Source organism: Paenibacillus pectinilyticus, assembly GCF_001700435.1.
In the GTDB taxonomy this organism is placed as follows: Bacteria; Bacillota; Bacilli; order Paenibacillales; family NBRC-103111; genus Paenibacillus_E; species Paenibacillus_E pectinilyticus.
Map to the genome: position 1 here is coordinate 57,672 of NZ_LYPC01000012.1, position 115,343 is coordinate 173,014.

At 48.8% G+C, this 115,343-nt stretch carries 100 protein-coding genes, 1 pseudogene and 1 riboswitch (2 of these 102 cut by a window edge); of the genes and pseudogenes, 63 read left to right on the top strand and 38 right to left on the bottom strand.

What is annotated here, in order from left to right; translation table 11 throughout:
* The 5 genes from A8709_RS06210 to A8709_RS06230 all read left to right on the top strand — a co-directional run.
* Positions 1-108: the end of a hypothetical protein gene (locus A8709_RS06210; RefSeq protein ID WP_065851325.1), read on the top strand. Its footprint begins 438 nt before the window's first position; only the last 108 of its 546 coding nucleotides appear in the window; its start codon lies beyond the left edge, outside the window; the stop codon is at positions 106-108.
* 33 nt (positions 109-141) lie between these two features.
* The gene (locus A8709_RS06215; protein WP_065851326.1) at positions 142-885 is read left to right on the top strand and encodes a DUF3800 domain-containing protein; all 744 of its coding nucleotides are present in this window, start codon (positions 142-144) and stop codon (positions 883-885) included.
* A 383-nt stretch (positions 886-1,268) separates the two neighbouring features.
* Positions 1,269-1,622 carry a PadR family transcriptional regulator gene (locus A8709_RS06220; RefSeq protein ID WP_065851327.1) on the top strand — a complete coding sequence of 118 codons (354 nt, stop codon included), beginning with the start codon at positions 1,269-1,271 and terminating at the stop codon, positions 1,620-1,622.
* Positions 1,594-2,508: a permease prefix domain 1-containing protein gene (locus A8709_RS06225; protein ID WP_065851328.1), complete on the top strand. Its 915-nt coding sequence runs from the start codon at positions 1,594-1,596 to the stop codon at positions 2,506-2,508. The genes A8709_RS06220 and A8709_RS06225 overlap by 29 nt, the downstream gene beginning before the upstream one ends.
* Before the next feature lie 79 nt (positions 2,509-2,587).
* Complete coding sequence (locus tag A8709_RS06230; RefSeq protein ID WP_065851329.1) at positions 2,588-3,163, top strand: TerD family protein; 576 nt, start codon at positions 2,588-2,590, stop codon at positions 3,161-3,163.
* A 479-nt stretch (positions 3,164-3,642) separates the two neighbouring features.
* Here A8709_RS06230 and A8709_RS06235 read toward each other — a convergent pair whose 3' ends face one another.
* Positions 3,643-4,887, bottom strand: a complete 1,245-nt coding sequence (locus A8709_RS06235; protein ID WP_084224709.1) for a GGDEF domain-containing protein — start codon at positions 4,885-4,887, stop codon at positions 3,643-3,645.
* Positions 4,888-5,038: 151 nt separating this feature from the next.
* On the opposite strand from A8709_RS06235, the gene A8709_RS06240 reads away from it, so the two are divergent.
* Positions 5,039-5,662 carry a GGDEF domain-containing protein gene (locus A8709_RS06240; RefSeq protein ID WP_167357014.1) on the top strand — a complete coding sequence of 208 codons (624 nt, stop codon included), beginning with the start codon at positions 5,039-5,041 and terminating at the stop codon, positions 5,660-5,662.
* A gap of 134 nt (positions 5,663-5,796) precedes the next feature.
* Here the strand turns inward: A8709_RS06240 and A8709_RS06245 are convergent, their stop codons facing one another.
* Together A8709_RS06245 and A8709_RS06250 are read right to left on the bottom strand one after the other, a co-directional pair.
* Positions 5,797-6,507, bottom strand: a complete 711-nt coding sequence (locus tag A8709_RS06245) for a DsbA family oxidoreductase (protein WP_065851646.1) — start codon at positions 6,505-6,507, stop codon at positions 5,797-5,799.
* Between the two features lie 38 nt (positions 6,508-6,545).
* Complete coding sequence (locus tag A8709_RS06250) at positions 6,546-7,418, bottom strand: SDR family oxidoreductase (RefSeq protein ID WP_065851332.1); 873 nt, start codon at positions 7,416-7,418, stop codon at positions 6,546-6,548.
* 150 nt (positions 7,419-7,568) lie between these two features.
* Here A8709_RS06250 and A8709_RS06255 point away from each other — a divergent pair, with 150 nt between their 5' ends.
* Both A8709_RS06255 and A8709_RS06260 read left to right on the top strand, forming a co-directional pair.
* The gene (locus A8709_RS06255; RefSeq protein WP_065851333.1) at positions 7,569-7,934 is read left to right on the top strand and encodes a winged helix-turn-helix transcriptional regulator; all 366 of its coding nucleotides are present in this window, start codon (positions 7,569-7,571) and stop codon (positions 7,932-7,934) included.
* 146 nt (positions 7,935-8,080) lie between these two features.
* Positions 8,081-12,988 carry an S-layer homology domain-containing protein gene (locus A8709_RS06260; protein WP_065851334.1) on the top strand — a complete coding sequence of 1,636 codons (4,908 nt, stop codon included), beginning with the start codon at positions 8,081-8,083 and terminating at the stop codon, positions 12,986-12,988.
* Positions 12,989-13,075: 87 nt separating this feature from the next.
* Here A8709_RS06260 and A8709_RS06265 read toward each other — a convergent pair whose 3' ends face one another.
* Positions 13,076-13,285, bottom strand: coding sequence for a hypothetical protein (locus tag A8709_RS06265; RefSeq protein WP_065851335.1), 210 nt, complete (start codon positions 13,283-13,285; stop codon positions 13,076-13,078).
* A gap of 343 nt (positions 13,286-13,628) precedes the next feature.
* On the opposite strand from A8709_RS06265, the gene A8709_RS06270 reads away from it, so the two are divergent.
* Both A8709_RS06270 and A8709_RS06275 read left to right on the top strand, forming a co-directional pair.
* Positions 13,629-15,545, top strand: coding sequence for a DUF2334 domain-containing protein (locus tag A8709_RS06270; protein WP_065851336.1), 1,917 nt, complete (start codon positions 13,629-13,631; stop codon positions 15,543-15,545).
* 646 nt (positions 15,546-16,191) lie between these two features.
* Positions 16,192-17,133 (top strand): thermonuclease family protein, encoded by a 942-nt coding sequence (locus A8709_RS06275; RefSeq protein ID WP_065851337.1) that lies wholly within the window; start codon positions 16,192-16,194, stop codon positions 17,131-17,133.
* Positions 17,134-17,688: 555 nt separating this feature from the next.
* Here A8709_RS06275 and A8709_RS06280 read toward each other — a convergent pair.
* The 4 genes from A8709_RS06280 to A8709_RS06295 form a co-directional block, all read right to left on the bottom strand.
* On the bottom strand, positions 17,689-18,957 hold the full coding sequence (locus A8709_RS06280; RefSeq protein WP_065851338.1) for an MDR family MFS transporter: 1,269 nt from the start codon (positions 18,955-18,957) through the stop codon (positions 17,689-17,691).
* A 225-nt stretch (positions 18,958-19,182) separates the two neighbouring features.
* Positions 19,183-19,428 carry a hypothetical protein gene (locus A8709_RS06285; RefSeq protein WP_065851339.1) on the bottom strand — a complete coding sequence of 82 codons (246 nt, stop codon included), beginning with the start codon at positions 19,426-19,428 and terminating at the stop codon, positions 19,183-19,185.
* Positions 19,429-19,513: 85 nt separating this feature from the next.
* Positions 19,514-20,521 carry a FecCD family ABC transporter permease gene (locus A8709_RS06290; protein ID WP_425262310.1) on the bottom strand — a complete coding sequence of 336 codons (1,008 nt, stop codon included), beginning with the start codon at positions 20,519-20,521 and terminating at the stop codon, positions 19,514-19,516.
* Entirely contained in the window at positions 20,521-21,531 is a 1,011-nt protein-coding gene (locus A8709_RS06295) for a FecCD family ABC transporter permease (protein WP_065851341.1), read from the bottom strand. Before A8709_RS06295 ends, A8709_RS06290 begins: the two co-directional genes overlap by 1 nt.
* Positions 21,532-21,874: 343 nt before the next feature.
* Between A8709_RS06295 and A8709_RS06300 the strand changes: the two genes are divergently transcribed.
* On the top strand, positions 21,875-22,927 hold the full coding sequence (locus A8709_RS06300) for an NAD(P)/FAD-dependent oxidoreductase (RefSeq protein ID WP_065851342.1): 1,053 nt from the start codon (positions 21,875-21,877) through the stop codon (positions 22,925-22,927).
* Positions 22,928-23,177: 250 nt separating this feature from the next.
* A complete protein-coding gene (locus tag A8709_RS06305) occupies positions 23,178-23,696 on the top strand; it encodes a CcdC protein domain-containing protein (RefSeq protein WP_065851343.1) in 519 nt (172 codons plus the stop codon).
* Positions 23,697-24,108: 412 nt separating this feature from the next.
* On the opposite strand, the gene A8709_RS06310 is transcribed toward A8709_RS06305, so the two are convergent.
* Positions 24,109-26,019, bottom strand: a complete 1,911-nt coding sequence (locus A8709_RS06310) for a family 20 glycosylhydrolase (protein WP_065851344.1) — start codon at positions 26,017-26,019, stop codon at positions 24,109-24,111.
* Between the two features lie 222 nt (positions 26,020-26,241).
* Between A8709_RS06310 and A8709_RS06315 the strand changes: the two genes are divergently transcribed.
* Genes A8709_RS06315 through A8709_RS06325 form a run of 3 tightly spaced genes read left to right on the top strand, consistent with a single transcriptional unit; the run spans position 26,242 to position 30,528 of the window.
* On the top strand, positions 26,242-27,219 hold the full coding sequence (locus A8709_RS06315; protein ID WP_065851345.1) for an ornithine cyclodeaminase family protein: 978 nt from the start codon (positions 26,242-26,244) through the stop codon (positions 27,217-27,219).
* A gap of 12 nt (positions 27,220-27,231) precedes the next feature.
* Entirely contained in the window at positions 27,232-28,392 is a 1,161-nt protein-coding gene (locus A8709_RS06320) for a dipeptidase (RefSeq protein WP_065851346.1), read from the top strand.
* A gap of 12 nt (positions 28,393-28,404) precedes the next feature.
* Complete coding sequence (locus A8709_RS06325; RefSeq protein WP_167357015.1) at positions 28,405-30,528, top strand: CocE/NonD family hydrolase; 2,124 nt, start codon at positions 28,405-28,407, stop codon at positions 30,526-30,528.
* Positions 30,529-30,572: 44 nt separating this feature from the next.
* On the opposite strand, the gene A8709_RS06330 is transcribed toward A8709_RS06325, so the two are convergent.
* A complete protein-coding gene (locus A8709_RS06330; protein WP_141692445.1) occupies positions 30,573-31,223 on the bottom strand; it encodes a transmembrane-type terpene cyclase in 651 nt (216 codons plus the stop codon).
* 240 nt (positions 31,224-31,463) lie between these two features.
* On the opposite strand from A8709_RS06330, the gene A8709_RS06335 reads away from it, so the two are divergent.
* The 5 genes from A8709_RS06335 to A8709_RS06355 all read left to right on the top strand — a co-directional run bounded on the left by A8709_RS06335 (position 31,464) and on the right by A8709_RS06355 (position 38,787).
* Positions 31,464-33,203 carry a methyl-accepting chemotaxis protein gene (locus A8709_RS06335; protein WP_065851348.1) on the top strand — a complete coding sequence of 580 codons (1,740 nt, stop codon included), beginning with the start codon at positions 31,464-31,466 and terminating at the stop codon, positions 33,201-33,203.
* Positions 33,204-33,340: 137 nt separating this feature from the next.
* Complete coding sequence (locus A8709_RS06340; protein ID WP_065851648.1) at positions 33,341-34,099, top strand: GTP pyrophosphokinase; 759 nt, start codon at positions 33,341-33,343, stop codon at positions 34,097-34,099.
* A gap of 78 nt (positions 34,100-34,177) precedes the next feature.
* Positions 34,178-34,402, top strand: coding sequence for a hypothetical protein (locus tag A8709_RS06345; protein WP_028555525.1), 225 nt, complete (start codon positions 34,178-34,180; stop codon positions 34,400-34,402).
* A gap of 3 nt (positions 34,403-34,405) precedes the next feature.
* Entirely contained in the window at positions 34,406-34,840 is a 435-nt protein-coding gene (locus A8709_RS06350) for a DUF6526 family protein (RefSeq protein WP_065851349.1), read from the top strand.
* 161 nt (positions 34,841-35,001) lie between these two features.
* On the top strand, positions 35,002-38,787 hold the full coding sequence (locus A8709_RS06355; RefSeq protein ID WP_065851350.1) for an Npt1/Npt2 family nucleotide transporter: 3,786 nt from the start codon (positions 35,002-35,004) through the stop codon (positions 38,785-38,787).
* A 561-nt stretch (positions 38,788-39,348) separates the two neighbouring features.
* Here the strand turns inward: A8709_RS06355 and A8709_RS06360 are convergent.
* On the bottom strand, positions 39,349-39,687 hold the full coding sequence (locus A8709_RS06360; RefSeq protein WP_065851351.1) for a hypothetical protein: 339 nt from the start codon (positions 39,685-39,687) through the stop codon (positions 39,349-39,351).
* A gap of 162 nt (positions 39,688-39,849) precedes the next feature.
* Entirely contained in the window at positions 39,850-40,143 is a 294-nt protein-coding gene (locus tag A8709_RS06365) for a hypothetical protein (RefSeq protein WP_065851352.1), read from the bottom strand.
* Positions 40,144-40,364: 221 nt separating this feature from the next.
* Here A8709_RS06365 and pdaA point away from each other — a divergent pair, with 221 nt between their 5' ends.
* A complete protein-coding gene (pdaA, locus tag A8709_RS06370) occupies positions 40,365-41,114 on the top strand; it encodes a delta-lactam-biosynthetic de-N-acetylase (RefSeq protein WP_065851649.1) in 750 nt (249 codons plus the stop codon).
* 81 nt (positions 41,115-41,195) lie between these two features.
* On the opposite strand, the gene A8709_RS06375 is transcribed toward pdaA, so the two are convergent.
* A complete protein-coding gene (locus A8709_RS06375; RefSeq protein WP_065851353.1) occupies positions 41,196-42,182 on the bottom strand; it encodes a peptidyl-prolyl cis-trans isomerase in 987 nt (328 codons plus the stop codon).
* A 417-nt stretch (positions 42,183-42,599) separates the two neighbouring features.
* Between A8709_RS06375 and trxB the strand changes: the two genes are divergently transcribed.
* From trxB to tpx, 3 genes are all read left to right on the top strand, one after another.
* The gene (gene trxB / locus A8709_RS06380; RefSeq protein WP_065851354.1) at positions 42,600-43,565 is read left to right on the top strand and encodes a thioredoxin-disulfide reductase; all 966 of its coding nucleotides are present in this window, start codon (positions 42,600-42,602) and stop codon (positions 43,563-43,565) included.
* A gap of 223 nt (positions 43,566-43,788) precedes the next feature.
* Positions 43,789-44,100, top strand: a complete 312-nt coding sequence (trxA, locus tag A8709_RS06385) for a thioredoxin (protein WP_065851355.1) — start codon at positions 43,789-43,791, stop codon at positions 44,098-44,100.
* Positions 44,101-44,203: 103 nt separating this feature from the next.
* A complete protein-coding gene (gene tpx, locus A8709_RS06390) occupies positions 44,204-44,734 on the top strand; it encodes a thiol peroxidase (RefSeq protein ID WP_065851356.1) in 531 nt (176 codons plus the stop codon).
* Between the two features lie 571 nt (positions 44,735-45,305).
* On the opposite strand, the gene A8709_RS06395 is transcribed toward tpx, so the two are convergent.
* A complete protein-coding gene (locus A8709_RS06395; RefSeq protein WP_244163113.1) occupies positions 45,306-47,702 on the bottom strand; it encodes a UvrD-helicase domain-containing protein in 2,397 nt (798 codons plus the stop codon).
* A gap of 73 nt (positions 47,703-47,775) precedes the next feature.
* Between A8709_RS06395 and A8709_RS06400 the strand changes: the two genes are divergently transcribed.
* Positions 47,776-48,630, top strand: a complete 855-nt coding sequence (locus A8709_RS06400; protein ID WP_065851358.1) for a YihY/virulence factor BrkB family protein — start codon at positions 47,776-47,778, stop codon at positions 48,628-48,630.
* A 428-nt stretch (positions 48,631-49,058) separates the two neighbouring features.
* Here A8709_RS06400 and uvsE read toward each other — a convergent pair whose 3' ends face one another.
* Positions 49,059-50,006, bottom strand: a complete 948-nt coding sequence (gene uvsE, locus A8709_RS06405) for a UV DNA damage repair endonuclease UvsE (protein ID WP_065851359.1) — start codon at positions 50,004-50,006, stop codon at positions 49,059-49,061.
* A 391-nt stretch (positions 50,007-50,397) separates the two neighbouring features.
* A complete protein-coding gene (gene pyk, locus A8709_RS06410; protein WP_065851360.1) occupies positions 50,398-51,810 on the bottom strand; it encodes a pyruvate kinase in 1,413 nt (470 codons plus the stop codon).
* A 126-nt stretch (positions 51,811-51,936) separates the two neighbouring features.
* Between pyk and A8709_RS06415 the strand changes: the two genes are divergently transcribed.
* Positions 51,937-52,719, top strand: a complete 783-nt coding sequence (locus A8709_RS06415; RefSeq protein ID WP_065851361.1) for a helix-turn-helix transcriptional regulator — start codon at positions 51,937-51,939, stop codon at positions 52,717-52,719.
* Here A8709_RS06415 and A8709_RS06420 read toward each other — a convergent pair whose 3' ends face one another.
* Entirely contained in the window at positions 52,720-53,451 is a 732-nt protein-coding gene (locus tag A8709_RS06420) for a DUF3105 domain-containing protein (protein WP_065851362.1), read from the bottom strand.
* Between the two features lie 193 nt (positions 53,452-53,644).
* Between A8709_RS06420 and A8709_RS06425 the strand changes: the two genes are divergently transcribed.
* From A8709_RS06425 to A8709_RS06440, 4 genes are all read left to right on the top strand, one after another.
* A complete protein-coding gene (locus A8709_RS06425; RefSeq protein ID WP_084224713.1) occupies positions 53,645-55,129 on the top strand; it encodes a methyl-accepting chemotaxis protein in 1,485 nt (494 codons plus the stop codon).
* A gap of 59 nt (positions 55,130-55,188) precedes the next feature.
* Positions 55,189-55,299, top strand: a riboswitch (TPP riboswitch).
* A gap of 137 nt (positions 55,300-55,436) precedes the next feature.
* Entirely contained in the window at positions 55,437-56,033 is a 597-nt protein-coding gene (locus A8709_RS06430; protein WP_065851363.1) for an ECF transporter S component, read from the top strand.
* A gap of 4 nt (positions 56,034-56,037) precedes the next feature.
* Positions 56,038-57,621 carry an ABC transporter ATP-binding protein gene (locus A8709_RS06435; protein ID WP_065851364.1) on the top strand — a complete coding sequence of 528 codons (1,584 nt, stop codon included), beginning with the start codon at positions 56,038-56,040 and terminating at the stop codon, positions 57,619-57,621.
* Positions 57,612-58,412, top strand: a complete 801-nt coding sequence (locus A8709_RS06440; protein ID WP_065851365.1) for an energy-coupling factor transporter transmembrane component T family protein — start codon at positions 57,612-57,614, stop codon at positions 58,410-58,412. The genes A8709_RS06435 and A8709_RS06440 overlap by 10 nt, the downstream gene beginning before the upstream one ends.
* Before the next feature lie 72 nt (positions 58,413-58,484).
* Here the strand turns inward: A8709_RS06440 and A8709_RS06445 are convergent, their stop codons facing one another.
* Positions 58,485-58,880 carry a YuzC family spore coat inner layer protein gene (locus tag A8709_RS06445; protein WP_065851366.1) on the bottom strand — a complete coding sequence of 132 codons (396 nt, stop codon included), beginning with the start codon at positions 58,878-58,880 and terminating at the stop codon, positions 58,485-58,487.
* A gap of 262 nt (positions 58,881-59,142) precedes the next feature.
* Between A8709_RS06445 and A8709_RS06450 the strand changes: the two genes are divergently transcribed.
* The 10 genes from A8709_RS06450 (at position 59,143) to A8709_RS34440 (ending at position 69,951) form a co-directional block, all read left to right on the top strand.
* A complete protein-coding gene (locus A8709_RS06450) occupies positions 59,143-59,856 on the top strand; it encodes a FadR/GntR family transcriptional regulator (protein WP_065851367.1) in 714 nt (237 codons plus the stop codon).
* A gap of 258 nt (positions 59,857-60,114) precedes the next feature.
* Positions 60,115-61,347 (top strand): MFS transporter, encoded by a 1,233-nt coding sequence (locus A8709_RS06455; RefSeq protein ID WP_065851368.1) that lies wholly within the window; start codon positions 60,115-60,117, stop codon positions 61,345-61,347.
* A gap of 688 nt (positions 61,348-62,035) precedes the next feature.
* Positions 62,036-62,611 (top strand): nitroreductase family protein, encoded by a 576-nt coding sequence (locus A8709_RS06460; RefSeq protein WP_065851369.1) that lies wholly within the window; start codon positions 62,036-62,038, stop codon positions 62,609-62,611.
* A 282-nt stretch (positions 62,612-62,893) separates the two neighbouring features.
* Entirely contained in the window at positions 62,894-63,928 is a 1,035-nt protein-coding gene (locus A8709_RS06465; protein WP_065851370.1) for a LacI family DNA-binding transcriptional regulator, read from the top strand.
* 27 nt (positions 63,929-63,955) lie between these two features.
* Positions 63,956-65,374 carry an extracellular solute-binding protein gene (locus A8709_RS06470; protein WP_244163115.1) on the top strand — a complete coding sequence of 473 codons (1,419 nt, stop codon included), beginning with the start codon at positions 63,956-63,958 and terminating at the stop codon, positions 65,372-65,374.
* A 77-nt stretch (positions 65,375-65,451) separates the two neighbouring features.
* The gene (locus A8709_RS06475) at positions 65,452-66,327 is read left to right on the top strand and encodes an ABC transporter permease subunit (RefSeq protein WP_065851371.1); all 876 of its coding nucleotides are present in this window, start codon (positions 65,452-65,454) and stop codon (positions 66,325-66,327) included.
* A gap of 6 nt (positions 66,328-66,333) precedes the next feature.
* Positions 66,334-67,197, top strand: a complete 864-nt coding sequence (locus tag A8709_RS06480) for a carbohydrate ABC transporter permease (RefSeq protein WP_065851372.1) — start codon at positions 66,334-66,336, stop codon at positions 67,195-67,197.
* 14 nt (positions 67,198-67,211) lie between these two features.
* Positions 67,212-68,468 (top strand): CehA/McbA family metallohydrolase, encoded by a 1,257-nt coding sequence (locus A8709_RS06485; RefSeq protein ID WP_065851373.1) that lies wholly within the window; start codon positions 67,212-67,214, stop codon positions 68,466-68,468.
* Between the two features lie 4 nt (positions 68,469-68,472).
* Positions 68,473-69,699 carry an MFS transporter gene (locus A8709_RS06490; RefSeq protein WP_141692446.1) on the top strand — a complete coding sequence of 409 codons (1,227 nt, stop codon included), beginning with the start codon at positions 68,473-68,475 and terminating at the stop codon, positions 69,697-69,699.
* Between the two features lie 84 nt (positions 69,700-69,783).
* Positions 69,784-69,951, top strand: coding sequence for a hypothetical protein (locus A8709_RS34440; protein ID WP_167357016.1), 168 nt, complete (start codon positions 69,784-69,786; stop codon positions 69,949-69,951).
* 61 nt (positions 69,952-70,012) lie between these two features.
* On the opposite strand, the gene A8709_RS06500 is transcribed toward A8709_RS34440, so the two are convergent.
* The 6 genes from A8709_RS06500 to A8709_RS06530 all read right to left on the bottom strand — a co-directional run bounded on the left by A8709_RS06500 (position 70,013) and on the right by A8709_RS06530 (position 77,818).
* The gene (locus A8709_RS06500) at positions 70,013-70,927 is read right to left on the bottom strand and encodes a pseudouridine-5'-phosphate glycosidase (RefSeq protein ID WP_065851376.1); all 915 of its coding nucleotides are present in this window, start codon (positions 70,925-70,927) and stop codon (positions 70,013-70,015) included.
* Positions 70,928-70,930: 3 nt separating this feature from the next.
* Positions 70,931-72,061: a carbohydrate kinase gene (locus tag A8709_RS06505; protein ID WP_065851377.1), complete on the bottom strand. Its 1,131-nt coding sequence runs from the start codon at positions 72,059-72,061 to the stop codon at positions 70,931-70,933.
* A gap of 155 nt (positions 72,062-72,216) precedes the next feature.
* Complete coding sequence (locus A8709_RS06510; protein WP_065851378.1) at positions 72,217-72,603, bottom strand: hypothetical protein; 387 nt, start codon at positions 72,601-72,603, stop codon at positions 72,217-72,219.
* A 170-nt stretch (positions 72,604-72,773) separates the two neighbouring features.
* Positions 72,774-75,368, bottom strand: a complete 2,595-nt coding sequence (locus tag A8709_RS06515) for an Ig-like domain-containing protein (protein WP_065851379.1) — start codon at positions 75,366-75,368, stop codon at positions 72,774-72,776.
* Positions 75,369-75,585: 217 nt separating this feature from the next.
* Complete coding sequence (locus A8709_RS06520) at positions 75,586-76,875, bottom strand: glycoside hydrolase family 18 protein (RefSeq protein WP_065851380.1); 1,290 nt, start codon at positions 76,873-76,875, stop codon at positions 75,586-75,588.
* Positions 76,876-77,236: 361 nt separating this feature from the next.
* Positions 77,237-77,818 carry a TetR/AcrR family transcriptional regulator gene (locus tag A8709_RS06530; protein ID WP_065851382.1) on the bottom strand — a complete coding sequence of 194 codons (582 nt, stop codon included), beginning with the start codon at positions 77,816-77,818 and terminating at the stop codon, positions 77,237-77,239.
* Between the two features lie 193 nt (positions 77,819-78,011).
* Here A8709_RS06530 and A8709_RS35400 point away from each other — a divergent pair.
* Both A8709_RS35400 and A8709_RS06535 read left to right on the top strand, forming a co-directional pair.
* Positions 78,012-78,212: pseudogene (locus A8709_RS35400) on the top strand (YiaA/YiaB family inner membrane protein); the annotation flags it as partial.
* Positions 78,204-78,488, top strand: a complete 285-nt coding sequence (locus A8709_RS06535) for a YiaA/YiaB family inner membrane protein (protein WP_279615848.1) — start codon at positions 78,204-78,206, stop codon at positions 78,486-78,488. The pseudogene A8709_RS35400 and the gene A8709_RS06535, both read left to right, overlap by 9 nt.
* A 784-nt stretch (positions 78,489-79,272) precedes the next feature.
* Here A8709_RS06535 and xylA read toward each other — a convergent pair.
* A complete protein-coding gene (gene xylA, locus A8709_RS06540) occupies positions 79,273-80,592 on the bottom strand; it encodes a xylose isomerase (protein ID WP_065851383.1) in 1,320 nt (439 codons plus the stop codon).
* A gap of 173 nt (positions 80,593-80,765) precedes the next feature.
* On the opposite strand from xylA, the gene A8709_RS06545 reads away from it, so the two are divergent.
* The 3 genes from A8709_RS06545 (at position 80,766) to A8709_RS06555 (ending at position 83,173) form a co-directional block, all read left to right on the top strand.
* On the top strand, positions 80,766-81,941 hold the full coding sequence (locus tag A8709_RS06545) for an ROK family transcriptional regulator (RefSeq protein WP_065851384.1): 1,176 nt from the start codon (positions 80,766-80,768) through the stop codon (positions 81,939-81,941).
* Between the two features lie 96 nt (positions 81,942-82,037).
* Positions 82,038-82,592, top strand: a complete 555-nt coding sequence (locus tag A8709_RS06550; protein ID WP_065851385.1) for an HPP family protein — start codon at positions 82,038-82,040, stop codon at positions 82,590-82,592.
* A gap of 80 nt (positions 82,593-82,672) precedes the next feature.
* Positions 82,673-83,173 carry a Crp/Fnr family transcriptional regulator gene (locus A8709_RS06555; RefSeq protein ID WP_065851386.1) on the top strand — a complete coding sequence of 167 codons (501 nt, stop codon included), beginning with the start codon at positions 82,673-82,675 and terminating at the stop codon, positions 83,171-83,173.
* A gap of 49 nt (positions 83,174-83,222) precedes the next feature.
* Here A8709_RS06555 and hmpA read toward each other — a convergent pair whose 3' ends face one another.
* Positions 83,223-84,440: an NO-inducible flavohemoprotein gene (gene hmpA / locus A8709_RS06560; RefSeq protein ID WP_065851387.1), complete on the bottom strand. Its 1,218-nt coding sequence runs from the start codon at positions 84,438-84,440 to the stop codon at positions 83,223-83,225.
* A gap of 109 nt (positions 84,441-84,549) precedes the next feature.
* Here hmpA and A8709_RS06565 point away from each other — a divergent pair, with 109 nt between their 5' ends.
* A complete protein-coding gene (locus A8709_RS06565) occupies positions 84,550-86,706 on the top strand; it encodes a dihydroorotate dehydrogenase (protein ID WP_084224714.1) in 2,157 nt (718 codons plus the stop codon).
* A gap of 1,040 nt (positions 86,707-87,746) precedes the next feature.
* Here the strand turns inward: A8709_RS06565 and A8709_RS06570 are convergent.
* Entirely contained in the window at positions 87,747-88,382 is a 636-nt protein-coding gene (locus A8709_RS06570) for an FMN-dependent NADH-azoreductase (protein WP_065851389.1), read from the bottom strand.
* 315 nt (positions 88,383-88,697) lie between these two features.
* Between A8709_RS06570 and A8709_RS06575 the strand changes: the two genes are divergently transcribed.
* From A8709_RS06575 to A8709_RS06595, 5 genes are all read left to right on the top strand, one after another.
* Positions 88,698-89,732: an agmatine deiminase family protein gene (locus A8709_RS06575; RefSeq protein WP_065851655.1), complete on the top strand. Its 1,035-nt coding sequence runs from the start codon at positions 88,698-88,700 to the stop codon at positions 89,730-89,732.
* Positions 89,733-89,738: 6 nt separating this feature from the next.
* Complete coding sequence (gene aguB / locus A8709_RS06580) at positions 89,739-90,614, top strand: N-carbamoylputrescine amidase (protein ID WP_065851390.1); 876 nt, start codon at positions 89,739-89,741, stop codon at positions 90,612-90,614.
* Complete coding sequence (locus tag A8709_RS06585; RefSeq protein WP_065851391.1) at positions 90,615-91,238, top strand: LysE/ArgO family amino acid transporter; 624 nt, start codon at positions 90,615-90,617, stop codon at positions 91,236-91,238.
* A 164-nt stretch (positions 91,239-91,402) separates the two neighbouring features.
* The gene (locus tag A8709_RS06590) at positions 91,403-93,112 is read left to right on the top strand and encodes a methyl-accepting chemotaxis protein (protein WP_065851392.1); all 1,710 of its coding nucleotides are present in this window, start codon (positions 91,403-91,405) and stop codon (positions 93,110-93,112) included.
* Between the two features lie 123 nt (positions 93,113-93,235).
* Positions 93,236-93,742 (top strand): ankyrin repeat domain-containing protein, encoded by a 507-nt coding sequence (locus tag A8709_RS06595; protein WP_065851393.1) that lies wholly within the window; start codon positions 93,236-93,238, stop codon positions 93,740-93,742.
* Positions 93,743-93,786: 44 nt separating this feature from the next.
* Here the strand turns inward: A8709_RS06595 and A8709_RS06600 are convergent, their stop codons facing one another.
* Positions 93,787-94,311, bottom strand: a complete 525-nt coding sequence (locus tag A8709_RS06600) for a DUF2812 domain-containing protein (protein WP_065851394.1) — start codon at positions 94,309-94,311, stop codon at positions 93,787-93,789.
* Positions 94,304-94,636, bottom strand: a complete 333-nt coding sequence (locus A8709_RS06605) for a PadR family transcriptional regulator (protein ID WP_065851395.1) — start codon at positions 94,634-94,636, stop codon at positions 94,304-94,306. The genes A8709_RS06600 and A8709_RS06605 overlap by 8 nt, the downstream gene beginning before the upstream one ends.
* Before the next feature lie 216 nt (positions 94,637-94,852).
* On the opposite strand from A8709_RS06605, the gene A8709_RS06610 reads away from it, so the two are divergent.
* A complete protein-coding gene (locus A8709_RS06610) occupies positions 94,853-95,185 on the top strand; it encodes an EthD family reductase (protein WP_065851396.1) in 333 nt (110 codons plus the stop codon).
* Between the two features lie 1,414 nt (positions 95,186-96,599).
* Positions 96,600-97,304 carry a hypothetical protein gene (locus A8709_RS06625; protein WP_065851399.1) on the top strand — a complete coding sequence of 235 codons (705 nt, stop codon included), beginning with the start codon at positions 96,600-96,602 and terminating at the stop codon, positions 97,302-97,304.
* Here the strand turns inward: A8709_RS06625 and A8709_RS06630 are convergent.
* Positions 97,293-98,255: a hypothetical protein gene (locus A8709_RS06630; RefSeq protein WP_208607650.1), complete on the bottom strand. Its 963-nt coding sequence runs from the start codon at positions 98,253-98,255 to the stop codon at positions 97,293-97,295. The genes A8709_RS06625 and A8709_RS06630 overlap by 12 nt on opposite strands.
* A 198-nt stretch (positions 98,256-98,453) precedes the next feature.
* Here A8709_RS06630 and A8709_RS06635 point away from each other — a divergent pair, with 198 nt between their 5' ends.
* The gene (locus A8709_RS06635; protein WP_065851401.1) at positions 98,454-99,008 is read left to right on the top strand and encodes a dihydrofolate reductase family protein; all 555 of its coding nucleotides are present in this window, start codon (positions 98,454-98,456) and stop codon (positions 99,006-99,008) included.
* Between the two features lie 185 nt (positions 99,009-99,193).
* Positions 99,194-100,438 carry a serine hydroxymethyltransferase gene (locus A8709_RS06640; RefSeq protein WP_065851402.1) on the top strand — a complete coding sequence of 415 codons (1,245 nt, stop codon included), beginning with the start codon at positions 99,194-99,196 and terminating at the stop codon, positions 100,436-100,438.
* On the opposite strand, the gene A8709_RS06645 is transcribed toward A8709_RS06640, so the two are convergent.
* A complete protein-coding gene (locus tag A8709_RS06645) occupies positions 100,415-101,299 on the bottom strand; it encodes a LysR family transcriptional regulator (RefSeq protein ID WP_065851403.1) in 885 nt (294 codons plus the stop codon). The two genes, A8709_RS06640 and A8709_RS06645, sit on opposite strands and share 24 nt — an antisense overlap.
* A 110-nt stretch (positions 101,300-101,409) precedes the next feature.
* Between A8709_RS06645 and A8709_RS06650 the strand changes: the two genes are divergently transcribed.
* Positions 101,410-102,141, top strand: a complete 732-nt coding sequence (locus A8709_RS06650; protein WP_425262312.1) for an MOSC domain-containing protein — start codon at positions 101,410-101,412, stop codon at positions 102,139-102,141.
* Here A8709_RS06650 and A8709_RS06655 read toward each other — a convergent pair.
* On the bottom strand, positions 102,121-103,335 hold the full coding sequence (locus tag A8709_RS06655; RefSeq protein ID WP_065851405.1) for an MFS transporter: 1,215 nt from the start codon (positions 103,333-103,335) through the stop codon (positions 102,121-102,123). The genes A8709_RS06650 and A8709_RS06655 overlap by 21 nt on opposite strands.
* A gap of 205 nt (positions 103,336-103,540) precedes the next feature.
* Positions 103,541-103,732: a CDGSH iron-sulfur domain-containing protein gene (locus tag A8709_RS06660; protein WP_065851406.1), complete on the bottom strand. Its 192-nt coding sequence runs from the start codon at positions 103,730-103,732 to the stop codon at positions 103,541-103,543.
* A gap of 269 nt (positions 103,733-104,001) precedes the next feature.
* Between A8709_RS06660 and A8709_RS06665 the strand changes: the two genes are divergently transcribed.
* Positions 104,002-104,436, top strand: a complete 435-nt coding sequence (locus A8709_RS06665) for a YkvA family protein (RefSeq protein WP_065851407.1) — start codon at positions 104,002-104,004, stop codon at positions 104,434-104,436.
* Positions 104,437-104,702: 266 nt separating this feature from the next.
* Here the strand turns inward: A8709_RS06665 and A8709_RS06670 are convergent, their stop codons facing one another.
* Positions 104,703-105,773 (bottom strand): branched-chain amino acid aminotransferase, encoded by a 1,071-nt coding sequence (locus A8709_RS06670; RefSeq protein WP_065851408.1) that lies wholly within the window; start codon positions 105,771-105,773, stop codon positions 104,703-104,705.
* A 133-nt stretch (positions 105,774-105,906) separates the two neighbouring features.
* Here A8709_RS06670 and A8709_RS06675 point away from each other — a divergent pair, with 133 nt between their 5' ends.
* Both A8709_RS06675 and A8709_RS06680 read left to right on the top strand, forming a co-directional pair.
* On the top strand, positions 105,907-106,803 hold the full coding sequence (locus A8709_RS06675; protein ID WP_065851409.1) for a LysR family transcriptional regulator: 897 nt from the start codon (positions 105,907-105,909) through the stop codon (positions 106,801-106,803).
* 102 nt (positions 106,804-106,905) lie between these two features.
* Entirely contained in the window at positions 106,906-107,967 is a 1,062-nt protein-coding gene (locus A8709_RS06680; protein WP_167357017.1) for a TRM11 family SAM-dependent methyltransferase, read from the top strand.
* Between the two features lie 6 nt (positions 107,968-107,973).
* Here A8709_RS06680 and A8709_RS06685 read toward each other — a convergent pair whose 3' ends face one another.
* Both A8709_RS06685 and A8709_RS34445 read right to left on the bottom strand, forming a co-directional pair.
* Positions 107,974-108,597 carry a DUF3298 and DUF4163 domain-containing protein gene (locus A8709_RS06685; protein WP_065851411.1) on the bottom strand — a complete coding sequence of 208 codons (624 nt, stop codon included), beginning with the start codon at positions 108,595-108,597 and terminating at the stop codon, positions 107,974-107,976.
* Between the two features lie 195 nt (positions 108,598-108,792).
* A complete protein-coding gene (locus A8709_RS34445; RefSeq protein WP_167357018.1) occupies positions 108,793-108,960 on the bottom strand; it encodes a hypothetical protein in 168 nt (55 codons plus the stop codon).
* Between the two features lie 193 nt (positions 108,961-109,153).
* Here A8709_RS34445 and A8709_RS06690 point away from each other — a divergent pair, with 193 nt between their 5' ends.
* Complete coding sequence (locus A8709_RS06690; protein ID WP_065851412.1) at positions 109,154-109,729, top strand: pyridoxamine 5'-phosphate oxidase family protein; 576 nt, start codon at positions 109,154-109,156, stop codon at positions 109,727-109,729.
* Here the strand turns inward: A8709_RS06690 and A8709_RS06695 are convergent.
* A complete protein-coding gene (locus A8709_RS06695) occupies positions 109,717-110,292 on the bottom strand; it encodes a TetR/AcrR family transcriptional regulator (protein WP_065851413.1) in 576 nt (191 codons plus the stop codon). The two genes, A8709_RS06690 and A8709_RS06695, sit on opposite strands and share 13 nt — an antisense overlap.
* A gap of 169 nt (positions 110,293-110,461) precedes the next feature.
* Between A8709_RS06695 and A8709_RS06700 the strand changes: the two genes are divergently transcribed.
* The gene (locus A8709_RS06700) at positions 110,462-111,409 is read left to right on the top strand and encodes a ketopantoate reductase family protein (protein WP_065851414.1); all 948 of its coding nucleotides are present in this window, start codon (positions 110,462-110,464) and stop codon (positions 111,407-111,409) included.
* A gap of 95 nt (positions 111,410-111,504) precedes the next feature.
* On the opposite strand, the gene A8709_RS06705 is transcribed toward A8709_RS06700, so the two are convergent.
* Positions 111,505-111,897 carry an acyl-CoA thioesterase gene (locus tag A8709_RS06705; protein ID WP_065851415.1) on the bottom strand — a complete coding sequence of 131 codons (393 nt, stop codon included), beginning with the start codon at positions 111,895-111,897 and terminating at the stop codon, positions 111,505-111,507.
* 523 nt (positions 111,898-112,420) lie between these two features.
* Between A8709_RS06705 and fumC the strand changes: the two genes are divergently transcribed.
* On the top strand, positions 112,421-113,809 hold the full coding sequence (gene fumC, locus A8709_RS06710) for a class II fumarate hydratase (RefSeq protein WP_065851416.1): 1,389 nt from the start codon (positions 112,421-112,423) through the stop codon (positions 113,807-113,809).
* 733 nt (positions 113,810-114,542) lie between these two features.
* Positions 114,543-115,343, top strand: partial view of a galactonate dehydratase gene (dgoD, locus tag A8709_RS06715; RefSeq protein ID WP_065851417.1) — the 5' portion only. The gene runs 348 nt beyond the window's last position; only the first 801 of its 1,149 coding nucleotides appear in the window; its start codon is at positions 114,543-114,545; its stop codon lies beyond the right edge, outside the window.

Sequence of the window (115,343 nt, forward strand, 5' to 3'; positions counted from 1 at the left end):
AAAGCAGAACAGAGAAATGCTATAAAAGCAATGATTTATCTGGAAGGGCTTATGGATTTAAAATATAGTATGCAATATGTTCAGCGAGAAGAAGAATTTAGATATTAATTTGAAACTTATATAAAGTTCGGGGGTGTAGTTGTGCTTGCCTACATAGATGAAAGTGGTTTTCCTCATCCGAATGATGAAACCAAAAACCCAGTTCTAGCTGCAGTATGTGTTCCGAAAGAAGAGATAAGAACGATAAGCCAGAAGATGTATAACATTAAAATGGATATTTTTGATCGGTATGATGTTGAATTAAAAGCTGTAAATGTACTGAAGCCAAAGTCATTAACTAGGAATACAAACAATAAGTTGTTTACAGATAGAATAGTAAATGAAGTGCTAAGTCAGAGTGCAAGTATAAAAGTCTTTGCTATTGTTATGGACCAGGTAAACCAAGTGATAGAGACTGAGAGGGCGACTTTCCCTAATCATTATAGATTCCTATTGCAACGAATCAATGGTCTTTCCGCAGCAAATAACAAAAAATGTGTGGTAAGTTTTGATTCCCAAGACGAAGGGAACGATATGCTAATCTCACATAAAATGAAAAATTATTTATTCCGATCTACGGAAGGGAGTCACTGTCGGTCAATAGTTGAGTCCGCGTTCTTTGTCAGTTCTAGAGTTGAAGAAGGAATACAACTAGCGGATCTTTGTGCCGGAATAATCCGGAAGTATCATGAGATCATAACGTCTGAGGCCAGTAATGATCCTTTTCATAACTGGGTTAAAGAGTTATATTCAAAAGTACAGTCACTAACTTGCACGGTTCAGTCACCTAATAAGGAGCAAATGCTGCATGGCATTTATAAGCTTCCAAGCAGATTACTATTCTAATTATTTTTAACACTAGTACTCAAGTTCAAGACAGTTCCCTATCCCTTGACATTGCTTTATCTACGTATATAATTATAAGCAAGACTGGTGTTGTGGTTCTGTCTAGGAGCTGCCTCGTACTGGTCTTATTTTATTTCCTAGATAATGTTAAAAACTTCCATAAGTGAGTAGGTTCCGTAATTAAATACAATATCAATATAATTCTCAGCTTCATATAAGAAGAAAAGCACCCGTTAAGGGTGCTTTTTTGCATTAAGGAACTGGGCAGGATGCTACCATATTTTCTTAGTTCTCCCTCGCATTTTATGGAATATATTGTTAATTATTAATTACTATGTTATTCTACATACATAGCAATACGATGTAGTGTGGAGGGGAAGCAGTTGAGCAACGAGATGATTAAAGGCTACATTGATGCCATCGTGCTGTCAGTTCTTGAACGTGAGGACAGTTACGGCTATGAAATCACCAAGTCAGTTCATTTGAAAACGGAGGGGCAGATGGAGTTGAAGGAGGGGACACTTTACCCAGCCCTGAAGCGTTTGGAGGTTAATGGCCATATTGAGGGCTACTGGGTAGAGAAGGATTCGGGACCGCGCCGGAGGTATTATCGGATGACAACAAAGGGATCTGGAAAGCTGAAGGAGTATCGACGCTCATGGTCGGACCAGGAAAGAATCATCAATCATTTTCTTAAAGGAGGCCCCTATGCAGCGGATTTCAGCGTTGTTGAATGACATCCTGCGCCAAAGCTTTCTCAGCAAGCGTGAGAAGGCGGAATGGGCTGAGGAGATGAACGCACATCTACTAGATACGGTAGAAGATCTGCGGAACAAGGGATTCTCAGAGGAACAGGCGATTACCATTGCGATGAAACGTTTCGGAGCTGCGGATGAAATTAGGGAGCGGTTAACGACGAATATGTATGGCTTCAAGAGTAAGAGCATACTTGCATTTGGTTTAGCGGGTGCTATTCTCATGTTAATTTCACTGATAGGTGGGCTTGTCCTTCATAGGTATGGGATTTATAGTCGGCTAAGTGAATTGCTGCCTATTGTTTTTGGAACCATCATGGTCATGAGTTTCGGTCTTTTTTTTACACGTAAGGGATTGGATAGGTTATGCCTTTTGGTAACACCATTGCTGTTTGTCATGGGATATATGCAGGTTTATCTTGAATTTTTAGTCCATTCTTTCGGCAAATATTTTGATTTTCTAATGTTTGAGAGGTTATTTTTTAGCGGGGTATATGACCAGCAATACGATTCTACGTTTATTTGGCATTCCTTTAATTTTTCTTTGATATGGATTGGAAATGGGTTCATAGCTGGATATGCAATCATCATATATGTCATATGCCGGAATCGACGTGTAGCCATTATGCCTTTTGTTTGGTCCATGGTGTATACACTTCTTCATATGGGGGGCATTGGTGCGTTTTATTTCTATGTAAGAGAGCAGTTTAACTCCTCTGTAACATCGAGTTATGTATTTTTTACACAAGGAAATCAATACCGTTTACTGGATATAGGCTTTAACCTTGTGGTTTTACTTTGTCTGAATGCCATATTCAACTATTTGGAGAGGAAACGAAGTCGGTTACCCAAGCTAGGAGTCCAATAATTGCAGTTAACACCGACAAACCTATATACTAACTATAGAAACCCAATGTTTGCTATTTTATCTGAAAGGTGAGATCACGATGTCGATCGATTTATCCAAAGGTCAACGCATTGACCTAACCAAAACAAACCCAGGTTTGACGAAAATCATTGTAGGGCTTGGATGGGATACGAATAGATACAGTGGCGGCGGCGAGTTCGATCTGGATGCCTCTGCGTTTCTTCTACATGAAAATGGTAAAGCGAAGTCGGAAGCGGATTTCGTGTTCTATAATAACCTTACGACGTACGATGGCGCTGTTGTTCATACAGGTGACAATCGGACGGGGGAAGGTGACGGGGATGACGAGCAGATTTTGATTGATTTTTCGAAAATCCCAACAGCCATCTCACGCATTGGGATTACGGTTACGATCCACGATGCGCATCAGCGTTCGCAGAATTTTGGACAAGTTAGCAATGCATTCGTACGGGTCGTGAACGAAGCGAATAATAATGAGATTCTTCGATTTGATTTGGGAGAAGAGTTTTCTGTCGAAACGGCTGTCGTCTTCTGTGAGTTTTATCGACATGGCGGCGATTGGAAATTCCAAGCGGTGGGCAGTGGTTTCGCAGGTGGTTTGGCAGCGTTAGTTGCTAATTATGGCTTGAGCTAAATAGTGGAAGGCAATAAAGAAACCCGCTCATGGAGCGGGTTTTCGCATTTTTTACGTCACCAACAAAAACTCAACACCACCGTAATATCATTCTCCGATAGATGGATGTGGCCTTGCTCGTCCCGGTTCAATCGATAGCCGTTCTCCTCGATCCCCTTACATATACGAAACAGCCGATGTTCATCGATATGGATTAATTTTGCGAAATGCGATAGATACATGGGTTTATCATTCAGAGAAATCATGCATTCAACCTACTCTCTGTCAGGGTAATTTGTGCTTAGGATCAAATTACCAAGATTGCTTTGAAAAGTATCAGGAAAATTGTCGCCTATGTGGTCAAAATGGGAAGTGTTTGATAGTTTGTCACAAACAGCTGCCAAGCAGTCACGGATGAAGAGTAGCTACCCGCGATCTGCCTGTGTCTCCTTAACTAACCTAAAAAGGCTGCCGCCAGTGAGCGACAACCTAAGTTGTTCCTAATCATGTCTAGCTTGCCTGTCCACAAAGCCTCGAAATACGCCGTTTCGACCATTTCTTTTGGCTTGATAGAGCGCTTTATCACAAGTGGAGTAGAGCTCTTCGAGATGTGTCCTGTCATCGGGGATGAAGGAGAGTACACCCAAACTAATCGTATACGAAAGCTTGGATCCGGCAACATGGGATACTTCCGCAGTCTGTCTAAGTCGTTCGGAAAAATGAGAGGATTCTGTTTCATCCATGCCGGGCAGGATAATGGCGAATTCGTCCCCGCCATACCTAGCGAATAGATCATCTGCGCCTAACTGTTCCTTCAATCGTGTCGTGAGATTAACCAGCACGCGATCTCCTACATCGTGACCGAACGAATCATTAATGGATTTGAAATTATCAATATCAAAAAGCAGCAAGGTGATCGGCTTCTTTTTCTTCGCATACGCGGTAATGTATTGATTGGTTTGGGAGATGAACGTTCTGCGGTTCAAGGTGCCTGTCAAATCATCGTAATTGGCTAACCGGAGCAGGGCTTGGTCCGTTTGTTCCTTCATCAAGAGAATGAATCCCGTGTTTCCTGCAATCATAACGAAATAGGGGGCTAGCAACACGAGACTCAGATTGCCGTTGGTATGGTAAAAGCTCAGCAATGTGTCAAAAAATAAGGAATAGATGGATCTAATCATGAGAACGGCCAGGATCATTAGATAAAAATAGCCAATGAAACGGGTTAACGTGGATAGGGCACGGTTTTGGATCATTTTATAGACAGGAATTAGGAGCACAAAAGCCATACCTATGGAAGCAAACGTAATTCTGAGCTTCTCTTCGTTGTAAAAAAGCAGAATCCCGTGAAAGCCGATAACACTGAATAATGTAAAAGCGATAAAGAGGTTGCGTGTCAGTTTGTCCAGCGTGTTCTGAATTCTCAGTACAGAGAAGGTTTCAAACGCATACCCAATGATCAGTGATGAGTTCACAAGGGATAGTGTAAGCGTATCCGATTCACCGCCGCGAAGCATAAAAATCAGCCATGACGCGGCTTGCACACATTTTGCATAGAAAAAATATCGAATCGTACTTTCGCGCTTATGTTGACGCCAATAGGCAATAATGAATACGGCGGTAAATAACTGACCGATGATAAGAGTGAGCAGCAAGGTTTGCATATCTAAGTGAAGATTCATCTGGAACCCCATCTGACTGTTAGAAATTTTGGATGTGTTGCAAATAATGTCGATTGTACTCATTTTACCATAAAATAGGAAGGGGTTGCTCAAATATTCCTTGATATGTGTAGAACAAGTATGTCACTATAGACCTATATAGACACAAAATGGATAATGGTGATGTAGGATGAGATATTCGGGAAGAATCCTTATTATATCGGTCGTTATATTCGTGATCATTGCCATAAGAACGTACGGTTTCATTTATTATGACGTTCCCGTATTTCAGTTTCCCTTAATTGGCATGTGTTTGATATTCGCGGGCTGGGTGCTAGGAACACAGTATGATAAGTTGAAGTTTTTCTCGGAAAAAGATAGCCTAACGATGCTGTATAATCGGAGGTTCATCTTGAACATCTTTCCTAAGATCATAGCATCAGTTGATCGCAAGCAGGAGAAGTTGATTTTATATTTTATTGATGTGGATGATTTTAAAATAATAAACGATTCCCGCGGACATAAGATCGGGGATCAAGTGTTGCAGCGGATTGCTAATGTTTTGATGCTGCATGTGCATAAAAGAGACTTTGTTGCCCGTTGGGCGGGAGATGAATTTCTAATTCTCTCGACGTTGTCGGATGCTGATCATCATGCAACGATGATTCGTTGTATCCAGAACGAACTACAGGATGCATCCCAGGCATTTCAATTAGAAATCTCGGTGTCCATTGGTACAGCGATGTATCCGAATGAGGCGCAGACCTTAGATGATTTGCTGCATGTGGCGGATCAGGCGATGTATTCGTTGAAAACCGATCGCAAGAATCATTACAAGGTCACGATGGCGAAGTCATAGCTCGGAATGAAACATTGGTTTATGTAAAAAGAAGAAGCGCCCTCGCGGGCGCTTCTTCTTGCGTCTATGGGCCGCGAAACCGCGAGTCGCGTGCAGTTTGTGGCAGATTGACCAGTAGCTGCGTTGGCCTGGTGTTATGGCTTGCTAGGAACGGCACAAGTGCCGTCTAAGCAAGCTTCATCGCTTGCCGAATCAGCAACCGGTGCAGGTTGCTGGGCCTCCCAGATCTGCTGCAAAGCGTTCAGGTAGACACCGCTTGCTTGGGCACCGGATATCGCATGTTTCCGGTTGATGACATAGTATGGAACGCCGCGGATACCTAAGCGGGTACCCTCATCTTCTTCAGCTCGCACATGCTCGGCGAATTGATCACTTGCAAGCACGGAGAGAACTTCCTCCCGATCCAGTCCCGTTTCCACAGCAATGTCCGCGAGCGTGTCGTGGTCACTGATATTCTTGGATTCGGTGAAATAGGCGCGGAATAATAGTTCAGAGACCGCGGCACCTTTGCCGGCTGTCTCAGCAAATAGCCGTAAACGATGAGCATCAAAGGTATTCGTCAGCACGAGACCGCCGAATTGAAAATCAAGACCATCCGCAGCAGCTTGATGGCGCATGTTCTCATTCATCTGGATGGCTTCCTGACGGCTCATGCCATAACGGGAAGAAAGCATATCGTACACGTCATGCGGGACGCTTAGAGGCGCATGGCGGTCTAATTCAAAGCTGCGGTACACCACTTCAACTTGGTCACGGTGGGCAAAGTTCGCCAGAGCTTTCTCAAAACGGCGCTTGCCAATGTAACAGAAAGGACAGGCGAAGTCTGACCAAATTTCGACTTGCATTTGCATAAGGCTCACCTCGATTGGGATAGGATAAACGATTATTTATTGAATAATTGCGTAATACTTTCAAGGATGGAAGTAGGTTTTCTACCGATTAACGTTTCGAGATCCTTGGATGTATGTCCTTCCGTGCCTGCGGCCATTTTGCTGTCTATGGCCACTAAGAACTGCACGAGTCCTTCAGGAAGCCCGGCCCCAAGCATCCCTTTCAAAGAGTCAGCGTCGGAGACAGATTGGTAGGCTACCTTTTTACCCGATACCTGGGATAGTATGTCTGCTAATTCATCATAACTCCAAGCTTCGGAAGAAGCTAGCTCATAAACACGATCTTCATGCCCATCTTCTACAAGAACAGTTGCTGTCGCTAGCGCTAAGTCATCGCGTGTGGCTGTATTAATTTTGCCAGCTCCTGCTGAATTTATGATAAGGCCACTATCGATATAACCTTGCAGATTAGGATTAATGTATAGTTCTTGATACCACGTATTGCGTAGTACCGTCGCCGGGATGCCTGAAGTTTTGAGGGCAAATTCCGTCGCCAGATGCACGTTAGCCAGAGGTGCAAAGGCATCAACATCGGCAAAAGCAAAGCTTGTGTAGACGATGTGCGGAACGCCAGCTTTTTTCGCGGATTCAATGGCACTCACATGCTTCCGAACGCGGCTGATGGACTCATCTTCGGGCGAAGAGATTAGCAAGAGTTTGGATGCCCCTGCAAAAGCCTGTTCCATCGAAGCGGGATTCTCGAAATCCCCGTAGCGCACTTCAATACCAAGATCAGCGAAGGCAGAAGCTTTCTCCACGTTACGAACACTAACCGCGATTTCGCTTGCGGGAACCCTTTGTAATAAGTGCTGAACGACCAATTTACCTAATTCTCCTGTTGCGCCAGTTACCACGATTTTCGACATTGTAGATGTCCTCCTATTTTATAAATAAATTTTGTAGTTGGAAAATTAACTATAGTCATATATTATTATAGTATCTTGTAAAACGTAAGTAGTCACTATTATATAACCTAGTCATAAAAATAGGACCATGAGGAAAGAGAGGGATTGCGCATGTCCCGAACATCATTTCAGGGTGAAATCCCAGAGGAACAAATCGATGTCTGCCCCGTTACAGCCACTCAAAATGTCATTGCTGGTAAATGGAAGATCATTATTCTTTGGCATTTGCGGGAAACCAGAAGATTTGGCGAGCTCCAGCGTCTGGTACCTGGCGTGTCCAAAGGCATCCTTACCGCTCAATTGAGAGAGCTAGAGAAGGATCAAATGGTGCATCGGAAAGTGTATCAGGAGGTACCGCCCAAGGTGGAGTACTCGCTGACGGATGCCGGAAGAACGTTTATGCCTATTTTGGAAAGTATGGGGGAGTGGGGGAAGAAGTATGATTTGGTTAAAAAGAGTAGGGATGAGATAGAATGATAGGTAGAAGAGCTTTGCCACTGGAGGAGTGGCAGGGCTCTTTTTACGTAGACTTCATAAAATACCAATTTAGAGATAGAGGGAATTTAAGGAAAATATAGAAACTAGTAAGTATAACATATGAATTCAAGGAGGTTAAACAGAAGGTGAATAGATTTATTCGGAAGAGCTTTACAAGCCTGGTCTTGGTTGGTGCGTTGCTTTCCAGTCTGATTCCAATGGCTAGCGCAGCGACTGTAACAGACACCGACAACCATTGGGCAGCGCCAGTCATTACAAAATGGTTGAAAGAAGGCCTCATTAAAGGATATGATGACGGGTCATTTAGACCGAATAACGTGATCACGCGCGCAGAGGCAGCTTCGCTGATTAATCGTAAGTTTAATATTACTGATGCCAAAGAGGGGAAACCGTTCAAAGATCTGGCAAGTGATGCCTGGCAGTATGGACCTCTTACAGCGGCAGCAGAAGCAGGCTATATCCAAGGCTATGAGGACGAGACCATTCGACCGGATGGGGTATTAACTCGTCAGGAATTAGCTGTTGTCATTACCGACTTACTGGGGTTGGAGACGGACAAGGAGGATGTATCTGCTTTCGTCGACGCCGCGGAGATCCCAAAATGGAGTAAAAAAGATATTGCAGCGGTAGCCGCTCAGCAGATCATGGACGGTTATGAGGATGGTACGTTTGCGCCGACGCGTACAGTTACACGTGCAGAAGCAGTAGTTACGCTGGATCGTGCGGCTAATTTTATGAGACAGAAGGGTCCAATCGTTTATGCAACAGCAGGCGTGTATGGTCCCGAACAGGGTAAGAAAACGGTATATCAGGATGTGAGCATTAACCAAAAGGGCGTAACACTTCGGAATATGACCATATATGGGGATCTAGTGCTTGGAGAGGGCATTGGCGAAGGTGATGTTACGTTACAGAACGTAACGGTGCAAGGGCAGACAACGGTAAAGGGCGGCGGAGCGAATAGCATTCATTTTGAAAATAGTGCGTTGATCTCGGTTATCGTTGATAAGAAAAATGGCGCGGTGAGAATTGTCGCAACAGGCACAACCTCGGTGCAAACAGTGGATGTACGATCGTCTGTTACGATTCAGGAAGATCGGGCTAGTGGTCCGGGATTTACGGGTATCATCCTGGGTTCTCAATTAGGGCATGGAGCCGAGGTTAAGCTCGACGGGGATTTTGACAATGTACAAGTTGCCTCTAAGGGGACGAAGTTCCAATTGTTAAAGGGTTCCATTGTAGAACTCGGCGTTGCGAAAGAGGCTACAGGTAACGAATTTTCCCTTGGGGAAAAAGGTACCGTGAAGCAGCTTATCGTGTACACCGTGATTCATGTGATTGGACAAGGAACAATTGAGAAGGCAAGTGTTAACGAGGGAGCAGAAGCAACGACTTTTGAGAAAATGCCAACTATGGTGAATGATAAGCCGTCTACGGCGCCGGTTGCTGGTGGTGGAGGTGGAGGGGGATTTGTAACGTCTGTGCCAACGCCAGAGAATATCACAATGACTGTATCAGCGAGTGGCTATAAGACGCTAGGGGTCAGCTTCTCGGGTGCAGTGGACCCTGCAACTACAACGATTACGATTCGTATGCCGCAAGCGGGAAATACAATCGCGGGTGTGCAATATTCCTCCGATCATAAACGTGCAACGGTTAGTATGAGTGCAGCGTTTACAGCGGGGACGTATACGCTTGTGGTTGCATCGAGCAAAACAGGCGGGTTCGGAACGCTTTCGCAAAATGTTGAGATTAAAGATGAACAAGTGATTAGTTTAGCCTATGTACTTGATTCTGCCATTTGGGACGAGCGGACACCTAATTCCATTAAAGTTAAGTACAAGCTGATGAATCAATACGGGGAGGATGCGACACCGCGGTATGGGAATGAGGTAAAGGTTTCGTTCAGTCCTTTAGAGCCTAATGGCGCGAACACGCATCCAGATCAAGGATCTGCGATTGTTAATTATTATAGTTCATTAGCCGAAAATGATACCCTGGATCTGTACGCTTTTTACGGAGACAATCTGTCTGTTACCAAAAATTTGAAGGTATCGAAAAGCGAGATTCCAGCAACTTCGCCAGGCACCCCATTTGTTTTTTCTTTTAAGGTAGGTGGAATCTACAATCCAGAGAATAAGGCGCTAACGGTGGATTCTAATTTCGAAGACTTCTCCATTTTGTTTCATTGGAAGGGAGAATCTGAAATAACTTCTAGTAATTTCGCGGTATTTAGCTCGAATAGTGCTGTCGACGTAAAACGAAATGGACAAAGTCCTGTTTTGGGCACCGCAACGGTAGACAATAAGGAATGGAGCACATTGACGCTAGTAAGAAATCCTCAGTACACGCTAAATCCGGGGGTATATGTTTTCTCCATTGTTGATATAAGTTCGGGAAGCATTGTGTCAGTTATGATTACAATAAATTCGGGTACTGCAACTTCACTTGCAGCGAATGCTGTAATTGTTGTGGGGGATACACTACTTGCAAAGTACTACAATACCGGTGATTTTTCTACGTCGGAGTGGTCATTACAAGGCAATGTTACCAGTTCTGTTTACGAGGCGAAATATGTGAATTCTTCCGAGCGTATTGGCAAATACACGATTCAGGGAAGCCCTATTCCGTTTGAGATGTATACAGCTATAGATTCGAACCACCCACTTAATCGTATTCAAACACTGATGATAGGTACGGAGACGGTGAACGGGTCCGTGTACGGGAAGGTTTACTATAGTGGTTCGGAGAAGGTTCTGGCCGTAATTAACAATACGTATGTAGATTCGTCTGTCCCAGCAACTAGTTTGAAACCACTTGTGGCCAATGATGTAATGCGGCTATTTTATCCAGATAAGGTGATGTTGACCGCGAAGTGGGATGGGTTGAAGTGGGTCTATACGGGCATGGTTAACAGGCCACTTGCAACACCTAGTGGTATTCGTATAACAACAACTTCAGATACAAGCATTAGCTTAAATTGGTCTCCTGTAGCTCGGGCAGATTATTATAAAGTATACGTTTGCGGTGCCTATTCGGATGAATTCGTTCCTGTAAAGGATGCGCTAGGTAATGACTTGAAACTAACCTCAACTAGCTACGAAGAGGGCAACTTGTTACCAGGTACAACAAGATCTTATTATGTGGTAGCTGCCATGGGCGGAGATGCTTGGGAAGTAGCATCAGACATAAGTGATGTTGTAACGGCAAGAACCAACTTCAATGATCATATTGCATTAGATTTCCAAGTTGCTGGCTCGGTGCAGCATCCCAGCTTACCGATTGTTTATTTGACAGATAAGCAAAATGCTAAGCTATATGCAGTGAACTATGAGACAGGAGTTAAAACATCCTTATCGTTGCCGTTACCACCTGAAAGCTTAACATTTGCAAATGGTAAGATTTATGTATCCTTGTTAAAGGGCGGGCACACCTCTGATACATCAGATGATGTGCAAAAGGGTGCGATTGCTATTGTGGATGCATCGACATTCACTCTCGATCGTACGTTTGATGTGAACATAGATCCATTTGATATTGCGGTTGATCGTTCCGGCTATATCTATGTATCCTCAGGATCAGGGCAATGGACACAAATTAAATCATATAGTCCTATTACATTCCAAGAGGTTAGTAGTACTGGCATACGACAAGCGAGCTATATTGATATGCACCCTGCATTAGATCGCATTTATGCCATTACAACAGATTTATACCCTAGAGACATGGAAGTATTTAACGTTTCGAACGGGATGTTTACACCTGCTGGCTATGATTCGCCTTATCATGGGGATTATAGTATGAGTACGAATCTGAGAATTTCTCCAGATGGTCAGTATCTCTTTAATGGAGCAGGAACCGTGTTTAGCGCCAATGAGAACCGTTCAGATGATATGAAGTATGTCTACAGTCTAGATGGGGGATTCTCGGATATTGCGTTTGAATTGAATAACCGAAGGTTTTACACGGCTTCTTACGGCTCCGTAAATGCCTATCAATACGATGATTTCGAAAAGTACGGTACTTACAGGCTCGATGGTTCATCCCAGTTTCTATATAACAGCCCAGATCAGCTTATATCCGTATCTCTGATTAGAAATAATTATGCCATTGAACTTATTAAAAAAGATGCAATCCAAATAATTCCCCCAGTCCAACACCCAGATATTTATTTGCATGGTATCGTGTCCGATATCGTCTATGATACGGCTAGGCAGAAGGCTTATGCATTGGATGAAGCGTTCCATAAGTTATATGTTGTGAATCTGGGGACGAATGCAGTTGAGCAGACAATATCGCTTTCGCATAAGCCATCGGAGCTAACCCTGTCGGAAGATGGATCTAAACTATATATTCGTAATAACGATGCGAATGTCTTGGTGACGGAAATCAGTTTAAGCAACTTACAAGAGCTAAGGCAGCTGAATTATCAAACTCCGCCCGATACTAGCGATGCTGCTCACGGTCAAATCTATCAAAAGGGTAATTATCTCTATGTCGTGACGGGGGAGTGGGCACCGAGGTTGTTAGTCTTTAATGCCTCTACGTTTGCTAAAGTAGATTATGGAACAGAAATAAACTCGATAGGGGATATTGCGTTCTCGAGTGATAATACCCAGTTATATTATTGGTTTCAATATGGGTGGAGTGCAGGTTTAGGCAATTCAGATGTATATAAAGTGTCGATCGGATCCATGCCTTTCACGCAAGTGGACCGTTCTCAGGTTCGTTATCCCGATGAGCTTGATAGAGACCCACTAGATACACCGATGTTACTATTAGAGAATCGGGACTTAGTTATTGCAAAGGATCATATTTTGAATAAGAATAATTTGTCTGAGACCGTCAAGGTAATGCCAGAACCGATTTATGCGGTAAGCCCTGATGGCAACACACTAGTAGGTAAAAATGGGCTGTATGATGCTCATACTTATCAGAAGCTGCAATCCCTATCCCTTACTGGGGCCAAATATTTCTTTTATGCCAATGGTAAGTTGTATTATTTGATAGGTAATACGTTAAGTCATTTGTAAGTTATCTGAATAAGAATAGAGCTAGAAGCGTAATAAAAAAGCACCCCTCGGGGTGCTTTTTTTCATATGTATACGAGAGCGATCCACTTACGGATTCGCGAGGATCTTGCCATTTTGCCATTCAAACTCATATTCGAATTGTGCAGTTGACTTGTAAAGTTCAGGAGAGTAAGGACGAACAATAGAATCCGCTTCGAACTTCGCGGTAGGTTTCTCTGGTTGACTTTCTTTTGCGGCAACACCTAAAACCGATAGGGAAAATATGCAGAAAACGACCAAACCTATTTTTGCTGTCATTGTAGGATGCCTCCATCACAATAAGATATCTTCATTGTACGGTGTCTATGTCATTGGGATATTATCACAAAGTAAAGATCACATTTACAATTAACCTAGATCTCCAAATTTGAAACAGGCAATAGCAATGCTACCTCCGTCTTGTTCAAAATGATTTACTCATATATCCCCTTTACAGTAGGGAAATCGCGCCTAGAAGCAGAAATAGTATGGAGGCGTAAGTCATTGCATGCTCTCTTGAAACATGTATAGTAACCAATGGTAGATTCATATATAATTTAGAGAAAAATGTCGAATAAACGGGTAAGGTCCACGTTTTGCATAATTGGGGGAGACATCTAGCGTGAAACGTAAATTGTGGCAGCAAATCGGAATAGGCATCGTTGGTGGTGTGATCGCAGCTGTTGCGCTGGCCGCTTATATCCCGACGAATACAGAGACGAATGTCTCTCCTAATGTGGATAAACGTCACGTCATGATCCGACTGGAAGATGTCGGGCTTGGCGGGGATTACAATACGCTCGAAGGTCTCGGTAAATTGCGCGCGGTGATGGAATATGTGGAGTCTGAGCATGTGCCGTTTCATGTCGCTGTGATTCCAAGAAGGATGAGTCTGCAAGCGGACGGCGTTTGGAAGGAGAAAGGGATCGATGATCCGAATCCAGACGAGGTCGTAAGCGGGTTTATCACACTGCTTCAGCAGGCAGAGCGCCATGGTGGTTTATTAGGAATGCATGGATACCGCCACCAATATGGTGAGACGTATCGTACAGATGGCGAGCAGAATTCAGGAACCGGTTCCGAGTTTAATATCAAAGGGGCGCCAGAAACACAGGAAATTTCCTACGCGGCGGAGCGGATGAAAGAGAGCCTCGCGGCTTTTGCTAGGGCTAATTTGCACCCTGCATTCTGGGAGTCCCCCCACTACCAAGATACCCGTGAGCAGCAAGGGGTGTTCCGTTCTTTCGTAGGACTCATGTATCAACCCGATCTCTATAACAAAAGTGCACGAGACGATATCAGCACCTACGATACGATCAATACGTTCGGACAAGACAGTCTGGGTTCAGTCTATATTCCTGCCCCGTACCGCTATGTAAGCGATGCCAATTCGGTTGATCAAATGCTGGAAAAAGCAGCGACGGATGATGGGCTGGCTTCCTTTTACTTTCATCCGTTCTTGGAATTTAAGCACCTGGAGCCCGTGGTTGGCGCAGATGGCAATCCAGAACAGAGAGACGGCATGCCGGTCTACCGGTACAAAGATGGAGAGACAGGGTCCTATTTGCATAAGCTGATTACGGGTTTCAAAAAGCTGGACTACCGCTGGTCGTCACTCTACGATATCGTTCCTTTTACCCCTGCGCATCGGGTTACGCTGCCACCTGGAACGAAACTGCCCAATGTGCTGCTCGGTGATGTCACAGGTCGAGGACATGCGGATGTGGTCATTCGTCAGATGCATCGCATGCTAGTCATACCTGGCGACTATGCGACACCAAGGAATCGGCAGCAAGAAGCTTCACAGGTATGGTTAAGGGAGACTTTTGATCGCGATGACCAGCTGTTGCTCATTGATGTCAATCGAGATGGCAAACAAGATCTGCTAGCCTATAACGCCGAAACAGGGAACGTGCGAGTGGCTTTAGCCGATAAGCAACAATTCCTGCCCGTGAAAGCGATCGGCACTTTACCGACGGGGCTCAGCTCCTTACGAGCGCTGCGATCTACGGAGGGATTGGGCCTAATCGCTAAAGGGGAGAAGGGGCTCGTACAAGTCCGACAGCTGAGCCAGCCGCTGGCTTATACAGAATCGGAACTGTCGCTGCCGGATGACGCCGAACTGTTTACTGCCCAATTACAGGACCCAACGGAAGACGATATCGTTTGTGTCTCGCAGAAGGATCAGCAAGTATCCGTTATGTATCATCAGGGTAATGACCGGTTTGGGAATCCGCAGGTGATTCATGGTTTAGCCATGGGTAGTGGAGATCAACTGCTCGTTGGCGATCCGAATGGTGACGGCTTGAGTGATTTAATCGCGTATACCGCAGCGTCGGGGGAGTGGCGTGTTTTTGAAAATAAGGGGAAGAACCGCTTCGAGCCGCTTGATAATGAGTTCGGACCTTGGGCACATGGAATAGGTCGACAAGGCGCTGTTGCTGATTTTGACGGCAATGGGAAGACGGATATTGCTTCGTATGATGAAGCGGGGCATGTACTGGATCTGGCGCTGTCTTTTCGTGGCGGTACGCCATAGTGAAACCGAATGAACAGCATCGACCCTTTCGAATGACTTCGTTAAAAATGTGAAGCAGCTACATGCTGATTTGTTGAAGAAAGCACCCTTGTGGGTGCTTTTTTCAATAGAAGAGAAGGCAGACGATTCGTGAATCGAAAACGTTGAAAGCGTTCTGGGGGAATAAGCCCACAGAGGTTGCTTAATTGTCTACTAGCGCCGTGAAAACGGGCAATAAGCAAGGTGGGTGGGCGTATTAACGGCAAATACACCAGAAGTAGCATGTTGATCAATGAATAAGCACTTGCTAAGGGCTTACCTCTAAAAGGGGTACGATGGTAGATGGACTAAGCTAATTAGGGGTGCTTATGGATTTCGGATGCGTAAGGAGGCTCGTATGAATTGGATCTGTGGGGGAAGAGGTCGGAGCATGACATATGCAAATAAGGAAATCGATTGTGGGCGGAACCGTCTGATCTCGATTATAATGAATGAAATGCATATACAAGGAACACGATCGCTAATCTTTGCAACTTAGTGGCGAGGGCTCGTGAAGTAAAAGAGACACATGCCTTTAATAAGTGACGGATGGTACGGTCCCGTCCATATAAAGGTAAGACAGATTTCGAATACCAATTACACAGTCAGCATATGGAGGTACAGCACAATGGTAAACGCAATCATACAGGTAAGCAGGTTGGACTATTTGGCGACTCGAAAGCGGTTAACGATGAAAATTAGCAGTGCAGGCATCTGCGCTGCGCTCATGCTCGTGACGTCTGCATGTTCATCATCGAGCGTTGATGTGGCGGTTAGTGCACCCACACCAGCGGTTACTGCTGAAGCGTCACCTTCCGCCGCCGTATCTGCTAACACGTCAGCCAAAGCGACAGTTAAACCGGCAGCGACTCATCGCATTGACGCTAAAGTTGTCCGGGTCGTCGACGGTGATACGATGAAGGTATCCTTTACCGAAGCGGGTAAATTGAAGGAAGAGACGATTCGTTTACTTCTTGTAGATACGCCAGAAAGCGTGGCACCCGAGAAGCCGGTGCAGCCTTTCGCGTTGGACGCGTCCAACTATGCGAAAACGATGCTTACAGGCAAGGATGTTCAGCTGGAATTGGATGTGTCGGAGCGGGATAAATACGCCAGATTGCTGTGCTACTTATACATCGGCGATCAGATGTTTAACGAGCTGCTGCTCGAAAATGGCTATGCCAGAGTGGCGTATGTCTACCCGCCGAATGTGAAATATGTCGATCAGTTCCGCGAGATACAGAAGACGGCACAGCAGAAAGCCTTAAACATCTGGAGCGTGGAGAATTATGCGCAAGAGGATGGGTTTCATGAGGGTGTGGTAAAAGGAAGCCCAACGCAGTCGATGAATTCGTCACCAACGGCTGCACCGAAGACGACTGCTTCGTCACAACCATCTGCAACAACTACACCGAAACCAAGCGCTGCTGCGCATTCGGGAGCATCCGTGACCTACAACTCCTGTAAGGAGGCTAATGCGGCAGGCGCGTACAATATCCGAAGGGGCGAGCCAGGCTACAGCGCGAAGCTGGATGGAGACGGCGATGGGGTAGCTTGTGAGAAGAGGTAGGGTGTAGAGGAAGTTGTAGGGGAGGTGACTCACACCCGTGCATCCATTACAATTTGCATGTATTAGCGGGAAAAGTGAATAGCAGATAGCAAATGTAAATAGCAAATAGTAGAGATCAGATAGCAGGTAGTAAATGGCAAATTAGCATAAAAAGCACGCTGTGGTCATCGCTTCGGCGTGTTTTTTAGTTTAGATGGATTTCTTGTAGGTGATTTTCGATATTCAGGCAGTTTCCGATGAATAACTGGATTTCCTACAGCTATATTCAGCCATTTTTGCCGAAACGGGAAGATGGGGAGAAATTAGCTACCTGTTTTCCAGTTAAAATGAATTTGGAGAAGAATTGGCTGGAATTAGCTACATGATTTCCAGTTATTATAAGGATGGAACGTGTGAGTGGGTGTTTGAGGTTTGGAGTTTGAGATTTCAGAATCAACATTTAGCACTATAACAGTAGCTTATCATGCCCACAAGCCGTTCATCTAGCAAAAAAGCACCCAACGGGTGCTTTTACTCTTTTATTCCGTTCCTCGATCACGTAATCCCCACCTAAACCTACAAAGCAGTCTGCCGATCATACTGATTGAACATCATGTTGTAGATGACCGCCGACAATACAGCAAGCGCCGCCAACAAGATGAACGTCCACGTAAAACCGATCCACGAGCTGATCGGGATGGAGAGCGGCGCTATCGTACGTCCGAGTGTATAACGCAAGCTGGAAGCGGCGAAATACTGACCTCGGATATGGTCGGGAGCGAGTCGAGACACGAATGCTTGCTGGGGGCCAGCGGACATTAGCTCAGCTAATGTGAAGACAGCGATGGCGATGGTTAATCCCCAGAAGGAGGACATTTGGCAGAACATCACCATGCCGAGCGCATAGAAAAGCGCCCCGCCGATGAACACATAGCGATCACGGTAGGCGAGCATCCATTTGGTCACGATGACGGTGAAAATGGCGACGAACAGGCCATTTTCGGACACGATCAAGCCAAATAATTGTTTGCCCGTTAGCTGAAGGTCCCAGTTACTGTAGGAGAATATCGTCGTCAACGGCATCGTTTCCTTCAAAAAGACAGGAAAAAGCAAATCCAACTGCATGAACGTCTGCGAAAGCAGAACGCCCGCGATGACGAACAGCAGGAAGACGCGGTCCGTTGCAATAATCCGATAGTCGCGCAACTGCACGGCGATGGCATGATACCAAGGCTCATCACCTTGCAAGCGATGGCGGTCTGCCAACTGTTTAGGCAGCGTTTCGTGCAACTTTCGCGCCATCATGAGCGCGAGCAATACACAAACCACTGCAGCCACGGCTAGCACGAGGTACGGATTGTCCTCGTACAGAAGGGAGCCAAGCAGCGGACCAACTACGACAGCCATGTTCGCGGCCGTATAGAAGATGGCGAAGACACTGGACCGATGCTCCTCATCCACGACGTCCGCCACCATAGCTTGACTGGACGGCCAGTACAAGGAGCCTGAAAAACTTGCAAAGCTGAAGCCAATGAAGCTCAACACCGGCATAGAAATCAACGGTGAAGCGGCCAATGCGAAAATCCCGTACCCGAGAGCCTGTCCCAAAGCAGCGATAATCATCATGCGTTTGCGTCCAAACCGATCGGCACTGTACCCACCGAGCAAGTTCCCAAAAACCGATAGTGTCTGCGACAAAATCAGTAGAATCCCTGTCCAGCCTTTGCCAAACGAGTTCGCAAAATAGATCGATAAAAACGGAAAGAAAGTCCAAAAAATAACGTTGAAAGCGGTTTCCCCGCCAAGGCGGATTTTTAAATTAATGTCCCAATCTCTGATCTTCATTTTGTAATTTACCTCTGGTTAAATAAAGTATCTCCTTATCATACTACCAATCTTCGTATGGAGACAAGGCAGGTAAGCGGATGAATGATTCCAGTTGTGGGAAATGCTGATGCGAAAAAGGAGCCACCCCCGAGTATCCGTGGGTAGGCTCCTTACAGGGGTTTGACCGCCGCCATGCGTCGGCGCCCCAACGTGCACCCAGGATCCGCGCGCGTTGGGAAAAATTCAATCGAGTGTAATCGAAGAAATACTTCCATTGGTTTTAAAATCCTGCGTATACGTCACCACGGCTTTGGCCGTTTTCGTGCCAGTTGGACCTGTGATCGTAACCGTTGGCGTGGACGAATAACCGGCACCCGCGTTCGTGATCGTGACCCCAGTCACAACAACGTCTTTTACGATGGGAATGGCGCTGGCAGAGGTCTTTTGCCATGTAGCAAGCGGTTTTGCGCTTAGCTCCTTTTTTGGCATCGACTGCTACTTGGAGTGCATAAGCACCAGCCAGCCCAATCCTGCCTTTTAAGCAAAATAGCGTACTTACGCTCCTCTTCATTATCTAGGCCTTCTTCAAAAGTAAATACATGAAATAAGGCCCGCCGATCAAGGCGACCATGATTCCCGCTGCAATCCCATCGGGATCCACGATGTTGCGTCCGACGGTGTCGGCCAGTAGTAAGAGCCAACCGCCTAACAGAATCGCGATCGGAATAAAGAGCTGGTTCCTTGGACCGACAAGCCTTTTGGCGATATGAGGCGCCATCAACCCGATGAAGGAAATGCCGCCGGTGACGGATACAGCAGAAGCAGCAAGTGCGACGGCTGTTAACATGAGCACGATACGTTCTTTACCCAGTGAAATACCAAGGCCAATGGAGGTATCTTCGTTCAGTCCTAGGATATTTAATCGGTGTGCCTTGTAGAGTGTGAATGGGATGAGTACAACCAGCCAAGGAAGGATCGCCCAGATGAAAGGCCAATCCGCTCCCCAGATGGACCCTGCGAGCCATTTGGAGATGAAATCGACTTTGGACCGCTCAGCTGAAGAAATAAGGACAATCATGATCCCGGATAGTGCTGTGGAGAATCCGACGCCGATCAAGACTAATCGCACAGGCTGCAGACCTACTCTGCGGCTGTAGGCGAGTACATAAATCAAGACAGCTGTGATAATTGCGCCTAGAAAGGCAACTAGCGGAATGGCATATACGAACGATCCCACTTTAATCGGGATATATAAGAAGACAATAGCAATAGCAACGCCAGCCCCAGAGTTGATACCAATAATACCAGGATCAGCCAAATCATTGCGGGTAACGCCTTGTAGAATCGAACCCGATAAAGCCAGCGCCATGCCCGCTAAAAGGGTTATGATAATGCGCGGTAAACGTACGGAAAATAGAACGAAGTGTTCCTTGAACGTTCCGTTACCGAGCAGCGTAGGAAGTAATCTGTCATAGGATAAAGAGGCATAGCCAATCCCCATGCTAATCATGATCGTAAGAAGGATAAGTGCACTGATACCGACGACGAGCATACGTTGCTTTTTGACAACTGAAAGAGACATCATGAGAAGGCATGCCTCCCCTTGCGTTCAATGAAGAGGAAGAAAGGTAAGCCTAACATAGCCACGATCGCGATCACAGGTGTTTCGTAGGGCGAGTTGATGATGCGTGCAAGCAGATCTGCAAACATCATAAAGGCACCGCCAAAAATTGCTGACATCGGCAGGATGTAGCGATAATCCGTGCCGACGATGGCGCGAACGATATGAGGCACCAAAAGCCCGATGAAGGCCATATTTCCGACTAGTGCTACAGAAGCTCCTGCCAGCAGAACGATAACAGCGAAGAGAATGACTTTAACGAGCCAGGTTCGCTGTCCAAGACCAACGGCTACTTCTTCGCTAAGACTTAGGATCGTCAACTGTTTGGAGAGGATGAGCGCGATGATGGTCCCTACAATGATTACAGGCCCAATGGACCCAATCTGACCCCATGTTGTGCCGATTAAACCTCCAGCTGTCCACATCGAGACATCTTTCGAAATTTTGAAGAAGAGACCGACACCTTCAGAGACAGCATACAGAAATGCGGATACAGCAGCACCAGCAAGTACGATACGCAGCGGCGAGAAGCCGCCTTGGCGCAATGCGCCGATTCCGAAAACCATCCCTGCGCCAACCGCAGCTCCAATAAAACAAGCGATCATCAGGCCAAAGTAATTCGTCCCTGGAATCAAGGCGATCGTACAAGCAAGTGCAGCATTTGCTCCAGCGGTTAGTCCGAGTAAGCCAGGGTCAGCCAATGGATTTCGGGTTAGCCCTTGCATAATAGCTCCAGAAACAGCTAACGCAGCACCTACAAGAATCCCCGCAACCTCACGAGGGAAACGGATTTCTCGAATGATCGAAATTTTTTCCCCGGTGGCATGAGAAGAAAGCGCTAGCCAAACATCACGCAAGGAAGTATTTGCGGCACCAAGTACCATGGAAACGATGAACATAGCAATAAAAACAATAATGCCAGCGATTAATTTATACCCGAAGGGGATAGGTCGTCCATGTTCTTTTGACATAGGTCACTCATCTTTCCTTTCTTGTTGATAAATAGGAAGGAGGAGGCATTCTAAGTAAGAATACCTCCTGCAGGCCGATTTATTTAATTAATTTATTTACCTATGAAATCATGAAGGAACCACGGAGGAAAGGCTGCAATTGCAGTCCAATGTGATCTTCTCTGCTGAATAAATAACTCCGTCTCAATGATAACGATTATCATTATTGCCGAGAATAACCATACTGCACCCTATTAATCATTGTCAATGACTATTTTATAAGTTGAAAAAATGATCGAAACAGAGTATCATTCATTAAGAATGATTCTCAATCGCAATACATAGAGCAAGGAGTGAATCGGGCATGGAGCAGAATGAATTGTTTGATGTGACTGTTATTGGTGGAGGCCCGGCAGGTCTTTACTCGGCTTTCTATAGTGGACTTCGTGAAATGAAGACCAAAATTATTGAATTCCAACCGCAGCTAGGCGGTAAAATACATGTGTATCCTGAAAAAATGATCTGGGACGTAGGCGGCATCACGCCGACTCCTGGTGCGAAGCTGATCACGCAGCTTGTAGAGCAAGGCCTCACGTTCAACCCAGAGGTTGTGCTCAACGAGAAGGTTGAGGGGATGAGTAAAAACGAAGACGATATCTTCGTTCTCCGCACAACGTCGGGCAAGCTTCACTATAGCAAAACCGTCATTGTCGCCGTAGGCTCCGGTATTCTCAATCCGAAGAAGCTTGAAATCGAAGGCGCTGAGCGCTATGAAGTATCGAATTTGAACTACACTGTGAAGTCATTGGAACACTTCAAGAACAAGACCGTCGTTATCTCCGGTGGCGGGAACTCGGCCGTAGACTGGGCGAATGAGCTGGAGCCTGTTGCGAAGCAAGTGATCCTAAGCTACCGCAAAGAGCAGATGTCTGGGCACGAAGCCCAAGTGAAGCAGCTTCAAAACAGTTCCGTAGTGTGCCATTTGAACACTTCGATTACGAAGCTTTTTGCAGCGGGAGAGGATGCTTCCATTGAGCGCGTTGAGCTAACGAATCATGAGACGGGTGAAGTGTCGTTCTTAGAGGTGGACGAAGTCATCATCAATCATGGCTATGATCGCGACACGACGTTGCTCGAGAATAGCGACATAGAGATCGAAATTGCTGAGAATTACTATATTGCGGGCAATGCGAACAGCGAGTCTTCGGTACCTGGGCTTTATGCAGCCGGTGATATTTTACACCATGCGGGCAAAGTGCATTTGATCGCGGGAGCATTTCAAGATGCGGCGAATGCAGTGAATAAAGCCAAGCTGCACGTACAACCTGCGGCTGACAAAATTGCGATGGTGTCCTCGCACAATCAAGTATTTAAAAAGCGGAATAAAGAGTTAGTGAAACAGATGTTCCAATCCTAAATAGAGCGCAATCTCGAACGCACTAACTTATAAGAGAAGCACCCTGCGGGGTGCTTTTTTCACGTTGAGCGAGTGTAAATACGTCTATAGACGGAGTTAAATTCTTACTGGAGACGGTATGATTGATCTTGCGTTTCCGTTATGATAAAAAATGTCGAGTCAAGCAGGCTTTGCTTGGTCTCGGTTCGCTTTGAAATGAATAGGAAGAACTTGACTATCACACACTAGTCTTCGAAAGGAGCAATTATTCATGAATGCCCAAACACTCATCGGTTATGGAATCGGTGCTGTCGTTATCGTTTTAGTTATTTGGTTAAGAACGCGAGGGAGAGGCAAGCCGATTCGCAATAAAGGAAGAGGGATGCTGATCCCAGTTTTCCTGCTTCTTATTGTGTTTGGTCTTAGTATAAGCTCGTTGAGAAATATTCCAGATCATCCTTTTCACGTCCCAGCCATTTGGGAAATGCTCTGTGCAGGCTTGCTCGGCGTAGTTCTGGGAAGTATCATGCTGTACCATACAGGCTATGAGAAGCGAGAAGATGGTCTCGTGTATTCGAAGCCAAATGCTAACTTCAAGTACGTCATTATCGCCGTTATTGCGATTCGCGTTATTCTTTCGCAGTATTTCAAAAGTTTGGATTACACGGAATTCACCATTTTGACCATGGTGATGGCGTACATTTACATTTGCGTGTGGCGGATCGGCAGCTTTATGAAGTACCGTAAGGTGAGTGCTAGCGAGCTCACTACGATCAATACGATCGGTTAGATCGTCTCAAGGAGCGCCCTCAGGGTGCTCTTTTTTCAACTTCAAGGACTCTCCTGTCTTTGAAGGGCGGCTCAGCCGTTAATTTGGGATCGATCATTCTTGTATGCGAGTCGCTAGTTGTTAAAGGGAGAGGCAAGGATGGATCGGCCGCGATCTTGGAGGTGATAAGACAACGACAGGTGCTTAATCGTCTGAAAGTAACCTCAAGGAGTTGAATAAGCTAGCTAGGCTTGCTTATTGCTCGCAAATTCGACTAGCAGGCTAGATTGTGCGAATCATAAGCAATCACGGTGGTCATATCACGCAAGATGCCGTAAAAACTGAAAGAATAAGCAAACTAGCCTTGCTTATTCCCCGCAACCAAAATGAGCCCTCAACCTTTCCTACTGGAAAGATCGAGGGCTCATACGGATTAAAAAGGATTCAACACATGGAAGAATACGTTTGGCGAAGCCATCCGGTAATAGTAGCTGCACCAGCCTACGCCTTTATTGGTGAAGCGATTCGTAGTGCTGTAGAGCAAACGCTCCTGCTCCAACTCCTCGATGCGCATGATTCGACCATCGGCGTAATCAAGCAGTCGCACTGAAGCGGTATCCAAGCGGCTCACGACACCGCCATAGCGGATGTCGATGACTTCCCAGCCGAATGGCTTGTACATGCGCAGCCATTGGGTACGATGTGCAGCGCGCAGCTCGCGCACGGCATCGGAGATGGCCGGCAGCACATCCGCGGCGATCCTGCGCAGCGCATCTTTGTCCTGCGCGTCGTATGCGCGCTTTAGCTCGATGCCGATCTCGCTTTTCATCTTCAGAACCCGACACAGCTTCTCCGGCACGTCGAATAAATAATCCAGCTCGGCGCTACCGACGCGGCGGCTCGCAATGTCCTTCTCCAGCTGCGCATAATGAGCTGACATGGCAAGACCTTCAATCTGCTTATCAAACATCCCTAGCAGCACATCTTGGTACAACAGAAACTTCGAAGGGTTACTTTGCTTCCGATTGTCTGGCTCCGATCCAGGCGTTTCATCCAAATATTTGAGCTGCAAATAAGCGTCTGCCTCAATGCCTGTACAGAACTTCACGCGCTCAGCCACTTGAGCCCAGTCGGGCTTATCCACGGAATAGGCATGCTCTGCATACAACTGCAAGCCAAGCAAAGCAATGAACGGGTTGCTCTCCATCCCGTCATCCCCCCACATCGTGGCATAAACTTCGCGAATACCTTCCTTTTTACACACTTGCAGGGCTGTATCCGTCGCATTTAATGACAATCCGTAGTTCACACCGAACGTGTTAAATACCCACACCGCCCCGGCAAAAACGAGATTACAACCGAGCGGACGATGCTTCGCGATCAGGTTCTCATAGTCCTCACGTTCAGTGTGAACGTAGTCCCAGTAAACCATATCCACATCCTTGGGAATGCGGCTCGCCATTTCTTCCGGGATTTGTGTCTGCGCATCATAGTACTCATCGCCGCCATTCGAAGCCAGCTTTAAGAACATATCGCTCCACATCATCGGCTTCAACCCGCGGCTCCGTACAACCTTTAGCACCCTATCTAAATGATCCGTCATAATGTCAAAACGGCTTACATACCCGTTCTTGTCCAAATATTTCCCGCGTCCAAGCTCTTCAGCCTCATCCATACCGATATGGATTTTGCGGCTGCGGAATGGAGCGCTGATCGCATCGATCATATGTTCAACGAGTCGGTCCGTCTTCTCTTCACCAACAAGAAGGGCGCCTTTCGTATCCTTGTAATGTTTCACGGGCTCCCACTTAAGGAACTCCTCCAGATGGGCTAGTGTTTGGATGCTAGGGAACGCCTCAATGCCGAATTGGTCTGCATAGTCGTCAATTTCTTTCAGCTCCGCTTGTGAATAGCGCCCGCGCATATAGCCGAAGTAGGGCTCACCGCTGATTTCGTAGGTATCCTCCAAATACAGCATGACCGTGTTCAGCCCCATTAAGGCCATCTTGTTCAGCATGAATTTGAAGCTATCCAGCGTCAACACCGCATTGCGGGAAAGATCAAACATCGGTCCTATCGTATCGAACTGCTGCTTTTCTCGGATGTGAAAAGGCGTTCCACTGCGGCCATGCTGCACGAGCAGACCGAGTCCACGGTAGAATTGATGCTTTTTTTCATACCGGATATAGGCATGTCCTTCCTCTAGACTAACCTCTAAACCATCCGAAGATGGCTCTACATGGATTACTAGACCGCCTGCGGCCTCGCTAAGGCCAAGCTCCTTCGATAAAAGCTGAATACCAGGCAGCAGGGAGGTTAAGTCCCCTTCGAAATGTACATTCATCTGTCATAGCCTCCTAGGTGTGTCGCAATTTCTATAATGAATCTTACAGGATTTTGACCGTTTCGACCAGTATTAAAACGTTTAAATTATAGTTTCAATCACTAAAAACCATTGGTGGGGAGCAAATGGCGATCAAGCTTCCAACTTAGCTTTCCCGAAATTCCCCCATGCCTTCCGAGTTTGTTATAATAGAAAAAACGACATAGAAGCAGGTGATCCCTTATGCTAGTGATTAAGTCAACCGAGGTGGCGGAGCTGCTTGCGATGCCAGCCTGCATCGAAATGATGGAAGCTGTGCTAGCCGATTTGACGAATGGCCATGCTGTACAAGCACTAAGATCCGTTGTTCCGCTGGAGGGCGGCAATGTGATGGGGCTGATGCCGACGTACTTGAAGCGGGATGAGAAAGTGGGCGCGAAGGTGATTACTGTGTTCCCAGGAAATCACGGAAAAGGCTATCCTTCGCATCAAGGCTTTGTTTCACTGTTCAATTCGACCAATGGTCAATTGGAGGCGATTGTCGATGGCACCCGTATCACGGCCATCCGCACGGCCGCAGTCAGCGCAGCAGCAACGAAGTTGCTTGCTAAGCCCGAGGCTGCGACCCTTGCGTTGATCGGCACGGGCGAGCAAGCTCGTACACATATCGAGGCGATGCTGCTCGTGCGCCCGATCACGAAGATCACGGTATGGGGGCCGAACCCGGCCCATGCCGAAAAGCTCCGAGCCGAGACGGCAAGCCGGTACCCGGCTGTCTCGGTCGAGGCCGCTGAGTCCGCTCAGGCGGCTGTTGCCGAAGCGGACATCATCTGCACGGTGACGGCATCGACGACGCCGATCGTGCAGGGCGCCTGGATCAAGGAAGGCGCGCATGTGAACGCCGTCGGCGCTTGCCGAGCGAAGGATCGCGAGCTCGATAGCGAGCTGGTGCGCCGAGCAGAGCTCTTCGTGGACCGCACGGAATCCGCTGTGAACGAAGCGGGTGATTACCTGATCCCTCTGGGGGAGGGATCGATTGGGGAGGGCCACATTTTAGCTGAAATAGGTGAGCTGTTGGTTGGCACGAAAAAGGGAAGACGTTCCGAAACGTCCATCACGCTGTTCAAATCGTTAGGGCTTGCCTGCGAGGATCTGGCAGCGGCAAATCATATCTACAAGGAAGCTATTCGCACACACAAAGGAACTCACATTGACTTCTAGGAGTGAACATCGATGAATTCGACAGAAGGACTTTATCCATTCAGCCTTACACCAGAGCAAGAGGAACGCGCACGGGAGCTGCATGAGAGCTCGATTATTATTGATCTTTTGTTCCAGGGACCGCTGTCCCCTAAGGCCATTCCAGATGCAGTGTCAGAAAGCATTCGGGAGGCGTGTGAGCCGTACAAAGAGGATTCATGGACATACAGTGCGATGCCGAGCAAAATCATTCACGACATGGCGGCTCGCGGAGAGATCGCCGAGTTCAAAGAGGAGTGGTACCGCTCCGGCATCACGGCAGGGAACCGTCAGTTGGATGTATCCAGCGTAGAGAAAATCTTGATCAGCATGGGCGACATTCAGCGCCAATTTGATGCGAATGATTGGCTTGTGAAGGCTGTGACAGCGGAGCAGATTCGCGCAGCGAAGGCTAACGGCTTGAAGGCGGGCATCGTAACGGCGCAAGAGACCGATGGTCTTGGCAAGAATCTGGAGCTGCTCGAGGCGATGTACAATTTTGGGCTGAGAGTGCTGCAGCTTACATACAACAATCAGAATTATATTGCTTCCGGCTGCATGGAAGAGGCGAATGGCGGCGTGAGCAAGTTCGGTATGCGTTTTATTAGCAAAATGAATGAACTAGGCATCATCGTAGATACGAGTCATTGCGGCAAACAAACGACGCTGGACGCATGCCGACTTTCGACAGCGCCTGTGATTGCTTCGCATACGGGTGTTGAGGCGATTTTTAACCATAAGCGGTGTAAAAGCGATGAAGAATTCCAAGCTATTGCCGCAACGGGCGGCGTAATTGGCGTGTTTGCGATGCCGTGGTTCGTCCACGGGGATCCGAAGGATACGACGATTGAGCATGTGCTCGATCATATGGATTATCTCGTCCGACTGGTCGGCGTGGACCATGTCGGGATTGGCACCGACTGGCCGATGAGTGATGTGGCGTGGTCGTTGGTGTATTTTAAAGAGCATATTGCGCCTCGCATCGGGTTTGCCAAAGGGGATGGTCCCTCGACGGAAACGGTGAAGGGGCTTGAGAAATATAGTTATTTTATTAATTTTACCCGTGGTTTGGTGGCAAGAGGTTACTCTGATGAGGATGTTCGTAAAATGATAGGCGGTAACTGGCTGCGCGTGTTTGAAGCGGTGTGCGGATAGGAGATGGCGGAGATGACGAGAGAGCGATGGACGAGCAGTTATAAGCTGTATGCAGCCGGTGTATATGAAGGTAAGATTCGTTTTACGGAGAGCGCGATTCTGCATGCCAAAGTTGATCCGCGTCGCCGGACGCAGATGCAGGAGAATGTGTTGGCCGAGCAGGCGGGGTATATTCTTCCTTTGCACAAAATAAAGGAGAATCAGTCCCATTATGCAGCAGCTGAGTGGCAGGGGGATGCGGTAACGCTGGGGAATGGTGAGCTGTATCTGAAGCATATCCAGTACACGGCTGAGGTAGAGGGCAAAGAGGTAACTTCGCAAGTATGGGCTTTGCGTAAGGATACTGCTTTGGATATCGTGACGGTGGATGGCTGTATTGTTGCATTCGTAGCGCCGAACAGGTATGGCATGGAAGTGCTGGTCGTGGACGGATATGAGTCCGTGACTCCACTGGTGGAATACAGAGATCCGTTATTGTCTGCTGCACAGTATGGTGTGGATGACCTCGGAACGGACCTCATTCCGATGAGGGATGGCGTTCGATTGGCGACGGATGTGTATTTGCCGGAGGGCGTAGCGCCCGGTACGAAGCTGCCTACGATCTTGATCCGTACTTGTTATGACCGCAATTTGCGGAAGACATTTTTTAAGCGGTGGGCAAACAAAGGCTATGCCGTCGTGAACCAAGACGTTCGCGGGCGGGCGGATTCCGAAGGGGAGCTGGTGCCGTTCTACTATGAGCGGGATGACAGCTCGGATACGATCGATTGGATCGTCGCGCAGGAGTGGTCTGACGGTAACGTTGGCATGTGGGGCGCTTCGTATTTGGGATATGTGGTCACCGCTGCTGCGACTAGCGGGCATCCGAACTTGAAGGCCGTCGTGAATGAAGTGAACGTCGGTTCGCCGTTCGTGGATACGGTACGCAAGGGCGGTACCGTGTGTTCGTGGCCTTTGCTGTGCTGGACGTTGGCGCAGTCGGTGGGGACGCGGACGGATTTTGACATCTTCGGGGGGCGGACTGTCAGCCCTGAGAAGGCTGTTGCTGCGAGACCGATCCGAGAGATCCCGCAGCAAATGATCGGCAAAGCCTCAGGTCCGTGGGATATTTGGGCGGAGCATCCAGAGTACGATGATTTCTGGCGCAATTGCACATATAGCGAGCGCGGGGACCAAGTGAAAGCACCGATGTTCGTTATCTCGGGTTGGTATGATGGCGACAGCGCCGGCGTATCCGAGACGTGGCGGATGCTGACCAAGCACGATGTGCCGAACCGCAAAATCTGGCTCGGCCCCTGGGAGCACGGCCCGAATCGCGCCCGTGATTTACTGGATACCAGCTTCGGCAACGATGCCGTTGTGTATAACTACGATGTGAACGTGCTGCGCTGGTTTGATCGGTTTTTGAAAGGCGTTGCCAATGGCATCGAGCAGGAGCCACGGGCAAGCTATTATGTGGTCGGCACGAACGAGTGGCGGACCTCGGATGATTGGACGCCGAGCGAGGCGACGGCGACGAAGTGGTACCTGGGTAGCGGCGGGCGAGCCAACTCCAGCCTTGGCGATGGCGTGCTGACACTGGGGGCACAGGCTCAACAGGCTGAATCGGATGCGTACGTGTACAATCCGGAAGAGCCTGTGGCGGACAGCGGCGAGCGCGAGCCGGAGAACATGCGCCGGCATGAGCTGCGCAGTGACATTCTCGTGTACACGAGCGAGGTGCTTGCTGAGGCTGTGACCGTGGCAGGTGAGCTGTCTTGTGAGCTCTACGCGTCGAGCACAGGCGTGGACACGGACTGGGTCGTGACCTTAAGTGATGTGGACCCGCAGGGGAACTCCATCAAGCTGTCCAACTACATTGTGCGTGCGAAGTATCGCAATGGGCTGGATGCGCCGGAGCTGCTGACGCCGGGGCAGGTGGAGAAGTACACGATATTTATCCAAAATATCGCACACACCTTCCCACGCGGACACCGTCTACGGTTCACGGTGACGTCGTCGAGTAAGATGATCGCATTCCCGAACACGAATACGGGCTTGAATCCATATGAGGATCCGCAACCAGTCGTGGTGACGCAGAAGATTTACCACTCGGAGGCATATCCAAGCCATGTGAAGCTGCCGATTTTAGGGTAGGAGTGTAGGAATAAGAAAAAGACACCTTGTTGGGTGTCTTTTTCTTATTTGTTAAGGGTATGTTGAATCGGTACTTGACCCTGAGCAACAACCGATACCCGATGAACCACCCCAATATAAACCAAATCCGCAATCGTCACCAACACGCCCATGATCGTGAGCAGGAAAGAATCTGGATACAGGGAGTAGCAAAGCACGGAAGCGCAGAGCGTACCTATCATTTTATAGTATGCGATATAGAGGGACTGGCCTTTCATGCCTTGTTTGAAGGGCAGCGCAATAAAAAGGATCGACATCATGAGATTAATACCGAAGGCCGTGTATTTTCCTTCTTGGTCATGGAACTCAATCACCATGCCAACGTGAAGCAGAAGAGCTACCACAAGCAAGGAGAAGACGACTGGCAGGAGTGTTCGAGGCGGATATGCTTTTTTCGAGTAGTGAACATATTGAAATAGGATAAGGCAGTCCAGCAGGAACCAGACGAGAGACACGATCATCTGCAGCGGGTGAAAGGGCATTACGAACGCGAATAGAAACTCCCACGTAATATTGGCGCAGAGAGCCGGGAGCGGCATGCCGCAGGTACGATCCTGAAATCCTCGGAAAATGATAAGGATATAGGTGATTGTCCAGAAAAGGGCTAGTCCATATTGCAGGAAGATTTCCATGGGAAGGGGTAGCAGATGTTGCATGACCATAGTGGGAAAGCACATCCTTTCGGGGGTGTCTCTTTCCATTTCTATGTACAACCTTCGGAAAAAAGAAGTAACTTGCTCGTCATCTCTCTATGACACTTCTGTGTCGAAATTTGTAAAAATATGAAGAAAATTAACACGCCGCTCATATTTCTATTGAATTATACTCACATTTTTCCGATATGATAGGCTGGGTGAAGAGAAAGATCACCTAAATTGAAAGCTTGGAGGATTGACATGCAATTGGCAACGGGTGTAGTAAATTGGTTTAGAAGCAGACGGTTGAAGATGAATTTGAGGCAAAAATTAATTGGTTCCTTTGCGGTGGTTCTGCTGCTGATGGGCATTATGGGTCTTACCGACATGGTAAGAATGAAGAATATGAAACAAGATATCACAAGTATTGCACAGGATTGGATGAAAGGTTCGCAGTTGATTCAGGAGTTTAGTTATCTGACGGAGCATATCGCGAAGGATCTTGCTGGTGTTCAAAATCCGAAGGATGCTGCAACGAAGGTAGAGCTAACACGTGACATTGATGCCACGATAACCAAAGGTGATCAAATGCTTGCCAGTTACAAAAGCAGCCTTGCTGGAAGCGAAGATGAGAAAAATTTTAACATGATTTTGGAGCGTTGGGGTACGCTAAAAAACGACTATTTAAGCTACATAAAAGCACCAAGTCCGCAAGAACAGAACCGGTTATTTGAAGAGCTTGTACAGAGCTACAATAGTGTTCAAACGATAAGTCGCACGATGGTTACCTTCAATCAACAAGGTGCAGATGATAGTGTGGCGAGAAATGCCGAGGCCTATCACAGCAGTATTATTAACGCCATTCTTTTGCTGATTGGTGCGGTGGTACTGTCGATTGTTATCAGCTGGGTCATGATTCGCAACATCACAGTACCTGTTATCGCCGCTTCCAAAGTACTGGATCGCATGGCAGATGGCGATTTGACTGTCGCCGAGCTCCGTTTCAACAATCAGGACGAAATTGGCGTCCTTGTACAAGCAGTGAACGGCATGACGCGTCAAATGCGCGAAGTCATGGGGCGGATGCAAGAATCCTCCAGTGCGGTGGCTTCCTCATCTGAGCAGTTATTTGCCAGCTCGGAGCAAAATAGCGAAGCTTCCCAGCATGTTGCTGTGGACATTCAGACGATTGCCGCTGATGCGGAAACACAAAGACTGAACGCACAGGAATGCGCCCGTGCCATGGATGAAATCGCGGTAGGCGTGCAGCGCATTGCCGAAACCACGTCGGACGTGTCGTTCTTGTCCAGTCATGCATCGGAGCAGGCGCGTAACGGACAGGCGGATGTTCGTCATGTAACGATGACGATGAACGCTTTGAGCAGTACCGTCACACAGGCGAATCAAACGATTCACCAACTGGCGGAGCACTCCCAGCACATCGGCAAAGTATCACAAATGATCGGCGAGATCGCGACGCAGACGAATCTGCTTGCATTGAATGCGGCGATTGAAGCGGCGCGCGCCGGTGAAGCGGGTAGAGGCTTCGCAGTCGTGGCTGAAGAGGTTCGCAAGCTAGCCACACAAACAGGGGAGTCGGTTGGCGCGATCAGAAACGTGGTCACCAACATTCAGAAGGACACCCAAGAAGCAGTTAAAGCGATGGATGCGGGACTCGTAGAAGTGAACAAAGGGCTTCAATCCGTCGATCGGACGGAACAGAGCTTCCAACAGATCGTTCGTTCCACTGAAGAAGTGGCCTCCAAGATTCAAGAAACAGCGGCGGCTGCGCAGCAAATGGCGGCAAGTTCGCAGCAGGTTTCAGCAACGGTCACGAACATGGAGCATGTAGCCAAGATGACTTCGGAGCTGTCGCAAAGTGTGGCTGGAGCCACGGAAGAACAGCTAGCTTCCTCGCAGGAAGTGACCTCCTCTTCGCAGATGCTGGCTAGCATTGCCCAAGATCTGCAAGACGTAATCAATACGTACAAAATGAGCTAATCTACATACAAATGACACTTCAGACACCCTAGGGGTGTCTTTTCTCGTCGCTACATTTGCATCGAGTGAGTGCTGTGATTTAAACTAGCAAGGACTGGTAAAATAACCATGACCAAAGGATGGAATTCTGTATGAATATGATCAGCAATCAGCTTTCAATGAATGACTTGAAAAAGTTTAAGCACGACATCACACGCTTTATGATGACCTATAAGTTTGCACTGGATGAAATGGAGACGAGGATCGAAATCCTTGTTCAAGAATTCGAAATGCTGCATGAATATAACCCGATTGAACATACGAAGTCACGGTTGAAATCGCCGGAAAGTATTTTTCAGAAGCTGATGAGAAAAGGGGGAGAGCTCTCATTCGAAGGCATTCAGGGCAGCGTGAAAGACATCGCCGGCCTACGGATTACATGCTCATTCGTCTCCGATATCTATGTGATCTCGAAGATGCTGAGAAACCAGAATGATCTTAATATTTTGAGCGAAAAAGATTACATCAAAAATCCGAAGCCGAATGGCTACCAGAGCTTGCATTTGCTAGTTGAAGTTCCTGTACATATGTCCGACCGCGAAGAGCGCGTTTGCATGGAGATTCAAATTCGGACGATTGCCATGGACTGTTGGGCGAGTTTGGAGCATAAGATATTTTATAAATTTAGTGAAGGTAACCAAGCTGTACCCGCACGTCTACTTGAAGAGCTTAAACAAGCGGCAGCTTCGGCAGCGGCACTAGATTCTCAGATGGAGCGACTGCATGCAGAGATCGGATTGATCAAGGAAGAACAAGCGGATATAGCTGAGGAAGCGCTGAATCGAATTATTATTAATAATCAGCAATTCGCGTTGCCCAAAGCCTTGCTGGCACTGATGAATGAGGACGAGGAGTAGCCTAAGATGAAGGTAATTGGGTGAGAAATGTATTTTCGTGCTATAATAGAGAGATCGGAATGAGAAGGGTGCGAATACATGCAATCATTTGAAGACTGGAATCAGAAGGTGAAGACAACGTTCAACGCGACAAGCAATGAAGTTGTACTTACGGTAATGGAAGCTGGCAAAATCTTAGGTTTATCGAAAGATCAGATGAAGCAATACGTGGACAAAAACAATCTGACGAAAGTGCCCATCATGAGAAGTGTGCATCGTTATCTCTTATTAGAGAGAGAGATTACTGAGATTGTGGGGAAATAGTAGATGAAGGTTCAAAATTATGTCAACCATCGGCGCATGCATCCGTTGTTCCACTATATCTTCACATTGTTAACATTAGCTTTAGTCGTCTTATCTATCGATCAGCTAGTGAGAGCTTTGCGAGCCGATGATCAGGTGCTGCCTGCGATTATGTTTGTTCTGATTGCGCTTATCGTCGTGGTGATCTTAACGATCATTCGTTCCTACCCGCTGAAAGCGCAGGATCGGGCGATTCGAGCAGAAGAGAATCTTCGTCATTTTGTGCTGACAGGGAAGCTTTTGGACAAGAAACTAACGATGGGACAAATTACCGCATTGCGCTTCGCTTCGGATGAGGAGTTTCCTACATTAACTCAGAAGGCAGCTGATGAGCGGCTTGATCCAGATGTGATTAAGAAAGCCATTCGCAGCTGGCGAGGCGACAATTTCCGAATCTAACAAGATAAGGTGCACGTTCTGAAAGACACATCTACGGATGGTGTCTTTTTTTGTGCTTTTTGGGGTTATTTTGTAGAAAAAATAGTTATTATTTCCTAGGACTTCTGGTACAATTTTAAGAGAAAAGCATGCGATGTGTAGAATGGAAAATGAGGTGCACGGTGAGTAACACGATAAGCAAAACGTATCAATCCTTTATAGATAAATTCGCAGAGGACAAGAAGGAATACAGGAAGGTCTTCCTGATGTTTGCTTATCTCTTCTTTGTTGTATCCGCATCCACGATCGGGCGAACGGCGGCGGATACTCTATTCCTGAGCCGATTCGACAATTCGTATTTGTCCATTATGTACTTACCTCAGGCCATAGTTATGATTACAGCGGGCATCGTGTTCCAGCGATTCTCACCGAAGGTGCGTTTGGAAACACTGCTAAAGCTGATGATTCCACTGATTTCGGTGCTTGTCCTAATCTCAAGATTCGGCGTGGGGATGGAGCTTCGCTGGGTATTTCCTGTCATTTATATCGGCTATGATGTATTCAACTTTCTGATGATCGTGTGCTTCTGGCAGTTCGCGACCTCGGTGATGGACCAGCGAAAAGCGAAGCAGATGATCGGACTCGTCGGCAGTGGCGGGATTACAGGGGGCATATTAAGCGGTTTTGGGCTCAAAATTCTGGTCCCGCTCTTAGGCACGGCGAACTTGATCTACGTGTATGCAGGGTTACAGCTGCTAGGTCTTGTTGTTGTCTATGTGATATTGCGAATAACGAAGGACACCATGGAGTCGAAGCCTGCCCAGGTGCGCACCTCATCGTCAAAGCCTGCTGTCCAGCAGAAATCGGGCCTTTTCGCGAGTGTCCCGCATCTCAAATACGTCGCTATTTTAGCCGCTGCGCTTGTGGTTTCGCTGACGTTAATTGATTATCAGTTCAAAGTCATCCTGCGTGGCACCTTGCAAAATGAGGCCCTCGCCGGCTTCATGGGAAGCTTCTACGGCTTCTCGGGATTGATTGCTCTCTGTGTGCAATTGTTCGTTTCAGGGCGAGTCATCACGCGCTTTGGCGTCATGACGGCGTTGTTAATCTTCCCGATTGCCCTCTTTACGGGCAGTTTAGGGATTCTCGTGGTGCCTGTCCTAACCATGGCCGTTATGGTAAAAGGAACGGACAAGGTCGTCGGGGACACCATTTACTCCTCCGTGAGTCAACTTGTCATGTTCCCTGTGCCGCCGGAATGGCGCAATAAAGCGAAGGGCTTTCTAGATGGCATCGTCCGTAATGGAGCCAAAGGGTTTGCGGCCATCTGTCTTCTCCTCGTGACACGATTCGTTGCACCGGAGAAGCTGAGCTATATCGTGCTTATATTGCTCGTTGTTGGGATTTTTGCCGGTATTAAGGTGAAAAAGGCCTACCTCACGACCCTCTTGTCGAATCTCAAAACAGGCGGGGATGACCTGCAAAAAGTCGAGCTCAATCTAATGGATGCCGTAACTAGGCAAATCTTAATTGATGCGCTGACAGGTACAGATAAGCAGCAGGCGCTGTATGCGTTTGGTCTATTGAAGGAGATGAGCTCCTTCGATTTGACGCCGCATTTGGATGGATTATTGCGTCATCCTATTCCGGAGCTGCGCTTGGAAGCCTTGGCTTACGTGGAGACGAAGGTGCCAGAAGGCTTTGAACCCATTCTGCAATCGCTCATTACTTCTGAACATGCGCAAGTTAGAGCCAAGGCGATCATCGCTTTATCTGCCTATGCGGATGAAGCTTATGTGGATGAGATCACCGTGCATTTGGAGGATGCTGTAGTCGAGGTGCAAGCAGCAGCTATCGCTGGGCTAGTTAAATACTACAGCATTGAAGGTATGTTCCGGGCCGTTGGGAAGCTGAAAGCGATGATGGCGAGCGGACACGAAGAGGAACGGATTGCTATGGCAGCGTTGTTCGGTCAGATCCGTGTGAAAAATTTCTACAAACCGCTCATATCGCTTCTGCAGGACGATAGTCCTCAGGTTCGTATTCGCGCATTGGAATCGGCAGCGATTCTTCATGTGCCGCCGTTACTTGTACCGATTATTGGGATGTTAAAAGATAGCAAAACCCGGCGCTACGCCATCGACGCCCTCGCAGCTTACGACGAGGAAGATGTGCTGCCGGTGCTGGCACCGTATTTGGCACAGCAGGACGTTAACTTATACTTGCCTGCCGTATGTGAACGGATTGGTACACAGCGAGCGATGGACCTGTTGTTTGGCTGTTATGAGACCGCTCCGTACGCGTTGCGTGACCGTATCCTTGAGTCGTTGCTTCGCATGAGCAAGCGATTGCCGCAGCCGGAAAGTCGGAAAGTGGAAGCGTATATTTTCCAAGAGCTGCAGCTATACGGGCAGTTCGCTGAGCATGGTGCTAGTGTAGTCGACGTGGAATCATATTCGGAAATTGCGAATATGATTAGCGAAATTCGCACAGCAATCTCTCGGCGTGTATTCTTACTTCTGTCTCTCCTTCATGATGGGCAAACGATGCAAGCTGTTTACTTGGATTGGTCGGAGGGCGACTCGCGTCAGCAGGCCAACGCGGAAGAGGTCATTGATCAGACGCTCCAAGGTGCACTGCGTGCGGAAATGGCCAAATTCATGGCAGGCTCCCGCAAGCTGACCAAGGTTGCAGCTAGTAAGGCTGAGCTTAACCTGCATCTAAGCTGGTTATCGGAGCAAGGAGACGATTGGCTGACGCAAACGATCCAGTATCACACGCTTCGAACATCGGAAGCTGGTGTCGATGCTGGTCTGGCAGATCTCATGCACCGCGTGCAACTGCTTCGTCGTGTTGCCCTTTTCCAAGGGTTAACGAGCAGAGACCTTGCTGGTATTGCCAAGCGATTACATCGGATTACTGTGCAACAGGGTCAGACGATCATTCAAGAGGGCGACCCAGGCGATTCCCTCATGATCGTGGATGAAGGCCGGGCCGGGGTGTATCGCAAAGATCAGCTTCTTGGCGGATTGAACATCGGCGATTGCTTCGGTGAAATGGCGATTCTGACGAACAGTGCACGAACCGCCAGCATTAAAGCGGAAGAGGACATGGTGCTGTGGCGCCTGGACTCCGCCGTGTTCTACGATATGATGTTCGATCAGACGAGCATCGCTGTGGAAATGATGAAGCTGCTGTCGCGTCGACTGCGGTCCGAGCTGGAGCGAGGGCAGGGGAAAGTGCAGGAGCCGGTGGTGGAGGCGGAAGAGGCAGGGCAGGAGCTTCTAGGGCAAGAGAAAGAGCGGGAACAAGAGCAAGTACAAGAGCAAGTGCAAGAGCAAGTGCAAGAGCAAGTGCAAGAGCAAGTGCAAGAGCAAACAGGAGAAGAACAGGAGCGAGAGCTTCAAGAGCAAAAGCAGGGGCGAGAGCTTGAAGAGCAAGAGCGTGGACAAGCGGGGGATAAAATGCTTGCAGCTGCGCAGATCGAGCTTGCACAGGCTGAAGCAGCTGCAGCTCTGCAAGAGCCAGAAGCCAAGGGTGCGGCTGACTTGACGAAGGACGAAGTGATTCTACGCCGTATTCTCGTGCTGCAAAAGATCGATTTATTCGCCCATTTGGGGCCGAATGATTTCATCTGGCTGGCCCAAATGGTTGACGAAGTTGTCTACGAGCCAGGTGAAGCCATCTGTCGCACAGGTGAGTTCGGGGATACCATGTATGGGATCATCGAAGGAAGCATTCGTGTTCATCGCGGCAGTGATGAGTTCGCGCTACTGGGTGAAGGAGCTTTCTTCGGCGAAATGGCCATCATCGACAGCGGTCCGCGGTCAGCGGATTGCACCGCGAAGGAGTCAACTGTTCTGATGCAGCTGCATCGTGACCTTGTGCTGAGCTTCTGCTTCCAGAACATTGACGTTCTGCGCAGCATGATGCGCGTTATTGCCGATCGTTTGCGCGGCATGATCTAAACAATAAAAAGGGTGCCAACCGTGATTGCGGTGGGGCATCCTTTTTGGTTCTTGCGTTGGCGAGTCGGCATGAGAGGAACGACAATGTATGATTTCAGTGATGTTGCTCAAAAATGCACGCAAGAGGATCGCGAGTGTGTTATTTGTTCGATTTTAGGTGTTTTAGCGCCGGAATGGAAAGAGTAGCGCATCTTGATCCCTTTGCAGCTCTTTCCGACTGAATTCACTCGAATAGTGAATCTACGTTCTTCTTCACTTACATAGTTGAAGCGTGCGCCGAGTGCCGTAAGTGCAGCATGCCCTAATACGTTGGGCAAAGATGCAAGGATTAGCTAGTTTGAAACACGTGAGCCTTACTGAGGCGGAATGAAGCAACAGAAGGAGTAATGAGAAGCAGCTCAACCTGTTGATAACCCCGAATATTGTATTTCATAAAACATAATTGAAATTTCGGTGCTAGATCTGCTGTAATGTTGTACTTTATACAATATTCTTAGCAGAAACTGCTCGAAATCGGCCCAAATAGCCAAACATGTTGCACAAAATGCAACATAGCAGCGGTCAATCGAGCATGTAGTGGATTTTGATTTCACTTAACGTTGTGAGATGGCCCTGTAAAGTCCAAATATGTTCAAGGGGCAGCATGGTATAGGTAATGATCACGTAATCGACCGTTTTGGTTCTAGGCACTTGGAGGGTGTAGTCCCCTTGATCGGGATGGCAGGCGTAGGCTTGCGAACAAATGATAGGTTCATGCCCGTCCCAGTTCAGCGTGAGGTGACCTTGGCGGACGATAATCAGTTGGTACTTGGCTGGTGAGGATTCAATGGCTACAGAGGAAGAGCCTGTCTGAATATGATCAATAAGCGGGACCAGCGGGATGAGTTGATGAAAATTCACAGGGCATGCACTTCTTTCTTCCAAAATAAGAACGTCTCTATGTATACCCTAAGTGGGCTGTGCATGACTTGATCCTATCTTTTGATAGTGACATAAAATACAGTCCGCAACAAGTTTCCGGGCATAAAAAAACACCCCAAAAAGGGGTGCCGCGATTCGCCTTTACATGGCATATACGCTCTTAATGATGATTTCAGGCAGCTCTGCGCGCTGGGCGAGATATTGCTCTGGTGTGATGCTGCCATTATACAGCCGCACCTGTAATTGCTCCGTTAACTCAGCTAGTTGGAGCTCAATTACTTTCTGTACATCAACCTGATTTGCTTTGGCAATATCGGCCAAAGAATACCCATTATATTGGGCTTGATAAATGTCTTCCTCGGACGAGAGCTTCAGGACATGCAGTAAATCTTCTTTGATTGGATTAGTATCACGTCTACGAATATAAATCTCCACCCCTACAGATCATGTACTCTATCTTATTCAGGTCAATGCCAAGTGGAATGGGGGGATATCATTGAATTGCTGCTAATGGAGAAAATATTGTTTGCGAAGGGGCGGATCTACACATAATCCCCTGCGGTGGTGTGGCATATTAGTAACAGTCCAAGTTGGCTGTAACCTATCACACAAGGCAAGGAGTGAATGTCATCAGCGTGAAAATCTTGCGAATTCTCATGGTTTCCCTAGTTCTGTTGGTGGGACAAGTGACGATGGTGTCTGCCGATGGAACATATCATTTTGGTTTCAAAAAAAGTGTAAATGGTAAGCCGCCTTCCATTGATGAAGAGGGCTTCAAAGGGCTTTTGAAGCAGCACGGCGCTGTTTTTACAGGCGATCAATCCATTAAGGAATTGTACTTAACCTTCGATAACGGGTATGAACAAGGCTACACAGGTAAAATTCTCGATGTGCTGAAAGAAAAACAGGTGCCTGCGATTTTCTTCGTGACAGGCCATTATATTAAAACAGAGCCTGAATTGTTGAAGCGCATGGCAACAGAGGGGCATCTGATTGGTAATCATTCGTGGAGTCATCCCGATATGAGCCAGATCTCGGCAGAGCGCATTCAGAGTGAGCTCACCCAAGTCAAAGAAGGCGTAGCTGCCGTTACGGGGCAAAAAGAAATGCACTACCTGCGCGCGCCGCGGGGCATTTTCAATGACCGTTCACTCTCCGTCAGCCACGGGTTGAATTATACGAATGTATTCTGGTCCGTTGCGTATCGCGACTGGGAGCCCAAACAGCAGAAAGGCTGGGAGTATGCCTACAAAAATGTGATGGCACAACTCCATCCAGGCGCGGTGATCCTGCTTCATTCGGTTTCCAGTGATAACACCGAGGCACTTGGCAGAATCATTGACGCTGCACGGGCGCAAGGGTATCAGTTCAAGAGCTTGGACGAGATGAAGCTGTGGACGCCATGATCGATAGGAAGCAACAGAAAAACCCCTTAGCTTTGGTAGACAAAGCTAAGGGGTTTCGCTGTTTAACGTTCTAGCCACAGGTTACTTCGTTGTTGGAGCTGGTGATGTAGCTGGTGAAGCATCAGGGGATGCAACTGGTGATACAGTTGGTGATGCAGCTGGTGTAGCCGTAGCTGGGGTTAGCTTATTTTCGATCTTCGCTTCGGATCTTTTTTGTGCGATCCATGCTTGGGCAAGCGTTGAGATTTGTTGATCCGTTAATGTTTGCTTAATTGAAGCAGTCTTATCCGCTAGTGTAGGTGTGACAGCAGCCTTACGATCGGTTACTTTAATCACATCATAGCCAGTGCTTGTTTTGACAGCATCACTTATACCATCTTTTTGAAGCGCGAATGCCGCAGTTTCGATGGCTGGATCCACTTGGCCTGTTGAGAGATAGCCAAGATCGCCGCCTTTGTCTTTCGTTGCTGTATCTGTGGAACTTTCCTTCGCAATCGCTGCAAAATCCCCACCGCTTTTCAACTTCGCTACAATCGCATCAGCGGCTTCCTTCGTAGCTACGGAGATATGTGAAGCCTGAACTTGTTCAGGTGTTTTCATGGACTCGAGATTTTCATCGTAGTATTTCTTAATGTCATCGTCCGTAATTTTAACTTGCGGTGTTAGAATTTTTTTCAGCATTACTTGTGTAGTCATGCTTTTTTTCAAGTCATCCATCGTCATCCCGTAGTTCGTAAGCGCTTGATTGAACTCGTCTTCAGAGCTATATGTGCTCTTAATCGACTGAATTTCATTCGTAATGTCGGCATCCGTAACTTGGATTCCGGCTTTTTTTGCTTCTTGTTTCACGAGCTCATCGCTGATCATGGAATCTAGCATTTTGGATCCGCCGCTAGCGACCATTGCGTCGTAAAGCTGCGTGGAGCTTATGGCAACACCGTTAACTGTGGCAACCGTTTTGACACTATCCGCCTTGGATACAGGTGGAAATACGGATACGTAAGCGATCAAGCCTACTAATAATATTGAAGATGTCCATACCCATGTGCGGTTTTTCGTTTTGTTCATTTATATTCTCCCTCTCGTGTTGTGGCTCTTGGTGTCGTTCGACCTCTTGCTGATCTGTTCTTTCTGTACCCAAGTATGCCTGTCCAACCTGAAAGGAGTATGAGTGTTACCTGAACGTTAGGTTAATACTTTTTTTGCCACGGTACTGAAAGATCTAATGAAAGTGGAGCAGTAAGCCGTATTTATGAGGAAAAAAGGCGAAGTAGCACGGGATTTTATTTCAAAAGTAAAATAGAGATGAAACCGATAATTATATTGTGTGCAATTTAATTGTTGACTAATATTGTGGCGAGTGATATGATTTATACATGAAGTTTGCAACAAATTGAATTGTTTACAAGTTAATTGGGAAGACATTCAGAACCATCAACGACAATCGACCTGGCAGCACGACTGCCAGCTGAAGGAGGCGCTCCTATGCATCATAAAGCGATTATTATCGGAACAGGACCCGCGGGATTAACCGCAGCCATATATTTAGCGAGAGCGAACATTTCACCACTGGTTATTGAGGGGATTCAGCCAGGTGGACAGCTAACTACAACAACAGAAGTGGATAACTTCCCTGGGTTTCCGGACGGGATTACAGGCCCTGAATTAATGGATAATATGCGCAGGCAGGCTCTTCGGTTCGGCGCAACAATTCAGTCAGGACGCGTCACGGAGGTTGATTTCTCGAAACGCCCCTTTACTTTGTTCTTAGAGGATGGCGGGCAATTAACCGCAGATTCCGTCATTATTTCGACAGGCGCAACCGCCAAGAAACTCGGCATAACGGGTGAAGCCGACAATATCGGCAAAGGTGTGAGCACATGCGCAACATGTGATGGATTCTTCTTCCGCAACAAGAAAATCATCGTCATTGGCGGCGGCGACACCGCGATGGAAGAGGCACAGTTCTTGACTCGTTTTGCTTCAGAAGTACGCGTTGTGCATCGCAGGGACGATCTCAAGGCTTCGAAAATCATGCAGGATCACGCTCGCGGCAACAGTAAAGTAGCTTGGAGCTTGAACCGCACGCCACTCGAAGTGGTAGCGGGCCCGATGGGTGTGACCGGACTAAAAGTCCACAACAATGCAACAGGCGAAGAGGAGCTGCTGGAGGCGGATGGTATTTTCCTAGCCATCGGGCATACCCCGAACACGGGCTTCTTGGGTGGCCAACTGCCAACCGATGAATTAGGGTACTTGCAGGTGATCCCAGGTACATCACAAACCTCAGTACCAGGCGTATTCGCCTGCGGTGATGTGCAGGATCGCATCTACCGCCAAGCGATTACGTCAGCTGGAAGCGGCTGTATGGCGGCATTGGATGCTGAACGATTTATTTCGGAGCATGCTGTAGAGGAGCAAGAGCGGAAGTCATTGCAAGAGCAGGTATAAGAGCAAGAGTAAGAGTAAGAGTAAGAGTAAGGGTAAGGGTAAGGATAAGAACAAGAACAAGAACAAGAACAAGAACAAGAACAAGAACAAGAACAAAAATAAGAACAAGTACAAGAGTTACTACAGGTGCAAGTACTAAGCAAGAGCACGAGCAAACAATAGAGCATAGTACAGTAACCACAAGAGCACTAATTAGGATAAGAAATTCAAGGAGGAATGAGCTATGTCTGTTAATCATATTTCTGATGCCACTTTTCAAAATGAAACGGAGTCCGGTACCGTCCTCGTCGATTTCTGGGCGCCATGGTGCGGCCCTTGTAAAATGATCGCGCCGATCTTAGATGAACTCTCGGCCGAGCTCGGCGATAGTGCCAAAATCGTTAAAATCAACGTCGATGATAACCCAGCATCTGCGGCAACATACAACGTGATGAGCATACCAACCTTACTCGTTTTCAAAGATGGGCAAGTGGTGGATCAACTGGTGGGTGTGCAGAGCAAAGAGAAATTGAAAGCTGTTATTGCTGGGGTTTAAAGGAACCAGGAATTTAAGGGACTTCACGCTCGGTTGCTTGTTTACAAAACTAGACCAACCCAAACAAATCACGCTAATAATTATATTTTAGGAGGACTATCTGATGACACAAACACATTTACAAGAACGCACAGGCGTCGCTACTGTTGGAGGTAACCCAATCACTTTACTGGGGCCGGAGATTAAAGTAGGGGATCAAGCGCCAGATTTCAAAGTGAATAAGGACTTGATGACAGAAGTGAGCCTGGCGGATTATGCAGGTAAAGTGAAGCTTATCTCTGTCGTACCTTCCGTAGACACAGGAACTTGCGATGCGCAGACGCGCCGCTTTAATGTGGAAGCTGATAAACTAGGCGATGACGTCGTAATTTTGACCATTTCGGTGGACCTGCCGTTTGCCCAAAGCCGTTTCTGCGGCGCCGCGGGTATTGATAAAGTGATCACCTTATCGGACTACAAAAACCGTTCCTTCGGTCAAGCCTACGGCGTACTCATTAAAGAGATCCAGTTGGATCAACGTGCGATCTTCATCGTGGATGCGAATGATACTGTGCGGTACGTGGAGTATTTGACAGAGATGAAGGATCACCCGGATTATGATGCGGCATTGAGCGCGTTGAGGGAGTTAGTGTAAGAGGTTTGTACTGGAGAAGATGATGAAAGAAAGAGCAGCGATCCCTGGGGATCGCTGCTCTTTTGGTTAAGGGCGTGTTGATGTTGTATTCCTTACAACATTTTATCGTTTGAAGTCTGAATAAGCAGGGTAATATTGTATTTCATACAACATTATTGCCCGATTTTGCTCAAAAGCGTGTAAATCCGGCTAGCATGTTGTATTTTCTACAACTTCCAAGTGAAATGAGGGGTTTTTCTGCAAAAAGGTTGTACGTTATGCAACATATGATGCAGCGAGAAGCGAAAACAACAAACAGCATGTGAGACAGGGAGATGCGAAGCGTACAATATGTGAGACAGGAAGACGCGATGCAGCAGCGTACAGCATGTGGGACAGGAAGACGTGAAGCAGCAGCGTACAATATGTGAGACAGGAAGACGCGAAGCAGTAGCGTACAGCATATGAGACAGCAAGACGCGATGCAGCAGCGTACAGCATATGAGATAAGGAGTGCCGAAGCAGCAGGGAATGTTGTACGCTGTACAACATTCGAGTCGCAGGGCGCCGCGGTTCCCCCGCGGCTAAACCGCTACCGCCGCAGCGCGATCTCGCGGCTGCCCTTCACCATGCCCGCCCCGCAGAGCGGGCATGCCTTCGCCGCGAGTCGCGACTCCTGCGGCGAAGAGATCCGCGACCAGGCTTTGCAGCCGGTCGCGCTGCACAACCACGCCGCGACGCTTTCGGTCGCGGCCCTCGCTCCAGCCACGGCTCCGCCGGTGGCTGTCCGCCCTGCAGTCGCGGCTCCGCCAGCGACTGACCGCCCTCCGGCCGCCGCAGCGCCAGCGGCCGCACCAAAACTGCCAGCCGGCTTGCTGCGGCTGGTCACAACACCTGCGTCCGCGCCAGGGAACGCGGACACGAGGAAGCGGGAAGGCTCTGCCTTCTTCCCGCGATAAAACGCCGGCGAGCTGATCAGCAGCTCGCCCTTCGCCCTGGTCACGGCGACATAAGCCAGTCGCCGTTCTTCCTCGAGCGCGGCGGTGCTCTTGTCGCGACCCGTAACGCCTGCCATTTTGACATCGTCCAAATGACTTGCATCCAGGGCCGAGCTATGCGGCATATTGCCCTCAATCGCGCAGAGCAGGTACACAATCGGGAACTCCAGTCCCTTCGATTTGTGGATCGTCATGAGCGAAATTTTGTCCGCGTACTGCTCTTTCGGCAAACGACTCATTTCTGTGCGTTTTTCCGCCACTTCATGGATAAAATAAAGGAACTGCTCGACCGTATTGAACCGTTTTGCGGAAGATTCCAGCTCGTCCAACGTTTCTTTCAGCATTTCTCGATGCTGCGTCAGCTTGCTGCGCTTATTCGTCTCTAAGAACGTATCGTAGAAATCCTTGCGAATCGCTTGAATGGCCGCCAACGGCGTCATCTCCACGAGCGATTTGATCAAGCGGATGCGGGCTTTCAGCTTATCTTTCTGAAAATCCTTCAACTGGGGAAGGCCCAACAGATGGATTAAAGGCCATTTTTTCGGCTGAATCGCTTCTCCATCTTGAATAATACGCATGCCTTGGTCTCGTCCAATATATAATGAGGGAAGGACACCTTCGATGGCTTCAAAATTTCGGCGCTCATGGGCAATCCGCAAATGGTCAATAATCGGCTTCACCATCCACTGTTCGTAGAACGAATCGTTCGTACCGTAATCGACAAAAGGGAGGTTATGCAGGATGAGTTGCTCAATAATAGCCCGACTGTTGCTCGCTGTCCGATACAGAATCGCGAAATCCCCATACTGGCCGCCCCCCTCAGCAACCTTGAGGCGAAGATCGTTAATTAGCCAATCGGCCTCGTCATCGCTGTTCGCGGGTTTAACATAGTGCGGTTTTAACGTGCTTTCTTTCGTCGCCAGAAGCGTTTTCGATTTCCGCTGCACATTATGCTTGATAATAGCATTTCCTAAGCCAACAATGCTCGACGTAGAGCGATAGTTGATATCCAATGTGACCGTAGTGGCAGTCGGGTATTGCTCATGGAATTGTAAAATAAATTCATTCCGCGCTCCATTGAACGAATAGATGGTTTGGTCATCATCACCCACAACCATGAGGTTTTGGTGGGATGCTGCAATCATTTTAATAATTTCATATTGAACGGTATTCGTATCTTGGAATTCATCGACGCTGATGTACGTAAACTTACGCTGCATGGAGCGGAGAATGTCAGGACTATGAAGCAATAACTGGTATGCTTTGATCAAAATATCATCAAAATCAATCTTCATCTGCTCCATTTTCCATTGTTCATACTGCAAGAAAATCTTTTTAACTTCCTTTTCTTCTTCCGTGCCTTCAGGGAGGTCTTCCACCTCGATGAGCTGCATTTTGTAGGAGGAAAGCAGTGTAATAAGTACCTCAGGCTGATACGTATCCTGCAGGCCCATGCTGAGCATGATGCGCTTGAAAACAATTTGCTGATACCGGCCATCACTCAGAATTTCCTGCTGCAGCCCATTCATCCGCAGTAATCGCAGGCAAAACGCATGAAACGTCCGCACCTGCATCACATTCGTCATACTTGCGTGGAGACCTGGCAGCGTCGTGAGACGTTCCCGCATTTCTTCCGCAGCTTTTTTGGAAAAGGTAATGAGCAGCAGATTCGCCGGTTGCACCTGATGGACACGGAGCAAATAGGCGACTCGGCACACGAGTACCGTTGTTTTCCCAGAACCGGCTCCAGCGAGTGTGAGCAGAGGACCTTTGTAGTGGCGCACAGCTTTGATCTGCGCTTCATTCAGCAGGATGCGGTGCTCCTCCAAGTCGCGGAAAAAATAACTATCCGCATCCGAATCGGGTACGAGCTCTGTGCTATTCGTAAGAAGCGCCATCTTCGCATGCGGAATCGGTCGCTCTGTGGTTGGTTTAAAGCCTAACGGCGTTGTATACATAGGAAGGGAATTCATAATAACCACCTGTTTCATGACAATGTTTCTGAATAAGACTGAACCATCTATTTTACCATAAATTTGGCCGGATGAAAGGAAAACTAGACGTATGGTTAAATCTTACGTTAAATTACTGTGGCGCCAGTTCAATGAGCATGATGCGACCGGACTTGCTGCGCAGTGCGCTTATTACTTTCTGCTCTCCATTTTTCCGTTATTTCTATTCATGATGAGCTTACTCGGGTATCTACCTTTCTCCTCTGACGACGTGGTCAGCTTGATACGGGAGTACATTCCTGGGGCTGTAGCAGGCTGGCTGGAGGAAACGCTCATTGGTTTACTTAGTGTTAAAAGAGGCGGAACACTATCCTTCGGGCTCATCTTGGCCTTAGTGAGTGCCAGTGCGGCGATGAACGCCATTGTCCGTGCAGTTAATAAAGCTTACGGTTTACCCGCTCGCAAAAGCTTCATCCATTCGCGATTCCTCGCTGTCATGCTCACATTGGGCATGCTGGTTGTCATCATTTCAGCGCTGCTGCTCAGCGTATTTGGTCATTGGATTGGGGATTGGACGGCTGCACATGTTCACATCGCCGCTGCCCACGTCGAGCTGTGGAACAAACTCCGTTGGATTGCGAACTTTGTTATCATTTTCGCCGTTTTCATCGGGATATACTTCATCGCACCCAACACCTGCTTAACTTGCAAAAGCGTGCTCCCTGGTGCACTCTTCGCGGCTGTGGGCTGGCAGGGCACGTCGCTCGCGTTCTCCTTCTATGTCAACAGCTTTACCAACTATAGCGCGACGTACGGCAGTATCGGCGGGATCATCGTGTTGATGACCTGGTTCTACATCTCAGCGCTCATTATCATAATTGGCGGAGAAATTAACGCCTTGCGGCATGTGAAAAATAATAACCCGGGCACAACTGTCATCGTGACGACAAGGCGGAACCGGGCCTGAACGCTATGAGGCAGGGGCTACTCGCAGTGTAATCTTCGTATGGGGCTGGATGGCGTATATGGGTGTCGCCGCTTACGAGCAAATAAGGCAACTCAGGGAGCTTATTTGAATACAATCACTGAGTCGAGTATGCATAAGTGAGCGTGGTGTGCTTATTATCAGCAAATGGGCCGAGAAGTTCACTTTTTGTTGCAAATAAGCACTTGTGGTGGTTTTATCTGACTAAATACCTCGTCATGAGGGTTCATAAGACAGTTAGGCTTGCTTATTCATTGTCAGCTGGCTGATTACTTCCCCTGGCAGCACGCGAGGTGTCTGCTAGGCCAGTGAGTTGAGCGCACAAAACAACAAGGGTATCTCCTGAGAGATACCCTTGTTGCCTGTTGAATCACTTGCTTACCAACTCACCAGCTCACCAGCTCACTAGTTCACCAACTCAAAACCCCGCCATCCAATCGCTTCACACCGCGGATTTTACCCAACTGTTCAGCTAGACGGAACAGGGCGAGATCCTTCACCTTCGCTTCAATCATGACGTCGACGCGCGGGAGATCAATCTCCTTGCAGCTTTTCAGAAAAGCGGTTAGCATCTCAGGCTCGATGTAGTCCGCGTGGGAGCGGAATTCCTTCTCGTTTTTGGGCGAAGAGACGTGAATCTTCATCGGCACGTCGCCCCATGTTTGCGCGATCTGGGGGAGCAGCTCGATGGGAGTAAGAGCAGAAGGATTGCACCAGTCGTGGTGCAAATCCAGCATGCACGGGCGCTGCAGTTTTTGGCTGACGGCGAGCGTTTCTTCGAGCGTATACGTTTTGTCATCGTTCTCGAACGTAAGCCGACGCATCGCATGCGCGGGCACCTTCGGTGCATTGTCGAAAAGCTTCTGCGTCGCGGCTTCTTTATCGCCGTATACACCGCCAACATGGATGTTAATGATGGCGGACTCATCCAGCCCCATGCCATCCAAGATGGCAGCATGGTAGTTCAGATCGTCGATGGCGGCATCGACGACCTTATCGCTGCCGTTGAGCAGCGTGAACTGGTTCGGATGCATGCTGAGCCGAATATCGTGTGCCTTTGCGAAGTCACCGAGCTTGCGCAGCTCGTCCGCGTATTCCGCGGCAACATCAATCCGCACATCGGGATGTGTGGCCAATGGGATTAGCGCGGACGACAGTCGAAACAATCGAATGCCGTGAGCGGCATTGTAGTAGAGAATGCGCTGCGTGGCTTGGAGGTTTTTGCGGCCGATTTCAATGGCACGCTGCATCGCTTCCTCGCGAGGCCGCTCGGAGAATAGCTTATACGTGAACGTCGAGCTAGGGGTGTTATTGAAAATAGCCATAGCGGTAGATACGAATCCAAGTCGAATAATCACTCTGTGAGGCCTCCGTTGCTCGATAGTGAAGTGTTACTCTAGTATACCCTGAAATGAGAAAGCCTCCCACTTTCCACCGGACAAAGGTGAAGGGGAGGCTTCTTTTAGTAGCAAATGCGGTAGGGGCCGAATCTGATTTTTAAAATCCATAAACGCTCTCGCCGTTGAAGGGCAGCGTAGCCGTTTACTTTGTTTAACTGTAAAAAGTACATCTAATTTCTCGACTTTGCGTCAAAAGCAACCGATGGATGGAAAAACTACATCTATTTCGCTGATTATCGCCGAATTTCTCGCGATGACGCAGAAATAACTGTAGTTTTTCCAGTTAGATCGTTGTAAACGCCATTACAGCCGGAATTAGTTGGAGGTTTTCCATCTATGCGAGCGAACCCTAAACCCGCTCAACCTTAAGCAAGTTCGTCGTACCGGACTTCCCAACGGGAATACCAGCGGAGACGACAGTGAGGTCGCCTTTTTTCACATAACCAAGCGTCTCCGCTTGGTTGATCGCAGAGCGAATCATCGCGTCTGTCGATTCGCAGAACTCACCAAGAACAGGGATGACGCCTTGTACCATGCTCAATTGGCTGATCGCGTGCTGGCTTGCTGTCACAGCGATGATCGGTGCTTCTGGGCGGTATTTCGCAATCATCCGCGCCGTGAAGCCTGTCTCTGTCGGTGTAAGAATCGCCGCAGCATGCAGCTTGTTCGCGGAGGATACAACCGCTTGGCACAACACTTCGGTGATTTCGTTGTTGGATTGCAGCTGAGCATCCACCAAGGAGCTGCGCACCATCGTTTGCTCAACGCGCTCAGCGATGGTGGCCATCATGGTCACGGACTCGATTGGGTATTTCCCAGCAGCCGTCTCGCCGGAAAGCATGACAACGTCACTGCCATCAAGGACGGCATTCGCCACGTCACTCACTTCAGCGCGAGTCGGACGCGGGTTGCGCTGCATGGAATCCAGCATTTGCGTAGCTGTAATAACCGGTTTACCAGCTAGGTTACAAGCGCGGATCATATCTTTTTGAGCAATCGGAACTTCCTCCGTTGGAATTTCCACACCAAGGTCGCCACGGGCAACCATGATGCCATCGGAAGCTTCCAAGATACCAGCGAAGTTCGTCATGCCTTCTTCGTTCTCAATTTTGGAGATAATCGGCGTTAAGCCAGCGCCGTGCTGCTCAAGCAAAGCACGAACCTCACGAACATCGTTGCCGTTACGAACGAAAGACATCGCTACGATTGAAATGTTTTCTTCGACGCCGAATTTGATGTGCATCACGTCGCGCTCTGTCACACCTGGAAGGGAAGTGCGTACGCCCGGCAAGTTCACGCCTTTACGCTGTTTCAACTGAGCTGGGTTCAGGACGCTGCAAGTCACTTCTGTACCGTCAATCATTTCAACACGCAGCTCGATGGAGCCGTCGTCGATCAAAACAAGATTGCCTGGCTTCACATCTTGCGGCAAGCCTGGGTAGTTCACAGATACGCGGCTGGAGTCACCGATAATTTGTTCTGTCGTCAAAATGATGCGATCGCCAGTTTGCAGATCATAGGAAGCATCTTTCAATTGACCGATGCGGATTTCTGGACCTTTGATATCCATCAGAATCGGGATAATAACACCCATTTCTTGCGCGGCTTGACGCACACGCTGAATACGACCGCGGTGCTCGTCTAGATCGCCGTGAGCCATATTTAAACGCGCGACGCTCATGCCGGCACGGATTAATTCTTTCAGAGTAGGGACGGAATCACACGCGGGACCCATTGTACAAATGATTTTCGTTTTACGCATGGTGGAGGACTTCCTTTCGAATGTAAAAGAGTAGTTGGCTTCATTATATGCCTAATCCGTGCGGGTTTCTATGAACTATAGTATGATATATGTAATATAGTACAATGAAAGCGTGGTGAGGATCGAATGAAGCTAACAAGCTTTCACTATGACAAAAGCAGCTCGTGGAACGAGGAACAACCTCATACCAATCCGGATTGGACGCTGATTTTCGTGATATATGGACGTTGTGTGTACTGGATTCACGAGAAAAAACAAGTGCTTGAGAAGGGACAATGGCTGCTCATTCCGAGCGATACCCCGATGTATGGCAGAAGTGTGCCAACGAAGATTCATGAGAAATTCGTCATACATTTCGCTGCAGATGAAGCCGAGCATGTATTTCCGTTGCTCCAACAATCGTCCCACACCTGCCGGCAGACCGGGAAGTTCGACATCATCGCAGACCGGCTGCGCCTGATTCACCGCGGATGGCAAGACAAACAGCCCTATTACCAGGCGCTGTGTGAAGCGCACTTGCAAGAGCTGTTTGTGTATCTCCAACGGGAGTGGGATCAGGCTGCCACAACATCGGCAACCTCACTTCTCGTAGAGCAGATGAAGGTCTACATTCAGAATCATTATCGTGAACACGTGACGAAGGACGAACTTGGCGCTTGCATCAGTCGATCTCCGAACTATGCGGCCTCTCTTTTTCGCCAAGTCACGGGCCAAACGATCAGTGAATTCGTTCACGTCACGAGGATCAAAACAGCCGTCTACATGCTGCGTCATTCCGCCCTGACGGTAACCGAAATAGCCGAGTTCATCGGCTATAACGATCCTTCTTATTTTTACCGTGTATTCCGGCGTCTAACAGGTTTAGTTCCGACTGAGCTTGTATCTGATCGCGAAACCATTCGCAAATAACTACATTGTACCGCCGCCGAGTCGTACATTGGCTGGAATTTGCTCAGGGCCTTTATTAATGTATTGGTAAATAAACGTACCCACGCTGGCTTGATCAAATTTGTCGAGCTGCATCGTTTTCGTCCAAGCCGTAACCACAACTTCTTTATCGGCTGGCACATCGACATTCGGAACCGCAAGAACGCCTGCGCCTGCTGTCGTGAAATGAGTCAAATATTCGATTTGATCAAGCAGCTCTTTCGGTGCATCTGGATGGTAATGGATGATGATATCGCCGTGCTCTAGATTGTGAACGAGCTTCTCGTAGCCAGGTCTCTCCTTATAGAAACCAAACTTCAAATCGTGAGGGCTATGCGTGCCTGAAGTAGGGATCTTCATTTCGTACATCAGAGCGCCGTCTTTATGATCCCGCCCGTAATCCTTATCCGTTGTAACTTGAATAGGCGCATTGAAATTCAGCTTATCTAGGCTGTACTTGCCAGCGGATTTCTGAATCAGTGATGTGCCCATGCTGCCGATCGCGATAATAAGCAGGGCATGTGAAATCAAGAGCCATGTTTTGTGTTTCTTTTTGAGCGCTTGTTTTTCGGCTTTCTTCAAGCGAGAGTTGTTATCCTTGTTGATTCTTGCTGCAAGCACGTAGCCAATAATAGCTAGAATAAGTACGGCTAGTCCGATATAAAGCAATATGGTCATATAATCAGTCCCCTTCTGCATCGTTGAATGATCCATGATGGATCAACTCTTTTATTGAAAAGATGATGACACTACAAATTGTAGTTTTTCTTCTGGGTAGAAGTCAACTTCTATCCTAATCCTGTTTTTGGCATTCGCATGCAACGGCTCCGCGGTCCTCGAGGAACAAAGTTTTTTAATGATTTTAAATAGAGGGGATAGTCATCTCCTTGTTGAATAGTGTAAAAAAATGTCTAATCTTGCAGAGCAGAAAGTGGGAGAGTTAACGATGTCGGATCAATTGTTAGAATTAAATCGGCGAAATAGCCTGATGGTTAAGCTGTTATGGGCATGTCTTGCGCTTGGCGTTGCGGCGGCGTATACATCCGTTCCCATGATGGTGACCATTATTTCGGTTGGCGTCCCCATAGCTATTGTATGTACGTTCTTAACCTGGAAGAAAATTTGGATTCCTTATACAAAGTTTATCATTGCGGTCGGCCTCAACGCTATCTCCTATTTTTTCATGGCAAAAAGCAGTTCGTTATTCGGTCTCTTTATTCTATACCTTTGTTTAGCTCTGATGTCTCTTTATATGGATTATAAACCGCTCGTGTTGAACGGGGTACTCGGGCTGATTAATATGAACTATTACATAACGACATTGACGCCTCATGTGGATCCAATCGGGGTTAATGCTTTTTACATACTGACCATCATCACATTGATTGGGCAAGGTCAAATCGGTACAAGAATGCTAGTGAACGTTGCTAAAAGTGCCAAAGAATCCGAGCTATCTCGGACGAAGACAGACGAAGTTTTGGCGGGCGTTCGTACGACTACCGAGGTTCTTGGAACATCGAGTGGAGCTTTGCAAGAGAACGCGACAGTAACGGGAAGAATTACGGAAGAAGTGGTTTCTGCTTTTCAAGAAATTACGATCGGGATTGAATCTCAAGCTTCAAGTATCACTGACATTACATCGGCCATTCAAGATGTGAATGAAACGGTTGAACAGACGACAGCAGCATCCAATTTAATGAGCAGCAGATCTCGTGACACAGCGAGAATGACGAATGAAGGCAAGACCCAGATGGAAGATTTGTCGCTCAAAATCAATGATATTACCGTCATCGTAACCGAGACCTCTGACATTATGAATGAAGTGAACGAAGAGAACGTGAAGATCGGAAACATCGTATCCACGATTGCTGATATTGCGAACCAAACGAACCTGCTGTCATTGAATGCATCCATTGAAGCTGCTCGGGCAGGCGAGCATGGCAAAGGCTTCTCCGTTGTAGCCAACGAGATTCGAAAACTGGCGCAGAATGCGCATATTGCGTCAACGGATATCTCGGAAATTCTCGGTTCGATTCAGGCAAAGGTGGTCACAGCCGTAGAGAAGGTTGCTATTGGGATCACAGCCGTGGAATCAGGCAAGAAATCGACGGATAGCGTGAATGAGCTATTCGAAATTATTAATAAGAATACAGCCGAAGTGATGGAGCAAGCCGGGCACCTGCAGCGCATGAATCAGCAATTGCAGGTCTCATCGCAACGCGTAGCGGAAGAGATGACATCTGTTGCAGCGATCACCGAGGAATCCGCGGCTTCCGTTCAAGAAGTGCTGGCTAGTGCAGAGGTGCAGCAGCATCGTGTGCAAGATATCGTGTCCAGCATCCGCCAATTGAACGGCTTAACGAAGGATTTGAAACAACTGATTGATAAATAAACCATGTGGCAAAAAAAGGATTGCCAAATAGCTGGTAATCCGCTACAGTTAAGCCAAATGAATAGCAACACGGGTGCTTGATGAAGTCAGGCTGAGATAGTGGCCCTAATGCCACTGACCGTTAATCTGATCTGGATAATGCCAGCGTAGAGACCTTTAGTGCTTTTTTTTGCACGAATGTTCAAGCCTGCCGTTAATCCGGCGGGCTTTTTTTGTCCTGAAGGGACGAAGGAGCGATAATCCAAGGTTGGCGTGTTCGCCTATCTCATTGACAAATAGGGATCCAAGAAAAGGAGTCGATTTGAAAATGGTGCAGCAAACAGCAAGTAAGAAAGGTTTGAAATTGACCGATATTTTGATCACCATCGTGATCGCCGCAGTGTTCGGAGTGATTTACCGGATTTGGGGGCCCATCTATGATCTGTTGAAGCCCTTCGGGTTGCATGCAGAGCAATTAAGCTATGGCATGTGGTTTATGGCGGCAACGTTCGCGTTTCTGGTTATTCGGAAGCCATGGGTGGCCCTGCTTGCGGAAGTCGCGGCCGCGACGATTGAGGCGCTGTATGGCGGTTCATGGGGCGCGTCGACACTTGTTTATGGCGTTCTTCAAGGTTTGGGTGCGGAGCTGATTTTTGCCCTCTTCCTCTATCGCAAAACGAATGTGGGGGTAACGATGCTTGCAGCGTTAGCGTCAGCTATTTTGTCACTGTTCGTGGATATCTACTACGGGTACATCGATCAGCTTAGCTTCTGGAACTACACATTATTCATTGCCATGCGGCTGCTAGGCAGCGCGGTGATCGCCGGCGTATTCGCTTATTACTTAACAAGTGCGCTGGCTCGTACCGGTGTGCTGAATCTGATTCGCCCGGTTTCCAAAAAAGATTACGACATACTGGGGTAACGCGATGAGCCAAGGCATGAGCGTAACGAATCTACGGTTAAAATATCCCGGCGATGACGCCCCCCTGATCTTTCAGGGGGTTTCCTTATCCATCGAGCCGGGGGAGAAAGTACTGCTCCTGGGACCCAGCGGATGCGGTAAGTCAACCCTGCTTCAGGTGCTGAGCGGGATCGTTCCCGACATGATCGAGCTGCCGCTCAAGGCGGATGACATTCGCAGACCGAGTCGCTGGGGCTACGTATTTCAGGACCCCGACACGCAGTTCTGCATGCCCTATATCGACGAAGAAATTGCTTTTGTATTGGAAAATCAAGAAGTGCCGCGGGCAGAAATGCCTGCCCGTATTCGGTATTATTTGGACCTCGTCGGGCTGCAGCTGCCGGATCCGCATACACTGATAAGTACACTGTCGCAGGGCATGAAGCAACGATTAGCGATTGCCAGCGTGCTGGCGCTGGAGCCGGAAGTGCTCTTTCTTGACGAGCCGACGGCGCTGTTAGATGAAGAAGGCACGAAGCAGGTGTGGGACACCATTCGGAGGATCAGCGGGGATAAAACGCTCGTCATCGTGGAGCATAAAATTAGCGGGATGCTGGATCTGCTTGATCGGCTAATACTTCTGACGCCTGAGGGAAGGGTATTGGCGGATGGCCCTCCGCTAACGATGTTTGAAGCGCATAAGGCGCAGATGCGGGAGTATGGCATTTGGTATCCGGGAGTGTGGACGGATTATGCGGAGGAGCGCGAGCTTAAGGGCTTGGCGGGCGAAGAGAAGGTGGGCGTGAATCCCCGGGAGAACGGCGAGAAAGGGCGCGCGGGCGAGCAGGAGCTTCTCTGTGAGCCCATCATGACCTTTCGCGATTTCAATGGGCTCCGAGGCGGGCAGATCAAGACCTCTGTGGATAACTTTAGCGTGTATCCCGGTGACTGGATTACCGTTGTTGGCGCCAACGGTGCAGGCAAAAGCTCGCTGCTCCTCGCGATCATGCAGCTCATTCCGACCCGCGGAAGCTGTGTGATCGCGGGCGCCAAGGGCAATAAAGTCGAGCAGCTTGCGGAGCAAGTCGGCTTCGTGTTCCAGAACCCGGAGTTCCAGTTCGTGACGAACTCCGTAGAAGATGAGCTGACCTATGGCCTGCCAGAGGGTCAGCCCAAGCAAGGGCAGTGGGCAGCGGCCGAGCGGCTGCTCCGAGAGTACGACCTGCTCGCGCTGCGAGAGCGGCACCCGTTCCAGCTCTCGATGGGCCAGAAGCGCAGGCTCAGTGTGGCGACCGCGATGGTTCGCGAGCCACAGATCCTGCTGCTGGATGAGCCCACCTTCGGGCTCGATGCGCGAGGCACGATGCGCATGCTGGAGCAGCTGGAGCGGCTGCGCGCCAGCGGGAACGTGATCGTGATGGTCACCCACGATCACGAGATTGTCCAGCGCTGGGCAACGCGCGTCTGGACGGTTGATGGGGGGCGCGTGGCGGAAGCCGCGCCCGCAGGGAAGCTGGGCGCCGACGGGGCCCAGCCTGCTGAGGCGGCTCCCGCAGGGAGCGCCTTGCTCTACACTGCCACCGGAGGTGAGCCGCTGCCATGCAAATAACGTTCAGCTTTCGAGAAACATGGCTGCATCGTGTCAATCCAGGCGTGAAGCTAATCGTCGCGCTGCTGCTATTCATCGTTGTCGTCTTCACACATAACCTGAATACGATGCTGTTTCTAACGCTTGGGGCGCTGCTGCCGCTAGCCTTGTTATCTGGTCATCCGACGAAAAGGCTGCTGCTGTATGCTTCGCCTTTCCTGCTCATTTTTGTCTCATCTTCGTTAGGGATGATGATGTTCGGCCAGGGGGATATCCAATGGTTTCACTGGGGTATCATTCGAATTACCGAGGAGAGCTTCTATCGCGGGATTCATTTGGGGCTGCGCGGGATGCAGGTTGCGGCTGTAGGCCTTCTGTTTAGCTTAACCACGCGGCCTGTGGCTTTATTTTACGCGATGATGCAGCAATGGAAGGTTGCGCCGAAGTACGCATACAGCTTCCTTGCTGCGTTACGCATGCTGCCAGTGATCGTGGAGGAGTTTCAGACGCTGCGCTACGCGATTAAGGTTAGAGGAGGCAAGCGCAAGCGAGGGAATCTGCTCACCTCAGGGTATACCACGATGCGGATGATCGCGATTCCGCTGCTGGCACAGAGCATTCGCCGTGCGCATCGAACGGCCGTGGCGATGGAAGCGAAGCGTTTTTCAATGAGTCGCAGACGCACCTATTTCTATGCAGCCTCTTACTCCAAGCTAGATGTGTTTTACAGTCTCTACTGGATCGTGCTGATCGTTGCTGCCCATTGGTTGGCCGTCACTTGGCCGATTTGGCAGGCGGTGGATGTTCGTTAGGCCTTAGATGAGAGTGTGCCAACGCCAAAAGAGCAACCCAATCCCAAGTGGGAACGGATTGCTCTTTGTACGTTAGTCGCCCCATTTGAGCGAAAGCGAAAGCTGACAGCACGGGTGTGTTCCTGCGACGTGAGGACCCATGGTAAATTGAATAGCGCTAGGACTGAAGCTTGTGATAATGGTTGATTTGCTTCCGAAGGTATGAATGATTCGGTCTACTTCTTTTTGATTGCCATTCTGGGCACTCGTCATTAATTCATGGGCGATCTTCGGGTCCGAGAGTTTGCTAATGAGGAGAGACGCATCCTTTAACAAATTCTCAGTAGAGGAGACGGAGTTAGCAAGCATTTTGGTATCAACAGATGGATAGCGATCCCACGCCCAGTAAGGTGCATAGTGATAAGGATGAGCGGGATATTGCTGGTAATGTACAGGGGGATAGGGGTACAAGGTTGGATCGTTGTACATCGAGACCGGCCCCTTTCTCTAAAATGATGGGCACTAGCAATATATGTGAGAGTAGGGCGAATGTGCATGGAGTCGCTAGCAGAGCCTGTCATTTCGTATAAGGGGTGGGCTACTACTGCAGTCGATATGCCCCATGTTAGCAGCAGGTTTAGTCGTAGGGCTTACCAACAGAGGCTCTGCGTAGGTGGCAGTGTATCTCAATTATTTTTCTGTGGAAAAATACGACAAGGGCTGATATACTGCTCATACAGGAGATGATCTGATGAATTCGAAAGTATCGTTTCAACCGCTTCACCGTCCCAAGCTCGTTGATGATGTGGTCACACAATTGCAGAAGAAGATTTCGGATGGCGATCTGAAAATGGGAGATAAGATTCCAACAGAACCGGAATTAATGGAGCAATTCGGTGTCGGGCGCTCGACGATCCGTGAGGCGGTTCGGGTGCTTGTGCATGCAGGGCTGCTGGAGAAGAAGCAGGGCTTCGGGACTTTTCTAACGGGGCATTCCGATGCCGTGATGCAGGAACCGCTCGTCCACCGACTGCGTAGAGCTGAGATTTTGGAAGTGTACGAAGTCAGAAAGATGCTGGAGCTTGAGATTGCAAGACTCGCTGCAGAACGTCGCGATGAGGCAGACTTAGCTGTGATGGAAGATGCGCTCAACCAGCGGTTGAAAGCATTGGAAGCTGGCGATACCAACACGTATTTGGCCGTGGATATGGTTTTCCACCAAGCCATTGCGATCGCGAGCAAGAACGGTGTCGTTGTCGATCTCTACCGTTCCTTATCGGCCGTGATGATGGATGCTGCACAGAAACTGGTGGAGGATAAGGATGTTTACAATCACCATCATCAGATTCATGTGAATTTGTATCAAGCGATCAAGGATAAGGACGTGGGCGCTGCGGAGCATTGGGCTTTGCAGAATTTGGAGGAGACGGTCCAGCAGCTCAAAAAGTTCCTGAATCAGGCATAGCGTGGGGATTTCCTCCACATGTGCGGGGGTACGCGGGGTTTGACAGCCGTCATGCGTCGGCGCGCTTCAATGCGTACTCAGGATATGTTGGCAGGGGAAAACCTCGAACTTAAGGGTTTGCGAAAGGGAGTAGCCCTGACGCCTGACGTAGTCCGAGTGAAAAATGAGTACCCATAGAGGGAGACTAGGCGAATGCAATTCGTTCCCTTTCCTCTAGTTTTAAACGTCTGATGATATGATGATAAGGAGTGTTATATTATGCAAACAGCAACAACTGATCAAGCCCTAGCGCATGCTCAGGCTCAAGCTCAAGCTTGTACGGTGTATGCAATATTATTTTCGATCAGCATCGTACATTTATTGAATGATGCGATCCAGTCCGTCATTCCCGCCATTTTTCCGATTCTGCATGACTCCTTGCAGTTGAGCTTTACACAGATCGGCTGGATCGCTTTCACGCTCAACGTGACGGCTTCGTTGTTCCAGCCTTTGATTGGACTCTACACGGATGCGAGGCCTAAGCCATATTTACTGCCTATTGGCGTGGTGTTCTCGCTGCTGGGAATCATTGCATTGGCCTATGCCGGCACGTTCTCACACGTGATCATGGCGGTTATTCTCGTTGGACTCGGCTCTTCCGTGCTGCATCCAGAGTCATCCCGTGTAGCCTATCTAGCTGCGGGTCCTCGGAGAGGGCTGGCGCAGTCGATTTTCCAAACGGGGGGTAATATCGGTCAGGCGATGGCGCCCATTTTTACTGCACTCATTTTCGTACCGCTAGGTCAATTCGGGATCATTTGGTTTACATTTGCTGCGGCAGCGGGGATTGTGGTTCAGATTTTCGTAGCTAAATGGTACAAAGGGGCAATCGCATTACGTTCCACGGTTCGGAAGTCGACCGTTGTGAAGAAGGCGCTGCCGAAAAAGACCGTCGCTTACGCACTATTTATTCTAATCATGCTGCTCTTCTCCAAATTCGTTTATGTGGCCAGTATGACAGGGTTCTATGCTTTTTATCTCATCGATCATTACGGCGTTACTACGGGGAAAGCACAGCTTATTATCTTCACCTTGCTGGCTGCAGGGGCTCTAGGAACGTTTATGGGCGGGCCTCTGGCGGACCGTTTCGGAAGACGGAATATGATCTGGTTCTCGATTTTAGGGACAGCACCGTTCTCTTTATTGCTTCCCTTTGTGAGCTTGTTCTGGTCCGCAGTGCTGTGTGCGTGTATCGGGTTCATTCTGCTATCTGGATTTTCCGTGATCGTCGTCTATGCACAGGAGCTGCTGCCAGGTAAGGTAGGTACAGTGTCAGGCTTATTCTTCGGCTTAGCGTTCGGATTAGGCGGTATTGGCTCAGCGGTGCTAGGGACATTGGCGGATGCGACTAGCATCGGGTTCGTAATTCGGTTATGTGCCTACTTGCCATTACTTGGCTTGTTGGCAGCCTTCCTACCTACCGATAAAAAGCTAAATATGACGAGCGTCTAGCGGAGAATAGGGCAAATGAGAATGATAATTATCCTCATTTACTAACTTTTATTCAATTACTTTACAAATGTAAGTGAAGCGGATATAATAAACACAAGCAACACTACATTTGGAGGAGGTTGAAACCATGGGTAAATGTGCATGCGGTAACACGCAAAACGTAGAGGGTAACTGCGACGGTTCACACGCTAAAAAAGACAAATAAGAATTTTCTCACATAGACGTAAGATGAAAGGACTCCGCGAGCTTAGGCTCGGCGGGGTTCTTTTTGTGTTTGGCATTGTGTCTGGTACCCGTTGAGGGGACCGGATAGGATGGGAATTGATAATCAAGGCGGGAACATGTACATTAAAGCTTAGATGTTAAAAAGGGATGGGGAGCGTGCGAGGCACGGGACTGGCGGGGTTTCGCGTAAGGCCCAAAAAGGGCCTTACAGCTAGCGGTAGGCGCCCGCAGGGAACCTGTAACGCCCAAAAAGGGCGTTACAGCCCCGGCAAGCGAGGCAAGCGCCTGGTGTGCCTTCGCGTAAGGCCCCAAAAGGGCCTTACAGCTAGCAGTAGGCGCGCGGAGGGAACCTGTAACGCCCAAGAAGGGCGTTACAGCCCCCGCAAGCGAGGCAAGCGCCTGGTCTGCCCTCGCGTAACTCCCCGGCATTACCAATCATTTAACCGAAATGGGAGTGGGAAGCATGGACGTGAAAGAAGCGATTCGTCAGCGACGCAGTATCGGGAAGGTTAAACAAGACCCGATCGCGCGTGAGCTGATCGAAGAGATATTAGAGGCTGGGGTGTGGGCACCCAATCATGCCCATACAGAACCTTGGCGTTTCTGGGTTATGACAGGCGAAGGCAGAGGCCTGCTCGGCCGTGGCTACGCGGAAGTGGCTGTGGCGAATGCAGGCGCGGAACTTTCCGCCGAGGAAGAAGCGCAGCTGCGCGCTGTGCATGAGAAGAAGGCGTTCCGAGCTCCGCTCGTGATCGCGGTTGCCGTCACACCTGCCGAGAAACCTGTTGTGCCAGTGATCGAGGAGTACGCAGCCGCCCATTGTGCGGTGCAGAACATGATGCTGACCGCCCATGCCATGGGCTTAGGCACCATCTGGCGTACGGGTGATCCTACGTATCATCCGAAAATGCAAGAGACCTTCGGCCTTGCCGGCAAAGAAGAAATGGTCGGTTTCATCTACATTGGCTACCCTGAAGCGGTGCCAACGAAGGCGGAGCGGATACCATTTGCACAGAAAACGATCTGGGTTAGCGAGTAAATGTAGCGAATAGAATAGGAGATGGAGACGTCCATCGATGATAAGGAAGAACCTGCGGCTGCTTGCTAAGCCCTGGGTTCTTCTTTTTTGTGTTTGTAAATGAAAATCGTCGAACCGGTTTCATTAAATGCAGCCTTCCATTTGCGATAGTCCCTGAAAATTCCCGTTATTACTGCGATTCCACCTTCATAACAGCCTGTTCTATTTACAATTCATTTATCCTGCTATGAAACTACGATGATAAAACCGGTTTACTATTAAAGAGAAGTGAGGCGAGCTCATATGGCAAACATAGACGACGTTGCAAAAATCGCTGGGGTATCCAAAAGCACCGTATCCAACGTGTTTAGTAAGAAGAGACCCATTAGCAAGGAGGTGTCACAGCGCGTTCTGGATGCTGCACTGGATCTGAACTATAGGCCGAATTATTGGGCTCGAAGCTTAGCGAACAAACGGACCAATATCATAGGACTTAATATGCCGGGCGAGCAAGTGAAGTTTAGTCAGTTTCATCTTGGCCTTTTTAATGGCGTGTTAAAAGAATGCTATAGCCAAGGGTATCGGTTGCTTGTAAATACACTATCTACGGAATTCTCTAAGCAAGTTGAGTATGTAGCAACAGATCCTGTTGATGGTGATATACTGCTTGACCCAGCAGAGAATGATGAACGAATTTCAGAACGAATTATGCGGAAGTTACCGCTCGTTGTTATTGGAAGACCGCATCATGAGTACGAATCTAGCGTTTCTTACGTCGACAATGACAACGTTGGGATGGGACAAATCGTAGCAGAGCATCTGCTGCAACTCGGTCATTCGCACATCCTTTTCCTGAATACACAGAAGGAAAGAACGGTGGCTCAAGATCGTGAACAGGGTTTCATAAAAGCTTTCCAAAAAGCCGACATGCCCATTGATCCCAAGCTCATTGTCTACAAAGATGGGAAGTTAACTTCGACGACTTACGGTTATCAAATGACCAAGCGCTTATTGGCTTCTCATCCACAGATTACCGCCATTATTACGGATACAGATAAAGTGGCACTAGGCGTGTACCAAGCTGCCGAGGAGCTTAAACTGCGAATACCGGATGACCTGTCTGTGTTTGCTTTTAGCGACGATTCCATTTATGCACCCGAATTTAAGCCCCCGCTGACCGGCGTCCGTCTTAATGGCGAAGTGCTGGGAAGTGAAGCAGCCAAGCTGCTAATCGAACAGCTTCGTGTACCGAATACCATCGTCAAACGCATATTGATTCCAGCGAGTCTCGTGTTTAGAGGCTCTTGCGCCAAAGCGAGAACAGAGAATAACAAATAGAGAAGAAACAAATAGGAGGCCATACCCGTGTTGAATAAAAAAGCAGGAATGATCGCAGCTGTTGTCCTATCGACGAGTTTACTTGTGACCGCGTGCGGTACGAAAACAGGAACGGATTCACCCGCCAGCTCGGCAAGCGAGTCATCCAAACCAGCCAAACAAGAAACCCTACGTATTCTTAGCGGTGTTGTCGGAGGGAAAACACCTGAGGAGAATGCGTTATTTGAGAAGGAAGTCGAGCGCTTGACCGGCATTAAAGTGACGATCGAGAAGCCTGCGGCTGACTATGATAAGAAATTGTATTCAGCCATTGCCGCTGGCGAGAAGTATGACCTTGTCTATATGGGCAAAGGCAATATGGATGTCCTAGTTGACCAAGGGGCATTGCTGCAATTAAACGATAAAATTAAAGCTTCCAAAGTATTGTCAGATCCGAAAGTGATTCCTACCAAAGAATGGGACATGATTACGTACAATGGCGGGAAAATTTACAGCGTATTTAATAAATCGGAAGGCGGCACACTGCCGACTGTTCGACAAGATTGGATGGACAAGCTGAAGCTGCAGCAGCCGAAGACGCTGGATGATTTCTATCAGGTTTTGAAGGCTTTCAAAGAGAAGGATCCAGACGGCAACGGCAAGGATGATACGTACGGGTTATCCACTGCGGGCTTATATGATATTCAAGGCTTTATGAGCGCAGCAGGTGTGAAATACAAGTATGTGATCGATGCGAATGGCAAGCGTACAATTCCATACGCGACGGAAGCGGCTGTTCCAATCTATGAATGGTTCGCAAAGCTGTACAAAGAAGGCATTCTAGATCCTAACTTTGCAACCAATGATTCGGGCAAAATGAGAGAGCTGTTCCTAACCAACCGCGTAGGTATGGTCACGTACTGGGATGCCTGGGTAGGCCTCTTTAACAATATGAAGAAAACAGATGATCCTGCATTTGTAGCAAAAGCGATTCCCGGCGCTGTAGGCCCAGACGGCAAAATTATGCTTCGCCGCGGAGATCCAAGCGTGTGGGGGATTCCAGTGAATGCGGAGCATGTGGATACCGCTATGAAATTCCTAGAGTTTTGGCAGACAGAGAAAGGAAATATTCTTAGTACGTTAGGGATTGAAGGCACAGATTACACAGTGAAAGACGGGAAGTACACGTTAACAGATGCTGGGGTTAGTCATGGGATGGACCATGGAGCACCGTTCCCGAACAACACGAACTTTAAGAATCCGATCGGCACGCTGCCGGGAGCACTGGAAGGACGCCAAGTCATTTTTGATAACAATGCAACGATTGAGAACTCCACGAAAGACTGGCCGAATGCTGAGAAAATTGTGACGAACTATGCGTTCCAAGCGATGATGGGCAAAATGCCAGCTGCAGATGCTGTGAAGAAAATGCATGATGAGCTGAAGGCTGTGAATTTAATTGATTAAGTAAGCTGAAGTAGAAGCGGAGGCGGGGATTACTCCCCAGCCGCCGCTTTCATATTCACAGACAAGGAGGAACTCTAGTGACGGCATGGGCTCGCTATCGTGTGTTATATGTCATGATGCTACCAATTGTGATCTATTTTGCAATTTTCTCTTATTTCCCACTGTTCAAAGGCTTACAAATATCGATGCAGAACTTCCGTATGATCGGCAATCGGCCTTTCGTTGGTTTAAAGAATTATCAGGTGGTATGGCATGATCCTGTCTTCTGGCGGGTGCTTGAGAATACAGTAGTGATTGGGATCGGCATGCTGATATTAGGCTTTTTTGCCCCGATTATTGCAGCTTTATCCTTGAATGAAGTACGTCAAACATGGTTCAAAAAAGTAACACAAATGGTGATCTATTTGCCGCATTTGTTCTCCTGGGTTGTTGTAGGTGGGATTTGGATCCTGATGCTGTCGCCAGACGGCGGATTTATTAATGAGCTATTGAAGGTGCTTGGAACAGCGAAGCCGATTCATTTTTGGGCAGAGGTTGATTATGCGCGCTATTTAATGATATTGACAAATACATGGAAAGAAATGGGTTTTACCTGCATTCTCTATTTGGCTTCAATTGTCTCCATATCGCCATCTTTATATGAAGCTGCCCATATGGATGGAGCAGGACGCTGGCAGCAACTTCGTTACGTCACTTTACCACAGCTTATTCCGACCATGAAGGTCGTTACGCTTCTGAATATGATTGGTATGCTTCGCATGTTTGATCAGATGATGATTCTAAGTAATCCCGCTATTGCTCGGAAGGTAGATGTCTTGATGACTTACACGTACCAAAAAGGGATTCTGGAGTTTAATATGGGCGTCGCTTCAGCAGCAGGCTTTCTTGTTGTGTTGGCAACGCTAATCCTGGTGTTTGCGACTCGCAAACTAATTCGTTACGACGAGGAGTGAATGCAAATGGGCAATAAATCGTTAATTAGACGGGATTTACCTTTCCAATTGACCAATGGTTTTTTCTTGTTGCTGCTGGTAGCGACCATGATTTTGCCGATTTGGAATACGTTTATTATTTCAATTTCTTCTAATATTTCGTCCATGCATGCAGGACTCCAACTATGGCCTTCCGAGTTAAGTATGGAAGGGTACCGGACGGTGTGGCAAAGAATTGAGTTGTGGCGACCCTTCGGTATGAATGTGCTTGTGACGATTGTCGGCTCATTCGTGCATGTCCTGCTCTGCGCGATGGCAGGCTACGTGCTGCTGCACAAGGGCTTGCCTGGGCGGAAGCTGCTGACAAGCTTCATTCTACTCACGATGATGGTGCCGAACGAGGCAGTCATGATCCCTCTTTATGTGGTCAATAAAGAACTGGGCCTCTTAAATACAGTGTCAGCGTTAGTGCTGTATGGTTTAATCTCTGGCTTTAGTATTTTATTAATGCGAAATTTCTTCGGTGCTGTTTCTTACGAAATGGCAGAGTCCGCTAAGATCGATGGTGCGGGTGAGTTTCGCATTTTCTCTACCATGTACGTCCCTTTAGCTAAGCCAGGGCTGGCAACGATTGCCTTATTTGAATTTGTATCCCGATGGAATCAGCTAACACCTGGGTTGTTGTATGTGACCAATCAGAAGTTATATACACTCCAGGTAGCGCTGCGCGCGCTTGTGATTCAATCGGACGCCACCAGCAGTAATTTATTTATGACGCCGAATGTGCGAATGGCAGGTGTTATGCTGGCACTTATCCCGTTAGTTGCCATCTATCCGTTTGTTCAAAAATATTTCGTTACCGGCCTGATGGTCGGAGCAACGAAGGAATAGAGGGGTTCAAAGCTATGATCATAGAGCGATTGATTACGTATGAGGAAGGGGATCGTTATATCGAAGTTCCCTTCCTGGTTACCCCGAATATGGAGCGAATACACGTTAGCATGGAGGTTACAGCGAACGGACCGGGGGATTGTGTCATTGATTTGGGCGTTAGAGATATCGAAAGTGTACGAGGTTGGAGCGGTGGCGCACGTACTGAATTCTATATGGAATCCGAACAAGCGACGCCTGGCTATATCCCTGGGGAGTTGATGGAAGGGGAGTGGTCTGTTTTACTGGGCACCTACCGGATCCCTCCTGCAGGTTGTAGGGTCCGTGTAGAGGTGACATGCACACCGAAGCAGGGGCGCTGGCTCAAGGGCGATCTCCATATGCATACTGTGCATAGTGATGGCGCGCTGACCATAGCTGAGAATGCAAAGACGATGGCTGAGCTGGGCTGTGATTTTCTGGCGATGACCGACCATAACACATATAGTCAGAATCTGGCTTATCCACGGGAGTCAGGTGTCGTACTGATCCCTGGCATGGAGCTCACGACGAATCATGGGCACGCTAATTTGCTGGGTGTGGTTCGTCCGATTCAGGATTTCAGAGCTGTAAGCTCGGAGCAGGTCCAGGAACGTTTGCAAGAGGCAAGGCGCAATGGCGCACGTATTGTTCTGAATCATCCTCACTGTCCCAATTGTGGTTGGGAGTGGGAGTGGAGCGTTGATTACGATTGGGTCGAAATTTGGAATGGGCCTTGGCGGGAGGCTAATCAGCAGACGTTAACTTGGTGGCATGAGCAGCTTTGCAGCGGAAGACGCTTGGTTGCTGTCGGCGGAAGCGATATGCATAGACCGGATACCTATTCAAAGCACAGTATGCCGACAACGTGGGTATACGCAGCTAGCAGGACGATTGAGGGGATTCTGGAAGGGATTGATACCGGTCGAGTGTTTCTAAGCTTTTCGCCTGAGGGACCAACGTTAGAGCTTAACGCAGGACAGTTTCAAATGGGCGATGTGGTGCCTGCACAGGCACCAGAGCGTGCGGGAAATGTCACGCTTGTGGTCAAAGAACTGCAAGTAGGCGATACGGTAAAACTGATCTCAAACCGAGGCGTTGAAGTCTCCTGTGTGGTTTATCATGAGGAATCACTAGAGTTGATGGGTGACATGGCAGGAAGAACCTTCTATCGAGCGGAGGTATGGCGCTATTTCACCGAGGTTCAAGCTAATCTTCTCGCAGCAGTCAGTAATCCGCTGTATCTGGATTAATTAGATGAGGGCATCACAACTACGAACACGCCTGTCAACCCGCGATCAAGTCAACGCCATTTCAGGGCCTACTCGCATGCTGCTTATTATCCTGACCCTAAATGCTTGTGCTAACAGCCTTTCGAGTATTTTCATTAATGTGTATTTATATAAGCTTTCAGGCAGCTTGTATCAAGTATTCCTTTTTCACTTGATTTCGTATACGATTTGGATTCCTGTTTATATCGGAGCGGGAATACTTAGTAAAAATCTTGATCGGCGTTTGGGGCTGCTCCTAGGGAACGTGTTTCATTTCATTTTTTATCTCGTTCTCACGCTGTATGGTGATTCGATGGGGAGTTCCATCGTGTATACCGGTTTGCTCTTTGGTGTGGGATCTAGCTTATTTTGGTTTACCGTAAACCTATTAGTGGTGGACTATACGCATGCTGCAAATAGGGATTGGTTTAATGGCTTGAATGGTATCTTCACATCCCTATCTCAAATGATTGGCCCTTTCCTAGCCGGTTGGATCATTGTGCGTTATCCTGGTTTTCAAGGGTATCATACCATTTTCTACTGTACGTTCGGGCTATTCATAGCTTCGATGGGATGCACGCTGATGCTGCCCCGGAATGCCCAGAAGGGGCGGTTCTCTTGGAGGAAGGTCAGAGATATTCATCGTGTGCGAACATGGAGATGGCTGACGTACAGTTTCACTTCCTTACATTTTCGAGATGATGTATTAGGTATTTTCTTATGGATCTGGATGTACATGACCACGAAGAATGAAGGAGTGCTAGGGAACTATTCTCTGCTGCTCACCTTGCTGGCGACTACGGCTTATTATTGGATGGGGCGTCATGGCGGTCAAGGAAGCAGAATGAGGTATATGTTTCTAGGCGGAGTAGGATTAAGTGCGGGCCTACTTCTGCTTATGGGGGTCGTGAATACGTGGACGTTACTGCTTTACACAGTTTTGGCCGGTCTAGCAGGACCGTTATTTCAGGTTCCCTTTAGTACCGTGTTTATAAATTCCATTTCACAGTTTGATAACGATGGGGAGTATCGCGTAGAGCTCCTTGTAGCTAGAGAAATGGCTATCAGCGTAGGAAGGATTCTAAGTATTTCTTGTCTCGTGCTGCTTGTCTATTGGTTTCCACTGTCCAAACTGATCATGAATAGTTATTTACTTGTACTGATCATCGCAGGGTTGCTGCCGATATGGTTCGTATCTCGTTTGGGGAAGTAAATGAACATGAGATGAACATGCATGAAAAGCTGATGTTGTGGCACACTATCCTTTGTTGTCAATTTAATGAGGGAGGTGTCAGTTATGCCCCAATCCAATAATCAAGCATCCAAAGCAGACGTACAATCAACGGAATTGAATAAATTGCCTGTTCCTGGTCAAGATGATACGGAATTTTCCGCGGAGGAAGCAGCTGAGGTATTCCAAGCAAATTCGTCCTCGAATGAGAGTTCTTCTTCTGATAATGACTAGTTGCAGGAACTAAGAGAAAAGCCTCATCCCAGCGGGATGAGGCTTTTCTCCATACAGGACCTTAGTTCTTCAGTGCAACGGCAACTCTTGCAGCGGTTTGTGCATTGTGGTAAACGAGCGCGATGTTCGTCTCCAAGCTGCGCCCCTCAGTTAGCTGTTTGATACGCGCTAGCAAGAACGGCGTGACCTTTTTGCCGGTCACGTTCTGCTCTTTCGCCTCATTCAGCGCCTGCTGGATGACGGCTTCGATCTCGACATGGTCCATCGCGGATTCCGCAGGGACCGGGTTGGCGATGATGGCGCCGCCGCCCAGGCCAAGCTCCCACTTCGTGCGGAGCATCGCGGCCACATCAGCTGCCTCATCGAGGCGGAAGTCTACGCCATAGCCGCTCTCGCGGGCGTAGAAGGAAGGGAACTCGCTCGTTTGGTAACCAACAACGGGCACGCCGTGGGTTTCCAGATACTCGAGCGTACGTCCGATATCGAGGATCGATTTGACGCCGGCGCAGACGACGGCGACGTTGGTTTGTGCAAGCTCCGTCAAGTCAGCGGAGACGTCCATCGAGGTTTCACCCTCACGGTGAACCCCGCCAATACCGCCGGTAGCGAACACTTCGATGCCCGCCAAGGCAGCGCCGATCATCGTCGCAGATACCGTTGTCGCTCCGATTTTGCCGGAAGAAAGAATATACGGGAAGTCGCGGCGGCTCACTTTTTCCACATGGCCATTCGTTGCAAAAGCTTCAAGCTCCTGCTCGTTAAGACCAATCTTGATTTTGCCATCCATGATCCCGATGGTTGCTGGAACAGCACCGTTATCGCGGATAATTTGCTCTACTTTTTTAGCCATTTCGATATTTTGCGGATACGGCATACCGTGGGAAATAATCGTCGTTTCTAGAGCTACGATTGGTTTATTGTTCGCCAGTGCGTCTTTCACTTCGTCGGTAAAAGTTAAATAAGAGGATGGGTTCATGATTTAGTCTCCTTTAGTCATCGAGTTTATCGTAAGTTGTAAGCGTTCCTCGTTCAGTTCACTGGACGTGGATTGGTTTGTTTGAAGCGTTATATGTGCAGCAGCAAGGCCATATTCACAAGATTTGAGATACGATTGTTGATGGGTCACACCATAGACAATACCGGCTAAGAAGGCATCGCCGGCTCCCGTCACCTCAACGACGCGGGTCGGAATCGGAGGGAAGAACTGTTCGCCCTCTTCACCTACATAGAGAACCCCCTGACTGCCAAGTGTGATGAAAACATGCTTCACACCGCGTGAGCGAATAACTTGGGCCACTTTAGTATGATCGGGCTCTAAGTAGAACATATCGACAACATCCTGGTCCATGGTCATCGGTGTATGCGCAAGCTGAACCGCTTCTTCTAAGTTCGGGAAGATCGCCGTCACACCGGTAAGATCAGACGGAAGCTTCTTCGATTTCTCCGAGGAGACCGGATCGATGAAGAGCGGAATGTTCTCCTCCTGACAACGGCGAATTAATTGTTCCAACGTGTCAGCGGGTAAATTGGTATCAGCAATGATGAGCTGAGCAGCGGCAATATGGGGCCATTTATCCTTGAGCATTTCAGGCGTAAAGGCATCATAGATGTCCATATTGGCAAAAGCGAGAAACATCTCGCCAGATGTGTCGAGTAAGGCGGTGTAAGTGCCCGTCTTCTCGCCCTTCAGCGTAATAGATTGGCTGACATCAACGCCGCGGCGTTTCGTCTCCTCGAGAACCCATTGGCCTGCCTTGTCGTCTCCGACGATCGTCAGGAGGGCGGTCTGGCAAGCTAAGCCAGCTAAGGCTTCGGCAATATTACGGGCAACCCCGCCGCAGGACTCCGTCACCACGACGGGATTCGAAGAGGCCAAGCGGATCGCGTGCTTGCTAGTGGCTTTGCTATCGAGATTGGCACCGCCAATGCAGAGCACCGTTTGTTCATCAGAGGTCACATAGGCTCTGCCGCGAATCGTTCCTTTTTTGGTTAGTGAAGCAATATATCCAGCTACGGCGGATCGGGATATACCGATAATACCGGCCATTTCGTGCTGGGAAATGAATGGATTTTGACGGATAAGCGCTAGGATTTGCTGTTCACGATCCATGGAAAGCTCCTTTCGTTCATCGTACTCTCCTCATTTTATCGCACTTCATAACAAATGTCCATCATACAAACAAATGTTTATATTGGCAAATAAAAAAGCCCATTCCTGAATCAGGAACCAGGCTTTTACAAGGAAAACCATGCGAGATCGGCCGATTACGAAGAAGCTGAACGAGAGCCAAGTCCAAGCAGGCCTAGTAATCCTAGGAGTCCGAAATAGCTGTACCAGGGCTTCTCCGTATTCTCCGTTTCCGTAACAGACTGCGCATGAAGAGTCGACGTTTGCCCAGCAGTAGGTGGTGAGATCCCATAAGCAGCGGCATAGCCATTCAAGCTAGTTGCTGTTAGGGAGTGGGCGTCCGCTCCAGGCATACCGAAGGGATTCGTCTGATACATGGTCGCAGAGCCGGTGTTCAAATGTTGCAAATTTTCGGTCTGAACCGTATGTTGTTCGTGCGCGTGCAGCCGATATTGATGTGCCCCGAGAAGCAAAGAAAAAGTTAAGAAAGAAATCGAAGCTAATTTGAATGATCGGGTAACCATTATCCATACCTCCAAGCATTAAAGTAGTAGGTAAGCATATATTCCCCTGCCTGCGAGATGTTATGCAGGGAAATCTAGCTTAGCTAGCTTGGAGATGGAGAGGGGCAGGACCGATAAAAAAACCGTTGCACCCTTGTTAGAACAAGGGATACAACGGTTTAGGCCATGTGTTATTTCGTAACAGTCACTTGGACTGTCGTTCTCATGCTGCCGAAGGTAACAGAAATACGTGCTGTTCCTTTACCTGTCGCTTTAATAATACCATCCTTCACATCCGCGATCATAATGTTCGATGTAGTCCATAGAGATGGCTTCGTAACATCTTCTTCTGATCCATCCGTGTAAGTAGCCAATGCGGCCACATTCGCTGTAGCGCCTTCTTTCAGCGTAACCTTAACCACATCGGTTTTCAAATATTTCAAAGCATCGATTTCGACTGGAATCGCGATCGTTTTACCGCCGAAGGAGCCGGTAATTGTTGTTTTCCCTGAAGCTGTAGCTGTGAAGAGCCCTTTCTCCACCGTACCTAGCTTGTAGGACATGACTTTCCATACAGCTGAGTCCGTCACATCTTTACTTGTACCATCTGCCAATGTCGCTGTTAATTTCAATTGTGTTTGAACACCGCTTTTGGTAACAAAGTAGGATTTGCTAGCTGTTAAAGAATCAATTACACCGATCTCAACCGGAATGGAGATGCTTTTACCGCCATAAGTAGCTGTAATCGTCACTTTACCGCGAGCAACCGGGGTTACAAGGCCCTTTGAGACTGTTGCAATACTGGTGTTGCTTGATTTCCAATCGGCTTCCGTTGTTACCAAGCGAGAAGCTTCGTTGGCATCAGTAGCCGTAATTTGGATGAGTCTTGTTTCATTAAGATCGAAGGTCAAGCTCGTCACATTCGCTGTCAAATCACTCGCCATATCCACTTGAACAGGAATGGTTACTGTTTTGTTATCGAGCTGTGCAGTCAAAGTGGACTCACCGGCAGCGATAGCTTTCACAACACCTTGATTAACCGTGACCGACTTCAGGTTGCTGCTTGTCCAGATTACGTCTGTGGTGACATCTTTTTTTGTATCATCTGTGTAGATCGCTTCTGCGGTTAAGGTAGCGGATGCCCCTTTTTTCAACACGAGTTTCTCTGAACTAATTGTTAAGCTCTTCAGTACGCCAACCGAAACTTGAATGACAGCTTTGCGCGTACCATAAGTAGCAGTCAGAGTTGCTGCACCGGTATCAATACCTGTAATTGCACCGCTGCGTACCTCGGCAATATCCTCACCGCTAGTGGTCCAATCAGCTTTATCCGTCACATCGACTTGGCGGCCGTCTTTGAAAGAGGCAGTCACCGTGATATTGGCGGAATCTCCGATTTGCATATTCACGATTTTCTGAGAAGCTTTGATCAGTGTTGGCACGTCGACTTCGACTTGTGTGACCGTTGATTTGCCACCGTATGTTGCTGTTACTTTCGCAATACCTGCTTTATAAGTGGTGATGTTTCCTTTGCTTACAAAAGCAATATCCTCATCATCAACGCTCCAAGCTGCGCTATCGCTTACATTCGATGTGGTGCCATCGGCATAAGTAGCGCGTAAAACGAGTTGTTGGGAATCTCCCGTTTTCAAAGTAACGAGATCCGTATCCACGACTAAACGGCGAGGAACTTCCACGTCTACATTAGCTGTCACGACCTTATCTCCATACTTCGCAGAAACAGTCGCTTCGCCGATCCCAATACCGTTTAATTGGCCTTTCGTTACTTGCACAATATCCTCTTTGCTTGAAGTCCATGTCGCGCGATCCGAAATATCGGCTGTCGTGCCATTGGCGTATGTAGCTGTTAGCTTCAAGGAGCCTGTCCCATTTTTCTTGAGCAAAATGCTTTGTTTATCTAATTCGAGTTTCAACGTGCTGTCTACATCAACAACAATTGTCGTTGATTTCGTACCGTAGGAAGCAGTCAACGTCGCTTTACCTACACTGTAACCTGTAATTGTTCCTTTAAGGGCATCTGCAATCGTAGGTTGGTCAGTTGTCCAAACCGCTTTACTCGACACGTCATCCACGGAACCATCCGGGTAGGTCGCCATGAGTTTCACGGATGTTGTCCCTTTCAGGAGCAAGGAAACACTAGATTTCTCCGCATCGAGACGACGTACAACCTCAACATCGACATCCAATGCCAAAGATTGATTCATATACGTGACTGTGATCGTGGCGCTGCCGGGATTCTGACCTTTCACTAAACCGTTCGTCACGGTTGCGATGGAACTAGCATCCACCGTGTAATCAGCTTTACTCGTCACGTTCTCTGAGGTGCCGTCTTCATAATAAGCTGTAATTGTCACCTGATCCGTTGCATTAAGACGAAGATCAAGAGATTGTTTATCTGTTGTCAGTGATTTCACTTTTTTGCTAACCGTTACCGTAACGACTTCCGTTTGGCCTAGATAGGTGGCCGTGATGACGGCTTTACCTTCCTTCTTCGCAGTAATAACACCTGCATAGACGGAGGCTACATCTGCGGAACCGGAATTCCAATCAGTTTTGACAGTGGCATTTTCAGTGGTTCCACTTACATAGATGGCTGTTGCCGATAAGTTGGCTGTGTCACCCACTTGGAGACTAAGCTCATTCTTGTTCAGAACCAGCTTCGAGATGGCATCCGCGGCGAAAGCACTTCCTGCTAAGATGGCCTGACTTGCTAGAACGAAAATAATGACCGTTAGTAACCATTTACTCTGACTAAACCTCTTCATGCTTCATTTCCCTCCATTAACGCGGTTGCTAGAATCTGCTTGATGAAAATAGAATACTATTTTCATCGGCATTTCATGGCGAAAAATGAAGGGGAATGACGAATTGGCTTGCTGAAAGTTTACTGAATATGTCGAAAAAGAGAAAATCCCCTGCTTTTACGTACTTCCTGGCGGCAGGGGGCTCTCATTACTCTCTTAGTGGCTCTTGCTCTTGGCGTTAACTGCGCTTAACGATTTTGAAATGATCCTCCAGCAGCAGCCAGTTTTGCGGGAACTTGAGCCCTAGCTTCCAATAACTAATACCGCGCAGCCCAAGCTCGGTGAGCAGGCGGAATTTGGCTTGGAGGGAGCGTGCATCCTCGAACCAAACCGTATGCTCCTTGCCGGCATCGTCCCAATAGTTGAAATGAGGCGCTTGCGCGGAATGGTCATACAAGATCTGGGCGTTGTATTTACGGGCCAAATCGATAGCGGCCTGCGGCGAAATTGCTTTGGCGAAGGCACCGCCTTTGACATAAGGCAGCGTCCAGTCATAGCCATACAGATTTTGACCCATCATGATTTTGTTGGCGGGCATTTCACTCCGGGCATACTCCAGTACCTTGCGTACGGGTCCTATCGGAGAAACGGCCATAGGAGGTCCGCCGCTGTAGCCCCACTCATACGTCATGATGATGACAAAATCAACAATTTGACCATGCGCTTTATAATCATGGGCTTCATACCAGGCTCCCGCTTGGGTCGCACTGGTTTTGGGAGCGAGCGCAGTAGATACGAGATACCCCTTGCGGTGAAAGCGGTCCACGGCTTTGCGCAAGAAGTTGTTGTAAGCTTCACGATCGGCAGGCAGCAGATGCTCAATGTCAAAATGAATATCCTTAAAGCCGAGTTGATCGGCTGTTGTTTCAATATTTTGCAGCAGGCGAGTTTGAATGGCTTCATCGGTGAGGATCAGGTGCCCAAGCTCTGCGCTGAATTGGTCATTTTCAAGATTCGTAACCACCATCATCAGGGTGACCCCGAATTGCTGAGTGATCTCCCGCAAATGGTTAAGCGGCGGGTGTACTAAGGTACCGTCGCGCTTAATGCGGAAGCTGAAGGGAGCTAAATAGGTCAAGTGGGGCGCGGCCTCATGCGCAGCTTGCACCAGAAGAGGCGAAACATCTTCGCCGCGGGGCTCGATATATGCGTTCACTTCTGCTTGTCTGCGCGGGGTTGGCGGGATGTATAACCGAAAGCCGCTCGGCAGCGGTTGGTAGGGTGAAATACCATTTACAGATGCGAGTGTATCTAAGTCGATGCCAAGTTTCTGGGCTATGCGATAAAGGGCCTCACCGGGCTGTATCCAGTAAAAAGAGCCGACAATCGGAATAACCATTGCCTGTCCGATGACTAACGATTGATTGGGGGTCAACTCATTCGCCGCTGCCACCTCATCCACCGACACGCCATAGGTTTGCGAAATGCGATACAACGTTTGTCCTTTTTGGACAACGTGAATTTGCATGGGGTTTCCTCCTTTAAAATTATGGATCGGATGGAAAAGTAATTCTGAGTCTCCCATAAAGGGAGGCTCAGAGGATGGAGAGGCGGAAATGACTGTATCCGAGCCCACTGTTGACCATCAGGAAGTCCTTACTGGTCATGAAACTCACCTTTTCATCGGGGTCACTCATCACGACATGGCATCGATAAAGGTTTTCTCCCATTTTATTCGTGGGGTAGGCGATAGGTGATTGTCTAGGTATAAAAAGTTGAGAAATGAAGCTACACCCTTTGCTGCTGAGGCAGCAATTGGGCTGTGCGTACGGGGGGCGAGATTTGGAAATGGTGGTACTAAACAGCTCTAATCACACGCAAAAAAAAAACTACTTTAGCAATTGAGCTAAAGTAGTTAACGTCTGACCGAGCAAAGCCGGATCTTGATTCGCATGCTGTAGAAATAGTGCGCCTTCTAGGGCAGAAACGATGAGCGCCGCCACAGCTTTTGCAGGAAGAGTCGGAGAGAATTCCCCCTTGTGCACACCCTCGAGAAGCAGCCCTTCAACCAAGGTCATTTGCTCCTGAAAAAAGGAGCCAACTTTCCGCCTAAGCGCATCCGCTTCCTGCGGCATTTGCGTGTACAGCGTAAGAAAAGGGCAGCCGGCTAAGAAACTGGACTCCGTACCTGCCATAGCTTGAAGGAACAGGTCGAATCGCTCCTGTGCACGCAAGTCCTTACGACCTACGATGTCTTGGATCAACTCCGTATAGGTTTGAATAAGCTGGTCGAGTATGGCCGTTAAGAGGTCTTCCTTACTTTTAAAATAATAGTAAATATTCGTCTTCGATACCGTGCTAACGAGCACGATTTCGTCCATTGAGGTGGCTAGATAGCCTTTGGTCAAAAAAAGCTTCATTGCAGTTTGTAGCACAACATCACGGTTGGTAAATTTTTTGGTCTTTGTCATGAATAGTACTATAAAGTACTAAAAATGGCGTGTCAAATCGTTCCATATCCGATCCGCATTTCTGTTAGGAAGTCTTAGGAGTAGGTACTATTGGAAAATAGTACTATTTGAGATTGCCGAATCCCTCTATAATAAGTAACAAGAGCAAGTCATTAACGCGCTGCTAAGGCAGCGACAGGGGGATTTTAAAATGATGAATCAACGGAAACGGAATACAACAGCATTTACTTTTATGGCGTGGGCATCTTTTATCGGGGCATTTGTGGCCATGTTTATTGGGATATATACACTCGAAGAATCGCTTAGTGTGAAAGGGTACTTCGCTGTTTGTGCGCTGTTCCTCACCATGTCGGCGTTCGTGCTGCAGAAAGTCATTCGCGATAACTTGGAGGATGGGTATGAAGCTCGTAAACGGAATACATCGGCCTTTACCTTCTTAGCATGGAGCTCCTTTGCTCTGGCCCTGCTCGGAATGTTCATTGGCATTATCAACTTGGATCAGCTGCTTTCTGTCAAAGGGTACTACGCCGTAACGGCGCTGTTCCTGACGATGTCCTCCTTTGTTTTGCAAAAAACAGTGCGTGATAACAACGATGACGATGTGTTGTATCCTGTGCAACATATGCAGTCCAGTTCGAATTTGACAGATAGTAAAATAGAAGACCTGTAGCTAAGCGCTTGGGCTGCTGCAAAAGCTGGTCGAGGATGACAAGGCAGTGAGCGTAGAGGCCGCTATCGCTAGCGGACTCTACAAGAAGCCCAGCAGTGACCCGCTGGATCAGATCGAAGCCGCGATTGGAAATGCGCTGAAGTAGCCGCGTCGCTAGTGACGCCATAGAAATCCCGCCCCAGCCTAGTGGCTGAAGCGGGATTTCTTGCTGTATCTCCGACGATTGGAGGATCCAGGTACGAATTCTGAAGGTAATACCTGTATAAGCTACAGCTAAATTCCGCCAAATCCGCTAGTTTATAAGAATAAATGGAGATCCTGTAGCTAAAATTGCTGCTTTTTCGATTTTCTGATGAATAGCTTAAAATTACCTACATGTTCTCCAGTTATTTGGTTTTAACAAGCTAAATCGACAGAATTAACACCATGAAATCCAGTTAATTTGTCTTCATAGGCCCCCACCGCTAACATGAATCCAAAAAACGCTAACCTCCACCAAACGGCTGAAGCGGGAGTTCTAGGGGACTGCTGACACGTATCCATTTCCTAGAGTGAGGGTCGCGGGGAAGCTGGGCTGGGGAGGTCGATGGGATGATGCGGTTGGCGTGATTAGTTCGATGAAATAGAACTGAATTCACTGGGCTGGGGCTGAGCCGGGAAGCCGAACGAGTGGCGTGATTTAGGCATGGTATCACATGGTGAGTTGGTGCGGGCGGCTTGATGCCGAATAGCAAAAATCCCGCCCCAGCCCAACCGGCTGAAGCGGGATTTCTCACAGATGATATTAAGCGTTAAGCAAGTATTGATTCACAGTCGCTTTAATCAATTCCAAACGGCCGGATTGGTTCACGATCGGTCCGTTATTGGCTAATGCATAAGCTTCTAGTGATTTGAAATCCGCTTTGCCAGACACGATGTCTGCGCCGATGCCGGATTTGAAGGAACCATAGCGTGTATCAAGGATGCCCTCGAAGACTTTGTCTTCGATCAATTTAGCTGCAACTTGCAAGCCGCGTGCGAATGCATCCATACCCGCGATGTGTGCGTACACAACGTCGATGGGCTCGAAGGACGTACGACGAACTTTAGCGTCGAAGTTTACGCCGCCACGGCCGATTCCGCCTTCATTTAAGAGGATTTCGTACATCGCCATTGTTGTCGAGTACAGGTCAGTTGGGAACTCATCCGTGTCCCAACCTAGCAATAAGTCACCTTGGTTCGCATCGATGGAGCCAAGAATACCGTTAACGCGTGCTACACGAAGCTCGTGCTCGAACGTGTGACCAGCAAGCGTTGCATGGTTCGCTTCCAAGTTTAATTTGAAGTAAGGAAGCAAGTCATATTTTTGCAAGAATGAAAGCGTAGTAGCCGCATCGAAATCGTATTGGTGTTTGGAAGGCTCTTTCGGTTTTGGCTCAATCAGGAATTGGCCTGTGTAGCCAATTTCTTTCGCATAATCAACGGCCATGTGTAGGAAGCGAGCCAGGTTGTCGAGTTCAAGACCAAGATCCGTGTTCAAAAGCGTCTCGTAACCTTCACGACCACCCCAGAACACATAGTTTTCAGAACCAAGCTCTTTCGCGTGGTCCAAAGCTTTCTTCACTTGTGCTGCCGCATAAGCGAATACTTCAGCATTGTTGGAAGTCGCTGCACCGTGAACAAAACGCGGGTTGGTGAACATGTTTGCTGTGTTCCAAAGCAGCTTTTTGCCTGTGGAAGCCATTTTATCTTTGATCAAACCAACGATTTCATCGAGGTTTGCGTTCGTTTCTTGCAGCGTGCCCCCTTCAGGCGCGATATCGCGGTCGTGGAAGGCGAAGTAGTCCACATCAAGAATGTTCAGAAGCTCGAAGCAAGCATCAACGCGAGCTTTGGCCAGCTCCATGCCGTCGTATTTGTCCCAAGCACGGACGTTCGTGCCAGCGCCGAATGGATCGGAGCCATTAGCGGAGAAGGAGTGCCAGTAAGCGATTGCAAAACGCATATGTTCGCGCATGCTTTTGCCTAGAATAACTTGATCTGGGTTATAAAATTTAAAAGACAGCGGGTTCGTGGATGTCGGGCCTTCGTACTTAATCGTTGGGGTGTTATCGAAGTAGCTCATGAATTTAGCCTCCAAATAAATGATTAATAAATGCTTATGCAGTCATCATAGCATCATTCCAATAGTTTGTAAATTCATTAAACAAACTTAGTTGGTGCGTGAAAAAGGCAACTATGTTAGAATCATTTCCATAGCGATGATTCGCAGCATTTGGAACGGTATGGAGGAATATCATGAAACAAACAGGCGATTTAAACCTCGTGAAAAAAATAAATAAAACGATCGTGCTGCATCACATTCGCACGGATTCACCGATATCCCGCGCACGTATAGCGGAGATTACAGGGCTGACCAAAGCCACGGTATCTAGTCTAGTCAATGAGCTCATCGAAAGCTCTCTGGTGGAAGAGATCGGTGTGGGGGAATCGAGCGGCGGTCGGAAGCCGATGATGCTGCTTTTTAAAGGAACGGCGGGGTATGCGATTGGCGTCGATCTCGGAGTGCACGATATTTTGGCTGTACTCACGGATTTGACCGGCAAGGTGATTCGTGAGAAGCGCATTCAGCATCATAATGAGAGTGTGGAACACGTCACGCGCCTGCTAACAACAACGATTCGTGAGCTGATCGATACGGCACCAGAGAGTGTTTACGGGGTCATAGGCATCGGCCTTGGCGTACCAGGTATTTGTGATGAAGAGGGGAACTTGCTATTTGCACCGAATCTCGGTTGGGAAAATGTACCGCTGCAAGCGCAGCTGGAAGCTGAATTCGGGCTTCCGGTTGTGATTGATAATGAAGCGAACGCTGGTGCGGTTGGTGAGAAGCAGTTCGGAGCCGGCAAGGATACGGCGAATCTCGTCTATGTGTCGATCGGCATGGGGATCGGGGCAGGTATTATTATTCGCAACGAGCTGTATCGCGGGGCAACAGGTTTCTCCGGTGAGATCGGGCATATCTCGATCCAGCATGACGGTCCCAAATGCCGCTGCGGCAGCTTGGGCTGTTGGGAGCTGTACGCATCGGAGCATGCGTTATTGGAGCAAGCCGGTCAGGAGCTAGGCCACGAAGTGGACCTAGAATCGCTATTAAGCAAAGCGGAGAATGGCGACGCAGGGGTGATTCAGCTTTTTGAACGGCTAGGCTATTATCTTGGCGTCGGTGTCGTGAATATTATTAACGGATTTAATCCAGAATTTATCATTCTGGGCGGACGGTTGGCCGGTGGTGAGAAGTGGCTGATGAAGCCTTTGCTAGAGCTGTTAGAGAAGCGATCCCTTCCGCATCCGCGCAAGCAATTGAAGGTGGAATTCTCGGAGCTTCAGGATAGATCGACCGTGCTGGGGGCGGCGTCTTTTGCGGTGGCGAAGTTTTTTGCCTCGACAACGGTGTCAGTGGAGCGGAGCTAATGGGTTTGTATACGCGCAGATCAGAATGGATAGTCTGACAAATTAAAGTCATTGACCGAAGCTTTGTACGTTTTGTAAAATGGGAGAGGTCTTGATTTGGCACGGCTGCGTGTATCCCATTATAGAAAAGGACGGGAACCAACGATGTTTCTTCGTTCGATTATCATGTGCTGCTACCTGATGGGAGCGTATTGGGCTTCCTATCACTTTCCATCGCTGAAGATGGTCTTTTACCCAACGCTGGGGGCATTTAGTTTTCTTTTTATGCATCGCGTGGACAAAATTAAAGAGATTCGCCGAATTATTCTCGGAGCCATTATCGCGGTGACGATGGGCAGCCTTTTTTATACGATAAGCTCAGGTGCAATTTCCTTCTTTCTGACAGCAATTGTGACGATAACCTTGATTCAATTTTTCAAATGGAATGCGGCGCCGATTCTGTCAGTCTCGTTCATCCCTTTTTTCTCACACGCCGTCTCCTTGTGGGCACTGCCGATTGCGGTATTTGTTTCGCTGACAGGGTTGCTGATCTCGATTTGGCTCATTGCTAAGGTCGAGCAGCTGACATGGTACGTGAGATTAGCAGGCAGAATATCTCAAATGCTCGCGCCGATGCGGACGCCATTGGAAACTTTGAAGAAAGAACTATAGCGCGCGTGCAGCGTGAACATAAAGAAAAGCGATCAGCCCAAAATGCTGTCGCTTTTTTTCGGATTAAAGGGGATACGAAAATGAGATTGCATAAAGGAGAAATCCTGTTCCGCCAAGGAGAGATCGGTTCATTATTTAGGCTCCATGCAGGTCTGCTAAAAATTGTCCGTTCGCACGAAGATGGTAATACGACACTGGTCAATATTATCGTACCTGGTGAAACGATTCCGCATCACTCGCTAATTAGTCCAAGTGTGTACTATGGAACTGCGATTGCACTGGTGACGTGTGATGTTGACGTGCTGCCTGCTGAGCAGTGGTATGGGGATTTAGAACGCAGCCCCGAGCACTTTCGCACAATCGCTCGTCAATTGCAGGATAAGCTTCGGATGATGCAGCAGCGGATTGATCAGCTGACGGAAGTTGCTCCAGCGGCTAAACTGGTGAAGATGGAAGCCTGGTTTCAACAATATATCGGAACACTGAAGCTCACAGATGTGCTGACTCAGGAGGAGATCGGTCAGTTCATTGGGCTCCGCCGAGAAACCGTGAATCGGTTGCTGCGGGAAAGGGAGAAATAGCAAACAAATAGGGACTTAATAGCGACCGAGCTATTCCTTCATACGCTTGCTAGGACAGTGCTCCAGAAGGACCGAAGAATTCATAATGACGGTCATCTTCAGGAACGCCCCACGCGATGAGCAATTGATTAACAGCTTTCATGAACGGCAAGGGCCCACAGAAGTAAAAACTGCCCTCCACGGTCGGTACTAGGCTTTGGAGCCAAGGTAGATCGATATAACCTTGTTTATGATAAGCCTGCTCACTGGCATCGCTAGCTGTTGGCTGTGTATAGCACCAAGCAACCGTCACTTGTGGATGCGCCATGGCAATTCGCTCAATCTCATGACGAAGCGCGTGATGTTGACCATTTTGAGCAGCGTGGATGAAGGTGACTTTCCTATTCGGCTGCGTAGTTACAAGGAAATGAAGCATACTCACCATGGGAGTGAGGCCGACGCCACCGCTAAGGAGTGTGACAGGCCGCGTATCCGTTTGATCCAGTGTAAAGTCACCTGCGGGGGCAGAAAGCCAGAGAACGTCTCCTTCTTGAACCTGATTGTGTAAATAGACGGAAACCTTACCCGCTGGAACAGTTGGATTGGTGTCTTCGCGCTTAACCGAAATCCGATAGAACGGCTGGCCAGGTGCATGAGAGAGACTATATTGTCGAATGTGCGTGTAGGTTTCACCAGGTATTTGAACGCGGATACTGACATATTTTCCAGGTTCAAATGAAGCAATGGGGCCCTGATCCTGCGGGGTTAGATAAAAGGAAGTAATCACGTCGCTTTCCTTGTCTATTCGAGCGACGACGAAGGGTCTGAAATCACGCCATCCCCCTGGCTGCAAAGCCGAATTCGTATACATATCAGTCTCAATGCCAATGAAAACACTAGCAATGACCCCGTAAGCTTCCGCCCATGCTGCAAGGATATCGTCCGTCGCGGCATCACCTAAGACTTCCTTAATTGCTCCTAGTAAATGTTCCCCAACAATGGGGTATTGTTCTGGTTTAACACCCAAACTGCGATGTTTATGCGCAATTTGTTTGACCACTGGTAGAATAACCTCCAATCGATCAATATACTTAGCTGCTGCGTAGACGGCATTGGCTAGAGCTGTTTGCTGTCGACCTTGCTTTTGATTGGCATGATTGAATACATGTAAGAGCTCCGGGTGAGCTGTAAATAGTCTGTCGTAGAATAGCTTGGTTATCGCTACACCATGAACTTCTAGTACGGGCACAGTGGATTTAATCGTTTGAATGGTTTGTTCGCTTAGCACGTGGAATCATCTCATTTCAAAGTAGATTGACTTGATGCCTTCAGTATAGCGAATGAGAGGACGGAGGCCCTGTGATTAGAATCACAGGGAATAGCAACAAATTGTGTCTATGGGCAGAGGAAACAATAACCGCTATACTGGAACTATCATCCAAATGAGGAGGCGACCTATGCCCGACTGGTCGTATCATTCGATATTTAAACCGCTGCTGTTCCGGTTAAGCGGACGGACAGCTAGGGATCTCACGCTGCAGGCGATAGGCGGGCTCAGCCGTATTCCCGGAGGGACTTTCGTGATCCGGACGATGGGGCATATGGAGCTCTCGCCCCTGCTTGCGGGCGAGTTGGCAGGCGTACCGATCGCCTGCCCAGTAGGCCTCAGCGGCGGGCTTGACCCGCACGGCACCGCACATAAAGCCCTCGCCCAGTTCGGGCTCGGCTTCATTGAGCTTGGACCCGTGACGGTCCGAGCGGTGGATAGCCATGCATCGATCATTCGCATGGCGGACGAGGAGGCCATCGTCTACCCCGATGGCTACGTCAACGACGGCGCGGACGCGATTGTCGCGCGCCTGCGCAAGGGCACCGGGCATCGACTGCCGCACTTCGTGCGGCTCCGGCCGATGCCGGGGAGCTCGCCGCGCGAAGCGCTGGAAGAGCAGCGTGAGCTGCTCCTCGCGCTGGCGCCGTACGCGGCGGGGTTCACGCTCGATGGCCTCGCCGAAGGCTGGCCAGCTGCAATGGCCTTGGCGTACCTCGCAGAGGTACGCCAGCTTGCGCACACGGCTGCCCCTGGCAAGCCGGTGCTGCTGTATGTGCCGCAGCTGACCCCGCTGGGGGAGCTGCGTGAGATCGTGGACACCGCGCGAAGCTTTAGCGGTGTCGTCCTCGGCGACGCGCAGCGGGAGCCGGGCACTCGCCGCGAGCGCGTCGGCGGCGGGGCTGCTGTGCTCAGCGCGCAGCTGAGCATGGTCTGTGCGCTGCGCGAGGCGCTAGGCGAGCGCAGCACGATTGTGGCGGCTGGCGGCGTGCACCAGCCGCAGGACGCGCTCGCGCTGCTGGAAGCAGGCGCGAACTGCGTCATGCTGCACAGCGGGCTTGTCTATGCAGGGCCAGGGCTGCCGAAGCGCATCAATGAAGCGATCCTATATGATCGTATAACGTCATCTTTTGAATCCATAGATGCTACTCCTTCGCCTAATCATGGATTGCTTCTCTCACATCATATCGCTAATGGCGATCAACCTTCCATACCTGCGACTGCGTCCAAACAAGGCGAGGAGCAGACGTATCCACCTTCATGGAAAATGTCATCGTTCCCACCCACCCCATCCTTTTGGTCAAATTGGGGTTGGATGAGCCTGCTAGGTTTAGGCATGATCATCGGTGGTGTTCTAGCTTGGCTAATCGCAGCGACGACGGTGGTTTTGCCCTATGATGAGGATTTTCTGGGCATGTCACGGCGTGCGATTATCCGTTTCAATGCACATCTCCTGCATTTCATGTCCCACGATCGCATCACCTTGGCGGGGACAATGATCTCCATCGGCATTTTCTACTACCAGCTGGCTCATCATGGCCTCCGGTATGGGCTGCATTGGGCTCGTACAGCAGTTATTTCCTCCTGCGTGGTCGGCTTTAGCAGTTTCTTTCTCTACCTCGGATATGGTTATTTTGATCCGCTGCATGCGATTGCAGCTGCGATCCTTTTGCCCATGCTGCTGCTCACCTTACGCGGCTTAAAAGATGTTCCCTCACGCAAACCGCCAGGTTTACACAACGATCACGTGTGGCTCAGAGCACAGTGGGGACAGTGCTGTTTGGTAGTGTTAGGTTTCGGTTTGGGGATCGGAGGGCTTACGATATCCATTGTAGGGATCACCGGTGTTTTTGTTCCTAGTGATTTGGTGTATTTGGGTCTAACCACTTCGGAGTTGTCTGCGTGGAGCGATGCTATTATACCGCTTATTGCTCATGATCGGGCGGGCTTTGGAGGCGCGTTATTCTGTTTGGCAGTGGCGATTACGGCATCGGCGCTTTGGGGCATCAATCAAGGCGAAGGCTGGCTGTGGTGGACATTCCTCTGGGGAGGCATTCCTGGCTTCGTAGCTGGATTATTCGTACATATGCATATTGGTTATACGGATTTTGTGCATTTACTGCCCGTTTATATAGCGGCTCTTCTCTACATAGCTGGATTATATTTGACCTATCCGTTTCTGAATGGCAGGCAAGTCAGAATGGATCTACCGAGTATGAAAGTATGAAATAACGGGAGAACATACAGTTAAATTATTGATAATTCTTTTTATTAAAAAACAGTGAAAATCAGCCTCTAGATAGTCGGAAAATCCGAGTAGCTCAAGGAGAACCGAGTCCTGAAGCGTGAAGATAGTCGGAAAACCCGAGTAACTCAGGAGAAATGAGTCCCACAGCCTGAAGATAGTCGGAAAATCCGACTAACTCAAGGGGAACCGAGTCTCGCAGCCTCTAGATAGTCGGAAAATCCGACTAACTCAACGAGAAATGAGTCTCACAGCCGGAAGATCGTCGGAAAATCCGACTAATTCAAGGAGAACCGAGTCTCACAGCCTGAAGATAATCGAAAAATCCGACTAACTCAAGGAGAACCGAGTCTCGCAGCCTGAAGATAATCGAAAAATCCGATTAGCTCAAGGAGAACCGAGTCCTGAAGCCTGAAGATAGTCGGAGAAGCCGACTATCTCAACGAGAACCGAGTCTCGCAGCCTGAAAATAGTCGGAAAATCCGACTAACTCAAGGAGAACCGAGTCCTGAAGCCTGAAGATAGTCGGAGAAGCCGACTATCTCAACGAGAACCGAGTCCCACAGCCTGAAAATAGTCGGAAAATCCGACTAATTCAAGGAGAACCGGTCTCGCAGTCTGAAGATAGTCGGAAAACCCGACTAATTCAACGAGAACCGAGTCCCACAGCCTGAAAATAGTCGGAAAACCCGAGTAACTCAAGGAGAACCGAGTCTCACAGCCTGAAAATAGTCGGAAAACCCGACTAACTCAACAAGAACCGAGTCTTGAAGCCTGGAGATAATCAGAGAATCCGACTAACTCAAGGAAAAAACAAGTCTCACAGCCTGAAAATAGTCGGAAAATCCGACTAATTCAAGGAGAACCGAGTCCCACAGCCTGAAGATAGTCGGAAAGCCCGACTAACTCAAGGAGCAACGGGACCTCAGTCCGCTGGAAATCTTTGTTCACCCTACGTGCGGCGACAATTAGTTAAACCCAAAAGGACCGTCAGGAGGATTTCCCCTGACGGTCCTTATTCATTAGAAGCTTTTAGCCAAGTCCTGTGCCTTACTGATGGCTTCCGCTTTAATCTGTTCCGCTTTATCTGCGAACTGATTATGTCCTTCTACGAACAGCCCCTGCGTTTCGGGAATGCCGAAGAATCCCATAATGATGCTGATATAGCGATGGCCTGATTCCATGGCTGCTGCCGGACCTTCGGAATACACGCCGCCGCGTGCTTGGATGTGCAGTGCTTTTTTGCCATTGAGTAAGCCAACAGGTCCAGCTTCCGTATATTTAAACGTTTTGCCAGCCACACAAAGCGCATCCAGATAGGCTTTCATCACAGGGGGGAACGAGAAGTTCCACATCGGTGTAACGAAAACGTATTTGTCCGCTGCAATAAATTGCTCTGTAAATTCATTGATTTTGCTTACTTTGGCACTCTCATCACCTGTCAACGTAGAGAAATCTTGTCCGCTTCGTAATTTGCCCCATCCACTAAAAACATCCGCATCAATGTGCGGCACTTGGACACGATACAAGTCAACAAGCGTCACTTCGTCACTCGGGTTTGCTTCCCGATAAGCGTCAATAAAAGCTTTGCCTACGGCCATACTGTAAGAGGTTTGATGATCGTGAGGATGAGCGGTGATGTGTAGAACTTTAGCCAATTGTGATCCATCCCTTCGGGAAACCTATAATTATAAATCCTCTTCTAATGTTCATTAAAAGCTTTTAAAATATGCAGGTAGGATATGGTGCAGCCATGACGTTTGTAAATCGATAAAGGTTGTCATCAACGATGCAACTGTTTCAAATGTGTAACTAGAAGAGTTGTCATCAAGATTTGGTCTTGGAACTACCTATTTACATTGAGCCTTTGCTGCTTTTGAGTTATGATGGGAGACGATGTTTTAATTAGCTTCCTTTATATGCGACGAAAGTTAGTTTAAATTTGAGATAAAGTGAGATGACGGATGATGACGATGAAACCTAAAGATTTACACTATAGCATGCCAGCCGAATGGACAGAGCACGAGCGCACCTTTATTTCGTGGCCGGTACAAGCCTCCATGGTTTACCCAGAGGATCACGCGGTAGTGTCCCAAGGCTACGCGGACCTAGCGAAGGCCATTGCCGAATTTGAGCCAGTAACCGTGATCGTGAATCCGGCGGACGCAGCGCAAGTGAAAGCGATGTTCACAGAATCCAACGTGGATTTCCTAGAAATCCAACACAATGACGCATGGTTCCGCGACAACGGTCCAACGTTCGTACTTAACGCGGAGCAAGAGATCGCGGCAGTGAATTGGAAGTTCAACGCTTGGGGCGGCAAATACGCGCCTTGGGATCTCGACGATAACGTAGCCCCGCAAATCGCGGAGCATCATGGTGTGAAGCGTTTTGACGCTCCGTTGGTGATGGAGGGCGGTTCCATCCACGTGGATGGGGAAGGCACACTTTTGACCACAGAAGAATGTCTACTTAACACGAATCGCAACCCGGATCTAAGCCGTGCGGAGATTGAAGAGCATGTGCGTAATTTCGTGAATGTCGAGAAAATTATCTGGCTGAACAAAGGCCTTGATGGCGACGAGACCGATGGTCACGTGGATAACATTGCATGCTTCGCGGCACCGGGCAAAATCATTCTGCAAGTTTGCAACGATCCTTCGGATGCCAACTATGCGATTACGCAGGAGAATTTGGAAATTCTCCGCAATGCGACAGATGCGAAAGGCCGCTCATTTGAGATTATCCAAATTGAGCAACCGCCGCTTACGTTCTTCGAAGAGCAGCGCTTGACGCTTAGCTATTTGAACTTCTACTTCGTGAACGGCGGCATTATTTTGCCGGTGTTTGGTGGAACTTCGGAAGAGACAGATCTCAAAGCGATTGAGGTGCTGCAAGCGGCGTTCCCAGAGCGCAGAATCCGTACGATTAACGGCATGTCCATTATCAAAGAAGGCGGCAATGTTCACTGCACGACACAGCAAATGCCAGCCAGCAAGAAAGGGTGATTCCACTTGAGAAAAGTGACTGTAGCAGCCACACAAATGAGCTGTTCCGACAACATAGATGAGAACATTAGCAAAGCGGAGAAATTAGTTCGCGAAGCCGCGGCTAAGGGCGCGCAAATTATTTTAATTCAAGAGCTGTTCGAGACGCCGTATTTCTGCCAAAAAGAGAAGTCTGATTACTACCGCTACGCAACGGAGCTGGAGACGAACAAAGCGATCAATCACTTCCGTGAGATCGCCAAAGAGCTTCAAGTTGTATTGCCGATCTCCTTTTATGAGAAAAAGAATTACGCGCGCTACAACTCGCTCGCTGTGATTGATGCCGATGGTTCCGTGCTCGGCACGTACCGCAAAAGTCATATCCCCGACGGTCCGGGATACGAAGAGAAGTTCTATTTTAACCCGGGCGATACGGGGTTCAAGGTATGGAAAACACGCTACGCCAAAATCGGCGTCGGCGTATGCTGGGATCAGTGGTACCCTGAGGCTGCTCGCGTAATGGCCTTGATGGGTGCGGAGCTGCTCTTCTACCCAACGGCAATCGGTTCGGAGCCGCAAGATGGCTCGATCGATTCCAAGGATCACTGGCAAATGTGCATGCGCGGTCACGCGGCTTGTAACTTGATGCCGGTTATCGCATCGAATCGGATCGGTAAAGAGGTAGATGAGGATTCCAGCATCAACTTCTACGGCTCTTCCTTCATCGCTGGCCCACAGGGCAATCTGATCGAAGAAGCGGGACGTGACGAGGAAACGGTGCTTGTTGCCGAGTTTGATCTCGACCAGCTGGAAATTCAGCGTATCGAGTGGGGGATTTTCCGCGATCGTCGTCCAGATCTTTACAAGAAAATCGCTACTTACGACGGTGAGCAGGTGTTTTAATTGTTTTTCCCGTTGTTAAAAGGGCTCCTACTTGGCTTTTCAATCGCAGCGCCTGTGGGGCCCATCGGGATCTTATGTATGCGCCGGACGCTGACGTTGGGTCGTTTGCACGGCTTTCTGTCAGGGCTTGGAGCGGCTACAGCAGATGCGATTTATGGGTTTATTGCAGGTTTCGGTTTAACGTTAATAACGAGCTTTCTGTTGGATCAAAAGGTGATTCTGCAGCTGGTCGGTGGTCTGTTTCTCATTTACTTGGGGGTGCAAACCTTCCGCTCCAAGCCTGCGGCTCACGCGGCGAAAGCAACAGGAGACACGTTGTTCAAATCGTATGCGTCAACGCTGCTGCTTACGATTACGAATCCGATGACGATCATGTCATTCGTCGGCGCTTTTGCAGGTCTCGGTTTAGGCGGGAGTGGAGATGCAGGCTTCACGCCTGCGATTGCACTCGTAATCGGTGTATTCACTGGCTCAGCCTTATGGTGGTTTCTACTTAGTCTAGTGATTGGGATATTTCGTGATCGCATCCAAGGAACAGCGTTCCTGTGGATCAACCGCATGTCAGGCTTAATGTTAATAGCTTTTGGTTTATTTGCAGTGATGGGGCTACTCTTTCGGGAGTAGCCTTTTTGACGTCTAGGGTGTCCAGTAGAACACCATCAGCCCAAATATGATGTCATGCAAGTTGACATAGCCCCTTATTTTTTTGACAGTATTTGTCGATATATAAGGATATCTGTCGCCTAGCAGTAAGGATTCCAAACTAGGAAGAAAGAAGGGGTCTTATTATGGTTAAAAATTGGTCATTAAGAACGAAGCTTCTCTCCGGTATGCTCTTGGTCATTTTATTATTTACGAGTGGTGCAGTGAACAATTACTTTAAATTAAATGGAGTCCAAAGCGCATTGGATCAGGAAACGGAACGAAATGTGGAAGCAAAGGCAGCCTACGAGCTTAAGAATTACGTAGGTATACTGTACAGCAACCAAGCAGATGTCATTATCAATCAAAGTGATGAAGCGGCTAAAGCGTATAAGGAAAACGCAGTCAAATTCAACCAGTACATGGATTTAATTACCCAAAAAGCAGACACCCCGAAGGAGAAAGAGTTGGCTGCAAGCTTGCGAACCGCAAGCGAGGGTTTCATTAAATCTTTTGACCTGGTCGTGGAGATAAATAACAAAAACAGCAAACTGACGGTCGCGCAGCTTCGCGATGAGAATAAGAAGGCAGATGATCAAACGGACGGATTCAAAGAAACTATTTATACCGTGGCCGATCAATATATTACCAGCATCAATCAAGAATCCAAGGAATCCACGGATTATTTGACTGAGCAAGTTAAATCCGTCAATACGACACTGGTGATATCCTGCATCATCGATATTTTGCTTGGCATAGGTATTGCACTGCTGCTTAGCAGAATGATCATTGGGCCTATCAATGTGTTGATGAATGCAGCACAGAGCATTGCTGGGGGAGATTTAACACGCACGATTAAGAGCCGTAGTAAGGATGAAATCGGCAAGTTAACCGATAGCTTTAGTCGAATGCTCCAGAATTTGCAGGAACTAATTCGGGAGGTCAATGAAAGCTCACAGGATGTGGCCATTTCCTCTAAGCAGCTTTCGGCAAGCGCAGAAGAAACCTCTGCCGCTTCGAACGAAATCGCTGTTTCTATCAACGAAGTAGCACGAGGGGCTGAAGCTCAGGGCCTATCTTCCAATGAAAGTGCACGCGCCATGGAGGAAATGTCTGTAGGTATACAACGAATAGCAGAAACATCTACAACGGTGTCGGAAGTTTCCATTGAAGCTTCTGAGAAAGCAAAGAATGGCAACGTATCCCTGCAGCAAGTTATTCGTCAGATGGAATCCATTCGCGCCACAGTCGATCGTACTGCCTCTATCGTGCAGATGCTCGACAAGCAATCCCTAGAAATCGGTAATCTTGTAAGTGTTATCTCCAATATTGCCACACAGACGAATCTGCTTGCGCTCAATGCCGCGATTGAAGCAGCTCGTGCCGGAGAACACGGTCGCGGCTTCGCTGTCGTTGCCGGGGAAGTGCGGAAGCTTGCTGAACAATCGGGCAGTTCTGCGAATCAGATTATCGAAGTGATTCAACAAATTCAGCAGGGGACCCAGCTGGCCGTCGATGCGATGGACGAGGGGACCCGAGAGGTTCATACAGGGATCGTCGTTGTGCATGAGGCCGGCGAGGCGTTTCAATTGATCCTGCAGGCGATCGATCAGGTGGCCGATCAGATCCGTGATGTTTCGGCCGTGGCTGAAGAGATGTCCGCTGGATCGGAACAAGTGACGGCTTCGGTCATCGAATCGGCTAACATTGCACGGCAATCCTCTTCTGCTGCGCAGCATGTAGCAGGCAGCGCCGAAGAGCAGCTTGCCGCATTGCAAGAAGTTGCCGCTTTCGCGAATGACCTATACAGTATGTCGAATAGGCTTCAGCAAGCGGTAGGTAAGTTCAAGCTCTAATTAGTTGCAAAGGAGACGAACTCAAGCCATGCGTAAGCGAAGAAGAAATAATGTCCTTAAAGGTAATTTCTGGATGATTGCCGAATTGATCTAGCATTCCATTTTAAAGGAGGCCATCTTTACATGATCAATGACATCTTCACAGCTGCGCGTACTGGCGACACAGGGCGGGTAAAGGCGCTGCTAGAGATCGATCTTACGCTCGCCAATGCGGAGAATAGTGACGGACTGACGCTTCTGGGTTTTGCGGCACATTTTGGTCAGAGCGGCGTGGTGAAGCTTCTTCTGGAAAATGGTGCCGATGTGAATGCTGTATCGCATTCTAGGGTTAGCTATATCCCATCGAATACAGCCTTGCATGCGGCAATTGCTGGTGAGCGGAGCGTAGAGGTGATTCAACTCTTGCTTGAGCGTGGTGCCAAAACGACGATCCGAGATAGCAACGGGCAAACAAGCTTGCATGTCGCCGCTTTCCATACGGATAGTACGCCAATCATTGAGCTGTTGCTCGACTATGGGGCGGACGTGAATGAGAAGACGGATGACGGCAGCTATGCGATTGAGATAGCTAATGAGCAGGGACATACTGTGGTGACTGACTTGTTAAGGAAGCATGGAGCTATAGGTTGAAAATAGCAATCATAGAGGGGACATTCGATTAGCCGGCTAGCGGCTCAGAGAATGTCCTTTTTGGCTTGGAGCTTTTTATTGGAGGCATGCAATCGGTATATACAAGCCACAAGCAGGGCGAAAAGCGGAATATAGATAATCAGAAGTGGAAGGAAGATATGAATATGATTGCGCAAATTCACTGAGAGTATGGGTATTTGCGCACAAGTAACCGCGATAAATACGCCCATGAGCCGTTTATTCCGATCAATGATGGAATCGATATCGGTGAAAATTTCGGGCTTCGTGTCGGTATACGGCTGTCTCCAGATGTACCAACCTGCACTGCTATAGATGGATTCCCAACCCGCATCTGCAAAAATACCAGTATAATTAGCATCCGCCTTCATTTGGTAATCAACGCAATAGCTGATTTTACGCGGGGCGCCTTTCTCAAAGTGAAATTGCAAGGCATTCTTCCTGACGCTAACGACATGCCAGCCCTGCGCTTCCATTTCCTCCAGCCATGTGGAAATCTTCTCGGATTGTGAACCGTCCCACCACTTGAACACTTTTTTGGTTTCAATCATGTAGAAATCCCTCGACTTTCTTTGCATTGTCATAAAGCTCCGTAATTCGGGCAATCTCAAGCTTGAGCAGTTCCTTGCCCGAGGGGGTAATGCGATACAGCTTGCGACGCTCTTCTTCAGCAACCGCTTGAATCAAGCGATCCTTCTCCATGCGTGATAAGCTGCCATAAATTGTACCAGGGCCCAAGTGAATCCGGCCTTTGGTCAACTCATCAACAAACTGGATGATCCCATATCCGTGCCGAGTTTCAGTCAGGGAAAGTAAAATATAATAGGCCGTTTCAGACATCGGCAAGTACTGACGATAAAGCTTTTCACTATCCATAGAAGCACCTTTTTCTTATATCAATGAGTGTTGTATCACAGTTCGTTGTATCACGTCGTGATATATCATGGGATGAGTATATCACCGCGTGATATAGAGCGCAAGAGGCAAATATAGAAATTTGAGCGCGAAGGTGAGAGGTTTTTTTCGGTTGACTCTACCGCTAGTGTCATCGTTTATGATGCTCATATAGCCAATAAAGGAGTTGATCACGACGTGCTGGTATTAACGTTTTATTACAAACAAAGCATCCCCTTGGATGAGGATTATTATTTGAACAAGCATGTGGCCGTGCTGTCCCGGAAGACCGTCCTTGAGATGGGTGCAGCTAAGTATGAGGTCAAAAAGGTTCTCTCTTCAGCAGACGGCACTCTGCCTGCGTACTCGTACATTTTCAATTTGTATTTTGAAACGAAAGAAGCGTTGGAGGCTTTCGTCAGCGACCCCAGAGTTCAGGAACTGAAGGATGATGTTGCGAATTATTACATCGGGGAGCAGCACATTTACATCGAAGAGGTCGTTGCTTCGTTCTCAGGAATTGAGGAGTAAGGAGTTACCCGAAATGAAGAAAACAGGCGCCGTGGGCGGCCTGTTTTTTTTGATGCGGAGCTTGCTCCACCTGTGCAGATTCCATTCCCACTGGATAAGTCCAGTGGGAAATTGTTTTACAAGGCGAAATTCTTGATTTAACTGGACAAATCCAGTCCAAGCCGCCACAGAAGGCCTTTTTTGACCAATTTTGAGCTGCTCGGGTGGAATAATCCAATAGAATTGGTTTTTTGACGCTACATATAGTGAAAACATTGTATAAATCCAATGGGAACCGAGGTGGGGGATCCAAGAACGATCCAGGAACGATCCAAGAGAGGTCCAAGAGAGGTCCAAGAGAGGTCCAAGAGAGGTCCAAGAGAGGTCCAAGAGAGGTCCAAGAGAGGTCCAAGAGAGGTCCAAGAGAGGTCCAAGAGAGGTCCAAGAGAGGTCCAAGAGAGGTCCAAGAGAGGTCCAAGAGAGGTCCAAGAGAGGTCCAAGAGAGGTCCAAGAGAGGTCCAAGAGAGGTCCAAGAGAGGTCCAAGAGAGGTCCAAGAGAGGTCCAAGAGAGGTCCAAGAGAGGTCCAAGAGAGGTCCAAGAGAGGTCCAAGAGAGGTCCAAGAGAGGTCCAAGAGAGGTCCAAGAGAGGTCCAAGAGAGGTCCAAGAGAGGTCCAAGAGAGGTCCAAGAGAGGTCCAAGAGAGGTCCAAGAGAGGTCCAAGAGAGGTCCAAGAGAGGTCCAAGAGAGGTCCAAGAGAGGTCCAAGAGAGGTCCAAGAGAGGTCCAAGAGAGGTCCAAGAGAGGTCCAAGAGAGGTCCAAGAGAGGTCCAAGAGAGGTCCAAGAGAGGTCCAAGAGAGGTCCAAGAGAGGTCCAAGAGAGGTCCAAGAGAGGTCCAAGAGAGGTCCAAGAGAGGTCCAAGAGAGGTCCAAGAGAGGTCCAAGAGAGGTCCAAGAGAGGTCCAAGAGAGGTCCAAGAGAGGTCCAAGAGAGGTCCAAGAGAGGTCCAAGAGAGGTCCAAGAGAGGTCCAAGAGAGGTCCAAGAGAGGTCCAAGAGAGGTCCAAGAGAGGTCCAAGAGAGGTCCAAGAGAGGTCCAAGAGAGGTCCAAGAGAGGTCCAAGAGAGGTCCAAGAGAGGTCCAAGAGAGGTCCAAGAGAGGTCCAAGAGAGGTCCAAGAGAGGTCCAAGAGAGGTCCAAGAGAGGTCCAAGAGAGGTCCAAGAGAGGTCCAAGAGAGGTCCAAGAGAGGTCCAAGAGAGGTCCAAGAGAGGTCTAAGAGAGGTCTAAGAACGATCTAAGAACGATCTAGAGCGATTCAAGTACGATTCAAGAGCTTCTCTCGGTCAAAGATGACCTGAATTTTATCTAGCTATGTGGTACCATTGGGTATATTATCCAAATATATGTAAGGTTAGCCTATACAGTAAGGGAGGGGATGCTGATGAGCATGTACCGCAAAAAGCGTGCGTTTTACATCATCGGATCGTTGCTCGCGGGTGTTATTCTGCTGTACGGCATTGTCTATATGAACGATAAACCGGGCGGGATTGCGGATTGGAGGCTGTCACGAGCGATGGGGATGCAAGAAACCATCCGTACCCCGCTAGGCGAAACACCAGAGGAGGCCATCAGCAAGTTTCGGCATCAGCCAGCTAGGCAAGTTATCCACAGAGAGCCTGTAGAAGGCGGCATGCTGCTCTTCACTCAGCAGCCTCAAGCCACAGGAAGCAATCTCCAAGCTGAGTACGCTCATAAAGTATGGCTCGGCTGGAAATGGGCGGGAGGCGGGGGATATTCAATTGGTGCTAGCCAGACTAGCCAACCGTCAGACACCCCCAAGACTGCCCTAGATTTTATGATATTTCCGAGCGTTAAGAAACCTTCGATGCCGTTTACTCTGGTATTTGGCCGTGTGCAGGACGCAGCGGTAGCGGACATTCGTGTCCAAACTCATGGTGCTGAGGCAGGGAATTATATCGCTGATCTGGTTACAATAGACGCGGAGCATACGATTTGGCTCGTGCGACTGCCTTGGGGAACGAAGGTTCCTTTTGAACTGGAAGCTCGGAATGACAAAGGAGTTCTTCTTGCACACCAAACACTGAGGGATCAGCAGGGAGCTGGTTCAGTCAATTTAGGGGAATGATTTCCCGTAATACTCAGCTAACGCATAGAACGATTTTTTGGGTTCCCAAGGCATATCGGGATAGGTCTTCCCGTTTTGATTTGAATAGCTTTGAACTACACTGTAGCTGGCTGTGTCCAGATTGTATAAAGGGTTGTCGTCATGCGGATAGGTGGCCATCACAAAGGTAAACCAGAAAGCGCCATCGACCTTCTCCTCCGCGAAAATATCAAATAGCTCTCGCATATACGTGACCTGCTCCTCCTCATCTCGAATCACAGCGCTTTTTAGCTGAGGAGGTGTTGCGCTTCGGTCAACGATCGCCCAACCGTAGCCTCCCTTATCGGCGGCCCCCTGATAGGTGCAGCTGCCGAACTCCGTTACGACAACAGGCTTGTCGTGTGACATATATTTGCGAAGCTTCTCCCGATAGAAGCGTTTGTTGAATTTCTCGCGGTAGTAATCGATGCCAATGATGTCGAAGTGATCCCAATTCACATTTTCCCAGGAGCCCGATGCGTACGTTAGCTGCCCGTGGAAATGCGCTCGCACCGCGGATGTTGCCCTGCCAAGGAAGGCATTTAATCGTTTGTGGAAAGAGCCCCTCTTGACCGTACTGAACAGCAGGCGCCAAGGTTTCATCATCGTTTGAATGCGGTCAAAGGATGTTGCTCCATCAATTAGGCCTTTCATAAAAAAAGATAACTCGCATCCCACGACGAATAAGATATGTGGGAATTGTAGTCGCAACACCTCTGCTGCCTTCGCACACTGAATGAAGTAAGTTAACGTTTCTTCCTCCGTCGCATCTATGTAAGCGGGGGACAACCATACTTCTAACCCGACTTGAAGGGCAAATTCAGCGGCTAGCGTAAGTCGTTCTATATCTTGACCGGAAATCCGGACTGCCGTGCAATGCAGATCGTACTTGATGATGCTCATTTCCCGCTGAATAATCGCTGGATCGAACACATCGCGGGATGAGGCAATTTTGCCTCTCGTAAATGTTCCAATATCGTAATTGATGCCTTTTCGGTTTATCGAAGGGGTAGTGCTCGACAGGATAATCGCCTCCCAGGATTCACGTTTACAGCTCCATCATACTGCTTTTGGAAGTACAAGGAAAAGGGTACGACGAACCTAATCGATAATCAGAAGGAGCACGATGTGATGCGAAAAATCGTAGCAGGACTCTTCATCTCCCTAGATGGCGTGATTGATTCACCGGAGAACTCGCCCAAGAAATGGGGCAATGCCGAAATCATGGACCGCATCGCCGAAGGTGTGGCGAAGGCGGATGCTGTGCTCGTGGGGCCGCAAACGTATCAGTTTTTGGCGCAGTTTTGGCAGCACCAAGGCAGTGATGTGCCGATGGCGAAATTTTTAAACCACTCGCCGAAATATGTAGTTTCTACGACACTCGATACGCTGGAGTGGCAGCCAGCTACGCTGGTAAGAGGTCATTTTGCAGATGAAATTAGGAAGCTGAAACAACAACCAGGCAAGAATATTCAGGTTCCTGGCAGCCCGGCGTTAGTAAGATCCTTGCTGCGCGAGGGACTGTTAGATGAGCTGATACTGAACATTTGCCCCGTTGTAGCGGGATCAGGGACACGGTTATTTGAGGGTATCGAGCAGCCGGCAAACCTCAAACTCATCGACTCTCAAAGCTTTAAGAACGGCGTGCTGAGTGTAAGCTATCAGATCTTGAAGACGAACGAGTAAACGATGAAGCTGCTGCCTGAGGAATCCGATATTCTTTAGAAAATCGGGCAGCTCACAGGGAAATCATAGGAAAAACCTATCATTACTAGTTAGATTATTGAATTGAAGAATCGTTGTTCTGGCTCTATACTGAACCCCAAAAGGATTAGCATCTTAGGACTAATCACTACCGGGAGGATCATGGTATGGAACATTTACTGAAACAGGACCCTGCAATTGCTTCAGCCATCCAGCAAGAGTTTCACAGGCAACACGATAAAATTGAGCTGATCGCATCCGAGAATTTTGTGAGCGGGGCTGTAATGGAAGCGATGGGGACGGTCTTAACGAACAAATACGCGGAAGGCTACCCGGGTAAAAGGTATTACGGCGGCTGTGAACACGTGGATGCGGTGGAAGAGCTGGCGATTCAAAGAATAAAGGAGATTTTCGGTGCAGAGCACGTGAACGTGCAGCCCCACTCGGGTGCTCAAGCTAACATGGCGGTCTATTTTGCCTCTGTAAAGTTGGGAGATACGATCTTAGGGATGAATCTCGCACATGGAGGACATTTGACGCACGGCAGTTCGGTCAATGCATCGGGTCAATTGTACAATTTCATCCCCTATGGCGTGAATGATCAGACCTTCCGCATCGATTATGATGAGGTACGCAAATTGGCGCACAAGCATAAGCCGCGCATGATTGTGGTCGGGGCTAGCGCGTATCCGCGCACGATCGAATTCGCGCCTTTCGCACAGATCGCCGAAGAAGTAGGGGCGCTGTTCCTCGTAGATATGGCACATATCGCGGGGATTGTGGCTGCTGGCTTGCATCCGAACCCAGTGCCGCATGCGCATTTTGTGACGACGACCACGCACAAAACACTGCGCGGTCCCAGAGGCGGAGTGATCCTATGCAAGAAGTCGTGGGCTCAGGCGATTGATAAAGCCGTCTTTCCGACTACGCAAGGTGGGCCGTTCATGCATACGATTGCCGCTAAGGCGGTCGCGTTCGGAGAAGCGGCAGACCCGGCATTTGCGCAGTATATGAAGCGTGTCCTTCAGAATGCCAGCACCTTAGCGGAAGCTTTAATGGCAGAGGGGCTGCATGTTGTCACGGGTGGAACGGACAATCATCTAATCCTCATTGACCTGCGCAGTATCCATCTTACAGGGAAGGATGCTCAACACCTGCTGGATGAGGTCGGCATAACCGTTAACAAAAATGCGATACCTTTTGACACCGCAAGCCCGCTGGTCACGAGTGGTATACGGCTGGGCACACCTGCGGTCACTACCAGAGGCATGGGCCCTGCAGAAATGAAGAAGATTGCCCAGCTCATTGCGCTCACATTGTGTAACCCATATCAGGCAACGATTCAAGACCAGGTACGCCGTAAAGTGAAGGAGCTTACCTCACAGTTCTCACTTCATGCAAGCACTAACTAATTGTTCCATGAAGACGCGGCTGGCCGCGCATAAGTATTTGTTTTTGCGGTAAACGATGCCAATTTGTGTCGTGAGCACGGGATCGTGAATGGGTATCGCACGAATGTGCGGATGGTCGATATAGTCGAGATAAGCCTTCGGCAGCACGGTGACACCGACGCCTTTGCGAACCATTTGGATAATCGATTCGAGCGTGGTCATTTCCATGACGGGGTGAACGGTGAAATCAAGCTCACGGCACTTCTCATTGAGGAATTGGCGGATGAAATAGCTGCTTGGCAATAAGACGGATGGCGTTTCTTTTAAAATAGCAAGCGAGACATAGGGCTCCATCGCAAGCGGATGATCGATTGGCGCGGCAAGGATTAGACTATCCGTATATAACGGGATCGTTTCTAAGTCGTCATGCATCATCGGCATATACACGATGCCAAGGTCGAGTTCGTTTTGCAGAAGTCCCTCGTAGATATCCCCTGTCCGCAGGCCGAGAACGGAAAGTTCGACATTAGGGTAGGTGCGATGAAATTCAATAACGGTAGGCGGAAGTAAATAGTTTACAACGGTGAGGAGCGCCCCGATTTTTAACGTTCCTCGTTGTAAGCCCTGGAGCTCACTGATCGCGGCACGTGCTTGGGATAGCTCATGGAACACATTGAAACCATGGTGTTGTAAGGTTCGGCCAGCCTCAGTAATGACGGTGCGTTTGCCGATGCGATCAAATAAAGGCGTCCCGATTTCGTGCTCGAGCAAACGAATTTGCTGGCTCAGCGAGGGTTGAGCGATGCCCAATTTCTCAGCCGCACGGGTAAAATGCAGTTCACGGCAGACAGCCATGAAATACTCTAATTGTTTTAGCTCCATCGATGGATGGCCTCCTTGGTTGCCGGACATGGACTCTCAAAGCCAAATGATAGGTTTTACCTATCATTATAAACTGAATCATATCAGAATTATAACGATTGCAGGAGGTAATGTTCTTGAATCCTATCGAAATTCTCTCGATCAATATCGGGAAGCCCCAGCTGGTCCCATATAAAAATAAAGAAGTTGTCACTGGCATTAACAAACAATCCACGGATGCCGCCTTATTCTTGTCGTGGGAAAACTTTGAAGGAGACGGACAAGCGGATCTCGTTCATCATGGCGGCCGGGAGAAGGCCGTGTGTGTGTACCCTTTTGAACACTATGCGTATTGGGTGAATGAATTGAAGCAACCGATGGTCTATGGTGCATTTGGCGAGAATTTAACGATTCGTGGCCTGGTGGAAACGGAGGTGTGTATCGGGGATCAATTTGAGCTGGGGGAAGCCATCGTGGAAGTAAGTCAACCCCGACAGCCCTGTTTTAAATTATCCGTGAAGTACGACAGGCCGGACATGCCGCTTAAGGTACAAGAGTCGGGGTATACCGGCTTTTATTTCCGTGTTGTACAGGAAGGGCATGTAGCGAAAACCGATATCTTGAAGCGGGTATTACGCCATCCTCATGGTATCACTGTTGCTTACGCCAACCGGATTATGCATCAAGAGAAAGATAACGTGGCAGGTATTCGCAAGCTGCTTGAGGTGCAGGAACTGTCTGTGAGTTGGCGAGCCACTTTCGTGAAAAGGCTGGAAGGCCAGGAGACAGATACCCGAGAAAGACTGACTGGCACTACACCGAATACGACCTCGAATCCTACCTCAGGAGGGGCTGCGGATTGAGCGTCTGCGGTTTCCTTGTTCTTTTAACATCCAAGCCATATTCAACAGTCCGAAGACAAGGAAACAAGACCAAGGAAGCGCCTGCCACCCCAGTGAATCCCCAAGATCATACAGATAACCGCCTCCTACGTTCCCTATGATGGCTCCGATAGATAATGCAAAGCTGTTGAAACCAAAATAGCTCGCGATCGGTTCATTCCCTGCATAGTCGGAAACCATGGTATTCATCATCGGCTGTAGAAAAACTTGCCCAATCATGAAGGTGATGACGCCGAGATAAACGCCTGGCATGGCACTCGTGAGCCCAATCGTAAATAAGCCAGCTGCTAGCAGCACTGTACCAAGTGACATAACGCTATAGGGCTTCAGCTTGGCGTGTCCAAATTTAGATAAGGGGACTTGAAGCAAGACCATCACTACGGCTCCACAGCTATAAATAAGCCCGATATTGGCATCAGTGGCCATTTGGGTCATCCGAAATGGAACGGCGATATATAACTGCGTGACGAGCGACCAAGAAACCATCGTGAACACCATAAAACGTCGGAAAGGGCGATTGCTCAATACCGTTTTCATTTGTGACCAGATGCCTGTATAGGCAGCGCGAGATGGCTCGCTTTGGATGGCAGGCAAGAAGAAGAGACTGAAGAAAAAGGCAAACGCGAAAATTAGCGCAGCCGCTAAGCTCACGTATGTAAAATGAAAGTGCATGAGCAGTGCCCCTAAGACGGGACCGATGACGAAGCCCATATTGCTCAGCATTTCCCGTATCGCATAAATTGTGATGCGGTTATTTGCTGTGGAAAGTGCCGCATAGTAGGCATAGCTTGCTGGATTGAACAGGGAACCGCCTAACCCGGAGAAGAAACATGCGGCAATTAAGCCAGGCGTGCTGTCTACGAAGCCGAACAGGCCGAAACCGAACGTGCGGATGCATAAACCGATGAGAATCGTGCGTTTATAACCGATTTTGTCAGCCAAAGTACCGCAAAGTACAGAAAGCCCCTGTTGACTGAAGCTGCGAATTGCAGAGATGAGGCCAACTAGCGTGACCGTCAGCATAAGGTCGTTCAATAGATGAGAAGCAAGTAGGGGAATCATCATATAAAAGCCAACAGCCATGCTGAAGGTGTTCATAAACATGACCCAGAAGGGGAGTCGAATGGCCTTGAGTTTCGTCAGGATGGAATGCATAGGAATGCCTCGTTTCATGCTGCAAGATGTTGATTTCAACAACATACAGGATGGGAGGCGGCTTGCATAGGGACATTGTTTGGATGGACTTGGGTAAAATTTATAAGAGCTCGCGTTGCATAGGAAAAAAGAGCTGTTCCACAAGGAGATTAATCTGCTTGGGAACAACCCTTTTTAGTTATTGTTGTGTCGTGGTCAAGTGTGACTAGTCACGAACCTGACTTTCAAACTGCCCTTTGTGAGCACCGTTGCAATACGGTTTATTAGCGGAAAGCCCGCAACGACACAGATAGATTTGTTCTTTGGTTTCCATTGTGTCGCCTTCTCCATCCAATAACGTAGCACCACTTACGAGTAGGGGACCATTATCGAGTACTTTAATTTCTGCCACAATCATCAACCTCCATTTTTTTGCCGTAGTAGAAAGGATGAGTTTGTAATTCCCGCAATCATCTTCTAATCGGCGATAATAGGTACCTCTAGCGCGGTCGTATCCATGAATAGCCGTGGATAGAGGTTTTCTCACCATTGTTGCCAGATGCGATTATCTATAATCAATTAGAGCATAACTATAAGGGGCAGGAGAAACCGAGACTTCCTACGTGGGATAGGTGTAAAATAGTGGGTATATACAAGGTGAAGGCCTAACGAATGGAGTGTTGCCAAATGAACTCATCCAAATATGAAAAATATTTCTCAATTGACGGCTTCTGGGGCAAGTTGAAAAAAGGTGCCAAAAAGGCCGGCAGTAAGGTCATTTACACGGGATTACTGCTTTTTTACGCATTGGAGAGTCCTAAAACACCGCTCCGCGCGAAGGTTCAAATCTACGGTGCGCTGGGGTACCTCATTCTGCCGCTGGATATTATTCCTGATTTGCTGCCTGTTATTGGCTATGTGGATGATCTTAGTGCGCTAGGTTTCGCGCTTGCCGCTGTGTCCAAGAGTCTCGATGATGAGGTTAGACGCAAAGCGAAGAATAAGCTGCGGGATTTCCTCGGGGAAGATGCCGTGAAGAGCAAGGACATTATCGACATTGACGGTCATATTGTGGAGGAGCAGGGGAAGGCGCAAGATGAGGGTGGACGGGTTCAAAAGTAGCTAGATGGGTTGTAGTGAATAAGGGCTGGGCTTCCACATGGAAAAAAGGTGCCTGCTGCATGAGTGTGCGCGGAAAGAGGAACCTGATGCGACCAATAAGCACTCGCGATGGTCTTATCGAGTGAAATATCGCGATTCCTAGGTGCATAAGCAAGCTGGGAGTGCTTAATGCGTGAGTGGTCTGAACAACAAAAAAGACACCTCTAAGGGTGTCTTTCGTTATGTCTATGCGTACGAATCGCTCTACGATGTAGGCTTAAAGCGCTTTATACCTTTAGTAACCAGCCATAGGTGTCTGGCAGCTTCCCGCTTTGAATCCCTGTGATCGTCGCATAAAGCTTCTCGACTAGCTCACCTGTCTTCCCTTGGTTAATGACCATCGGTGTGCCGTTCCACAGTAAGCTGCCGATCGGCGATACGACCGCTGCGGTACCCGTACCAAAAGCCTCTTCCAGCGACCCATTCGCGTGGGCCTCAACGATATCGTCGATAGAGATCTTGCGCTCTGTCACGGGAATGCCCCAATCTTTGAGCAGGTGGATAATACTGCCGCGTGTAATTCCCTCTAAAATGCTGCCGCTGAGGCTAGGCGTGACAACTTCTCCGTTGATTTTGAAAAAGACGTTCATACTCCCGACTTCTTCCAAGTATTTCTTCTCGATGGCGTCAAGCCAGAGGACTTGTGCGCAGTTATGCTCTTTGGCTAGGGTCTGCGCCTTCAGGCTGCCCGCGTAATTGCCAGCTGCTTTGGCGTCACCAGTTCCACCTCGCACGGACCGAGAAAAATAGCTTTCTACAAGAATGTTAACTGGCTGCAGACCTTCCTCATAGTAAGCATCTACAGGCGACATAATGATAATAAAGGAATACTGCATAGCTGGGCGTACACCTAGAATGGCTTCAGTTGCAATGACAAACGGACGGATGTACAAGGAAGAACCCTTTTTCTTCGGTACCCATGCGGCATCGATACGAACAAGCTGCTGAATTGCAGCTACGACGAATTCTTCATCTATTTGAGGGATACTGAGACGTTCACTCGAGCGATTTAAACGTTTGGCATTTTGATCAGGACGGAATAACACGACTTCGTCACTCTCCGTGCGGAAAGCCTTCATGCCCTCGAAAACCGCTTGACCGTAATGGAAGACCATCGCTGCGGGATCATGCGAAATCGGGCCGTAAGGAATGATGCGCGGATCGTGCCAGCCAGTTCCTTCTTCGTAATCCATCATAAACATATGCGCTGTAAAATGTTTCCCAAAGCCAAGATTCTCTTCTAAGTTTGGCATCGTCTTGCCGTTGTGATTAAGTTCAACTCGAATGTTTCCGTACATGCGATGTGCCACCTTTCATGTGGATGGTTCCGTAAAAACGATTTATCCTTAACTATAGAAAATTTGCAATCATTGATCAATTGCGATTTATCAATTACTATCATAGTTAATAGCTATGATCGGGGGTTATGGGGTGGATTATCGGTTGTTGGTGTATTTTCAAGCGGTGTGTGAGGAGCTGCACTTCACCCATGCCGCGGAGAAGCTGGGCATTAGCCAGCCTACGCTCAGTCAACAGATCCGACTGTTGGAGGATCGGGTGGGTTCACCACTTTTTCAGCGTATAGGCAAAAAGATTTATGTAACAGAAGCGGGCGAGATTCTGCGCAAGCATAGTCGTAATATTTTTCATGAGCTGGAGCAGGCGCAAATGGCGATGAATGAGCTCCAAGGAATGCAGCGCGGGCGATTGCGGATCGGCTGTTCAGGCAATCATTTGCTGACGGCGACGATCATGGCGTTTCACGCGAAGTACCCCAAAATCGAGCTATCCGTGATGGAGCTAGCAACCGAAGAAACCAAGGAGAAGCTATTGAACAATCAGCTGGATGTGGGGGTTGTTTTTATGCCGGAGGAGGACGAGCAGTTGCGGTGCATTCCTTTGTATGAGGAGAAGCTGCAGCTTGTCGTTTCCAAGGGGCATCCGTTGGCGCAGGATCAGGTGAAGGAGATTCGGCTGGCTGAGCTCACCGAGATTCCGATTGCTATGCTGCAGCAGAAGTTCTATGTCCGTCAAATGATGGACGATTGCTGCGCGCAGATTGGTTTGGCTTGGAAGCCCATCGTGGAACTTTCGACACTGGAGTCGTTGCTGCAGATGGCCAAAAACCACGTGTGCGGGGCGATTTTGCCGCAATCGTATGTGGAGAGTATGGGTGGTCAGGTGCGTGAGCAGAAGCTGTGTGCCATCCCGATCATGGATCCCGTTCCGCAGAAGGCGATGGGGATTGTGTATCGGAAGGATATGTTTTTGTGCAAAACGATGGATACATTCGTGAAGCAGGTTATTCAGGAATTTGCTTCGCGTTGAGGATATAGGGATGAGGCAGAGATTGTGGTGAATATGGGGATGGACGTAGGGAACGAAGAGATGAATGTAAGGAACATTGATAGGTACGCAGGGGATAAAAAGATGAAGCATATTTATGTATTTGCTTGTCATGAGAATGAACAAGCGTTGTGTGAGCTGGAGCTGCGCACGCTGCTCGGGGGAGAGATGGGGGCGCGCTACGTAGTCAGCGCGCGTAAGGTTGAGCCGAGCCGCAGCCCGTTTCTCAAGCTGCGGATGGATGTGTTGTACGAGGCCGGCAGTCTGCCGGAACTGGCCTCGCAATTGGAGACGTTGACCGTGCGCGGCGCAACGTTCAAGGTCGTGTTCGCGGAGACGGACACGGCGGTCAGCTATGACCGCCAGCGGAACGTCGAGCGCGAACTAGGGCTGGGGCTGCGCGGCAAGGCCGAGATGCGCAGGCCGGAGCAATGGTTCGCCGTGACGGAGCTGGGTGGCCGATGGTTGTTCGGCGACTGCAGCTACGGCGAAGCCGTGTGGCTTCAGCATCAGCACAAGCCACAGAACTACTCCACCGCCCTCAGTACGCGCGTAGCGCGGGCGGTGGTGAACATTGCCGTGCCCGAGGTGGCGGGCACGCGGGTCATTGACCCGTGCTGCGGCATCGGCACGGTGCTGATGGAGGCGATGTCGATGGGCATCGACATCGTGGGGTATGACCTGAACCCGCTAGCCGTGCGCGGCGCGCGGGTGAACCTGGACCACTTCGGCATGCCGAATGTGGTCGAAGTGGCAGACATGCGGACGCTAGTCCCGCATGCGAAGCCGCCTATGGCTGCGGGCGAAGCAGCGCCGCAGGCCCGCACTGCTGCTCCTGCGGGCGAGGCAACGCCGCAAGCTCAAGCCCTTACCTCTGCGGGCGAAGCTCCGCAGGCGCAACCCCCGGGCAGTCCACAGCCCATCTACGATGCGCTGATCCTGGACATGCCCTACAATCTCTGCTCCCAGCTTCCCGATGACGAGAAGCTGGAAATGCTGCAAACCGCGCGCCGATTAGCGCGGCGCGCGGTGATTGTGACAACCGAGCAAATCGATCCTTTTTTGCTCGAAGCAGGTTTCCGCATAGAGGCACGCTGTACCGTGAATAAGGGGAATTTTAGCCGCCAAATTATCGTGTGCCTGTAGAGTGCCTTAGTACATCATGGATCCAAGCGGGCCATCTTCGACGACGATGTCTTGGAGTGCATACACCGAAATCGGGAAATACAGGAACCCATACACATAAGCGGCTAGCTCATAGAGTTGAAAATAGATAACCAGCGATTTGTCAGCAATATAGAAGTCCTGGTCGGGACGAATGGTTTTGAAATCAACTAACAAAGGGATATCACGCCGCTTGATCTCGGCTTGGATCATAGCACTTAGTCTCCCGACGTAATCACTGCCAGGCTTGAATAGTTCCTTGAGCGTGTAGCTTTTGCCCGTTTTCGTGCTAAACGTTAAAGACTTCTGAATCGTCATTCCATGTGCCCCACCCGAGAACGTATAATTGATCAAAGATAAACTAAGTACACGGCGTTCATTCGTCTTGATTTCGTAATAAGCGGTCACATCCGCCTGTGGGTTCTTTGGGAAGCCCTGCTCATGCAACTGCTGGTTCACCGCATTCACAATCGTTGTATTGATGGTATGCTGGACCATTGGGGGGTTCAGGTGGATAACTTCGGGGTACATCAGATTTAAGTTGTGGCGCTGCACCTTATGGGTTTGTATACTAACTGGTTGGTGTTCCAATTGCAATTCCAAGTCGTTCATTCGTCACATCATCCCTACGTTTTTGCTACACCATATTCGAAAGATGGGCGTTTGGTTCAACGTACTGACAGGATAACGCGTGATATCGCATAAAAAAAGCTCTCTCTTCGTCATGTACGAGGAGGGAGCTTTTCTTCATGAGGGTTCGTATGCAAAACATCAACGAATGCCTCGGATTTGTGTGACTGGAGCAGATTATTCCTGTGAGGAGGTTTCGTCGTCTTCGCTAGCGCTTGTTGTTGCGTTGGAAAGCAAGGATGACAATTCCTCTACCTGTTGCTTCGATTGGCTGTCTTCGGCATTCGCCTCAGCCGCATTAATCGCATGACTTACTACGTCGTCGCTACTGTTGTTTGTTGACATGGTACAATCACCTCCTCTATGTTTCAACTAGCTAAGTATCCCTCGGGTGATTGAAAACTATGCATACATAGTGCAATTTAATTAAATTGCATCCAGTTATAGGTATTTCCTATTATTCGTGCGTCAATTATGTATTTCACAAATAGAGAGATGAAGCGCATAATAGAAGAAAATGGAAGAGGATGTGTGCCAAATGGGAAAATCATTCGAAGCACTACTACCGGAGCATGAGGCTTTTATTGCGAAGCAGCATATTTTTTTCGTAGGATCAGCGCCCGTGTCCGCGGATGGACATGTGAATATTTCACCGAAGGGCCATGATGTGCTGCGCGTATTATCAACCAATCAAGTGGCTTACCTCGACCTTACGGGGAGTGGGAATGAAACCAGTGCACATCTTGATGAAAATGGCCGCATCACCGTCATGTTCATCGCCATCGAAGGTCCGCCGATGATTCTTCGGCTATATGGAAAAGGACGCGTTGCACTGCCAGGGTCCCATGAGTGGGAGCGGCTGGTGCCGAAGTTTAACATGCTGCCTGGGGCCAGGCAGATCATCGTTCTCGACGTCCATGAGGTGAAAACCTCCTGTGGCTTCAGCGTTCCCTTTTACACATATGAGGGTGAACGAAACACTTTGCAGAACTGGGCGGAAAAGCAAGGCGAGCAAGGGCTGCTTGATTATTGGCACAAGAAAAATATGACGAGCATGGATGGGCTGCCGACACCGATTGGCCAGAAGTTATCCACAGGTACTTACAATGGTTGAACTGGAGACGTTCGAGGAATCATCTGATTTAACTCAAGAAGCGTCCATAACTGATCCGTAATTTCCGCCGCTGAATAGGGCATCGCGTGGGTAAACCACCATTCAATGACACCGACTGTGGCTGAACTCAGAAATTGTACCAACACATCTGTGTGCAGCCCAAGGTCGTGATGGTTGGTTGTGATTTGTTCCTGAATGCCTTTTTCGAGCATGGCTTGCACACGATTTCTGAAAGGGGGAACCCCTTTGTTCGTCAGCAAAGTCGTATATAAAGAGGCATTTTTCTCCATTAATTCAAATGTACGAAGCAGCGAGTTCTTGGAGGGAAATAACTCCACGCCTTCGATGGGCATACAGCTTGCCATGAGTTGATCCAGATGTGTTTCGATACAGGCATCTAAGAGATCATATTTGTCCATATAATGCGAGTAAATGGTGCCACGATTGACATCAGCACGCTCCGCGATTTCGTTAATGGTGATCTTACTGAAATCTTTCTCCGCCATCAGACTAAGTAACGCCTTCATAATGGCTTCTTGGTTTTTTTTGATTCTTCTGTCCATGGCTGCGCCCATCCTTATATTTTTTAGACAATCGTGTGCCTGTTGTTGAAAAATCAACAAAATGACGGTAATTAGCGATTGATCCCAATCGAACCCGCTGATAGTCTTATTGTATTGAACAAACGTTCGAAAAACAACAAATGTTCAAAAAAGGCTGGAGGCTTTGACGATGAGAATATTAGTTTTTGGAGCGGGCGTTTTAGGCAGTTATCTTGCTCATTCGCTCGTGCGTGGGGATAACGATGTCACCGTGCTAGCGAGAGGTAAGCGAGCTGAACAGCTGGAGCGTGACGGGCTAGTTATTCGCCATTATTTTCAGCGTAAAACGACAGTGGATAAGGTTAAAGTCATTCGTGCACTGCAACCTGATGATACCTACGATCTCATTTTTGTGGTGATGAAATATAATGATTTCCCGACCGTGTTATCGATACTAGCTGAGAATGAGAGCAGCAATATCGTGCTTGTTGGCAATAATGCGGATGCGCATGGCATGCAAAGGTTTCTTTTAGAAAATAGTCAGGGTACCAAAAATGTTGCTTTCGGTTTTCAGTTAAGCGGTGGGATTAGAGAGGCTAGTGGTCGCATGATCTGCATCCGCGGAGGCGGGCAAATGGTGCTGGGGAGTCTGAACGGAGAGATACCTTTTAAGGCTCAGCTGGAACGTGCTTTTAAGCAGGCTAAGTATAAATTGACCTATGAGGCAGACATGGACGCTTGGCTGAAGAGTCATATCGTTCTGATTGTCGCAATGAATGCGATTCTCTATCTGAACAACGGTGATGTGAAAAAGGTAGCGAAGAACAAGAAGCACCTTAAGCAAGCGATCTCTGCGATGGTTGAAGGTTTTGCCATGTTGGAGAAACTGGGCTATGCCTTAATTCCCGCTGGTCAGGCTAAAATGATTCGTAAATACCGATACGCGGTCTATCTCGGACTGAAATTGTATCATCGGTTACCCTTTGCCAAATTGGTGGATGGGTCCTATGCGGAGATTGTGGCTTTGCTGGACTCTTTCGATCCTTTGAAGCGGCAAGCCATGCTGCCCATGCCTAATTGGGATGAGCTGGAACAACAATCAGTTGCCAAGTTTAAACGCGAGCGTTCATCGTTATAAAATGAAAAGACAGCCAGAGACATCCATTACGGGTGACTTTGGCTGTTTCATTAACTTTAGCAGGGCCAGGAAGGTTGTAGCTGCGCTCACTCGGCTTAGGCAAATTGCTTCCGTAACGCCTCCGGCGCCTCCCGACTCGTACGCGTAGTGCTGTCCATTGTCACACTGGTGACAAGCGCATCCGCACAGAGGTCGCCTTGTTCATTACGAATTTCTTGCTGAAGGACGTAGCTGGATCGGCCAATTCGCTCAGGACGACAGCTAACGGTTAAGTGCTCGCCTTGTTTGCATTCTTTTTTATAATTAACGTTAATATTGACAGTCACGGTTTGAATGCCGAGTGCGCCAAATGTCTCGTAAGAAAGCGCGCAGGCCTCATACCATTCCTCACGTCCCCATTCGAGGTACTCCAAATATTTGGCATTATTCACATGACCATTGACATCAATCTCTGTGGAGCGGACGATGATCGGCAGTTTGGTTTCCATAAGGTAGGTCTCCTTCTCCTTTATAGGCTAAATCGATCTAAAAAATTCTCACAAATTGTTGAACCCATTCAGTGGACGTATTGCAAGTTGTATTTCATGCAGCATTATCGTTAGACAAACGATTAAACGGGAGTGAATGTTGTATCTTGTACAACAATAATGGCTGAAGTTCTCCTGAAACCCCAAAACTGTCTCATTCATGCTGTAAGAAATACAACATTCGTCCGCATATAGCTATATTCGAAGCATAATGTTGTACAACATACAACTTGGGTTTTAGGAGAGATCAGGTAGTGTCAGGGAGTTACAAGTAGACCATACTGAGAATAGCTGAAGTTGTAGTTGTTAGGTGAAAATGTCCATTTTCCTCATTATAGCTCTTCACTCGCTTAGATAACCAGTCACGACTCATAAGGCTCCAACATTTGGGGAAACTATGCGTTGCTTGTTAGTAGTTTGAAATGGACCAAGTAGGGGTACTATTCATCAGAAGATGAAGGCTGACCAATAGAGGAGGAAACGTATGACACAAGAATACCGGATGGAGCGCGATACCATGGGGGAGATCAGAGTACCTGTGGATAAGCTATGGGGGGCACAGACCCAGCGCAGTTTTGAGAATTTTAAAATTGGCACGGAGCGAATGCCGCCGAGGCTGATTAGTGCTTTTGCGCAGCTCAAAAAAGCAGCCGCTCACGTCAACCGCGACCTAGGCGGCTTGCCGCCGGAGAAAGCGGAGGCGATCTCGCAGGCCGCCGATGAAATCGTGCAAGGCCGCTGGAACGACGAGTTCCCGCTCGTCGTCTGGCAGACGGGCAGCGGGACGCAGTCGAACATGAACGTCAACGAGGTGGTCGCCCACCGAGGCAATGAACTGCTCGGGGAGGGCGCTGCGCGCATCCATCCCAACGATGACGTGAATCGTTCGCAGAGCTCGAACGATACGTTCCCGACCGCGATGCACGTAGCCGGCGTCGTCGCGGTGGAGCAAGAGCTGCTGCCTGCGCTCGAATTGCTGCAGGCAACGCTCCACACCAAGATGACGGCCTTCGCCGACATCGTTAAGATCGGCCGCACCCACCTGCAGGATGCCACCCCGCTGACGCTGGGGCAGGAGATCAGCGGGTGGTGGGCCATGCTCGACAACACGGCGCATATGGTGCGCAACGCCGTCGACACGATGCGCGAGCTCGCGATCGGCGGCACCGCCGTCGGCACGGGGCTGAACGCGCATCCCGAATTCGGCGCCCGCGTCGCCGAAGCCTTAACCCGCGAGACGGGCACACGTTTCGTCTCGGCCGAGAACAAGTATCATGCGCTGACCAGCCATGATCAGATCGTTTACGCCCACGGCGCGCTGAAGGCGCTGGCGGCGAACTTGATGAAGATAGCCAACGATGTTCGCTGGCTATCGAGCGGCCCCCGCTGCGGAATCGGCGAAATCACGATTCCGGAGAACGAGCCCGGCAGCTCGATTATGCCGGGTAAGGTCAACCCGACGCAGAGCGAAGCGATGACGATGGTCGTGTGCCAGGTGATGGGCAACGATGCGGCCATCGGCTTCGCCGCTAGCCAAGGCAATTTCGAGCTGAACGTGTTCAAGCCCGTGATCATACACAACTTCCTGCAGTCCGTGCGGCTGCTGGCGGATAGCATGCGCTCGTTCAACGACCATTGCCTCGCGGGAATGGAGCCGAATCGCGCGGTGATCCAGCGCAATCTGGAGCAATCGCTCATGCTGGTCACGGCGCTCAACCCGTATATCGGGTATGAGAAGGCCGCCAGCATTGCGAAGCAAGCGCACAAAGAGGGGCTGACACTGAAGGAGTCAGCGGTGCGAAGCGGCCATTTGACCGCAGAGCAGTTCGACGAGTACGTCAAACCAGCGGATATGGTGCATCCGAAGGCATAAAGGGTAGGCAGCAGTTGCTTGACGACTGCTGCCTATTTATTTGCATGTATGGGGAGATTCGCCCTGAGATGGAGATGAAGCTAGTGCGTGGATCTGAGTAGGTGGCAGTGTGAGGATAGGGGGACCTGACGGGTCAGTGTCTTTGCAATTTGAGCGAATTGTAGGCAGACATTCATACAGGAATGGTGTAATAGGGAGGAGAAACCTACTCCTACACATGTTCACTGCTGTGAATCATATAAGCCATCCACATGTGCGTATTCGCTCGAAATTTCCCGAAATCAGAGGAATAAGCACTTGCAGCGTGCGTATTCCCAAGAGATCACCCTCACCGGCGACAGTATGGGGCGAATAAGCACTCATGATGGTCCTATCTCCCGCAAGCCCCCGCATTTGTCTGTAATAAGCCCTCACGGAGGTCCTATCTCCCGCAGCCCTGCATTTATCTGCAATAAGCCCTCATGGAGGTCCTATCTTTCCGCAACCCCCCCATTTATCTGTAATAAGCACTCACGGAGGTCCTATTTCCCGCAAGCCCTGCATCTATCTGCGATAAGCCCTCACGGAGGTCCTATCTCCCACTCGCCCAAGCACTACCAGCCATAAGCACTCAACACGTGCTTATACGACAATTCTCCCTTCGCCCAGAAGGAACATGCCCACCCCATAGCGAAAATCAGAGTGATTATTGCTGGATTCCGCATGTCATCCTAGGCGCGAAAGGACGATTGAGATGAAGATTACGAAGTTGGAACTGTTTAAGGTGCCACCACGCTGGTTATTTCTGAAGATCGAAACGGATGAAGGTATTTCAGGATGGGGCGAGCCCATTGTGGAAGGCAAGGCGGATACTGTCGCGGCGGCCGTCACGGAGATGAGCGATCTCATCATCGGCAGGGATCCGATGCGGATTGAAGATCTGTTTCAAGTGCTGTACCGCGGTGGGTTTTACCGGGGCGGACCGATACTAACAAGTGCGATCTCGGGCATCGAGCAAGCACTCTGGGATATTAAAGGCAAGTTCTATAACGCGCCTATTTATGACTTGCTGGGCGGCGCTTGCCGCGACCAGACACGGGTCTATTCCTGGATCGGCGGAGACAGGCCTAGTGATGTGGGGCAGGCTGCGAGGACACAGGTCGAAGCGGGATTCACTGCTGTGAAGATGAATGCGACAGAGGAGCTGCATTACATCGACTCCTTGAGCAAAGTGGATGCGGCTATCGCTCGTATTGCGGCAGTTCGCGAAGCCGTAGGGCGAGATGTGGGCATCGGGATTGATTTCCACGGCCGCGTACACAAGTCGATGGCCAAAATCATCGTCAAAGAGCTAGAGCCCTTCCGGCCGATGTTCATCGAGGAGCCTGTATTGCCTGAGAATAACGAGGCGTTGCGGGAGATAGCTCGCTATACCTCTTGCCCAATTGCAACCGGGGAGCGTATGTATACCCGCTGGGGATTCAAGGAACTGCTCGCCCAAGGCTACGTCGACATTATCCAACCGGACGTTTCCCATGCTGGCGGCATTCTGGAA

Excerpts from the sequence above, each read along its gene's own strand:
- A8709_RS06275 (WP_065851337.1), top strand. The coding sequence starts at position 16,192 with ATGGTAAACGCAATCATACAGGTAAGCAGGTTGGACTATTTGGCGACT.
- A8709_RS06225 (WP_065851328.1), top strand. The coding sequence starts at position 1,594 with ATGCAGCGGATTTCAGCGTTGTTGAATGACATCCTGCGCCAAAGCTTT.
- A8709_RS06700 (WP_065851414.1), top strand. The coding sequence starts at position 110,462 with ATGAGAATATTAGTTTTTGGAGCGGGCGTTTTAGGCAGTTATCTTGCT.
- A8709_RS06490 (WP_141692446.1), top strand. The coding sequence starts at position 68,473 with ATGAGGGCATCACAACTACGAACACGCCTGTCAACCCGCGATCAAGTC.
- A8709_RS06345 (WP_028555525.1), top strand. The coding sequence starts at position 34,178 with ATGCAATCATTTGAAGACTGGAATCAGAAGGTGAAGACAACGTTCAAC.
- A8709_RS06685 (WP_065851411.1), bottom strand. The coding sequence starts at position 108,597 with ATGAACGACTTGGAATTGCAATTGGAACACCAACCAGTTAGTATACAA.
- A8709_RS06350 (WP_065851349.1), top strand. The coding sequence starts at position 34,406 with ATGAAGGTTCAAAATTATGTCAACCATCGGCGCATGCATCCGTTGTTC.
- A8709_RS06400 (WP_065851358.1), top strand. The coding sequence starts at position 47,776 with ATGGTTAAATCTTACGTTAAATTACTGTGGCGCCAGTTCAATGAGCAT.
- pdaA (WP_065851649.1), top strand. The coding sequence starts at position 40,365 with ATGGTTTCCCTAGTTCTGTTGGTGGGACAAGTGACGATGGTGTCTGCC.
- A8709_RS06330 (WP_141692445.1), bottom strand. The coding sequence starts at position 31,223 with ATGCAACATCTGCTACCCCTTCCCATGGAAATCTTCCTGCAATATGGA.
- trxB (WP_065851354.1), top strand. The coding sequence starts at position 42,600 with ATGCATCATAAAGCGATTATTATCGGAACAGGACCCGCGGGATTAACC.
- fumC (WP_065851416.1), top strand. The coding sequence starts at position 112,421 with ATGACACAAGAATACCGGATGGAGCGCGATACCATGGGGGAGATCAGA.
- A8709_RS06575 (WP_065851655.1), top strand. The coding sequence starts at position 88,698 with ATGAAACCTAAAGATTTACACTATAGCATGCCAGCCGAATGGACAGAG.
- A8709_RS06250 (WP_065851332.1), bottom strand. The coding sequence starts at position 7,418 with ATGTCGAAAATCGTGGTAACTGGCGCAACAGGAGAATTAGGTAAATTG.
- A8709_RS06460 (WP_065851369.1), top strand. The coding sequence starts at position 62,036 with ATGGACGTGAAAGAAGCGATTCGTCAGCGACGCAGTATCGGGAAGGTT.
- A8709_RS06235 (WP_084224709.1), bottom strand. The coding sequence starts at position 4,887 with ATGAGTACAATCGACATTATTTGCAACACATCCAAAATTTCTAACAGT.
- A8709_RS06505 (WP_065851377.1), bottom strand. The coding sequence starts at position 72,061 with ATGGATCGTGAACAGCAAATCCTAGCGCTTATCCGTCAAAATCCATTC.
- A8709_RS06690 (WP_065851412.1), top strand. The coding sequence starts at position 109,154 with ATGGGAAAATCATTCGAAGCACTACTACCGGAGCATGAGGCTTTTATT.
- A8709_RS06485 (WP_065851373.1), top strand. The coding sequence starts at position 67,212 with ATGATCATAGAGCGATTGATTACGTATGAGGAAGGGGATCGTTATATC.
- A8709_RS06595 (WP_065851393.1), top strand. The coding sequence starts at position 93,236 with ATGATCAATGACATCTTCACAGCTGCGCGTACTGGCGACACAGGGCGG.
- A8709_RS06285 (WP_065851339.1), bottom strand. The coding sequence starts at position 19,428 with ATGCCAAAAAAGGAGCTAAGCGCAAAACCGCTTGCTACATGGCAAAAG.
- A8709_RS06705 (WP_065851415.1), bottom strand. The coding sequence starts at position 111,897 with ATGGAAACCAAACTGCCGATCATCGTCCGCTCCACAGAGATTGATGTC.
- A8709_RS06325 (WP_167357015.1), top strand. The coding sequence starts at position 28,405 with ATGACGAGAGAGCGATGGACGAGCAGTTATAAGCTGTATGCAGCCGGT.
- A8709_RS06425 (WP_084224713.1), top strand. The coding sequence starts at position 53,645 with ATGTCTAATCTTGCAGAGCAGAAAGTGGGAGAGTTAACGATGTCGGAT.
- A8709_RS06515 (WP_065851379.1), bottom strand. The coding sequence starts at position 75,368 with ATGAAGAGGTTTAGTCAGAGTAAATGGTTACTAACGGTCATTATTTTC.
- A8709_RS06530 (WP_065851382.1), bottom strand. The coding sequence starts at position 77,818 with ATGACAAAGACCAAAAAATTTACCAACCGTGATGTTGTGCTACAAACT.
- A8709_RS06295 (WP_065851341.1), bottom strand. The coding sequence starts at position 21,531 with ATGTCAAAAGAACATGGACGACCTATCCCCTTCGGGTATAAATTAATC.
- A8709_RS06395 (WP_244163113.1), bottom strand. The coding sequence starts at position 47,702 with ATGAAACAGGTGGTTATTATGAATTCCCTTCCTATGTATACAACGCCG.
- A8709_RS06520 (WP_065851380.1), bottom strand. The coding sequence starts at position 76,875 with ATGCAAATTCACGTTGTCCAAAAAGGACAAACGTTGTATCGCATTTCG.
- tpx (WP_065851356.1), top strand. The coding sequence starts at position 44,204 with ATGACACAAACACATTTACAAGAACGCACAGGCGTCGCTACTGTTGGA.
- A8709_RS06255 (WP_065851333.1), top strand. The coding sequence starts at position 7,569 with ATGTCCCGAACATCATTTCAGGGTGAAATCCCAGAGGAACAAATCGAT.
- A8709_RS06605 (WP_065851395.1), bottom strand. The coding sequence starts at position 94,636 with ATGGATAGTGAAAAGCTTTATCGTCAGTACTTGCCGATGTCTGAAACG.
- A8709_RS06340 (WP_065851648.1), top strand. The coding sequence starts at position 33,341 with ATGATCAGCAATCAGCTTTCAATGAATGACTTGAAAAAGTTTAAGCAC.
- A8709_RS06645 (WP_065851403.1), bottom strand. The coding sequence starts at position 101,299 with ATGGAGCTAAAACAATTAGAGTATTTCATGGCTGTCTGCCGTGAACTG.
- A8709_RS06625 (WP_065851399.1), top strand. The coding sequence starts at position 96,600 with ATGAGCATGTACCGCAAAAAGCGTGCGTTTTACATCATCGGATCGTTG.
- A8709_RS06280 (WP_065851338.1), bottom strand. The coding sequence starts at position 18,957 with ATGAAGATCAGAGATTGGGACATTAATTTAAAAATCCGCCTTGGCGGG.
- A8709_RS06290 (WP_425262310.1), bottom strand. The coding sequence starts at position 20,521 with ATGTCTCTTTCAGTTGTCAAAAAGCAACGTATGCTCGTCGTCGGTATC.
- A8709_RS06680 (WP_167357017.1), top strand. The coding sequence starts at position 106,906 with ATGAAGCATATTTATGTATTTGCTTGTCATGAGAATGAACAAGCGTTG.
- trxA (WP_065851355.1), top strand. The coding sequence starts at position 43,789 with ATGTCTGTTAATCATATTTCTGATGCCACTTTTCAAAATGAAACGGAG.
- A8709_RS06335 (WP_065851348.1), top strand. The coding sequence starts at position 31,464 with ATGCAATTGGCAACGGGTGTAGTAAATTGGTTTAGAAGCAGACGGTTG.
- A8709_RS06230 (WP_065851329.1), top strand. The coding sequence starts at position 2,588 with ATGTCGATCGATTTATCCAAAGGTCAACGCATTGACCTAACCAAAACA.
- A8709_RS06245 (WP_065851646.1), bottom strand. The coding sequence starts at position 6,507 with ATGCAAGTCGAAATTTGGTCAGACTTCGCCTGTCCTTTCTGTTACATT.
- A8709_RS06660 (WP_065851406.1), bottom strand. The coding sequence starts at position 103,732 with ATGATTGTGGCAGAAATTAAAGTACTCGATAATGGTCCCCTACTCGTA.
- A8709_RS06480 (WP_065851372.1), top strand. The coding sequence starts at position 66,334 with ATGGGCAATAAATCGTTAATTAGACGGGATTTACCTTTCCAATTGACC.
- A8709_RS34440 (WP_167357016.1), top strand. The coding sequence starts at position 69,784 with ATGCCCCAATCCAATAATCAAGCATCCAAAGCAGACGTACAATCAACG.
- A8709_RS34445 (WP_167357018.1), bottom strand. The coding sequence starts at position 108,960 with ATGTCAACAAACAACAGTAGCGACGACGTAGTAAGTCATGCGATTAAT.
- A8709_RS06300 (WP_065851342.1), top strand. The coding sequence starts at position 21,875 with ATGGAGCAGAATGAATTGTTTGATGTGACTGTTATTGGTGGAGGCCCG.
- A8709_RS06640 (WP_065851402.1), top strand. The coding sequence starts at position 99,194 with ATGGAACATTTACTGAAACAGGACCCTGCAATTGCTTCAGCCATCCAG.
- A8709_RS06420 (WP_065851362.1), bottom strand. The coding sequence starts at position 53,451 with ATGGATCATTCAACGATGCAGAAGGGGACTGATTATATGACCATATTG.
- A8709_RS06265 (WP_065851335.1), bottom strand. The coding sequence starts at position 13,285 with ATGACAGCAAAAATAGGTTTGGTCGTTTTCTGCATATTTTCCCTATCG.
- A8709_RS06415 (WP_065851361.1), top strand. The coding sequence starts at position 51,937 with ATGAAGCTAACAAGCTTTCACTATGACAAAAGCAGCTCGTGGAACGAG.
- A8709_RS06445 (WP_065851366.1), bottom strand. The coding sequence starts at position 58,880 with ATGTACAACGATCCAACCTTGTACCCCTATCCCCCTGTACATTACCAG.
- A8709_RS06555 (WP_065851386.1), top strand. The coding sequence starts at position 82,673 with ATGAGATTGCATAAAGGAGAAATCCTGTTCCGCCAAGGAGAGATCGGT.
- A8709_RS06320 (WP_065851346.1), top strand. The coding sequence starts at position 27,232 with ATGAATTCGACAGAAGGACTTTATCCATTCAGCCTTACACCAGAGCAA.
- A8709_RS06305 (WP_065851343.1), top strand. The coding sequence starts at position 23,178 with ATGAATGCCCAAACACTCATCGGTTATGGAATCGGTGCTGTCGTTATC.
- A8709_RS06565 (WP_084224714.1), top strand. The coding sequence starts at position 84,550 with ATGGGCAGAGGAAACAATAACCGCTATACTGGAACTATCATCCAAATG.
- xylA (WP_065851383.1), bottom strand. The coding sequence starts at position 80,592 with ATGAGCTACTTCGATAACACCCCAACGATTAAGTACGAAGGCCCGACA.
- A8709_RS06635 (WP_065851401.1), top strand. The coding sequence starts at position 98,454 with ATGCGAAAAATCGTAGCAGGACTCTTCATCTCCCTAGATGGCGTGATT.
- A8709_RS06600 (WP_065851394.1), bottom strand. The coding sequence starts at position 94,311 with ATGATTGAAACCAAAAAAGTGTTCAAGTGGTGGGACGGTTCACAATCC.
- pyk (WP_065851360.1), bottom strand. The coding sequence starts at position 51,810 with ATGCGTAAAACGAAAATCATTTGTACAATGGGTCCCGCGTGTGATTCC.
- A8709_RS06455 (WP_065851368.1), top strand. The coding sequence starts at position 60,115 with ATGCAAACAGCAACAACTGATCAAGCCCTAGCGCATGCTCAGGCTCAA.
- A8709_RS06440 (WP_065851365.1), top strand. The coding sequence starts at position 57,612 with ATGCAAATAACGTTCAGCTTTCGAGAAACATGGCTGCATCGTGTCAAT.
- A8709_RS06665 (WP_065851407.1), top strand. The coding sequence starts at position 104,002 with ATGAACTCATCCAAATATGAAAAATATTTCTCAATTGACGGCTTCTGG.
- A8709_RS06315 (WP_065851345.1), top strand. The coding sequence starts at position 26,242 with ATGCTAGTGATTAAGTCAACCGAGGTGGCGGAGCTGCTTGCGATGCCA.
- A8709_RS06650 (WP_425262312.1), top strand. The coding sequence starts at position 101,410 with ATGTTCTTGAATCCTATCGAAATTCTCTCGATCAATATCGGGAAGCCC.
- A8709_RS06465 (WP_065851370.1), top strand. The coding sequence starts at position 62,894 with ATGGCAAACATAGACGACGTTGCAAAAATCGCTGGGGTATCCAAAAGC.
- A8709_RS06450 (WP_065851367.1), top strand. The coding sequence starts at position 59,143 with ATGAATTCGAAAGTATCGTTTCAACCGCTTCACCGTCCCAAGCTCGTT.
- A8709_RS06695 (WP_065851413.1), bottom strand. The coding sequence starts at position 110,292 with ATGGACAGAAGAATCAAAAAAAACCAAGAAGCCATTATGAAGGCGTTA.
- A8709_RS06655 (WP_065851405.1), bottom strand. The coding sequence starts at position 103,335 with ATGCATTCCATCCTGACGAAACTCAAGGCCATTCGACTCCCCTTCTGG.
- A8709_RS06375 (WP_065851353.1), bottom strand. The coding sequence starts at position 42,182 with ATGAACAAAACGAAAAACCGCACATGGGTATGGACATCTTCAATATTA.
- A8709_RS06590 (WP_065851392.1), top strand. The coding sequence starts at position 91,403 with ATGGTTAAAAATTGGTCATTAAGAACGAAGCTTCTCTCCGGTATGCTC.
- A8709_RS06310 (WP_065851344.1), bottom strand. The coding sequence starts at position 26,019 with ATGAATGTACATTTCGAAGGGGACTTAACCTCCCTGCTGCCTGGTATT.
- A8709_RS06500 (WP_065851376.1), bottom strand. The coding sequence starts at position 70,927 with ATGAACCCATCCTCTTATTTAACTTTTACCGACGAAGTGAAAGACGCA.
- A8709_RS06510 (WP_065851378.1), bottom strand. The coding sequence starts at position 72,603 with ATGGTTACCCGATCATTCAAATTAGCTTCGATTTCTTTCTTAACTTTT.
- A8709_RS06670 (WP_065851408.1), bottom strand. The coding sequence starts at position 105,773 with ATGTACGGAAACATTCGAGTTGAACTTAATCACAACGGCAAGACGATG.
- A8709_RS06545 (WP_065851384.1), top strand. The coding sequence starts at position 80,766 with ATGAAACAAACAGGCGATTTAAACCTCGTGAAAAAAATAAATAAAACG.
- A8709_RS06435 (WP_065851364.1), top strand. The coding sequence starts at position 56,038 with ATGAGCCAAGGCATGAGCGTAACGAATCTACGGTTAAAATATCCCGGC.
- A8709_RS06430 (WP_065851363.1), top strand. The coding sequence starts at position 55,437 with ATGGTGCAGCAAACAGCAAGTAAGAAAGGTTTGAAATTGACCGATATT.